The organism is Fervidibacillus halotolerans, assembly GCF_026547205.1.
Classification (GTDB): Bacteria; Bacillota; Bacilli; order Bacillales; family Caldibacillaceae; genus Fervidibacillus; species Fervidibacillus halotolerans.
In genome coordinates, this window is record NZ_CP106877.1 from 796,027 (window position 1) to 911,369 (window position 115,343).

General features: G+C 37.2%; 103 protein-coding genes, 1 other RNA gene, 2 pseudogenes and 1 riboswitch (2 of these 107 only partly in view). Of the genes and pseudogenes, 79 read left to right on the forward strand and 27 right to left on the reverse strand.

The features are described from left to right. The 3 genes from typA to OE105_RS03755 form a co-directional block, all read left to right on the forward strand. Window positions 1-826, forward strand: partial view of a translational GTPase TypA gene (gene typA, locus OE105_RS03745; RefSeq protein WP_275421398.1) — the 3' portion only. It extends 1,022 nt beyond the left edge of the window; only the last 826 of its 1,848 coding nucleotides appear in the window; its start codon lies off the left edge, out of view; the stop codon is at window positions 824-826. 182 nt (window positions 827-1,008) lie between these two features. Next, window positions 1,009-1,347, forward strand: coding sequence for a YlaH-like family protein (locus OE105_RS03750; RefSeq protein WP_275421399.1), 339 nt, complete (start codon window positions 1,009-1,011; stop codon window positions 1,345-1,347). 48 nt (window positions 1,348-1,395) lie between these two features. Beyond that, window positions 1,396-1,596: a YlaI family protein gene (locus tag OE105_RS03755; protein WP_275421401.1), complete on the forward strand. Its 201-nt coding sequence runs from the start codon at window positions 1,396-1,398 to the stop codon at window positions 1,594-1,596. Window positions 1,597-1,652: 56 nt separating this feature from the next. Here the strand turns inward: OE105_RS03755 and OE105_RS03760 are convergent, their stop codons facing one another. Beyond that, window positions 1,653-2,255 (reverse strand): YhcN/YlaJ family sporulation lipoprotein, encoded by a 603-nt coding sequence (locus tag OE105_RS03760; protein ID WP_275421402.1) that lies wholly within the window; start codon window positions 2,253-2,255, stop codon window positions 1,653-1,655. Between the two features lie 115 nt (window positions 2,256-2,370). Next, window positions 2,371-2,868 carry a peptidyl-prolyl cis-trans isomerase gene (locus OE105_RS03765; protein WP_275421403.1) on the reverse strand — a complete coding sequence of 166 codons (498 nt, stop codon included), beginning with the start codon at window positions 2,866-2,868 and terminating at the stop codon, window positions 2,371-2,373. Window positions 2,869-3,001: 133 nt separating this feature from the next. Here OE105_RS03765 and glsA point away from each other — a divergent pair, with 133 nt between their 5' ends. From glsA to OE105_RS03815, 10 genes are all read left to right on the forward strand, one after another. Beyond that, window positions 3,002-3,898: a glutaminase A gene (gene glsA, locus OE105_RS03770; RefSeq protein ID WP_275422086.1), complete on the forward strand. Its 897-nt coding sequence runs from the start codon at window positions 3,002-3,004 to the stop codon at window positions 3,896-3,898. Between the two features lie 173 nt (window positions 3,899-4,071). Then, complete coding sequence (locus tag OE105_RS03775; RefSeq protein WP_420842584.1) at window positions 4,072-4,359, forward strand: Fpa/YlaN family protein; 288 nt, start codon at window positions 4,072-4,074, stop codon at window positions 4,357-4,359. Window positions 4,360-4,564: 205 nt separating this feature from the next. Continuing rightward, on the forward strand, window positions 4,565-5,779 hold the full coding sequence (locus tag OE105_RS03780; protein ID WP_275421406.1) for an FtsW/RodA/SpoVE family cell cycle protein: 1,215 nt from the start codon (window positions 4,565-4,567) through the stop codon (window positions 5,777-5,779). Between the two features lie 170 nt (window positions 5,780-5,949). Then, complete coding sequence (pyc, locus tag OE105_RS03785; protein WP_275421407.1) at window positions 5,950-9,384, forward strand: pyruvate carboxylase; 3,435 nt, start codon at window positions 5,950-5,952, stop codon at window positions 9,382-9,384. 159 nt (window positions 9,385-9,543) lie between these two features. Further along, window positions 9,544-9,840, forward strand: coding sequence for a cell division regulator GpsB (gpsB, locus tag OE105_RS03790; RefSeq protein WP_275421408.1), 297 nt, complete (start codon window positions 9,544-9,546; stop codon window positions 9,838-9,840). A gap of 77 nt (window positions 9,841-9,917) precedes the next feature. Next, window positions 9,918-10,318, forward strand: an RNA gene (gene rnpB, locus OE105_RS03795) — RNase P RNA component class B. A 105-nt stretch (window positions 10,319-10,423) separates the two neighbouring features. Continuing rightward, window positions 10,424-11,581, forward strand: coding sequence for a THUMP domain-containing class I SAM-dependent RNA methyltransferase (locus OE105_RS03800; protein WP_275421409.1), 1,158 nt, complete (start codon window positions 10,424-10,426; stop codon window positions 11,579-11,581). Window positions 11,582-11,866: 285 nt separating this feature from the next. After that, the gene (locus tag OE105_RS03805; protein WP_275421410.1) at window positions 11,867-12,136 is read left to right on the forward strand and encodes a hypothetical protein; all 270 of its coding nucleotides are present in this window, start codon (window positions 11,867-11,869) and stop codon (window positions 12,134-12,136) included. 212 nt (window positions 12,137-12,348) lie between these two features. Further along, the gene (locus tag OE105_RS03810) at window positions 12,349-13,869 is read left to right on the forward strand and encodes a carboxypeptidase M32 (RefSeq protein ID WP_275421411.1); all 1,521 of its coding nucleotides are present in this window, start codon (window positions 12,349-12,351) and stop codon (window positions 13,867-13,869) included. Window positions 13,870-13,916: 47 nt separating this feature from the next. Then, on the forward strand, window positions 13,917-14,846 hold the full coding sequence (locus OE105_RS03815; protein ID WP_275421412.1) for a DMT family transporter: 930 nt from the start codon (window positions 13,917-13,919) through the stop codon (window positions 14,844-14,846). 444 nt (window positions 14,847-15,290) lie between these two features. Here OE105_RS03815 and OE105_RS03820 read toward each other — a convergent pair whose 3' ends face one another. Further along, complete coding sequence (locus OE105_RS03820) at window positions 15,291-16,541, reverse strand: EAL and HDOD domain-containing protein (protein WP_275421413.1); 1,251 nt, start codon at window positions 16,539-16,541, stop codon at window positions 15,291-15,293. Between the two features lie 188 nt (window positions 16,542-16,729). On the opposite strand from OE105_RS03820, the gene OE105_RS03825 reads away from it, so the two are divergent. The 3 genes from OE105_RS03825 (at window position 16,730) to OE105_RS03835 (ending at window position 19,092) form a co-directional block, all read left to right on the forward strand. Further along, a complete protein-coding gene (locus tag OE105_RS03825; protein ID WP_275421414.1) occupies window positions 16,730-16,861 on the forward strand; it encodes a hypothetical protein in 132 nt (43 codons plus the stop codon). 61 nt (window positions 16,862-16,922) lie between these two features. Continuing rightward, a riboswitch (purine riboswitch) is annotated at window positions 16,923-17,024 on the forward strand. Between the two features lie 164 nt (window positions 17,025-17,188). Beyond that, entirely contained in the window at window positions 17,189-17,782 is a 594-nt protein-coding gene (locus tag OE105_RS03830) for a xanthine phosphoribosyltransferase (RefSeq protein WP_275421415.1), read from the forward strand. Next, window positions 17,779-19,092, forward strand: a complete 1,314-nt coding sequence (locus OE105_RS03835) for a nucleobase:cation symporter-2 family protein (RefSeq protein WP_275421416.1) — start codon at window positions 17,779-17,781, stop codon at window positions 19,090-19,092. The genes OE105_RS03830 and OE105_RS03835 overlap by 4 nt, the downstream gene beginning before the upstream one ends. 269 nt (window positions 19,093-19,361) lie before the next feature. Here OE105_RS03835 and OE105_RS03840 read toward each other — a convergent pair whose 3' ends face one another. After that, window positions 19,362-19,823 carry a chemotaxis protein CheX gene (locus OE105_RS03840; protein WP_275421417.1) on the reverse strand — a complete coding sequence of 154 codons (462 nt, stop codon included), beginning with the start codon at window positions 19,821-19,823 and terminating at the stop codon, window positions 19,362-19,364. Between the two features lie 283 nt (window positions 19,824-20,106). Here OE105_RS03840 and OE105_RS03845 point away from each other — a divergent pair, with 283 nt between their 5' ends. From OE105_RS03845 to OE105_RS03855, 3 genes are all read left to right on the forward strand, one after another. After that, on the forward strand, window positions 20,107-20,988 hold the full coding sequence (locus OE105_RS03845) for a 5'-3' exonuclease (RefSeq protein ID WP_275421418.1): 882 nt from the start codon (window positions 20,107-20,109) through the stop codon (window positions 20,986-20,988). A 120-nt stretch (window positions 20,989-21,108) separates the two neighbouring features. Beyond that, window positions 21,109-21,378: a DUF6123 family protein gene (locus OE105_RS03850; protein WP_275421419.1), complete on the forward strand. Its 270-nt coding sequence runs from the start codon at window positions 21,109-21,111 to the stop codon at window positions 21,376-21,378. A gap of 288 nt (window positions 21,379-21,666) precedes the next feature. Continuing rightward, window positions 21,667-21,885: a zinc-finger domain-containing protein gene (locus OE105_RS03855; protein ID WP_275421420.1), complete on the forward strand. Its 219-nt coding sequence runs from the start codon at window positions 21,667-21,669 to the stop codon at window positions 21,883-21,885. Between the two features lie 106 nt (window positions 21,886-21,991). Here the strand turns inward: OE105_RS03855 and cspD are convergent, their stop codons facing one another. Continuing rightward, window positions 21,992-22,192 carry a cold-shock protein CspD gene (gene cspD, locus OE105_RS03860; protein ID WP_275421421.1) on the reverse strand — a complete coding sequence of 67 codons (201 nt, stop codon included), beginning with the start codon at window positions 22,190-22,192 and terminating at the stop codon, window positions 21,992-21,994. A 270-nt stretch (window positions 22,193-22,462) separates the two neighbouring features. Between cspD and mntR the strand changes: the two genes are divergently transcribed. Beyond that, window positions 22,463-22,891, forward strand: coding sequence for a transcriptional regulator MntR (mntR, locus tag OE105_RS03865; protein WP_275421422.1), 429 nt, complete (start codon window positions 22,463-22,465; stop codon window positions 22,889-22,891). A gap of 442 nt (window positions 22,892-23,333) precedes the next feature. On the opposite strand, the gene OE105_RS03870 is transcribed toward mntR, so the two are convergent. Next, window positions 23,334-23,807, reverse strand: a complete 474-nt coding sequence (locus tag OE105_RS03870; RefSeq protein WP_275421423.1) for a hypothetical protein — start codon at window positions 23,805-23,807, stop codon at window positions 23,334-23,336. A 952-nt stretch (window positions 23,808-24,759) separates the two neighbouring features. Here OE105_RS03870 and OE105_RS03875 point away from each other — a divergent pair. The 14 genes from OE105_RS03875 to OE105_RS03940 all read left to right on the forward strand — a co-directional run bounded on the left by OE105_RS03875 (window position 24,760) and on the right by OE105_RS03940 (window position 38,119). After that, on the forward strand, window positions 24,760-26,463 hold the full coding sequence (locus OE105_RS03875) for a formate--tetrahydrofolate ligase (RefSeq protein WP_275421424.1): 1,704 nt from the start codon (window positions 24,760-24,762) through the stop codon (window positions 26,461-26,463). 261 nt (window positions 26,464-26,724) lie between these two features. Continuing rightward, on the forward strand, window positions 26,725-27,246 hold the full coding sequence (locus OE105_RS03880) for a hypothetical protein (protein WP_275421425.1): 522 nt from the start codon (window positions 26,725-26,727) through the stop codon (window positions 27,244-27,246). 291 nt (window positions 27,247-27,537) lie between these two features. Continuing rightward, a complete protein-coding gene (locus OE105_RS03885; protein WP_275421427.1) occupies window positions 27,538-29,421 on the forward strand; it encodes an ABC-F family ATP-binding cassette domain-containing protein in 1,884 nt (627 codons plus the stop codon). Window positions 29,422-29,482: 61 nt separating this feature from the next. Next, window positions 29,483-30,610 (forward strand): conserved virulence factor C family protein, encoded by a 1,128-nt coding sequence (locus tag OE105_RS03890; RefSeq protein WP_275421428.1) that lies wholly within the window; start codon window positions 29,483-29,485, stop codon window positions 30,608-30,610. Window positions 30,611-30,661: 51 nt separating this feature from the next. Further along, a complete protein-coding gene (locus OE105_RS03895) occupies window positions 30,662-31,096 on the forward strand; it encodes a BrxA/BrxB family bacilliredoxin (protein WP_275421429.1) in 435 nt (144 codons plus the stop codon). A 247-nt stretch (window positions 31,097-31,343) separates the two neighbouring features. Continuing rightward, window positions 31,344-31,958: a YpjP family protein gene (locus tag OE105_RS03900; protein ID WP_275421430.1), complete on the forward strand. Its 615-nt coding sequence runs from the start codon at window positions 31,344-31,346 to the stop codon at window positions 31,956-31,958. A 176-nt stretch (window positions 31,959-32,134) separates the two neighbouring features. Beyond that, window positions 32,135-32,830 (forward strand): anthrax toxin lethal factor-related metalloendopeptidase, encoded by a 696-nt coding sequence (locus OE105_RS03905; protein WP_275421432.1) that lies wholly within the window; start codon window positions 32,135-32,137, stop codon window positions 32,828-32,830. Window positions 32,831-32,848: 18 nt separating this feature from the next. Further along, on the forward strand, window positions 32,849-33,643 hold the full coding sequence (locus OE105_RS03910; protein ID WP_275421433.1) for a thymidylate synthase: 795 nt from the start codon (window positions 32,849-32,851) through the stop codon (window positions 33,641-33,643). Next, window positions 33,640-34,134, forward strand: coding sequence for a dihydrofolate reductase (locus OE105_RS03915; protein WP_275421434.1), 495 nt, complete (start codon window positions 33,640-33,642; stop codon window positions 34,132-34,134). Before OE105_RS03910 ends, OE105_RS03915 begins: the two co-directional genes overlap by 4 nt. Window positions 34,135-34,154: 20 nt before the next feature. Further along, window positions 34,155-34,820, forward strand: a complete 666-nt coding sequence (locus OE105_RS03920) for an SOS response-associated peptidase (RefSeq protein ID WP_275421435.1) — start codon at window positions 34,155-34,157, stop codon at window positions 34,818-34,820. Between the two features lie 23 nt (window positions 34,821-34,843). Further along, the gene (locus tag OE105_RS03925) at window positions 34,844-35,683 is read left to right on the forward strand and encodes a DegV family protein (RefSeq protein WP_275421436.1); all 840 of its coding nucleotides are present in this window, start codon (window positions 34,844-34,846) and stop codon (window positions 35,681-35,683) included. A 345-nt stretch (window positions 35,684-36,028) separates the two neighbouring features. Beyond that, window positions 36,029-36,592 carry an SCO family protein gene (locus tag OE105_RS03930; protein WP_275422087.1) on the forward strand — a complete coding sequence of 188 codons (564 nt, stop codon included), beginning with the start codon at window positions 36,029-36,031 and terminating at the stop codon, window positions 36,590-36,592. Between the two features lie 125 nt (window positions 36,593-36,717). Continuing rightward, complete coding sequence (locus OE105_RS03935; protein WP_275421437.1) at window positions 36,718-37,536, forward strand: SGNH/GDSL hydrolase family protein; 819 nt, start codon at window positions 36,718-36,720, stop codon at window positions 37,534-37,536. A gap of 1 nt (window position 37,537) precedes the next feature. Then, on the forward strand, window positions 37,538-38,119 hold the full coding sequence (locus tag OE105_RS03940; RefSeq protein WP_275421438.1) for a YpmS family protein: 582 nt from the start codon (window positions 37,538-37,540) through the stop codon (window positions 38,117-38,119). Window positions 38,120-38,315: 196 nt separating this feature from the next. Here OE105_RS03940 and OE105_RS03945 read toward each other — a convergent pair whose 3' ends face one another. Beyond that, window positions 38,316-39,716: an RsmF rRNA methyltransferase first C-terminal domain-containing protein gene (locus OE105_RS03945; protein WP_275421439.1), complete on the reverse strand. Its 1,401-nt coding sequence runs from the start codon at window positions 39,714-39,716 to the stop codon at window positions 38,316-38,318. Window positions 39,717-39,844: 128 nt separating this feature from the next. Here OE105_RS03945 and msrA (OE105_RS03950) point away from each other — a divergent pair, with 128 nt between their 5' ends. The 7 genes from msrA (OE105_RS03950) to OE105_RS03980 all read left to right on the forward strand — a co-directional run bounded on the left by msrA (OE105_RS03950) (window position 39,845) and on the right by OE105_RS03980 (window position 45,346). Continuing rightward, window positions 39,845-40,381 (forward strand): peptide-methionine (S)-S-oxide reductase MsrA, encoded by a 537-nt coding sequence (gene msrA, locus OE105_RS03950; protein ID WP_275421440.1) that lies wholly within the window; start codon window positions 39,845-39,847, stop codon window positions 40,379-40,381. Further along, on the forward strand, window positions 40,378-40,821 hold the full coding sequence (msrB, locus tag OE105_RS03955; protein WP_275421441.1) for a peptide-methionine (R)-S-oxide reductase MsrB: 444 nt from the start codon (window positions 40,378-40,380) through the stop codon (window positions 40,819-40,821). The genes msrA (OE105_RS03950) and msrB overlap by 4 nt, the downstream gene beginning before the upstream one ends. 25 nt (window positions 40,822-40,846) lie before the next feature. Further along, window positions 40,847-41,077: a YozE family protein gene (locus tag OE105_RS03960; protein ID WP_275421442.1), complete on the forward strand. Its 231-nt coding sequence runs from the start codon at window positions 40,847-40,849 to the stop codon at window positions 41,075-41,077. A gap of 92 nt (window positions 41,078-41,169) precedes the next feature. Next, on the forward strand, window positions 41,170-41,817 hold the full coding sequence (locus tag OE105_RS03965) for a hypothetical protein (protein WP_275421443.1): 648 nt from the start codon (window positions 41,170-41,172) through the stop codon (window positions 41,815-41,817). Window positions 41,818-42,073: 256 nt separating this feature from the next. Continuing rightward, on the forward strand, window positions 42,074-42,781 hold the full coding sequence (deoD, locus tag OE105_RS03970; RefSeq protein ID WP_275421444.1) for a purine-nucleoside phosphorylase: 708 nt from the start codon (window positions 42,074-42,076) through the stop codon (window positions 42,779-42,781). Between the two features lie 171 nt (window positions 42,782-42,952). Next, on the forward strand, window positions 42,953-43,768 hold the full coding sequence (locus OE105_RS03975; protein WP_275421445.1) for a M15 family metallopeptidase: 816 nt from the start codon (window positions 42,953-42,955) through the stop codon (window positions 43,766-43,768). A 93-nt stretch (window positions 43,769-43,861) separates the two neighbouring features. After that, window positions 43,862-45,346, forward strand: a complete 1,485-nt coding sequence (locus tag OE105_RS03980) for a lmo1851 family serine protease (RefSeq protein ID WP_275421446.1) — start codon at window positions 43,862-43,864, stop codon at window positions 45,344-45,346. 409 nt (window positions 45,347-45,755) lie between these two features. Here OE105_RS03980 and OE105_RS03985 read toward each other — a convergent pair whose 3' ends face one another. After that, the gene (locus OE105_RS03985; RefSeq protein WP_275421447.1) at window positions 45,756-46,196 is read right to left on the reverse strand and encodes an Hsp20/alpha crystallin family protein; all 441 of its coding nucleotides are present in this window, start codon (window positions 46,194-46,196) and stop codon (window positions 45,756-45,758) included. Window positions 46,197-46,358: 162 nt separating this feature from the next. Here OE105_RS03985 and OE105_RS03990 point away from each other — a divergent pair, with 162 nt between their 5' ends. Then, window positions 46,359-47,138, forward strand: coding sequence for an SDR family oxidoreductase (locus OE105_RS03990; protein ID WP_275421448.1), 780 nt, complete (start codon window positions 46,359-46,361; stop codon window positions 47,136-47,138). Window positions 47,139-47,182: 44 nt separating this feature from the next. Here the strand turns inward: OE105_RS03990 and OE105_RS03995 are convergent, their stop codons facing one another. Next, a complete protein-coding gene (locus OE105_RS03995; RefSeq protein WP_275421449.1) occupies window positions 47,183-48,544 on the reverse strand; it encodes an MATE family efflux transporter in 1,362 nt (453 codons plus the stop codon). Between the two features lie 370 nt (window positions 48,545-48,914). On the opposite strand from OE105_RS03995, the gene OE105_RS13930 reads away from it, so the two are divergent. The 4 genes from OE105_RS13930 to dapF all read left to right on the forward strand — a co-directional run bounded on the left by OE105_RS13930 (window position 48,915) and on the right by dapF (window position 51,596). Continuing rightward, complete coding sequence (locus OE105_RS13930) at window positions 48,915-49,049, forward strand: magnetosome magnetite crystal formation protein family (protein ID WP_420842568.1); 135 nt, start codon at window positions 48,915-48,917, stop codon at window positions 49,047-49,049. Window positions 49,050-49,192: 143 nt separating this feature from the next. Continuing rightward, complete coding sequence (locus tag OE105_RS04000; RefSeq protein WP_275421450.1) at window positions 49,193-49,894, forward strand: hypothetical protein; 702 nt, start codon at window positions 49,193-49,195, stop codon at window positions 49,892-49,894. Between the two features lie 79 nt (window positions 49,895-49,973). Beyond that, complete coding sequence (locus OE105_RS04005) at window positions 49,974-50,549, forward strand: redoxin domain-containing protein (protein ID WP_275421451.1); 576 nt, start codon at window positions 49,974-49,976, stop codon at window positions 50,547-50,549. Window positions 50,550-50,621: 72 nt separating this feature from the next. Further along, a complete protein-coding gene (gene dapF / locus OE105_RS04010) occupies window positions 50,622-51,596 on the forward strand; it encodes a diaminopimelate epimerase (protein WP_275421452.1) in 975 nt (324 codons plus the stop codon). 44 nt (window positions 51,597-51,640) lie between these two features. On the opposite strand, the gene ligD is transcribed toward dapF, so the two are convergent. Next, window positions 51,641-53,476 carry a DNA ligase D gene (gene ligD, locus OE105_RS04015; protein WP_275422088.1) on the reverse strand — a complete coding sequence of 612 codons (1,836 nt, stop codon included), beginning with the start codon at window positions 53,474-53,476 and terminating at the stop codon, window positions 51,641-51,643. Window positions 53,477-53,612: 136 nt separating this feature from the next. Between ligD and ku the strand changes: the two genes are divergently transcribed. From ku to OE105_RS04070, 11 genes are all read left to right on the forward strand, one after another. After that, the gene (gene ku / locus OE105_RS04020) at window positions 53,613-54,455 is read left to right on the forward strand and encodes a non-homologous end joining protein Ku (RefSeq protein ID WP_275421453.1); all 843 of its coding nucleotides are present in this window, start codon (window positions 53,613-53,615) and stop codon (window positions 54,453-54,455) included. A gap of 587 nt (window positions 54,456-55,042) precedes the next feature. Next, a complete protein-coding gene (locus tag OE105_RS04025; protein ID WP_275421454.1) occupies window positions 55,043-59,440 on the forward strand; it encodes a S8 family peptidase in 4,398 nt (1,465 codons plus the stop codon). 380 nt (window positions 59,441-59,820) lie between these two features. Beyond that, window positions 59,821-60,021, forward strand: a complete 201-nt coding sequence (locus OE105_RS04030; RefSeq protein WP_275421455.1) for a cold-shock protein — start codon at window positions 59,821-59,823, stop codon at window positions 60,019-60,021. Between the two features lie 153 nt (window positions 60,022-60,174). After that, window positions 60,175-60,375 carry a cold-shock protein gene (locus OE105_RS04035; protein ID WP_275421456.1) on the forward strand — a complete coding sequence of 67 codons (201 nt, stop codon included), beginning with the start codon at window positions 60,175-60,177 and terminating at the stop codon, window positions 60,373-60,375. 501 nt (window positions 60,376-60,876) lie between these two features. Next, window positions 60,877-63,720: a 2-oxoglutarate dehydrogenase E1 component gene (locus tag OE105_RS04040; RefSeq protein ID WP_275421457.1), complete on the forward strand. Its 2,844-nt coding sequence runs from the start codon at window positions 60,877-60,879 to the stop codon at window positions 63,718-63,720. A gap of 80 nt (window positions 63,721-63,800) precedes the next feature. Then, the gene (gene odhB, locus OE105_RS04045) at window positions 63,801-65,060 is read left to right on the forward strand and encodes a 2-oxoglutarate dehydrogenase complex dihydrolipoyllysine-residue succinyltransferase (RefSeq protein WP_275421458.1); all 1,260 of its coding nucleotides are present in this window, start codon (window positions 63,801-63,803) and stop codon (window positions 65,058-65,060) included. 495 nt (window positions 65,061-65,555) lie between these two features. Next, complete coding sequence (locus tag OE105_RS04050) at window positions 65,556-65,858, forward strand: metal-sulfur cluster assembly factor (protein WP_275421459.1); 303 nt, start codon at window positions 65,556-65,558, stop codon at window positions 65,856-65,858. 117 nt (window positions 65,859-65,975) lie between these two features. Further along, a complete protein-coding gene (locus tag OE105_RS04055) occupies window positions 65,976-66,179 on the forward strand; it encodes a DUF6501 family protein (RefSeq protein ID WP_275421460.1) in 204 nt (67 codons plus the stop codon). Window positions 66,180-66,301: 122 nt separating this feature from the next. Then, a complete protein-coding gene (locus OE105_RS04060; protein WP_275421461.1) occupies window positions 66,302-67,756 on the forward strand; it encodes an NAD(P)H-hydrate dehydratase in 1,455 nt (484 codons plus the stop codon). A gap of 24 nt (window positions 67,757-67,780) precedes the next feature. Beyond that, window positions 67,781-68,167 carry a fluoride efflux transporter CrcB gene (crcB, locus tag OE105_RS04065; protein ID WP_275421462.1) on the forward strand — a complete coding sequence of 129 codons (387 nt, stop codon included), beginning with the start codon at window positions 67,781-67,783 and terminating at the stop codon, window positions 68,165-68,167. A gap of 2 nt (window positions 68,168-68,169) precedes the next feature. Then, entirely contained in the window at window positions 68,170-68,535 is a 366-nt protein-coding gene (locus tag OE105_RS04070; RefSeq protein WP_275421463.1) for a fluoride efflux transporter FluC, read from the forward strand. 108 nt (window positions 68,536-68,643) lie between these two features. Here OE105_RS04070 and OE105_RS04075 read toward each other — a convergent pair whose 3' ends face one another. After that, window positions 68,644-69,189, reverse strand: coding sequence for a biotin transporter BioY (locus tag OE105_RS04075; protein ID WP_275421464.1), 546 nt, complete (start codon window positions 69,187-69,189; stop codon window positions 68,644-68,646). A 166-nt stretch (window positions 69,190-69,355) separates the two neighbouring features. Here OE105_RS04075 and OE105_RS04080 point away from each other — a divergent pair, with 166 nt between their 5' ends. After that, on the forward strand, window positions 69,356-69,526 hold the full coding sequence (locus OE105_RS04080; RefSeq protein ID WP_275421465.1) for a YozQ family protein: 171 nt from the start codon (window positions 69,356-69,358) through the stop codon (window positions 69,524-69,526). 33 nt (window positions 69,527-69,559) lie between these two features. Here the strand turns inward: OE105_RS04080 and OE105_RS04085 are convergent, their stop codons facing one another. The 4 genes from OE105_RS04085 to OE105_RS04100 form a co-directional block, all read right to left on the reverse strand. Next, a complete protein-coding gene (locus tag OE105_RS04085; protein WP_275421467.1) occupies window positions 69,560-70,864 on the reverse strand; it encodes a DUF4085 family protein in 1,305 nt (434 codons plus the stop codon). A 131-nt stretch (window positions 70,865-70,995) separates the two neighbouring features. Then, window positions 70,996-71,448, reverse strand: coding sequence for a cupredoxin domain-containing protein (locus OE105_RS04090; protein WP_275421468.1), 453 nt, complete (start codon window positions 71,446-71,448; stop codon window positions 70,996-70,998). 61 nt (window positions 71,449-71,509) lie between these two features. Next, window positions 71,510-72,637, reverse strand: coding sequence for an MGDG synthase family glycosyltransferase (locus OE105_RS04095; protein ID WP_275421469.1), 1,128 nt, complete (start codon window positions 72,635-72,637; stop codon window positions 71,510-71,512). A 40-nt stretch (window positions 72,638-72,677) separates the two neighbouring features. Beyond that, window positions 72,678-73,289 carry a YkoP family protein gene (locus tag OE105_RS04100; RefSeq protein WP_275421470.1) on the reverse strand — a complete coding sequence of 204 codons (612 nt, stop codon included), beginning with the start codon at window positions 73,287-73,289 and terminating at the stop codon, window positions 72,678-72,680. A 459-nt stretch (window positions 73,290-73,748) separates the two neighbouring features. On the opposite strand from OE105_RS04100, the gene OE105_RS04105 reads away from it, so the two are divergent. Beyond that, window positions 73,749-74,453 carry a response regulator transcription factor gene (locus OE105_RS04105; protein WP_275421471.1) on the forward strand — a complete coding sequence of 235 codons (705 nt, stop codon included), beginning with the start codon at window positions 73,749-73,751 and terminating at the stop codon, window positions 74,451-74,453. Here OE105_RS04105 and OE105_RS04110 read toward each other — a convergent pair. Beyond that, complete coding sequence (locus OE105_RS04110; RefSeq protein WP_275421472.1) at window positions 74,443-74,610, reverse strand: anti-repressor SinI family protein; 168 nt, start codon at window positions 74,608-74,610, stop codon at window positions 74,443-74,445. The genes OE105_RS04105 and OE105_RS04110 overlap by 11 nt on opposite strands. 98 nt (window positions 74,611-74,708) lie before the next feature. Between OE105_RS04110 and OE105_RS04115 the strand changes: the two genes are divergently transcribed. After that, entirely contained in the window at window positions 74,709-79,895 is a 5,187-nt protein-coding gene (locus tag OE105_RS04115) for a sensor histidine kinase (RefSeq protein ID WP_275421473.1), read from the forward strand. 128 nt (window positions 79,896-80,023) lie between these two features. Further along, window positions 80,024-80,929, forward strand: coding sequence for a cysteine hydrolase family protein (locus tag OE105_RS04120; protein WP_275421474.1), 906 nt, complete (start codon window positions 80,024-80,026; stop codon window positions 80,927-80,929). Window positions 80,930-82,021: 1,092 nt separating this feature from the next. On the opposite strand, the gene OE105_RS04125 is transcribed toward OE105_RS04120, so the two are convergent. Further along, window positions 82,022-83,620 carry a M48 family metallopeptidase gene (locus OE105_RS04125; protein ID WP_275421475.1) on the reverse strand — a complete coding sequence of 533 codons (1,599 nt, stop codon included), beginning with the start codon at window positions 83,618-83,620 and terminating at the stop codon, window positions 82,022-82,024. Window positions 83,621-84,725: 1,105 nt separating this feature from the next. Between OE105_RS04125 and OE105_RS04130 the strand changes: the two are divergent. Further along, a pseudogene (locus OE105_RS04130) lies at window positions 84,726-85,037 on the forward strand (transposase); the annotation flags it as partial. A 1,134-nt stretch (window positions 85,038-86,171) separates the two neighbouring features. Here OE105_RS04130 and OE105_RS04135 read toward each other — a convergent pair. Then, window positions 86,172-87,524: an MATE family efflux transporter gene (locus OE105_RS04135; RefSeq protein WP_275421476.1), complete on the reverse strand. Its 1,353-nt coding sequence runs from the start codon at window positions 87,522-87,524 to the stop codon at window positions 86,172-86,174. A gap of 57 nt (window positions 87,525-87,581) precedes the next feature. Next, window positions 87,582-88,424 carry a MerR family transcriptional regulator gene (locus OE105_RS04140; protein ID WP_275421477.1) on the reverse strand — a complete coding sequence of 281 codons (843 nt, stop codon included), beginning with the start codon at window positions 88,422-88,424 and terminating at the stop codon, window positions 87,582-87,584. A 555-nt stretch (window positions 88,425-88,979) separates the two neighbouring features. Here OE105_RS04140 and OE105_RS04145 point away from each other — a divergent pair. Together OE105_RS04145 and OE105_RS04150 are read left to right on the forward strand one after the other, a co-directional pair. Continuing rightward, entirely contained in the window at window positions 88,980-89,444 is a 465-nt protein-coding gene (locus OE105_RS04145) for an S-ribosylhomocysteine lyase (protein WP_275421479.1), read from the forward strand. A 91-nt stretch (window positions 89,445-89,535) separates the two neighbouring features. Then, a pseudogene (locus OE105_RS04150) lies at window positions 89,536-89,812 on the forward strand (hypothetical protein); the annotation flags it as partial. Window positions 89,813-89,853: 41 nt separating this feature from the next. On the opposite strand, the gene OE105_RS04155 reads toward OE105_RS04150, so the two are convergent. The 3 genes from OE105_RS04155 to OE105_RS04165 all read right to left on the reverse strand — a co-directional run bounded on the left by OE105_RS04155 (window position 89,854) and on the right by OE105_RS04165 (window position 92,007). Continuing rightward, window positions 89,854-91,011 (reverse strand): MFS transporter, encoded by a 1,158-nt coding sequence (locus tag OE105_RS04155; RefSeq protein WP_338030924.1) that lies wholly within the window; start codon window positions 91,009-91,011, stop codon window positions 89,854-89,856. Between the two features lie 122 nt (window positions 91,012-91,133). Then, window positions 91,134-91,616 carry a peptide-methionine (S)-S-oxide reductase MsrA gene (gene msrA, locus OE105_RS04160; protein WP_420842585.1) on the reverse strand — a complete coding sequence of 161 codons (483 nt, stop codon included), beginning with the start codon at window positions 91,614-91,616 and terminating at the stop codon, window positions 91,134-91,136. Window positions 91,617-91,785: 169 nt separating this feature from the next. Continuing rightward, window positions 91,786-92,007, reverse strand: a complete 222-nt coding sequence (locus tag OE105_RS04165) for a hypothetical protein (RefSeq protein WP_275421481.1) — start codon at window positions 92,005-92,007, stop codon at window positions 91,786-91,788. 209 nt (window positions 92,008-92,216) lie between these two features. On the opposite strand from OE105_RS04165, the gene OE105_RS04170 reads away from it, so the two are divergent. The 7 genes from OE105_RS04170 (at window position 92,217) to OE105_RS04200 (ending at window position 103,447) form a co-directional block, all read left to right on the forward strand. Next, window positions 92,217-93,026: a metallophosphoesterase gene (locus OE105_RS04170; RefSeq protein WP_275421482.1), complete on the forward strand. Its 810-nt coding sequence runs from the start codon at window positions 92,217-92,219 to the stop codon at window positions 93,024-93,026. A gap of 192 nt (window positions 93,027-93,218) precedes the next feature. Continuing rightward, complete coding sequence (locus tag OE105_RS04175) at window positions 93,219-93,860, forward strand: TraR/DksA C4-type zinc finger protein (protein ID WP_275421483.1); 642 nt, start codon at window positions 93,219-93,221, stop codon at window positions 93,858-93,860. A 529-nt stretch (window positions 93,861-94,389) separates the two neighbouring features. Beyond that, a complete protein-coding gene (locus tag OE105_RS04180) occupies window positions 94,390-96,126 on the forward strand; it encodes an ABC transporter ATP-binding protein (RefSeq protein WP_420842569.1) in 1,737 nt (578 codons plus the stop codon). Further along, on the forward strand, window positions 96,107-97,894 hold the full coding sequence (locus tag OE105_RS04185; protein WP_275421484.1) for an ABC transporter ATP-binding protein: 1,788 nt from the start codon (window positions 96,107-96,109) through the stop codon (window positions 97,892-97,894). Before OE105_RS04180 ends, OE105_RS04185 begins: the two co-directional genes overlap by 20 nt. A gap of 338 nt (window positions 97,895-98,232) precedes the next feature. Further along, window positions 98,233-99,225, forward strand: a complete 993-nt coding sequence (locus OE105_RS04190; RefSeq protein WP_275421485.1) for an acrylyl-CoA reductase family protein — start codon at window positions 98,233-98,235, stop codon at window positions 99,223-99,225. A 467-nt stretch (window positions 99,226-99,692) separates the two neighbouring features. After that, complete coding sequence (locus OE105_RS04195; protein WP_275421486.1) at window positions 99,693-101,456, forward strand: ABC transporter ATP-binding protein; 1,764 nt, start codon at window positions 99,693-99,695, stop codon at window positions 101,454-101,456. Beyond that, window positions 101,450-103,447 (forward strand): ABC transporter ATP-binding protein, encoded by a 1,998-nt coding sequence (locus OE105_RS04200; RefSeq protein WP_275421487.1) that lies wholly within the window; start codon window positions 101,450-101,452, stop codon window positions 103,445-103,447. The genes OE105_RS04195 and OE105_RS04200 overlap by 7 nt, the downstream gene beginning before the upstream one ends. Before the next feature lie 229 nt (window positions 103,448-103,676). On the opposite strand, the gene OE105_RS04205 is transcribed toward OE105_RS04200, so the two are convergent. Together OE105_RS04205 and OE105_RS04210 are read right to left on the reverse strand one after the other, a co-directional pair. Then, window positions 103,677-103,877 (reverse strand): YgaP family membrane protein, encoded by a 201-nt coding sequence (locus tag OE105_RS04205; RefSeq protein ID WP_275421488.1) that lies wholly within the window; start codon window positions 103,875-103,877, stop codon window positions 103,677-103,679. Window positions 103,878-104,458: 581 nt separating this feature from the next. Beyond that, window positions 104,459-105,718, reverse strand: coding sequence for a glycosyltransferase family 2 protein (locus OE105_RS04210; protein ID WP_275421490.1), 1,260 nt, complete (start codon window positions 105,716-105,718; stop codon window positions 104,459-104,461). A gap of 269 nt (window positions 105,719-105,987) precedes the next feature. On the opposite strand from OE105_RS04210, the gene OE105_RS04215 reads away from it, so the two are divergent. The 7 genes from OE105_RS04215 (at window position 105,988) to OE105_RS04245 (ending at window position 112,393) form a co-directional block, all read left to right on the forward strand. Further along, entirely contained in the window at window positions 105,988-106,614 is a 627-nt protein-coding gene (locus OE105_RS04215) for an NUDIX hydrolase (protein WP_275421491.1), read from the forward strand. 87 nt (window positions 106,615-106,701) lie between these two features. Then, complete coding sequence (locus tag OE105_RS04220; protein WP_275421492.1) at window positions 106,702-107,070, forward strand: rhodanese-like domain-containing protein; 369 nt, start codon at window positions 106,702-106,704, stop codon at window positions 107,068-107,070. Window positions 107,071-107,589: 519 nt separating this feature from the next. Then, entirely contained in the window at window positions 107,590-110,061 is a 2,472-nt protein-coding gene (locus OE105_RS04225) for a Lon protease family protein (protein ID WP_275421493.1), read from the forward strand. 90 nt (window positions 110,062-110,151) lie between these two features. Continuing rightward, entirely contained in the window at window positions 110,152-110,907 is a 756-nt protein-coding gene (locus OE105_RS04230) for an exodeoxyribonuclease III (protein ID WP_275421494.1), read from the forward strand. 27 nt (window positions 110,908-110,934) lie between these two features. Next, the gene (locus OE105_RS04235; RefSeq protein ID WP_275421495.1) at window positions 110,935-111,138 is read left to right on the forward strand and encodes a hypothetical protein; all 204 of its coding nucleotides are present in this window, start codon (window positions 110,935-110,937) and stop codon (window positions 111,136-111,138) included. A gap of 101 nt (window positions 111,139-111,239) precedes the next feature. Further along, on the forward strand, window positions 111,240-111,479 hold the full coding sequence (locus tag OE105_RS04240) for a ferredoxin family protein (protein WP_275421496.1): 240 nt from the start codon (window positions 111,240-111,242) through the stop codon (window positions 111,477-111,479). 182 nt (window positions 111,480-111,661) lie between these two features. Then, complete coding sequence (locus tag OE105_RS04245; protein ID WP_275421497.1) at window positions 111,662-112,393, forward strand: DegV family protein; 732 nt, start codon at window positions 111,662-111,664, stop codon at window positions 112,391-112,393. A gap of 191 nt (window positions 112,394-112,584) precedes the next feature. On the opposite strand, the gene OE105_RS04250 is transcribed toward OE105_RS04245, so the two are convergent. The 3 genes from OE105_RS04250 to OE105_RS04260 form a co-directional block, all read right to left on the reverse strand. After that, window positions 112,585-113,676 carry a CAP domain-containing protein gene (locus OE105_RS04250; RefSeq protein WP_275421498.1) on the reverse strand — a complete coding sequence of 364 codons (1,092 nt, stop codon included), beginning with the start codon at window positions 113,674-113,676 and terminating at the stop codon, window positions 112,585-112,587. Between the two features lie 211 nt (window positions 113,677-113,887). Further along, window positions 113,888-113,983 carry a YjcZ family sporulation protein gene (locus OE105_RS04255; protein WP_275419094.1) on the reverse strand — a complete coding sequence of 32 codons (96 nt, stop codon included), beginning with the start codon at window positions 113,981-113,983 and terminating at the stop codon, window positions 113,888-113,890. 84 nt (window positions 113,984-114,067) lie between these two features. Further along, entirely contained in the window at window positions 114,068-114,181 is a 114-nt protein-coding gene (locus tag OE105_RS04260) for a YjcZ family sporulation protein (protein ID WP_275421499.1), read from the reverse strand. Between the two features lie 310 nt (window positions 114,182-114,491). Here OE105_RS04260 and OE105_RS04265 point away from each other — a divergent pair, with 310 nt between their 5' ends. Continuing rightward, window positions 114,492-115,343, forward strand: the 5' portion of a protein-coding gene (locus OE105_RS04265) for a TraB/GumN family protein (RefSeq protein ID WP_275421500.1). Its footprint extends 315 nt past the window's final position; only the first 852 of its 1,167 coding nucleotides appear in the window; the start codon lies at window positions 114,492-114,494; the stop codon falls past the right edge of the window.

Below are 115,343 nucleotides of genomic sequence, written 5' to 3' on the forward strand. Positions count from 1 at the left end.
GCATACCGATGTAAGTTTACGTGTTGAATCGACGGAATCACCGGATGCATGGATCGTTTCAGGACGAGGAGAACTTCATCTATCCATTTTAATCGAAAACATGCGTAGAGAAGGTTATGAATTTCAAGTTTCCAAACCGGAAGTGATTTTGAAAGAAATTGACGGCGTAATTTGTGAGCCCTTTGAACGGGTGGTCATCGATACACCGGAGGAATATACAGGGCAAGTGATCGAATCCCTTGGAAAAAGGAAAGGGGAAATGATCGATTTGGTCCATAATGGAAAGGGACAAGTTCGCCTCGTCTTCCTCGTACCTTCCCGAGGATTAATTGGATATCAAACGGAATTTATGACATTGACTAGAGGATACGGAATCTATAATCATTCCTTTGACTGTTACCAACCGAAATTACTTGGAGACGTTGGCGGTAGGAGACAAGGTGTTCTCGTTGCTTTAGAAGCAGGGACGGCCACTTCCTATGGAATTATGCAAGTAGAGGATCGGGGAACCATCTTTGTCGAACCTGGTACGGAAGTTTATGCTGGAATGATCGTCGGCGAACATAACCGGGAAAATGACTTGACCGTTAATATTTGTAAAACAAAACATGCGACAAATGTGCGCTCAGCGACGAAGGATCAAACGACGGTCATTAAAAAGCCACGAATTTTTTCCCTCGAGGAAGCATTGCAATATTTAAATGAGGATGAATATTGTGAAGTAACCCCTTCATCCATTCGTATGCGTAAAAAAATATTAGACAAGGCGACTCGGGAGCGGATGGCCCGAAAGAAAAAGATGGCGAATATGGACGCTGCGAATTAAAGGAGTTAGAGCCTGAGTTGACAAAATAACTCGGGCTTTTTCCATTCGTTCAACATTACTAGTTACACACTTTCCGCAATGGTCACCATCTGAAATAAAAAGAAATACATTTTTACAAAAAACTGAGATTCATGTATGATTAAAATAGTATCGTTTCATCGGGGAAAGGGGGATATGGGAATTTGATTGAAAATCGATTGTCCTTTTTTGCATCTTTGTTCCAGGTGGATCAAAATCCCCAGTTGGGAATGTGGTTGTTATATGGCACGATTGTGATCCTTTCCATCATTGCCTACCATTTAGGATTTTCCCATAAGATATCAATTTTAAAAAGGGCGGTTGTTTATATCTTTTTATTGATCGGTTCATCGATACTATCCTTTTTGGGTACGGTTTTACCGGTCGCGGAAGGCTTATTGGTAATCGTGCTCGTGTTAATGATTTATCGAATCCGTCGGAAATTTGAACAAAGGGAACAACAACGAGATGAGCAATTAGGAATTCAAAAAACCGAATCATAACTAGACGTGATTTTGTATGAAAAATGAGAAATTACGTGGAGGACATCGATGAGAGTTCAATGTGTCATTTGCGACCGAATTGAAAAAATCGAGGATTATTCACCTTTAGCAAAAAAATTACGGAACCGTCCGATTCATACATATATGTGTGATGACTGTAATAACCGTATCCGAAAACGGACGGAAGAAAGGCTTGCTACTGGAAAATTTCGATTTTTTCGATCGAATGATTTAGAGGATGATTGGTAAAACGAAAGGAAAAAACATGAAGGCGGGGAATTAAAATTTGTCATCCCCGCCTGATTTTATTGGTTTTTTTCAAAATTTGATTGATCATCTTGCTGTTTGTCCAACATGTTTTTATCCTTTTGATTTAGGTCATTTTTTTGATTTTCCGGTAAGTTTTCCGGATTCGTATCTTGGATATCTCCAGGGATTTCAGGCATTAATCTTCCCGTAATATCAGCCAATTCATTTAAAATGCCTTGAAGTGGTCTTCCGTTTTTAATATCTTCACCAATTTCCATCAGTCTCGCATTGAGATCCGCATCCGCCACGACCACCGCCCGTGCCCCATACGGATCATCCTTCAATGCTTCAGCGACAGAATACTTAATCGTCCCTACCTTTGATCGATCCAAATCTTTATCCACATCAATGCCGACGATTGCGTATTTCCCGATTACGACAGCGGTTGCATTTCGAACGTTTGGGACTTTTGCTGCAAGGTTGGCAATATGTTTTGAAATCTCTTCGCTTTCCTTTCGATCGTTTACTTCCTTTATCGTAGTATTTTCGACGTTCATATAACGATTCTTTTCTTGATTTTCATCCAATGATCCTTGATTTGCTCCACAACCGACTAACAAGAAAAACAAAAATGGAAAAAGGGCGAGTCCCCTTATCATTGAAATCACTCCATTACAGGTTATTTATCAATAAGTTTTGTAAATGGGTGAGTTTTATTCATCGAAGGAATAAAAAAACAGGCGCCTTTTTGAACATTCGGCTACCTGTCAATCTTTATATAATCGTAAATCCTGTAACGTTTGTGATTGGATTTTCTTTATTCGATCCATCACCGTAATATACGTGGACGGGACCGTCTTCCTTTAACGGTTTTCCATTTTTAGAAAAACCTAATATTATTTTCTTCCCTTGATCAAGCGGGATCGAAGTATTTCCTTGTTTCGTCTCGATCACGAGGGTTTTTGCATCTTCACCGGGTTCAGCGTTATTGATAAACGGTTCGATGGGCATTCCGAAAGACCCGGTCAATACCTTTTCCTTCTCATATTTTTTTTCAGTGTTAAGGGTCGGTGGAGAAACGGCTCCTTCGCTTATTTCTCTGCTCCAATATTTCGATATTTTTTCTTCATACAATTCCTCTTTCGAAGTATGATCTGTATTTGTTTGGAAATATGTATCCAAATCGATTCGGCGGTCATCGAAAATCCAAACCCCCGGATCCAGAGTAATCTTAAATGAAACATTCCCTTTAATCTCTAATATATTTTCCATGATTCATCTCATCTCCCTTTACAATGAGTATACATATTCTTTTTCCTCTTGTCACATAGTATGATTGACTGTCTTTGGAGGGGGAGAGAACGAATTGAATAGGAAATCATTAAGTAATGAACAACTGGAAAACATGATCGATGAAGTGAGGTCTATTACTGCTTTAGGAAAGGTCGCAAATTATATTCCGGCCCTTGCCGATGGAAGAAAAACGGACCTAGCTGTTTCCGTCTGTACGATCGATGGCCAATATTTCCAAGCGGGTACAGTTGAAAAGTCCTTTACTTTGCAAAGTATTTCGAAGGTGTTAGCGTTAGCGTTCGTTTTAGATATAAAAGGGGAGGAGGAAGTATTTTCTAAAGTAGGCATGGAGCCATCAGGAGATCCGTACTATTCCATATCGAAATTGGAATTTACAAATCCGACAAAACCGTTTAACCCAATGATCAATGCGGGTGCTCTAGCAATTACCAGTCTATTACCTGGTCATTCTATGAAAAAGAAGTTGGAGAATTTTATCGACTACGTCAGCTGTTTAACTGGAAATAGGAAGATCGAATACAACGAAAAAGTCGCAAAGTCTGAATTTACCACATCCTTTTTAAATCGGTCTTTGCTGTATTACATGAAGCAGTTCGGAGTCATTGAAGGAAATGTGGAAGATATTATCGATTTATACACAAAACAATGTGCAGTTGAAATCGATTGTCTTCAGTTGGCAAGAATTGGCGCGATTTTTTCCCTTAATGGGCAGGATCCGGAAAAAAGGAATCAACTGATTACAAAACGGACGGCAAAAATTTGCAAAGCATTTATGGTGACCTGTGGAATGTACAATGCTTCAGGAGAATTTGCGATCAAAGTGGGAGTTCCAGCAAAAAGTGGGGTTTCTGGTGGAATTCTGGCAGTCGTGCCGAACCGATTCGGTATCGGTATTTTTGGTCCTGCCCTCGATCAACGGGGAAATAGTATCGGTGGTTGGAAATTATTAGAAAAAATGGCTGACCAATTCGATATCAATATTTTTTAAATGGATTCCCTTTTTAAACATCTATATAAAAGGTTGCTTCTCTGATGGGAAAAGAGGTGTCAATATGGACACTTATAAGTGCCCACCTATTCATTTCCGTTTAATTCCTTGCATTTTTCACATTTAAAAGGTAGAATTTTAACAAGAATGGTCTTTTTTCTTACGGAGGGATGATGGTGGCCTCAGATGTTAAAATCGATCATCGGGAAAAAGCCTATACATTATTGTACGAGTATGCAGATAAAATTATCAAACTCATTCAAGTGCAAATGGATCATTTGACGATGCCAAAATGTCCGCTTTATGAAGAAGTGCTCGATACGCAAATGTTTGGCTTATCCCGTCAAATAGATTTTGCTGTAAAACTTGGTCTCGTTGATGAAGAGGATGGAAAAGAACTTTTGAGTTCTGTTGAAAAAAAGTTATCTGCCTTGCATGAAGCATCGTTGAAAAAACAATAGTTGAATAAAGCTCAAACAGTTGATCGACAATTGTTTGAGTTTTTTATTCCTTTTTTGTATACAGAGAGGAATCTTTTTTTTACAATAGAAATACCCAAAAGATGGGTAGCGAATTTGATATTTATTTTTTTAAGAAATAGTATAACATATATATTTATTTTTGTTGAAAAAGTATAACATATTTTTTAAGATAGGAAGAGAAGCGATGATAAAAAAAGTGGTAAAATCTTACGACTACCCTTTGGCCGTCGTGTACATACTTTTAACGATTTTCGGAGTCATCATGGTTTATAGTGCGAGCATGGTTACATCCATTCAAGTTTACGGATATGATGACCCTAGCTTTTTTTTCAATAAGCAGATAGTGAACTTGGTTATTTCTTACATTGCTTTTCTTTTTGCGGCCATTTTTCCTTACAAAATATTAAAAAGCAACAAAATTTTAGTAACAATTGTGGCCATTAGTCTAGTTACATTGATTGGTTTGCAATTTATAGGAAGTAATATTAATAACGCGACAAGTTGGATTCAAATGGGCACCCGATCATTTCAACCATCCGAATTCGTTAAGCTAGGCATCATCATCTATTTAGCAGCCGTCTATGCAAAAAAACAGACCTATCTTGATAACTTTAATAAAGGTGTTGCGCCCCCGATTTTATTTTTAGTTTTAGCTTCTTTTTTAACTGCCATTCAACCGGATTTTGGGACCGCATTTATTATTTTTGCAACAGGTGCAATTATAATATTTTGTACCGGCATGAATTGGAAAAATATTTTTCGATTAATCATTACAGGTGTGATTATGGTCGTCATTTTTTCCCCGATTATTCTGTGGAAAAAAGATGTGATTTTTACAGAAAACCGACTCAATCGGATTTACAGTTATTTGGATCCGTTTAAATACGAACTCGGTGATGGCCTACAACTTGTCAATTCCTATGTTGCCATCGGATCAGGCGGATGGAAAGGGTTAGGATTAGGAAAAAGTATTCAGAAACTCGGATATTTACCAGAAGCCCATACGGATTTTATCATGGCTATTATTGCAGAGGAACTTGGAGTTTTCGGGGTTAGCTTTGTTCTTTTTTCCTTATGTTTCATCGTTTTGAAAGGGATACATATCGGATTGAAAACGAAGGATCCATTCGGTAGCTTGCTAGCTTTCGGGATTTCGGGAATGATCGGTATTCAAACTTTTATTAATTTAGGTGGGGTTTCAGGACTGATTCCCATCACCGGTGTTCCTCTTCCCTTCGTTAGTTACGGAGGTTCATCATTACTATTCCTTTCCGTATCCCTCGGTATTTTAATGAATGTTGGGATGTTTGCCAATTACGAAAGGATGTTTTTACATTCGGAACGAAAAATAGAAGAAATACCGAATCATATACGATCAATTCCCTCCGTCGATAGGTAGTTTACTATTGGGGGGATGGATCATTTCCTTTGCGGATAGAAAGTATTTCTTTTAGTTTAACGTTTGGATAATCTGTCATTTTTAAGAAAAATTTTATTTGTAAATGTCGGAAAGTTTCATATACGTAGATTGTTAATATGATTTGGGCAAATTTTGAAAGGGGCGATCCTATGAAAGAGATTAAAAAAGTTTTAGTAGCCAATCGCGGTGAAATTGCAATTCGTATTTTTCGCGCTTGTACGGAGCTGGATATTCGTACCGTCGCAATTTACTCAAAAGAAGATACCGGTTCTTATCACCGTTATAAAGCTGATGAAGCCTATTTAGTCGGCGAAGATAAAAAACCGATCGATGCTTATTTGGATATTGAAGGCATCATAAAAATTGCGAAAAAAAATAACGTGGACGCAATTCACCCGGGTTATGGATTTTTATCGGAAAATATCGAGTTTGCTAAGCGTTGTGAAGAGGAAGGAATTATTTTCATCGGACCGAAATCAGAACATTTGGAAATATTCGGGGATAAGGTGAAAGCTCGGGAAGCGGCGGAAAAGGCCGGTTTACCCGTTATTCCAGGAAAGCGGATTAAATCGATCGATGACGTATATAACTTTGTTTCCGAAAATGGATACCCGATTATAATTAAAGCCGCCCTCGGTGGTGGGGGAAGGGGTATGCGTATCGTCAAGGAGGAATCGGAACTGGAAGAAAGCTTCCAACGAGCAAAATCGGAAGCTAAATCCGCCTTTGGGAGCGATGAAGTGTATGTGGAAAAATTTTTAGCAAATCCGAAACATATTGAAGTCCAAATTTTAGCAGATCAACAGGGCAATACGATTCATTTATATGAAAGAGACTGCTCTGTTCAACGACGTCATCAAAAATTAGTCGAAGTCGCACCGAGTGTTTCCTTACCGAACGATTTGCGAGCTGATCTTTGTAATGCTGCCGTTCGATTAATGAAAAGTACGAATTATATCAATGCGGGTACCGTTGAGTTTTTAGTCGCAAACGGCTCTTACTATTTCATTGAAGTGAACCCACGCATCCAAGTCGAACATACGATTACAGAATTAATTACTGGTATCGATATCGTTCAATCGCAAATCTTAATTGCCGAAGGATATTCTTTATTCAGTAAAAAAATTGGAATCCCACCTGAATCGGAAATAAGAACACATGGTTTTGGAATTCAATGTCGGATCACGACGGAAGATCCATTGAACCATTTTTTACCTGACACTGGAAAAATTAACGTGTATCGGAGTAGCGGTGGTTTCGGAGTAAGGCTCGATGCAGGCAACGGATTTCAAGGTGCGGTTATTTCACCCCATTATGATTCCTTACTTGTGAAAGTGTCGACTTGGGGGATGACCTTCGAACAAGCGGCCGCCAAAATGATCCGCAACTTAAAGGAATTTCGTATCCGTGGAATTAAAACGAATATTGCCTTTTTAGAAAATGTCATCGCCCACCCGAAATTTCAAACAGGAGATTATGATACATCCTTTGTCGATACGACACCGGAGTTGTTCCAATTCCCTGTTCGAAAGGACCGGGCTACGAAACTTTTGACCTATATTGGGGACGTGGTAGTGAATGGATTCCCGGGAATTGGCAAAGTAGAGAAGCCGCACTTTCAAAAACCGAGGTTGCCAAAATATGATGAAACGAAACCGATTGTACCTGGAACGAAACAAATTCTCGATCAACACGGTCCTGATGGATTAGTGAACTGGATTCGTAAGCAGGAAAAAGTGCTGTTAACCGATACTACCTTTCGAGATGCACATCAATCATTACTTGCAACGAGAATTCGTACGTACGATTTGTTAAAAATTGCTGAACCGACTGCGCATCTTTTCCCTGAAGCCTTTTCTCTAGAAATGTGGGGAGGAGCTACCTTTGATGTTAGCTACCGCTTTTTGAAAGAGGACCCTTGGCAAAGGTTGATTCAATTAAGAGAGCGAATTCCAAATATTTTATTTCAAATGTTATTGCGGGGTTCTAATGCAGTCGGATATAAAAACTATCCGGATAATGTAATTCGCGAATTTGTAAAACAGGCTGCAGAAACAGGAATTGATGTATTTCGAATATTTGATAGCCTAAACTGGATTAAGGGAATGGAAGTGGCGATTGAAGCCGTCCGGGATACAGGGAAAATCGTTGAAGCAGCAATTTGTTATACGGGAGATATTTTAGATCGAACTCGAACGAAATACTCGCGGAAATATTATGTGGAATTAGCGAAGGAATTAGAAAAGCAAGGAGCACATATTTTAGCCATCAAAGATATGGCCGGATTGCTAAAACCGAAAGCTGCTTACGAATTAGTTTCTGCTTTAAAAGACGAAATTTCTATTCCGATTCATTTGCATACCCATGATACGAGCGGTAATGGTATTTTTACGTATGCAAAGGCGATTGAAGCAGGCGTTGATATCGTTGATACAGCACTTAGTTCCATGGCCGGGTTCACATCCCAACCGAGCGTCAATTCCCTATACTATGCACTACAAGGAATGGAGGAACAGCCGGATATATCTATTTCTTCCCTTAATCAACTTGCCAATTATTGGGAAGATGTTCGCCAATATTATAGTCATTTTGAAAGTGGCATGAAGGCACCCCATGCGGAAGTGTACGAACATGAAATGCCAGGAGGACAATATAGTAACTTGCAACAGCAGGCAAAAGCCGTTGGATTGATCGATCGATGGGATGAAGTAAAAGATATGTATAGACGGGTCAATTACTTGTTCGGCGATATTGTAAAAGTGACACCTTCTTCAAAAGTGGTTGGCGATATGGCTTTGTTTATGGTGCAAAACGACCTGACTGAACAGGACGTATTGGAAAAAGGGATGACGATCGACTTCCCTGAATCGGTAATCGAGTTTTTCCAAGGGTATATTGGCATCCCTCCAGGTGGGTTTCCAAAGAATTTACAAAAAATTATTTTAAAGAACCGGCAACCTTTGACAAAAAGGGCAGGGGATATTTTAGAACCGGTCAATTTCGATCAGCTGAAGGAACAGTTATTCGTTCATTTGAAAAGGCGACCGACATCGTATGACGTACTAGGGTATGCCCTTTATCCGAAAGTTTTTGAAGATTATGCGAAAAGCACCCATCTTTACGGTGATCTTTCAAGATTGGATACACCTACGTTCCTATTTGGGTTAAGACTTGGAGAAGAAGTACAAGTGGAAATTGAACAAGGGAAAACATTAATTATTCGTTTAGTTTCAGTCGGTCAAGTGCAAAAGGACGGAACGAGAATCGTCTATTTTGAATTAAATGGACAACCTCGTGAGATCGTTATAAAAGATGCCAGCGCCCAATCGGAAATCGTCGAAAGGAAAAAAGCTGATCCTACTAATGAGGGACATATCGCTGCAACTATGCCTGGTGCGGTTGTAAAAGTCTTAGTGAAAAAGGGAGAAAAGGTTAAAAAAGGTGATCACCTCATTATCACAGAAGCGATGAAAATGGAAACGACCGTGCAAGCTCCTTTTTCAGGTACGGTAGAAGAAGTTTATGTGGATGGGGGCGATTCGATCAAACAGGGGGACTTATTAATCGAGTTAAGTAAGGAATAATAGAAGATTTGTCTGAAAGGACCAGCTACACACTTTCAAATACGGTGTTTCTATTACGTATATTTTCGTGTGAAAAACGTGCAATAATTTAAATTGACAAACGAACTGTTTTTTGAAAAAATATGAATAATGAAGTGAAGTCGATCGAGGTGAGGAAGATTGGAGTCGAACAAAGTGCAGTTGACCCCCAAAGATATTTTGGAAAAAGAATTTAAAACGAGCATGAGAGGTTATAATCAAGAAGAAGTCGATGAATTTTTGGATATTGTAATTAAAGACTATGAAATTTTTGCAAGGGAACTGGAAGCGTTGAAAAACGAGAATCAACGGTTGAAAAAACAAGTGGAAGAGGCACGGAAACAGCCTTCACAGATGGCCGGTGCGACGAACTTTGATATATTAAAACGGTTGAGCAATCTTGAAAAGCATGTTTTCGGAAATAAATTATACGATTGATGACTTCCAGTTTTGCCAAGATTTGAAGTTGATTATTCCGAGTATCTTTTATATAATAGAACTTGCACTCATTAATAACGTTCGGGTAATCGCTGTTATTCGATTCGTCGAATAGCAGAGGAAAGTCCATGCTCGCACGGTGCTGAGATGCCCGTAGTGTTCGTGCCTAGCGAAACAATAAGCTAGGGCAGCCTGGTTGATACTGGGCTGACGGCTGGGAACAGGTCTACGTCCTTTTGTGGATATGACCTAAGTACCTATAAAAGTGCCACAGAGACGCAGCCTTATAAGAAATTATAAGGGTGGAACGAGGTAAACCCCGCGAGCGAGCAACCCAAATGATGGTAGGGGCACTTTCCCTGGGGAAATGAACCTAAGGGAAAGGCGGAAAATTTGTTTTCCGCAGATAGATGATTACCACCAATGTACGAGGCATTTGTCTACTTGAGTACATTGGTACAGAACATGGCTTACAGAACGTTATTAATGAAGAGACTCGGAATGCCCCCTCTTTTGGAAGGGGGCGTTTTTATATGTTTTTTCAAAAGACAAAATAATCAATGTAGAAAGTAAAGGTGAAAGGATGACAACGTACAATATAATAGCCACGTCCGCAATGGGTTTGGAATCGGTTGTAGCAAAGGAAGTACGTAAACTAGGATATACATGTCAAGTGGAGAATGGAAAAATCACATATGTCGGTGATGAACTGGCGATTGCAAGAAGCAACTTATGGTTACGGGCAGCGGATCGGGTGAAGATTGTTATTGGAAGTTTCTTTGCGACAACTTTTGATCAGTTATTCGAAGGTACGAAGGCATTACCTTGGGAACAATTTTTGACGAAAGATGCCCAATTCCCCGTTACAGGAAAGTCGGTAAAGTCTACGTTATATAGTGTCCCCGATTGCCAAGCTATCGTAAAAAAAGCTATAGTTGAAAGGTTGAAGGAAAAATATAAAATAAATGGTTGGTTGGTTGAAAAGGATCCAAAAGTTCCCATTGAGGTATCGATATTAAAAGATCAAGTTACTTTAACCATCGATACGAGTGGAAGTGGATTACATAAAAGGGGTTATCGGGTAGATCAAGGGGATGCTCCGTTAAAGGAAACCTTGGCTGCAGCAGTCGTTTTATTGACGAATTGGACGCCAGACAGACCTTTTATCGACCCCTTTAGTGGTTCCGGTACGATTCCCATTGAAGCGGCTTTAATCGGACAAAATATCGCCCCGGGATTTAATCGGGATTTTCTTAGCGAGACTTGGCTTTGGATGCCGAAAAACGTTTGGGTTGAGGCGAGAACTGAAGCGGAAGATTTAGCCGAATATGATCGGAAATTGGATATCGTCGGTTCAGATATCGATCATCGAATGGTCAAAATAGCAAAGGAAAACGCTCTGGAAGCAGGGCTTTCCCATATCGTTCATTTCAAGCAAATGCAAGCGACGGATTTTTCTACAAAAAGGGAGTATGGAGTAATCGTGACAAATCCCCCTTATGGTGAGCGGATTGGAGAGAAAAAGAGCGTTCAAAAGATGTATCAACAATTAGGGGTTACGTTATCAAAATTTCCCACATGGTCTTTTTATATTCTAACAGCGGAAGAACAGTTTGAGAAGTTTTTCGGTAAAAAGGCGACGAAAAAACGAAAACTGTATAACGGACCAATGAAAACCGATTATTATCAATTTTGGGGACCTAGAAAAAACGGTCGAAAGGATCAAAACGTTCCTGATTAAATAATGTAATCTTTTTCCAAAAATTCATTTCCTACTAGCCATCATCAATGTGGATCGTAGGGTGAGACTTTTTTGTTCTATCTTCCACCTTCGAAAATATTGGATCAATTATGATTTTCCAAAACAATGATATGAATATATTTCATTGATTCGATTATAATATAAATATATTGTAATATTTTAAAATTTTTGTTATTTCACCTATCTGTTTCTAAAAGATTTTCATTGTCGGATTTATTGTTTCGGACTGAGAAAAGGGGAAAATATCAAAAAAGGGGATGGAAGATGTATAAGGAAGGGGATTTTATCCATTTTTCAAAAATATCGAAAGCGATTGAAGCTGCTTATGAACAATTACTTCAAAGCGAAAATAAAAATGAAGTCGCATTACAATATTTGAAGGAAGCGGAAAAGGATGTACAAAAGGCTCTCGGTTTTTCATTATCTTCCAGATTTCAAAGGGATTCGATCAATATGTATGTCCCTTTACCAATATGGAATAAAGGTAATAGAGATATCCAAATGAATTCAATCGATCATAAAAATTCATTGTAAAAAATCAACCGGTAGGAACGATGTCAACCGGTTTTTTTACTTTATATTAATGGATTGTTGATATTTTAAAAATGATTTTGATTGTTAAAATTTATCTTTTTTCATATGAAAAGTATGATAAAATATAATGGAATTTTTAAATGATTCTTCCTTTCAAAATTGTTTAATAAAATGTGAAGAAGGGAAGGAAAAGAAACGGGGGATATGCGTCAATGAAAAAGACCATTGAGGAAATCGAAAAGGATTTTTTACGTTATGTGAATAAAATCAGCCATTATGAAGAGGCAATAAACCTCATGTATTGGGATTTGCGTACAAAGGCGCCGGCAAAAAGTGTAGAACAACGAGCGAATTCGATCGCGACCCTTTCGACAGAACTACATAAAATGTGCACATCTGAAGTGTTCGAGGAGATGTTTACTACTTTACTTAGTGAGGAAGCTTCCGGTCAAATATCAGAGATTACGAAAAAAGCTGCCCTAGAATGTAGAAAAGATTACGATCATTTTAAAAAGATTCCCCTTGATGAATATGAGGAATTTGTCAAATTACAATCAAAGGCGGAATCTGTTTGGGAAGAAGCGAAGGAAAAGGGAGATTTTTCACTTTTTCAACCGTATTTGGAACAATTAGTGGAAAAAACGAAGATATTTATCGGTTATTGGGGTTATGAAGGGAATCCGTACAACACTTTGCTCGATTTATATGAACCTGGAGTAACCGTGGACATACTCGATCAAGTATTTGCTGAACTTCGGGATGGAATCATCGACTTATTAAAAGATATACAACATTCTTCCAAAAAACCGGATACGTCCTTTTTATATCATCCCTTTCCGAAAGAAAAGCAAGAGGCGTTTAGTTTGGATATTTTAAAACAATTCGGTTACGATTTTCGTTCGGGTAGATTGGATGAAACGGTTCATCCATTTGAAATAACGATTAACCCATACGATGTTCGAATTACAACGAAGTACGATGAAAAGGATTTTCGTGTAGCTGTGTTCGGAACGATTCATGAAGGTGGACACGCTTTATATGAACAGCATATATCGAAAGATCTCATGGGGACACCGCTCGCAACTGGAACATCGATGGGAATCCATGAATCCCAATCGTTATTCCATGAAATATTTATCGGAAGAAATCGTTCGTTCTGGGAATATCATTATGATCGGTTTAAAAAATATTCAGAAGGACAGTTCGATCACGTTTCCCTCGATGATTTTTACCGAGCTATAAATGAAGTAAAGCCGACACTCATACGAATTGAAGCAGATGAAGTTACCTATCCTCTCCATATCATCATCCGTTATGAAATTGAAAAGGGATTGTTCAACGATGAGATTGAGGTAAAGGATCTTCCAAAGATTTGGAATGAAAAATATAAACATTATTTAGGAATTGAACCAGATAACGATGGGGTAGGGGTTTTACAAGATGTTCATTGGGCTGGTGCCGACTTTGGTTATTTTCCTAGTTATGCCCTTGGATATATGTATGCAGCCCAATTGAAACACGCAATGTTGAAAGAAATACCGGATTTTGATAAGCGTTTGGCAAAAGGGGATTTGAAACCGATTGAAGACTGGCTTTCAGAAAACGTTCATCGATTTGGAAAAATGAAAAAACCGTTGGAAATTTTACAAGAAGCAACGGGTGAGCCGCTAAAAGCGAAATATTTAATAAATTACTTAAGGGATAAATATAAAGAGATTTACGACCTTTCTTAAACTTAAAGATTCACCTTTTATCATTCATACGTAGGGGATGGGATCAGGTGCATATCCGTAGTTATCGGTCATACGTATTCATTCTATTGGGTGCAGGACTTTGGGGAACTATCGGAATATATGTAAAATATTTACAAAATGTCGGGTTTACATCGATGGAAATTACAACCATTAGAGTTGTAATTGCATTTCTCTTTCTTCTTTTTATTGGACTTGTCAAGTATCGTCAGGAATTAAACATAAATATAAAACATATTCCTTTATTTATCGGATCAGGGATTTTTAGCATCGTCTTTTTCAATTGGAGTTATTTTACAGCAATTGAAGAAATGTCTATTTCTGTTAGCGTCGTTCTCCTGTACACCGCCCCTGCCTTCGTAGCCTTGCTTTCTTGGATCTTTCTCGGTGAGGAGATGAACGGGAGAAAAATAGTAAGCGTTGTTGCAACGATCATTGGATGTGTCTTTATAACGGGTTTAACGGATTTTAAAACGGAGTCCATCACAACATTCGGCCTACTGATGGGGATAAGTTCTGGTTTTGGCTATGCCTTATATACGATATTTGGAAGAATTTCTGTGCGATTTTATTCATCTTTTACGATTACGTTTTACACATTTCTTGCGGCCAGCCTTTTTTTGCTTCCAGTATCGAAGGTATGGCAAAAGGGGGATCTTCTTTTTTACGATGGCGTTTTCCTTTACAGTATTGGCCTTGGATTTATTCCGACGGTTCTCGCCTATATTTTGTACACGGAAGGATTGAAAAAAGTGGAAGGAAGTGTAGCTTCCATTTTTGCAACGGTGGAACCGGTTGTGGCATTATTGATTGGGTTGCTTTTATTCGATGAATCTTTTCAATTCATTCAATGGATTGGAACCTTGTTTATTCTTTTTGCTGTTGTAAATATCAACCGTTCTAAAAAAGCTCGTCCAATGGATTTGAGTAAAAGTCAAATCTCTAAAAAGGAGTTATAAATCGTTTTATTTCCTTTTTCAATGGGCAATAGATTTCTTAAATTAATCGTTAGTATATGGGATGAAAGGTTCCTCAGATTAGCAAATGTACGGGAAAAGAGGCTCTATAATTTTTGGTGTTGGTGACTAAACCTAGCACCTTTTTTTGATCAAAAAAATAGAGACAATTGACGAGGAGGTCGGGCCGTGCCACTGGATGCGCGTCCGCCAATGGAACGAATAACTTCAAACCGATTTTGGATGAATGGACAACCTGATCCGATTTCATTTTAATGAAAAAGTCACGAAATTATTCACCAACACGATTTGACAAAGAACCGGAAAAGAAATTACATGGTATGTCTTACCCATGTTTTCATAAGAAAGGGGCGTCTATCAGTCGGTTGGTTGACTTATTAGACACTCCTTTTTTGTTTTGAACATTCTTTTATCTTCCCGCTTCTTTTAATCACTATGATGGAATATGATATCGTCTTCAATCAATGTGTGTGCCCATCTCATCGCATTCCAATAGATGGAAAAAATCATCTCTTCATTTGCACCAAATTTTTCCGCTTGTTCAGTTACCTTTTTCCATTCCGCCCGTTCAATCATCCTAATTATGTTCAAAATTTGACGGTGTTCATTCATTTCACCAAGTAAGGCAGCGGTAATGGAATCTTGTAAAGGAAGTTCAGTAACAACTTTTTCCATCGGCATTTGTAAAATCGTATCAATCATGGAAAACATCCCCGTTAGAAAAAATTCCCCTGCATCCTTTACTTGTAAAATTTCAAGAGCAAAAAGTTCACAAAATTTAGCCCTCAAAAGACTTGTATGTAATAATTCCTTCGCAACTTCATCTTGTTCTTCAATCGATTCACGTAAAGAAATTATAAAAATCCAACGTTGAATTTCCTTTAATCCTAAAAGGACGATTGCTTGATTGATCGATTTAATTTTATTTGTTCGAGTAAAATGTTTATTAATCATTTTTAAAATATTGTATGAAAGGGAAATGTCGGTTTCAATAATATTCGTAATTCGTCGAATATCCGGCTCCGGTTTTTTTATTTCGTTCATTAGTTTCATACGTGAATAAAAAGTAGGTGGGATTTCCCGTTTTGAAAAAATCATCGGTTTATGGAAGAAAAACCCTTGAAACAAATCAAACCCTTCGTTGTACGCTTCTTCATAATCCTCCTTTGTTTCAATTTTTTCTGCGACTAATTGGATTGGATATTTCTGTTTAATGTTTATTAATTTTTTCCTCATCGGCTTTGGGGTCGAGGGGAAATCGATTTTAATTAGATCGATAAATGGAAGTAATTGTAATAAATGAATATGTTCCTTGTCTAAAATAAAGTCATCAAGGGCAATTTGATACCCTTTTTCCTTATAAGTTTTACACATTTTCAATATTTCATTTGTGAGCGGAATATTTTCTAAAATTTCAATGACGAGTCGGTGTGGAGGGAAATGTAACGGTACGTTTTCAAGCAACAATGTTTTTGTAAAATTAATAAACACAAATTTATTATTTGTCAGTTCTTCAATATCAAAATGATAAAAACTATTAATCAACACTTCGACCGTTTCTTTATCACCGTTACCTTTCGCTTCGTTTTTAACTTTTCCGCTCCGATATAGAAGTTCATATCCGTACACTGATCGATTGCGATCATAAATCGGTTGTCGAGCGATATAAATTTCCATAAAAAAACACCTGCCACACTTTTTTAATTCTATCATAATATAAAAAATATTTATAATCTACAATAATTGACAATGTATAACAAAAAAATTGAAGACTTTTGTCGAAAAATAGGACATTGGTTGGATATGTTTGGCTGCTTTTATTTAGTATGATAAAAATATTGAGGAAATGAATAGGGTGAAGAAATATGTCGAAATGGTTAACACCTGAAGAAATGGAAAGAAAAAGGGAAAGGAAACGAAAACTTTCATATATTTTGTACACGGTTTTTGCTGCAATCATTGGTGGGTTAGTAACCATTGTTCTCCAATCGTTATAGTTGTTCATCAAACCAAAAAGTAATTTTTTGTTGCTTTTTAGAAATCCCGTGTTTATAATAAAAAGTAATTTAAGCATTCACTCATATAATCGCAGGAATATGGCCTGCAAGTCTCTACCAGGTTACCGTAAATAACCTGACTATGAGTGAGCAATGTCTTGAAGTTCCGTATTTTTATACGGGCTTTTCGTGCTTGTCATTTTACCCAAAGGTCATTGCTCATCTCATATGGTGAGTGCAATGGTCTTTGGGTTTTTATTTTGCATGGCATTCCTCCATGTACGCCGGTAAAAACCCAAAGGCCGAAAAAAAATAAGGGGTGTGAGAATGAAAGTACTGGAGGAAAAAATTTTATCGAAAGGCACGGTTTTGCCTAACAATGTATTAAAAGTGGATGGTTTTCTCAATCACCAAATTGATCCTGAATTAATGTTGGAGATTGGGAAGGAGTTTGCTCGACGGTTTAAAGGAAAAGGAATAACTAAAATTTTGACGATCGAATCTTCTGGAATTGCTCCAAGTGTAATGACGGGGCTTGTGATGCATGTTCCTGTTATTTTTGCTCGAAAAAAGAAGTCGCAAACGATGGTAGATGACCTCTTTACCACTGCTGTATTTTCTTATACGAAGGGTGAGAGGCAGGAAATTTCCGTCTCGAAAAAATTCCTGTCCAATCAGGATCGGGTCTTAATTATCGACGACTTTTTAGCAAATGGGGAAGCTGCATATGGCTTAGCTAAGATCGTTGAGGAATCCGGAGCCCAATTAGTAGGAGTTGGAATCGTTATTGAAAAGGCCTTCCAAAAAGGTGGCGACCGACTCCGATCGAAAAAAATCCATGTGGAATCTTTAGTCGCAATCGATTCATTGGCCAATCGGGAAATTTCGTTTAAAAAACATAAGGAGGTCCAATTCCAATGAAATTGACGGTAGGAAAAATCACATCTTTAGGTATTCAACACGTTCTCGCCATGTATGCCGGTGCAGTCATCGTACCTTTGATTGTTGGGGCAAGTATCGGTCTAACCCCCCAACAGCTAACCTATTTAGTGTCCATCGATATTTTGATGAGTGGAATTGCCACATTATTACAAGTTTGGAAAAACAAATATTTCGGAATTGGACTTCCAGTAGTCCTAGGATGTACGTTTACAGCCGTTGCTCCAATGGTTGCGATCGGAAATGGCTTTGGGATCGGATCAATATACGGTTCAATTATTATATCAGGTTTATTTGTGATTCTTATTGCAAAATACTTCAGTAAAATTGTCAAGTTTTTCCCACCGGTTGTTACTGGCTCGGTCGTGACGATCATCGGAATAACATTGATTCCTGTCGCGATGAATAATTTGGCTGGGGGACAAGGAAGTGAGGAGTTTGGCTCTTTGGAAAATGTTGCATTAGGTTTCGGTACTTTGATGATTATTCTCCTTATCTTCCGCTTTGCTAAAGGATTTTTACGATCGATTGCGATTTTAATCGGCATTTTAACAGGCACCTTGATTGCATTTTTTATGGGCATGGTTGATTTTTCCCCAGTCGTTGAAAGTTCTTGGCTTCACATGCCGAAATTGTTTTATCTTGCTGTTCCTGAATTCCATATCGTACCGATTATCACGATGATTTTAGTTGCTATCGTTAGTTTAGTTGAGTCGACTGGTGTATATTTTGCTTTAAGCGACATTGTCGAAAAGAAACTTACGGAAGATGATTTAGCTAAAGGATATCGTGCAGAAGGATTGGCAATCTTTCTCGGTGGATTTTTTAACGCCTTTCCGTATACGACTTTTTCACAAAATGTCGGTTTAGTCCAATTATCGGGCGTGAAATCAAGAAATGTGATTTTTGCGGCAGGAACTATTCTAATCTTTCTTGGGATCGTTCCAAAAATCGGTGCATTTACAACGATTATTCCTTCATCCGTCCTCGGTGGAGCGATGATTGCGATGTTTGGAATGGTTATTGCTTCTGGGGTAAAAATGTTAAGCAAAGTTGATTTTACATCCCAAGGAAATTTGCTTATTGTCGCCCTTTCCATTGGTATGGGACTCGGGGTTACAGTCGTGCCAGAATTATTCGTCAACCTTCCCCAAGGTATTCGTATTTTAATGGAAAGTGGAATCGTCGTTGGAAGTATAACGGCTGTCATGTTAAATATTGTATTCAATATGATGAGGAAAAAGGGCAGCCAGATGATGGTAACCTTAACCGAGCAAAAGGCGACTTCATAATTGTACGATGAAGATGGAATATTTTCACCATCGTTATACTAACTTCATAGGATGTGGATAAAAACGGTGGTGGTTTGGTTGTTAAGATATTATTGCAATCATTGTATGACCCTTTATCATCATGTCATAGATTGTTCCTGTTGTCGAAAAGGGGAAATGAAACCGATTTTTATTTTCTTACATTATTAACAAAGGGAAAGATGATTTTGTAAAAATAGAAATCCAGGCGTTTTGTGCCTGGATTTTTCATCTTCATCGTTGGGGAAAATTTAAGAGTTTTCAAGAATGAGAATAATATCCATACCGCCAACATGATCGATCGAAAGGGGCAGTTTTAATGCTTTATCAAAACCGGAAATTTTCGTTTCCCCTACGAGGACAGTCGGTGGGGTAATGTCGATGTTTAAACCGTTTTTTGACATATTCGTGATTAAATTTCCGACGATGATATTTCCAAGTTCTCCAGAAAAGGATTCCAACATATCACCGGCTAGTTTCATACCGTACATTTTTTCGCTCATATCCATAAACAATTCTTCATCCCCTACAATAATGACTCTTCCTAATACATCACCTGTCAGTCCAATTAAAACACCCATTGATTTTTGAATGATAGGTTCAGAAAACAATGTCGGACGGGTAACATTGATCGGAAAGGGGAGTATCGTTTTTACAGAAGCAATCGTACCATTTAGTAAATGGGTAATCGTATTGCTTAATTCTTTCGTCATCCATTTTCCTCCTTAAGTTTCCGCATTCGACAAAATTCGATAATTTTCATCGTACCCTTATTTTACCAGAGATTTTTTAAAAATAAATAGGAAAACAAATCTACGCATTATTCAGGAATGGTAAAACAAGGAATTTGTTTCACTCACTAATTCTAGTCATCTCGAGTGAAAATCGTGTACAATGATCATAACGGAAAAAAGGACGATGGATGTTGACCTTTGAAAATAAGATTCGAAACATTAATTTCGTCCATTATGAATTACATATGAGGAGATATACTAAATGACAGAGAAAACATTGTTGTTAATCGATGGGTTTAACTTATTAAGTAGGGGATATTTTGCTACCGCTTATGGAAAATCGGAAGAACAATTGTCGCGTAATATGGATGGTGAGTATATTAATGGATTAAGGGTGTTTTTTCAAAAAATGGTCAATTTAATTTCCGAACATCACGTGACCCATTTAGCGGTTGCTTGGGATGTAAAAAGGAACGAATCGATTCGGAGTCAAACATATGATTTTTATAAAGCTTCCCGTGTAGATTTACCCAAACCGTTAATTCGACAATATGAAATGGGTAAAGTGATATTGGATCAAATCGGAATCAATCAAATTACGGTTTTTCCATATGAAGCAGACGATATTATCGGAACGATGAGTAAGAAATGGAGTGACGAAAAACAAGGGACCTGTTTCATCTATAGTAATGATCGGGATCTTTTTCAATTACTCTCGGAAAAAACGGCACAAATTATCTCCAAAAGGGAAGGGGATGTTATTTATACGATTGATACGTTTATGAAAGACCATTCTATTCATCCGAGTCAATGGGTAGATGTTAAAGCTTTGTTGGGGGATAAAAGTGATAATATTCCCGGATGTCCAGGTGTAGGGGAAAAATCTGCTCTGCCACTTATTCAACAATACGGTTCATTGGAAAAGCTTTATGAGCAAATCGATCAATTGGATTCGAAATTTAATCGTTATAAGAAAAAATTAATGGCGGGAAAAGAATCGGTTTTCATCAGCAAGGAATTATCGAAAATCATTTGCAATATACCTGAACTGAATGATTTTTCCTTTCATGAAACGGAGTTGAACTTTTCGAAGGAAAAAATTCGGAACATATTTAATGATTTTGGTTTAAAAATAAAAGTATAATAGACGATAACAAATTAGGGGAAATCGATTTATTTGGTATTTTTTTAAAAGAAGGAATGGTCAAAGGATGAAAAACAATGGTATGATAAAATGGAAACCGCTTAAAGGATGGTTATAAGGATGTCGATGTCTGTCGGTGAGTATATTCAATATTTACAAGGGAAAGGTTTTCCTTTTGAAGAAGATGCCATCGGATTTATCTATTTTGGAATGAGACTTACCGAATCCTCCGAGCCGGTCGTCAAAGCGGCTATTGAGATAACTTTAAAGGCACAAAAACGTTTTGACGGTAGTTTTTATATTTCTTTATTGGAGTCGATGAAAGAGGCTAAGGTTTCAAATCGAGCGGAGGCCATTCGCTTTGCTAAAAGAAAACGATTATTACCATGAACATCGACTCTTTTGGATGATTTTCAAAACATTGATCCTTTTGATTTCCCCAAACGTTGTAAGTAAAAATGTGACAATTTGTTATTTCCCTTTCATTTCCTTTCTCGATTTTCCCACCCCTGTTATTTTTTCAATCATCGGGTAAAATACGTAAGGATATATAAAGGATTTGAATGATCACCATTAAAGGCTTCATGCATCTTTTTTCATCGGTTTATAGAACTGCCCAATGTTTGAATGCCAATCCTGTTTTTTTATATGAATGGAAAAGAAAGAAAGGTGTCCACTATGAAAGAACATGTGATCAACTCCATACAAAAACAGAAAAAACGACAGGAACTTTTGGATGAAATCGATCGAATATTGCAAACGTATTGTCATGGATGTCTTTTATATCGTCATTTTAAAAAGGAAAAAGGAAGGCAATATGCTTATCGATTTTGTATTCATTCATGCACTGTCGGTGAAAAGTTGAAAGAATGTGGCAAAAAGTTAACGGAGTTGTGAATGGTAAAGGTAGAAAACAGAGGTGAGTATGGGGAAAAAGTCCATTATTAAAAGGCTGGTAAATACCAGCCTGAGTACGCCCATTGTATATGTCGAATCATTAATTTTAAAGTTTTACTACATTTGCTGCTTGAGGTCCACGATTTCCTTCAACGATTTCAAAGGAAACGGCTTGACCTTCTTCCAATGTTTTGTACCCATCTCCTTGAATGGCGGTGTAATGAACAAATACATCGTCTCCGCCTTCTACTTCGATAAATCCATAACCCTTTTCATTGTTAAACCATTTTACTTTACCGTTTTGCATCTTTTTTCCTCCTAAATTTCAAACGGGCACGTATTTGTGCCTTTAAATTTCATCAAAAAACTAAATAAAAACACCTATTTAGTTTCATGATTATTATTACTATACAATATGAAAACGCTTGAGTCAAGAAATCGAAGCATTTTTTCTAAAACTTTTAAAGTTTCATAATTAAGATCATGTTTGTTTAAAAAAACATTGTGCTAGCAAGCCTTGTTCGCGGTGGCGAACTAATGTAAAATATAAGAAAAGATGTATTTTGGAGGAAATACAATGCCTACACCGAGTATGGAAGATTATATTGAACAAATTTATTTATTGATTGAAAATAAGGGATATGCAAGGGTATCCGATATTGCCGAGGCGTTATCTGTCCACCCTTCATCCGTTACGAAAATGGTACAAAAGCTTGATAAAAACAATTTTTTAGTTTATGAAAAATATCGGGGGCTCGTTTTAACGAATGAAGGAAAAAAAATGGGGAAACGACTCGTCATGCGCCATCTGTTACTGGAACAATTTCTAGAAATGATTGGCGTAGATGATGAAAATGTTTATAAAGATGTAGAAGGAATCGAACATCATTTAAGTTGGGATGCCATCGATCGGATTGGCGATTTAGTTACGTATTTTGAAGAAAATCCAGAAGTTCTGTCTGATTTTAAACGATTTTCAACGAATCATAAATATAGTCGGGGATAATTCACGTTACCCAATGGTAGCGCTTACGAAAGGATTTCCCGGTTCCTTTAATTTTTAGGAAATGGGGTATTATGATCAAAATAATCAACTACAGCTTAAACGATGGTATAAAAATACACACAATGGTATGGAAAACCTAAGTCGGTTCACAGTCTGCGACATTCATTCATAACTGTGCATTGGAGGATGAATAAAGATGTATTTGTTTTGCAATATAAGCTTTTTCACACGGATCCAAAAACAGTGCGAATTTACTCACTTAATATTTGATAATACACTTCGTGAAGGAATTGATCGAATGGAAGAAATTGATTGGGATGAATACAATGTCATAACTAAAAGCATGTAGGTTTTCCTGCTTGCTTTTTTATTCGCTCTATAATAAATGTTGGAGTTTTCATACCATTTTGGTCAAATTTATTTTGAACTTAATGAATTAAATTTAATTTCCAGAATTTGATTCCTTCAATTCTTCTACTTTTACTTCAAATTGTTTAGCGAACTCTTCTTGTGTATATTCCCCTTCGATACCTTTGATATGTGTCTTGAATTCCCCGCCATTTAGTTTAATTTTTCCTTCAGCTCCGATTTCATAAAAATATTCTCCTTTTTTGGTTAAGAACATTAGATATTTTTCTCCAGGTTGAACAAACTCCGTAGCCTGATCTAACAAGACATTTTTAATGGATGTATTCGGTAGTTTGTTGAACAAGATTTCATCTAATTGAAGGGTTGATAATTTAGCATCTAAATCGTCTTTATTAATTTTTGGTTTATCTTCAACCTTTTGAACAGTTACAAAAGCAACTAAATCTGCTTCTTCATTTATATACTGCTCGAAAGTATACGTATCCCAATCAGCTTGAGGTTGAGGATTGTATTTTGGTTGTTTTGAGTTCATATTACCGATTACCAAAATCGATACTATACTCCCGATTAAAAAAAGCAAATTAAAGAAATTTTAATTACGTTTATTCTCATTTTCGTCCCCTCCTATTACCTATTCATATAAGAATGAACTTCATTTATGTCATGTGTTTGAGGAGTGTATATTTTAGTTCGATCTCTTTCATGACTCATAATGGATCTATTTCCCCAACCTTCACCAAGTTCATAGTCACCTAAAAATAGAGCATGATCGAACTCGTGAGTAATCACACTCAATATTCCTTTCCAACCGTAACCACTATTTACTAAACTTTGACAATTTTCGAACAAATCCTTCTATGACGTAAAAAATGGTTAATTAGTCTTAGTTTATATCTGTTTAATGGGGAAAGAAAAAAGAAACTTGTTAAGATCGTACCAAATATTCTATATACTTTGCTCTATACGAATTAAAAAGTAGGAATACAATATTCTTGTTATTAATAATGAATAAGCTTAAATTTTCAAACGGAGGAAGATTGTAGTTCTCTCCTATTTCCCTAAGAATATGTAGAGGATACAGATGTGGTGTTGTTGGGTATCGAAAACATCATGAATCTGTTCCGCCAGTCTTATTGTTTTTCCGATTGCTCGTATTTGGCTGAGAAAAAACCATTTCCGTTTTCCTATTTTGGTGAAGGAAACCACGGGATTGCATTTTATTGCATCTTTCTTTTCCTATGATTTTAATCCACTTAAATTTGCGAAATAACATAATCAAAGTTGGAATACCTTCGAACGTATTCCTTTTTTCTTATGGAAGGATTTCCTATTTTTTACCTTTTATTTGTTGAACGTTTTTTTGTAACGGATTCTTTCAAAATGATCACAGTCCCATTGTTGGAGAAGAAAAGCAATCCATGTAATCCTCCCTTTGTTTTCCCTTTTTAAAAAAAGTGGTAAGATAAACATGTCAATATAAATAGAAGTGAGGGGTTATTTTGCAAAGGGAAAACAGCAAGATACGTTCCGATTTAGAAATTGCTCAAAGTGCAACTCTTTTGCCGATTACTCAAGTCGCGGACAAAATTGGACTCACTGAAAACGATATGGAATTATATGGAAAGTATAAAGGAAAAATTCGTTTTGAAGCATTACATGCATTAGAAAATCGAAGGGATGGAAGATTAATCCTTGTCACATCGATGAATCCGACCCCATTAGGTGAAGGAAAATCGACGGTAACAATCGGTTTAGGAGATGCGTTGAACCGGTTAGGTCATCGTTCGATTTTAGCTTTACGGGAACCCTCCCTCGGACCTGTTATGGGAATTAAAGGGGGTGCTGCAGGAGGGGGATATGCTCAAGTAGTGCCAATGGAAGATATTAATTTACATTTTACGGGAGACTTACATGCGATCACCGTTGCCAATAATGTTCTCGCTTCAATCATCGATAACCATATTTTTCAAGGAAATAAATTAGGGATCGATCCTGGACGAATTACGTGGAAGCGGGCGTTGGATGCCAATGACAGGGCCCTTCGAAATATCGTTGTTGGCTTAGGTGGTAAAGGAAATGGTGTACCCCGGGAAGATCATTTTGAAATCACTGCTGCATCGGAAATGATGGCTATTTTTACTTTAGCTGAAGATTTGGTCGATTTAAAGGAAAAAATAGCCCGTACAGTCGTTGCTTATACATATGAAAAGAAACCTGTGACGGTGGGGGATTTAGGTGCAGAGGGAGCGCTCACTGTACTTTTAAAAGATGCATTTCAACCGAACCTCGTTCAAACCCTTGAAAACACACCTGCCCTTGTACATGGTGGACCATTTGCTAATATCGCCCACGGATGTAATAGTTTAATCGCAACAAAAACGGCATTGAAGCTGGCCGATTACGTGATTACAGAGGCAGGGTTCGGTGCGGATCTTGGAGCGGAAAAATTTTTCAATATTAAAAGTAGAATTGGTAAATTAACACCTACTGCAACGGTAATTGTGGCAACAATCCGGGCTTTGAAATTTCACGGGGGAGTAAATAGGGAAGAACTTTATGATGAAAATGTTGATGCTCTAAGGGAAGGATTTCACAATCTGTTGAAACATATTGAAACGATTAAAGAATTTCAAGTTCCATTCGTCGTTGCGTTAAATCGTTTTATTACGGATAAGGAAAGGGAAATATTGGAATTTGAAAAACTTTGTAACGAATACGACATTCCTTTTGCTGTTACGGAAGTTTGGGAAAAGGGAGGAGCAGGGGGAATACAATTGGCCGAACGGTTACTTGCGGTGATCGATCAGGCTGAAAAGGATCATTCCCCAACCTTTTACCCATTATATCCTTTAGATATTTCATTAGAAGAAAAAATGAACGTGATTGCAAAAAAGGTATACGGTGCAAAGGGAATTGAATTATCACCAAAGGCGGAAAGACAATTGCGGGAATTAGAACAAAACGGCTGGTCGAAATTACCGATTTGTATGGCGAAAACCCAATATTCCTTATCGGATGATCCAAACAAATTGGGACGCCCGAAGGATTTTACGATTCATATTCGCCAGTTGAAACCTTCTATAGGTGCAGGGTTTATCGTCGCTTATACAGGGGACATTTTAACGATGCCGGGCCTTCCGAAACATCCCGCTGCATTAAAAATAAACATAGATGATAGTGGAAAAGTTACCGGATTGTTTTAACCTTTGCCACAGAAGGTTTCATGGATTAATGAAGGAAGTGGAGGGGGAAGTGTAGAACAGATTGGACGATATGAAGACGTTTCATTTTCTCAAAAAAGAAAGAAAAACGTTCGGCATTCCCTTCCATTCGAGTAGATGGAATATTCCGGTCCACATCCGTTAGACGGCCAGTTCTATCTGAACAAACTATACATTTTTGCGTTAGCGTAAGTAATGGAAGCTTGTTCCGCTACTTTAAGTTAAGTACGAAGGGATGATCGAATGTTTGATCCGACGGCCTACGAAAATCTGAAAGTTGTAATCGAAGGGCTTATGTATGAATATGATTTAAATGGTGAAATCACGATATTAGAAAGAAATGATCTTGTCAACTTGGCGGATATGTCTCGCTCATTTGAAATTCAATTTATTCATCATAAAGATTTAAGGCGACTTTTATATGGAAAGGTGGAATTAGTTGCTTCATTCAAACAATTAGCTGCAGAATGGATATTGACGAATGAACAACCAGGGGCACGACTCCTTTTCCGTTTCTGCGTTCATGAGGAACGAAATGAAATTCTTAAAAAACGAATGTTAAAGTATATAAAAGAAACGTATATGCCCCAATTCCACTATCACTGGAAGGAAGTGAAAGATTCGGAAGGGAATTCACAATTTGAAATTATCGTGGAAAAATTCAATCCGGTTACAGAAGATTCGATTGATGATTTACCATCGATCATAGACATGTCGATTGAATCGTTACAAGTGATTTTTGAAATGTTAAATTCATCTTCATGAACGGATGATTCATTTCCATTTATTTTTTATCAGTTAGCAATGGCTAACTGTTTTTTTAAATATGTTAACTAGGAAAGTATGTTTTTTTGGAATTGCTAGGATAAGTTAATTCCCTTTTTCCTTCATTTCCATTCATGTTTTAACGGTATGTCTATTAAAAAAGGTTTACGGTTTTTGACTGTAGTCGACCAAATTTTTCTGTGGATCACTTTGCTCGTTAAGGAATGATCAAAAAAAATATGATAAACTATGTATTACAAAAAAATGAGAAATCACGAATTGGAATGATGTTTGATGCAGTTAATGGTAGAAAATATTTTTAAAACGATTGGTGATAAACAATTATTCAATAATATTTCCTTTACAATCGGAGAAAAGGAACGAGTTGGATTAATTGGTATTAACGGAACAGGGAAATCCACTTTATTAAAAATATTAGCTAATGCAGAAGATGTGGATCGAGGAAAAATTACGATGCCGAAAGATTATCGAATTGGACTATTGTCGCAGGTACCGATATTAGATGGTGAACGAACGATTTTGGAACAAGTACTGAGTAGTGATTTGCCTGTCAATCGAATCGTTTTTGAATACGAAGAGGCTTTAAAAGAGCTCAATAAACAACCGGATGATCCGAAACGGCAAAACGTATTTTTTGAAAAACAAAAAAGGATGGATGATTTCGGAGGATGGGAAATTATTACGAAGGCGAAAACAATATTGACGAAACTCGGTCTTCATCAAATCCATGAAAAAATTAAACATTTATCAGGGGGACAAAAAAAGCGGGTAGCTTTGGCAGAAGTGTTAGTAGATGCACCGAATTTACTCCTTTTAGATGAACCGACGAACCATTTGGACGCGGAAATGATCGAATGGCTCGAGGAAATATTAAACAACTATGAACATTCCGTTATATTTGTAACCCATGATCGATATTTTCTCGATTCCGTTGCAACGAAAATTTTCGAATTAAATGATGGAAAATTGTACAGCTATAAAGGAAATTATGCCGACTATTTGGAAGCGAAGGCAAAAAGGGAAGAAGAGGAAAGCAGACAAAGGGAGAAGCTTCAAAATTTGTATCGAAGGGAACTGGCTTGGATTAAAAGGGGGGCTAAGGCGAGATCGACGAAACAAAAGGCAAGAATTCAACGCTTTGAAAAAATAAATGAGGCCCTTGAAGATCAGAAAGCTCGCGAACTCGATATTTTTTATAAAGGAACAAGATTAGGAAAATCGGTTATTGAAATGAAGGGATGCTTTAAATCCTTTGGTGAAAAAACGATTTTAAACGATTTTCATCTACTCGTCAAATCGAATGAACGAATTGGGATTGTAGGGAATAATGGAAGCGGGAAGACGACTTTATTAAATATTCTTTCAGGAAAAGAACCGTTAGATGCAGGTACATTAACGATCGGTCAAACGGTTAAATTCGCCTATTATACACAACATGCTTCCGACATGGACGGGGATAAACGGATCATCGATTACATTCAGGAGACGAAATCGTTCATCAATGCCGGTAATGAAAAAATGAGTGCTTCTCGAATGTTGGAACGATTTTTATTCCCTCCAAAAACCCACGGAACCTTCATTCGAAAATTATCAGGGGGTGAACGGAAGCGATTATATTTATTAAAACTTTTAATGGATGAGCCGAATGTTCTCCTTTTAGATGAACCGACGAATGATTTGGATACGGAAACGTTAACCGTCTTGGAACAATTTCTCGAGGAATTTCCTGGCGTTGTCATTACCGTTTCCCACGATCGGTATTTTCTTGACAAAGTTTGCGATCGGATTCTATTTTTCCACGGGGATGGACAAATCGAATCATTTTATGGGTGCTATACCGACTTTTTAACGGAAAGAAAAACGAGAAATGAAGAAAAGGTTGAGGAGGAAAAACCGAAAAAGAAAAATGTATTTAAAGAGGATAAGCCGAAGGGACGGAAATTATCGTATAAGGAAAAAATGGAGTGGGAAACGATCGATGAGAAAATAAAAGAGGCTGAGCAGGAATTAGAGAGGATCCAACGAGCGATGGATGAGGCTGGAAGCGACTTTGAAAAAATCCACCAATTATACGAAGAAGAGGAAAAATGGAATAATGAATTGGAACGACTAATTGAACGATGGGCGTATTTATCGGATTTGATCGGTGAATAAATAAAAGGATTTTGCCATCGGTCATCCGTTCAGGTTAATATAAGGATGAGGAGGGAGAATTGTGAAAATTAAGTCGATTGAACCGACACCTAGTCCACATACGATGAAAGTAATTTTAGACGAGGAATTACCAAAGGGAGCGAGAAATAATTATAAAAAAGGGGATGAAAAGGAAGCACCGGAACAAATCCGTCGAATTCTTCAAATTGAAGGGGTAAAAGGGGTATATCATGTCGCTGATTTTCTAGCGGTAGAACGGCACCCAAAAGCGGATTGGAAACAAATTTTACCAGAAGTTCGCTCCATTTTAGGAGATGAAGACGTGACGAAAGAGGGAAAGGAAAGCATCTCTACCGACGGATATGGCGAGGTTGAAGTATATGTCCAATATTTCAAAGGAATTCCGATGCAAGTAAAATTAGTAGACGGGGAAGAAGAACGAAGATACGGATTACCGGAAATGTTTTTAGATGCCGCCAGACAAGCCCAATTGGAAGGTGACAACATCGTTTTACAAAGAAAATGGGTCGATTATGGCGTTCGTTACGGTGAATTGGATGATATCGGTCAAGAAATAGTAGAAGAAATCGGGGCACTTTTTCCGGAAAGTCGGTTGAAGCAACTGGTTCAATATGCAAAAGAAGGAAAGCCGGTTGAGGGAATGAAACGATATCGAAAAATAACGATTCAAGATTTGGAACATTCCGATTGGAGGAAAAGGTACGAGGCGTTGGAACGAATGGCCGAACCCACCCTTTCCGATCTACCCCTTTTAGAAAAGGCATTAATGGATGAAAAACCGTCCATTCGTCGTTTGGCCGTTGTTTATCTCGGAATGATTGAGGACCGAAAAGTTTTGCCATACCTTTATAAAGCATTGAAAGATCCAACGGTTACGGTGCGAAGAACGGCAGGAGATTGCCTAAGTGACCTCGGTTTTCCGGAAGCTCAAGGGGCGATGGCTGAAGCGTTGAAAGATAAAAGTAAAATCGTTCGGTGGCGGGCGGCGATGTTTTTATATGAAAGCGGTGATAAAAAAAGTCTCCCAGCTTTAAAGGAGGCGGAAAATGACCCCGAATTCGAAGTAGCCTTGCAAGTGAAAATGGCCATCGAACGAATTGAAGGGGGAAAAGAAGCAAAGGGTTCTGTTTGGAAACAAATGACAGAGGAAAGACAATCAACATCATAAAACCAATTTACACTATAATAAATATGTAATGGATAAAAAGGAGGAATAGAGATGTCTATGGCATATGAAGAGTATATGAAACAATTTGTCATTCCGATGAGAGAAGAGATGAAGGAGATTGGTTTTACCGAATTCACAACCCCCGAGGAAGTTACTGAATTTATGGAGGGAGCGAAAGGAACAGTTTTCGTCGTCGTTAATTCCGTCTGCGGTTGTGCAGGAGGGTTGGCACGTCCAGCGGTAAAATATGCGTTGAGCAAAACCGAAAAACATCCCGATCATCTCGTCACCGTCTTTGCTGGACAAGATCGGGAAGCGACGGCAAAAATGCGAGAATACTTTACCGGTTATGAACCTTCCTCTCCATCGATTGCACTTTTAAAGGATGAACAGGTCGTCCATTTTATCCCTCGGGATCATATTGAGGGACATACGGTGGAGGACGTGGCACAAAATATTTTAGCTGCCTTACAACAACATTGTTAAAAAACGGTTCGCTCATTTTTTCGGTAATAAGAATGAAAAGTGAAGGGCTTTTCGCCTAAACTTTACAATTCGAAATGGCAAATAAAGGGTGACTTATCCGATTGGGTCTCCATAGAAAAATGAAATTTTAGGAATAGATGAATATGACTAAAAAGAATGAATAACGGTGGGAAAAGGTTTAATATAACCGATAAGTTTTGTATAATAGAATCATAGTCGATCGTTTATGAAAAAAGGAGCCTTTTCTATGAAAAGTTGGTTATATAAATTTTTTGTAGCAATCATTACTTTTCTCACTTTCGGTCTCGTATCTCCCTATCAAGTCATCCACGCCATCAATCCGCCGTTAGGACAAGATACGAAGGAAGATTTAATTGATGATCGGACCGATCCTGATGAAGAACTGTCGCAAGTTTTAGACGAGAAGGTGGAATCATCCGTTCCATTAAGGGATCAATTTTTATCCGAAACGATTGAATTAGGTGAAAAACAAGCGATGCAAAAATTCGGTCCAAAAATCGCTCCTGTCATTGAAGAAGAATTCCAAACGATGATTTTACCGAAAATAGAAGAATCCATTCGGGAAATATCGGAACAATTTTCCGAAGATCAGTTGGAAGATTTAACGGTTTCAGAGATTCCAGGAGGTGGCGTTAGTGAAAAAATTTTCCATATTTATTCCGAAAAAACAGGTCAGGATATTATTCGTTTTCACGTGCGTAGGGAATTGAAACCCTTAGAAGGATATTGGTTTGATTTCCATTATCATACGTATCACGATCATTTCCAGACCCATTATGAACTTGGACGTATTTTCTGGGATAAAAATACGCCGCCGAACTGGAATCGGTACTATAACTAAAAAATGAAGGCAAAAAGGTCTGTTACCTTTCACGGTGCAGTCCTTTTTTTTGCAAATTACCAGTGGAATACAGGTTCAAAGGAAGGAGGAGCATGTTATAATATACGTATCGTTTTAACGTTAAAGAATACGAGTTTTTTAACTTGATAGAAAAAGGGAAAGGATGACAAATCAATTTGAAAAAATCCCTTTTCACCTTCCTAATCTTCGTTGTCGTTGTTTTGTTCAGTCGTACGGAAGCGACCTTCGATTTTCTTTTTTTAAAGGATTTACCTCCATCTTCCCCCCTTATCGATATACCCGTAACTACGAGCGAACGTGTAAATTCAATCATTCTTCTTCCAACCGGGGAATTTGATCATATGGAGGCGAAAACAATCATTCAAAGAATTGCCTCCTTACCCGATCCACTTCTCCAAAAAATAGAAAATAATGGAATTAAAATTCAATTATTTATCGGATCGTTAACTGATTTTCCATCTACGAAACATTTACGTGGGAAAACACCACGAGGATATACGAATTCGATCACTTGGGATGATGTTCCAGGTATAGGAGGTGGAACGATTATCTTGGTGAAAATAGGAGCAAGCAATCGGGGGAATGGACACGGGTCAATCAATCTCGAACTCCATGAATTAGGGCATTCGGTTGATCAAATTGTGTTTCATGGAATTCGAATGGATCCGAACTTTTTGGAAATTTGGCAAGAAGAAGTGGCAAATTTGTTTCAAGGTGAGGGATATTTTTTAAATTATCCAGAGGAATACTTTGCAGAGACATTCGCAATGTTTTATACTGATAGAAATACGAAAAAAATACTAAAAGAAAAAGCACCGAAAACGTATTCTATTCTATCAAAATTATATTAAGTAAGGGTGGAAAAACGAATGGAACAATACTTGAACCTTTGTCGCCATGTGTTGGAAAACGGCGTAAAGAAAGAAGACAGAACGGGGACAGGGACGATCAGTACATTCGGTTACCAAATGCGATTCGACCTTCAAAAGGGTTTTCCACTTTTAACAACGAAAAAAGTGCATTTGAAATCGATTATTTATGAATTATTATGGTTTTTAAAAGGAGATACGAATGTAAAATATTTACAGGAAAACGGTGTTCGAATTTGGAATGAATGGGCAGATGAAAACGGTGAACTAGGACCGATTTATGGTGCTCAGTGGCGTTCGTGGCAAGGAAGAGATGGAAAGACAGTCGATCAAATTTCCAATGTTATCGAGCAAATAAAAACGAATCCAGACTCAAGACGTTTAATCGTAAGTGCGTGGAATGTGACGGAAATTGAAAACATGGCTTTGCCTCCGTGTCACACTCTGTTTCAATTTTACGTCGCTCATGGAAAATTGTCGTGTCAATTATATCAGCGTTCAGCGGATGTTTTCTTAGGCGTTCCGTTTAACATCGCTTCCTATGCGTTACTGATGATGATGATCGCACAAGTTACCGACTTGGAACCTGGGGAGTTTGTTCATACGTTTGGTGATGTGCATATTTATTCAAATCATCTTGAACAAATCGAAACCCAACTATCAAGAGAACCTAGGATGTTGCCGACGATGAAAATTAATCCGCACGTGAAAAATATTTTCGATTTTTCATACGAAGACTTCCAATTGGAAAATTACAATCCCCATCCGCCAATTAAAGGTAAGGTGAGCGTGTGATTTCGTTTATTGTTGCAATGGATGAAAGAGGAGTCATTGGGAAAAATAACAATATTCCGTGGCATTTACCGGACGATTTAAAGCGATTTAAAAGGATTACGATGGGGCATAAAATCGTCATGGGAAGGAAAACGTTCGAATCGATTGGTAAGCCGTTACCTGGGCGTGAAAATATTGTTCTTTCAACAAATCCAACGTTTCATTGTCCTTCGTGTAAAGTGTTCCGTGATTCAAAAAAGTTACTGGATTATTGTTTACATCAAGAGGAAGAAATTTTTGTGATTGGTGGTTCGAAAATTTTCCAATTGTTCCTTCCCTTTGTGGAAAAATTATATATTACTCGAATTTACCATACCTTTGATGGAGATGTATTTTTTCCAGATTGCAATTGGTCAAAATTTACGATTCTTTCTCGAGAAAAGGGAATGAAAGACGAAAAAAATCCGTATGATTATGAATATATTGTTTATCAAAAAAACAATTCGGACTGATTGACAAGGAGGGGGGTGTCATGTGCGGTAGATTTACACTGACGGCGGATCGGAACGAATTAATTGAAGCTTTTCAATTGGATTTTTTCCCTGATGAATACGAAGTCAGCTACAACATCGCACCGACTCAACCGATATTGGCAGCCGTTCAAGGAAAAAAAGGCAGAAAAGCAGGGTTTTTAACGTGGGGACTTGTTCCTTACTGGGTGAAAGTTCCGAAAAAGTGGAAACCGTTGATTAACGCCCGTTCTGAATCACTAGCTGAAAAATCGAGCTTTCGCCATCTATTAGCACGACGAAGGTGCGTCATTTTTGCAGATAGCTTTTACGAATGGAAGGCTGAAGAGGGAAAGAAGATTCCGTATCGCATTATGTTGGAAAACGGTCGTCCCTTCGCGTTTGCAGGTTTATGGGATCGAAATGAACATGGAGAAGAAAAATTGACAACTTGTACGATTTTAACAACGAAGGCGAATGAGAGGATGCATTTTATACACGAACGGATGCCTGTTATTTTATATGAACAGACACAAATCGAGAAATGGTTAAATGTGGAACAATTTTCTTTTGAAAAAGCAAAAATGGTCCTCACTTCAATGCCAGACGACACGATAAAATTGTATCGGGTGTCGTCCATCGTGAATTCGCCAAAAAACAATCGGAAAGAATGTATTTTACCTGTGTGAAAAATATTTAAGGATGTGTTTAAATGACGATAAAAATTGTAACGGATTCAAGCGCAGACTTGGATCAAGAGACGATTGCCAAATGGGATATCCATGTGATCTCCCATATGATTGAGATGGACGGCAAACAATACTTGGATCGGGTGAATATTACCCCAACGGATTGTCTGGAATATATGAAACATTCACCGAATGTACCCAAAACATCCCAACCGTCAATCGGTACCTTTTTACAATTGTATGAAAGTTTAACGGCAGATGGAAGTGAAGTGCTGTCGATTCATATTTCTGGTCAATTAAGTGGAACTGTAAGTACTGCCCATATGGCAGCCAATCAAGTAGATGGTCAAGTAACGGTTTACGATTCCCACTTTTTATCAAAAACCCTATCTTTTCAAGTCATCGAAGCGGCAAAAATGGCAAAGGAAGGGAAAACCGTCCGAGAAATTATCGAACGTTTAGAAAAAATCCGAGAAAATTCGAGATTGTATGTTGTTTTAGATACGTTGGAATATTTGAATAAAGGGGGACGAATCGGGAAGGGAAAAGCATTGCTCGGTTCCCTTTTAAAAATTAAACCGATCGCTGCCATTCATGAAGGGATTTACACACCAATTGCAACGGTGAGAAATTACAATCAAGCGATGAAACATATGTTGCAATTGATGCGGGAAGATACGCAAGGGAAAGTTATTAAAGCGATCTCTGTCGGCCATGCGGGAGGTCTGAAACGGGCGACCCAATTGAAAAATAAAATCCTGGAACTTTATGAAAATGTAACGATTCAAATTCATGAAACAACACCGATTATTAGTACCCATACCGGTCCGGAAACGGTTGGACTTATGTACTTTTTTGAATAAAGGACTTATTACTATCGGATGTTAAAGGGGAGAAAGAGAATTCTTTACTCCTCTTTTTTTGTTCACTCTGAAGGATTTTCCCCATTCTAACCATTGGTTTAGGTAAAAAAACATATCAAGCTACGTGGATATTTGCCATTTCCGTCTTCTTTTGAAAACGTTTGACTGAAAACGGTAGCGCCCGGAATCAATCTCAGAAAAAAATAAGGATGTAATGGAGAGGATAAAAACATAATCGTCAAAAACTTGACACATATGTTTAAGTTTAATATTTTTTCTTTCCTTTTATATTTGTTACAATAATTTTGAAAAAAGGGAGTGGGGGAATGGACATTGAAAACAAGGATGTTATTCGTTTTTCTCTCCGTAGTTTTACTACTTTCTGCTTGTGGGGGGAAAATCGAGAATAGGAAAAATTGGCCATTAGAATCCTTTGAACATACGGATCATAATGGTATGCCTTTTAAAAAGGAGGATTTATCGGGGAAAGTTTGGGTTGCTAGTTTTATTTTTACGAATTGTGAAACGGTATGTCCACCAATTACGGCTAATATGGCTAGAATTCAACGGATGTTTGCAGAAGAAAAATTAGAAGATGCCCATCTCGTATCCTTTAGCGTTGACCCGGAAGTGGACAAGCCGGAAGATTTAAAGGTCTTTGCCCAAAAATTCACCGATAATTTGGAAAACTGGCATTTTTTAACAGGCTATACCCAAACGTATATTGAACAATTTGCTAAAGAAAATTTTAAATTATACGTATATAAGCCGAAAAATGACGATCAAGTGATGCATGGAACGGATATTTTTCTCATCGATCAGGAGGGAACGATCGTTAAGTATTACGATGGATTAGACGTTCCATATGAAGAAATTTTGCACGATGTGAAAATTTTATTAGGAAAATAGAACCGATGATTAAAAGCAGATTCCTATTTAGGGCTGCTTTTTTTCGTTTTTTCCCCGGTTTATTTGTTATAATAATGAAAATGACTTTTGTTAACGGTCGAAATCAGTGAAGTTGGTGAAACAAAATGAAGCGCATCCTTGTTTTTATTTTTCTTTTATTGTTAGTGGGTTGTACAGATCGAGCGAACGCATTCGACTTTCATGCAGAAAAACAATGGATGGAAGAGATGAAACAACCTTTGCCCGCATATTTTTTACCAAAGACATTGAATATCGTCGCTTTGGGTGATTCGTTAACGCAAGGAGTTGGGGATGAAAGCGCCAGAGGAGGCTACGTATTTTATTTGGAACAATATTTAACCGAATTAAAAGGGGTTAAGGACGTTCAAATTGATAACTTTGGTGTGAAAGGTCATCGTAGTGATCAACTTCTTTCACGATTGAATAAGGAAGAGATAAAGACGAAGATTGAACAGGCTGACCTCGTGTTAATGACGATCGGTGGAAACGATATTATGAAAGTTGTAAAGGAAAATATTTTTCATTTGAAAATGGAAGATTTTCAAGCGAGACAGGAGATTTTTGAAACGAATTTGAAGAATATTTTTGACTTAATCAAAGAATATAATTCGGAAAGTACGATTTTTTTAATCGGTTTATATAATCCTTTTTCCTATTGGTTCTCCGATATTCCCCAATTACAGGAAATCGTACAAAATTGGAACGAAACTGGTAAACAGGTCACCTCCCTTTACGAACAAAGTTACTTCGTCCCGATTGATGAGATTTTTTCCACCGATCGGTTGGATCTTTTATATGAAGATCAATTTCATCCGAATGGACGCGGGTATGAACTCATTGCCCAAACGGTATTTTCTTTCCTTCAAAATGAAGTGGTGACCGATGAGAATAACGAATGGTTTTTAGAGAGGGAAGATGAATAACATGAGCAAATGGAATTGGAAAAAGGCTTTTTTTCTTCTTTTATTTATAAATATTCTCATACTTATAACGTTTTCTGTAATTATCTTTATTTCGCCCGATAATCGGTCTTTTACTATCCAAAAACAGGAGCAGATTGGTGAGCCCGTGTTTCACTTGCAAACGACAAAGGAAGAATTGAACGGATTTATAAATCACTATTTGGAAAAGGAATTAGGTGATAGTCCGATCGATTATACAGTCCTTTTAACCGAACAAGTGGAATTAATTGGTCAATTGCCCGTTTTTGATCGAAAAGTACAGATGACATTAACATTTGTCCCTGAAGCGCTGGAAAATGGCGATATTTTGTTAACACAAAAGTCGATTCGCATCGGACAATTAAATTTACCTGTTACGTATGTGATGAATGTGGTGAATAAGTCTTACAAATTTCCTGAATGGGTAGAACTGTATCCGAATGAACGGGTAATCTATATCCATTTAACAAAAATGAAATTAAAAAATGATTTACGCATTATGGCAAAAACCATTGATTTAGAAAATGATCTTTTAGAGTTTTCCGTCCGTTTAGACGATCAATAGGAGGGGCAGTTCAAAAAAGCACAGCCCCTCTCTTCCTAAATGAAAGTCGATTCATGTCATTTCGGTAGTGACACTTTCCGCGTACACGGCCGAGCCCTATAGAATCGGAAGCTCGACTGTGGGGTCTTCGAATCGGATAGCCTTCACTTTTCCTTTCATTAACTTTGGGACTGAACGGACAGTCCCTTTATTTCATCTATTTTTCTACCACTGGAATATTTTCCTTCATCCATCGTAAGCCTTTCGGATAGTAATTTTTTATGATAGATTGTACAACCTTACCCCAGCCTAAGGGGAAGCCGTCTACAGTAATCAAAGTCCATCCGTTTTTTAAATCCTTTGCAGGTAATGTTTCTCCTTTGATATAACGAATCCAATTGGTTTCGTCGCTCGCCAATTCCAATACATGATTTACCTGTTCTTTTTTCAGCGTTAATCCGAGGGCGTGATTCGGTTCAAATCGATTTTTTTTCAATTCGCCAAGATGTACACCTGCTCGAAGTACTTTTAAACCGGTTAAATCGGGGCAATAATCTGGGAGATGATGGAGGACGTTTCCAAAGTTCACGATGTTTGAAAACATTCGATCTCCGAACATTTCCCGTTCAAACTCGAAATATAAATGAAATGGTTTCTTGTTTTTCGGGATTTTAAACGTTTTTACATCCGATGAAGGGGCAGGAGCGCTTTTTTTCATTTTAGCAACAAAATGGCCCTCCCCATCTAATTTATGTGGCCATAGTCTAGCCGTTTTTTTCAATTCCTCCCTTTTCGTTCGACTCCATTCCGGTCGTCCGTTTTCGATTCCCTTTCCTTTTTCAATATCGATTAACTCCATATTTGGATATTGATCCAAAAATCGTTCGATCACTTGTTCGTTTTCTTCGGGTGAAAAGGTACATGTGGAGTAAACGAGAATACCGTCTTCCCTTAACATTTGAACAGCAGCATCTAAAATGTTCATTTGATTCTTTTGACAGGCCAATACATGTTGTTCACTCCAGTACTCGATGGCTTCCGGATCTTTACGAAACATTCCCTCTCCAGAACAAGGGGCATCGACTATGATTTTATCAAAATAAGAAGGAAAGTGCTGGGCAAGTCTTTCTGGCGTTTCATTCGTTACGATTGCATTTTGGAGCCCAAACCTTTCCACATTTTCCGATAATACTTTCGCCCGTTTCGGATGAATTTCATTAGCGACTAAAATCCCCTGTTGTTTTAAACTTGCTCCGATTTGGGTCGTTTTTCCTCCAGGAGCCGCACATAAGTCGAGCACCTTTTCACCTGGTTTGACATCGAGTAATGGGGCGACGAACATGGCACTCGGTTCTTGTATATAATAAACCCCAGCGAAATGATATGGATGTTTACCTGGTTCGTATTTTTCCAATGAATAATAGTAGCCATTTTCGACAAAGGGAATGTTTTTTAAAGGAAATGGACTTTGTTTTTCCCATTGTTCTGATTGAATTTTTAACGGGTTTATTCGAAGTCCACCGAGACGTGTTTCTTTATATGTAGCAAAAAAATCCTCCGCTTCATCCTTTAGTAAGTCGTTCATTTTTTTTACAAAACCATCAGGTAACTTCTTCATATTTTACTCCTTTCGCATATTTATCTTTATTCTAACAGAAATTTCATTTAAAGGATTTTTTCATAAATGATTTTACTAACGCCTTAATTTTTATTACAATCATAAAAAAGAGAAAAGGAGGGTGACTTGTGCAAAGGAAGTTGGAAAAGGCGACCTTTGCTGGAGGTTGTTTTTGGTGTATGGTCAAGCCCTTTGATGAAATGGATGGAATACATGAAGTGATTTCAGGATATACGGGAGGACATACCGAACACCCTTCTTATGAAGAGGTTTGTTCAGGTACGACCGGTCATTATGAAGCTGTTCAAATTACTTATAATCCTGATTGGATTAGTTACAGACGTTTGTTAGATATTTATTGGAAACAAATTGATCCGACCGATGCAGGCGGTCAGTTTTATGATCGGGGCAGTTCCTATCGTACCGCCATTTTCTATCATAATGAACAACAAAAAAAAGAAGCGGAACAATCAAAACGGGAATTGGAATTAAGTGGTCGATTCAAAGGGGAAATCGTAACCCCGATTCTTCCTGCCAAACCCTTTTATCCTGCAGAAGAAGAACATCAATTTTATTATAAAAAACACCCCACTCATTACGAGCGGTATTTTATCGGGTCCGGAAGAAAATCCTTTATTGAAAAACATTGGGGGAGAATCGAATGAAAGAAAAGGAAGAACGATTGAAACAACTGACTCCAATCCAATATGAAGTTACACAAAAAAATGGGACCGAACCTCCATTTCAAAATGAATATTGGGATTGTTTTGAAGAGGGAATTTATGTCGATGTGATTTCCGGAAAACCATTATTTAGTTCGAAAGATAAATTCGATGCCGGATGTGGATGGCCAAGTTTTACGAAACCGATTGTTCATGAAGAAATTGTAGAAAAAATCGATCGCAGCTACAACATGATTCGTACAGAGGTTCGAAGTAAAACGGCTGATTCCCATCTCGGTCATGTGTTTACCGATGGTCCTTTACCAACAGGACTTCGATATTGTATCAATTCTGCTGCTTTACGGTTTATTCCGAAAAAGGATTTGGAAAAAGAAGGGTATGGGGAGTATTTAAAACTTTTTGAAGACAGGAAAGAAAAATAAATATATTTTGATAAGGTTGGTAGCCATGGCAAAATCATTTTATCATTTTATATTACGTTATCGAGGTACGGATGAAAAGGACGAAATGACGAAGTTTGCAAATCATGCGTATCATGACCATAGTTTTCCAAAAATGTCCGACTCCTATGACGAGTTGAGTCGGTATTTAGAAATGAATGGAGATTATCTCCCTTCCATGACCGTTTTTGATCGAGCTTGGGAATTGTATATCCAACTGGAAAAGGAAAGGGGATAATCTATTCCGATCTTCTTTCGCGCTGGCCTTTTCTCATTTTTTGTCCCTTATGCATATAATAGAAAAACCGTGAAAAGAAGGGGATGGGAGACATGACTGAAAATGGACAGCCAAAATTTTGTATCGGTGATCTGGTGCTAATTGTTCATGAATCAACCGTAGGGAAAATCGTAAAATATTACTTCATCAATCAAAAATGGTATTATTCCTTAGAAGGTCGGACCGAACTCTTTTTAGAAGACAGTCTTTCCCCCATCCGAGACAATCAGATGCAACATGAAAATCGAGAAAATATCCTGATTTCATATAAATTTCAGCTTGGCGACATCGTACAAGTAAAGGGATACGGGGAGGACCTATTTTTCATCATTGGTTTTCGTGTAGAGATATGGCGATATAAAGATTCTGCTTGGGAAGACATTATTTACGAACTTTCTCGAATTAAAGACGGTCAATGGTTAGAAGCGTCAGAAGAAGAGTTGACATATATCACAAATGAACAAAATGGAAAAAAATTATTGATGCAAAGATATCCAAGTGAAAAAAGGCAGCTACTTCAGCCTTCTAAACTAACAAATCAAGAAAAAAGAAAAACGACCGATATCGATGAACTGTTAGACATGTACAATGATTACCAATATTTGTTTCTAAACTTTGGAGAAGCTAAATATAAAAAGAAAATGAAAGAAATTTTAAAAAAATTGGAGGCGTTGGCAAAAAGTCCTTTTCAGAAGGATTGATATTCAAATCCTTGTATTGTTCGATTACAGTCTTGGCGTGTAAACAAAACTTTTTTTAAAAGGTTCATTTATAAAGAAACGGGTTTGAAAGTAGCAATTGAAATGAGATGACTACTTTTTTTGCCAACGCGGTTTTTATTCCTTTGTAAAAATCATTTAAAAAAATGAACAGGACGATTACGGTTTTATTTTCTCATGAACATATGTTATAGTGAATGTGTAAAAATGAATGAAAAAGTTAGCAGGAGGATTAGCCATGAGTGTACATATCGGAGCAAAAGAAAATGAAATTGCGGAAACGGTCCTATTACCAGGAGATCCACTACGGGCAAAGTATATCGCTGAAAACTTTTTAGAAAATGCGGTCCGTTATAACGAAGTAAGAAATATGTTCGGTTATACGGGTACATACAAAGGAAAAAGAATCTCTGTACAAGGGACAGGTATGGGTGTTCCTTCCATCTCCATTTACATTACCGAATTAATGCAAAGCTACAATGTTCAACAATTAATTCGGGTTGGTACGTGTGGAGCTATTCAAAAAGATGTAAAGGTTCGGGATGTGATTTTGGCGATGAGTGCATCCACCGACTCCCAAATCAATCGGAAAATTTTCGGTGGAGCGGTTGATTTCGCACCGACGGCCAACTTCGACTTGCTGAAAAAAGCGTATGATGCCGGGGCGGAAAGGAATTTAAATTTAAAAGTTGGAAACGTGTTCACCGCTGATCTCTTTTATGATGATCACGCAGAACATGAAAAATGGGCAAAATACGGAATTTTAGCCCTTGAAATGGAATCTGCTGCGCTTTATACACTAGCTGCCAAATTCGGTCGAAAGGCATTATCTATTTTAACCGTAAGCGACCATATCCTCACTGGAGAGGAAACGACCGCTGAAGAAAGACAAACATCCTTTAACGATATGATCGAAGTGGCCCTTGAAGCAGCAATTAAAGAATAAATAAAAATAACAAATGACCGACTCCTTTTGGGGTCGGTTATTTTTATGAAACGATCCATCCACCTTATTTTTTCGAGGAAAAGTGAAGGGAATGGAAAAATTTCTGTTTTTGTTTTAAAAATAGTGGTAAAATGATAAATGTTCATCGATTGAAACGGACAGGTGACTTTTATGAAAAAAATTGTATTACTTTTAAGTGTTATCTTTTTTGTTTCCGGTTGTTCATCAAATCATGCGGTTGAAAAAAATCGTAACATCGTAGAAGAAGGGAAAAACAAACAGGAAACGACCATAACAGAAACTGACCAATCGAATAGTGAAAGTAATGTGGCTCAAGAAATGGAAGAGGAAAATTCAGTTCCAGTCGTTTTTAATGAAACGGAAGTAATCGGAGATCAGATGGTTATTACAAATACCGATAATGTGATGATTTTAGTCAACAAAAAATTTGCCCTACCATCTGACTACACGCCAAAAGATTTAGTTCGTCCGAATGTTGATTTTTCCTTCGGCGACCAAGATATTGAAAAAAGTTATATGCGAAAAGAAGCCGCCCGTGCCCTTGAAGCTCTTTTTCAAGAGGCAAAACAAGAAGGTTTAAGCCTGTTTGCCGTCTCCGGTTATCGTTCATATATTCGACAAGAACAAATTTTCCAATATGAGGTGGACGAAAAGGGAGAGGAAAGGGCGATTGAAGCTGTCGCTTATCCTGGTCATAGCGAACATCAAACGGGACTTGCTATGGATCTTACTTCTCCTGCTGTCGATTATTTACTGACTGAACAATTTGAACAGACAAATGAAGGAAAATGGTTAAAAGAAAATGCCTACCGATTTGGTTTTATCCTTCGGTATCCAAAGGGAAAGGAAGATATTACCGGATACGAATATGAACCGTGGCATTTTCGGTATGTTGGAGAACAAGTGGCAGAAGTCATTTATCAAAAGGGATGGACATTGGAAGAATTTTTTTTAAATGCCAAATAAAACAAGATTGATACTACTCAAATAATAAAAAAAATGATATCTTTATAAATAAATACGAAATGACTGTAAGTAAAGTCTGAAAGTGGTGAAAAAATGAGTCAAGAAGAACACCAAGAAGTGGAAAAGGAATTGGATTCTCAACCAAATAAATATATGCAGATTAAAAAATTCCATTTCGTTATGATTATGTTTCTTCTCGTATTTTTGACTGCAGGTATTACGACATTTGCCTTATCTTTCGGTGATGAAAAGGTTGTAGAAAAAATCCAAGTACGCGATCGGGTCGAGTTTGCAAAACTATATGAAACCTTCGAACGAATCAAGTCCAACTATATTGATCAAATCGATGAGGAAACATTGATTGAAGGTGCAGTAAACGGGATGGTGGAAGCGATTGAGGATCCGTATTCAGACTATATGACTGTAGAGGAATCGAAGTTATTTCAGGAAAATATAACTTCCTCCTTTGAAGGAATTGGTGCACATATAGAAGAGAAGGATGGATATATTGTCATCGTTGCGCCGATTAAAGGTTCTCCTGCGGAAAAAGCGGGATTGAAGGCAAATGATATGATTATCGAAGTGGACGGAAAAAGCATTCAAGGAATGAGCGCCCAGGAAGCTGTTACATTAATCCGAGGTGAAAAAGGTACGGTAGTGGAGTTAACGATTATGCGTCCTGGAATCGACGATCCGATTAAAGTGAAAATTACACGAGATGTCATTCCGATTGAAACGGTATATAGTGAGATGTTGGACGACCATATTGGAAAAATTCAAATCACTTCTTTTTCCGAACATACCTTTGATGAATTAGAGGAACATCTAACTCATTTAGAAAAACATGGAATGAAAGGCCTGATCTTAGATTTAAGGCAAAATCCAGGAGGGCTTCTCGATCAAGCGATTAAAATTGCTAGCGAATTTGTTCCGAAGGGTGAAGTCCTTTACCAAATGGAATATAAAGACGGAAGTAGAGATAAGCAATTATCGAATAAGGAGAACCCCTTTGAGTACCCCCTTGCAGTCGTTGTTGACGGTGGAAGTGCAAGCGCATCAGAAATTGTTGCAGCTGCTTTAAAGGAATCGGCAGGGGTACCGGTCGTCGGTGAAAAAACGTACGGAAAGGGTACAGCTCAAACGAATGTTCCCTTTACAGACGGTTCCAGTTTGAAATTGACGACGGCAAAATGGTTGACTCCGAAGGGCAATTGGATTCATGAAAAAGGTTTGGAACCAAATTACCTTGTTCCGATGCCCGATTACGCGAACCTGCCCTATATAGATCCGGAACTCCAATTAAAGGAAAATACGGTAAGTGAACACGTAACGACCATTGAAACAATGTTGGATGTACTCGGTTATGACCCGGGAACGATTGATGGATTATACGATAAAGATACAAAACAGGCGGTTATCGAATTTCAGAAGGCATTTGATTTAGATGAAACGGGAGTTGTAACGGGAGAGACGACCGTAAAAATTATGGAACAATTAAGAAACAAACTTATCGAGGAAGACCCACAAATTCAAAAAGCTATGGAATTAGTAAACGAACAAATTGAAAAGACGAAGTGAGAAGTGGAAATATCATCTCAATTGTTTTTCCCACCATTCGGACCAAAACAAATTTAACACCGGGGAGGTTTATTTTCCTTCCTCGGTGTTTTTCAAATGATTATATGTTTTTTGCATGCTTAACCACTTTTTCATAACAGATGGAAACTATATGTTTTCGATTCCCACCTTTGCTACTGTAAAAATATTTATTCTATCGTAATCAAAAGGACAAAGGGAAGGCCTGATTAATCTTTTTGAAAAAAGGTAGGGACCTTTCTGCCATTGGAACTAAGCGTCGACGGAAGGATCTTTTGTCCATAAATCATCGGACATATGCGAACCGTACCACTTTTCGTTGAAAAGCGAACAGATGTAATCGCCCCTTTTTATAGGAATGTCGAATGTAGGGGGATTGAAATGAATCACCTCATATATACGTGTCAATATCAATTTCACTATACTGCCAATCGATATTTTTCGGTATACGAATTTCTAAAATGCCATCTTTAAAAACTGCTCTAGCTCCTTTTTTTTTCACCGTCACTGGTAAAATGATGATATAAGGATGTTCCTCTGAAAAAACTCCATTAATAAAACATTTATTGATACTGTAATAGATTTTCAAATCTTTCAATACGTTCGCATCATCGATTGGAATTCGAATATAGACAAATTCATGGGTTTCAAAAACTTGCTCATTCAATGATTTTTTTTCGGCTGAAACATCCTTATTCGGAGCAATTTGGAACATCGAAGGAAGATCGGAGACCATATTTTTCATCCATTTTTCTAAGGAAGATTGGAACTCTTTTTCATTAAATGGTTTCAATGGATCCATACTTTCTTTAAATAAATTCCAGGGAAACATGTTTAAGCACCTACTTCCCATGTATATAGTTACAATATGTAAAAAAAGGATTTTCGTGAAAAATCCTTTTCTCTATAATCTCTAAAAGTTTATGTTTGTTGTTTGAAATTCCATTCTAGCAATTTTACGATTATAGTAATAGTTGATAAAGGGGGAATCCGTTTGTTACAAAAAACGGCTTTCATCACTGGTGGAGCAACTGGAATTGGTAAAATTACTGCGTACTATTTGGCGGAAAAAGGGTGTAACATTATTCTTAATTACCGAAAAAGTGAAAATGAGGCTAAAGATGTTGCTAACGAATTGAAGACGAAATTTTCTGTTGATGCGTATGTATTAGGAGGGGATGTGGCAAGTCCGTCCGATTGTAAACGGCTCTATGAACAGGTGACCGAACGTTCTGGGGGAGTTGATATTTTAATTCATAATGCGGGTCCTTACGTGCGGGAAAGAAAGAAAATGGTCGATTATCAGTTCGAAGAGTGGGAATATATTGTTAATGGAAATTTAAATAGTGTTTTTTATTTAAGTAAATTGTTTCTTCCCTATATGCAAAAGCAGAAATGGGGCCGGATTATCACATTAGGTTTTGACCGAGCAGAAAGCGCACCGGGTTGGGCTTTTCGATCTGCCTTTGCTTCAGCGAAGTCCGGATTAGTTTCTTTAACGAAAACCCTCAGTTTAGAAGAGGCGGAAAATGGGATTACTGTAAATATGGTTTGTCCTGGGGATATTACGGATGAATGGAAAGAAAGGACAATTGAAGAGGCGAGGGGAGAAGTTGATTCTTCTACACCGATTGGAAGGCCAGGAACCGGGGAAGATGTAGCCCGGGTAATCGCCTTCCTATGTGATCGTTCTTCCGATTTTTTAACTGGAAATGTCATCCATGTTTCAGGTGGAAAGGATGTAATCGGCAAATGGCGGTACTCAAATGGATGAAAAATCCGGGCAACCATTTACTTTATTCTGCAAATAAAAAAATTTTACTCCTTTTCCACCTTATAAAATAATTTTTTTTGAGTATAGACGAGTCGAGAAGCCAAACCGATCGCTCCTGCAGTTAAACCTGCGATTAATCCGATCCAGTAACCAAAGGGTCCGAGGGATGTACTATTTGCAAGCAGGGCACCTAAAGGTAATCCAATGACCCAATAGGCGACTAGGGTAGTGACAAAGGTAATATTTACATCCTTATATCCCCGAAGAGCACCTTGAACAGATGCTTGAATCCCATCGGAAAATTGGAAAGCGAGGGCAAACATTAAAAAGGTTGCTGTTAGTTGTAGAACCTCTTCCTCTTTCGTGTACAACCCTGCTATATCATATTTAAAGATATAAAGTAAAAAGGCATTAACAGCTGCCATACCGACGGCCAATCCTACCCCCAACCAACTGTATTGTTTTGCATCTTTGAAACGCCCGGATCCCGTTTCATAAGCGACTAAAATCGTCAACGCCATCGATACACTTAAAGGGAACATATACAAAATACTCGTAAAATTCACTGCTGCTTGATACGAAGCGATCGTGATTGTATCAAAATGGCTCATTAAAATGGTAATAACAGAGAAAATGCTGACTTCGAAAAAAATCGATAAACCGATAGGAATACCGATTTTAAATATCTCCTTCCATTTTTCCCACTGAATCGAATAAAATTGACTAAAAAGGTGATATTGGGAAAAGGGACGATGTTTGATGACAATCAGAATCGTGATCAACAGTACAATCCAGTACGTAATCGCAGAAGCAATACCAGCACCGATCCCACCGAGTTTCGGAAAGCCAAATTTTCCATATATAAATAAATAATTAAAAAAGACATTGATCGGAACAGACAATAAGGTAACGAACATTGTCGTTTTCGTTTGTCCTAATCCATCAATGAAACTCCTTAATACGTTATAAATAAACAAGGGAAAAATACCAAAACTTAAACAAATTAAATAATAGTACGCAATTCGTTGTACTTCTTGATCCAAGTTCATGACTTGAAGTAGCGGCTTTAACGAAAATACTCCGATCAATAAAATCCCCATTACAATAACAATGGCAACATAAATCGCTTGAATGACAGATATTCGAATTTCCTCCTTTTTATTTCCTCCTAAAAGGGAAGAGACGATGGGAGTTGTTGCAATTAAAATCCCATTTAAGCCTGTATAAATCGGAGACCATAAAGAACCGGCGATAGCAACACCTGCCAAATCCTTTGAGCTAACCTGCCCAGACATGGAGGTATCAAAAAATTGAACTAAGGATAACCCGATTTGAGTAATGAAAATCGGGATAAAAATGATGAAAAACATGCGAGTTTTCTCTTTTAATCGGTTTGTCTTATGCATAAGTTTTCCCCCATTCTTCGGACAGATGAAAAGCTCCTATTTACAGACAAAATGAATTATATCATAAAAGGATCAAAGAGGTAAGATGGTCTCTTGGAGCAGTTGTTTAGCAATTCATTTTTAATATTTCTAAAAAAATGTTCAAAGTTTGAAACAATATTATTCATCGATTCTTAAATAAATTAATAAGGGGGGATTCGATGCCGACAAAAAGTGAATGAACGATTGCTGCGCTGATTTTTGGGGTTAGTTATTTATCGGTCCCCATGTTATTTGGGTGTTGAAAAGAGATGAGTCCCTTTATGTAGATTAATATGGGAAAGAATTTTTTAATTACGTACAATCTTTTTTACGCCATAATGTAATATTGATGTTTGTGTCGGTCGGGTTTGCTTTATTTTTCATCGTATTGATTTTTCAACTGCTTTTTACTATTTACGCTGTAGTTCAAGCGTTAGATGGGAAATATGTAAAAATTCCTTTTATTATTCGTATTTTCCAATAATCATTTCTATTTGTAAAAAAATAGTCTCCAAACAATTAGGAGGCTGATTTATTTCCAAAATCGCATCCTTCGTCCCCTATGACTGGTATGAAATTTTTCCTTTAAGCATAGGATAAACTAGAATGAAAAAAGGGGACAAGCCTATGTTTCTACAAGACTATTATAAAAAAATAGGTGGACAAAGTTTGACGATTAGTTTCTATTTTACCTTCCAGGCCATCGCTATGACGATTCTTTTTATATATATAAAACAGGATATAGTTGTCGTTTCAATCTTCCTTTTTCTTAGTTTTCTCTATTATTTCGGATCGATTTATTATTTACGAAAATCAATCCGAGTCCCAATTCCAGTTGCACAAAGGAAAAGCGAACAAACAGTCGGTTCCTATTTCTTAAAACAAGACCGTCACTTTCATTTCTTTTTTTCGCCCAAAGGCATTGCACAATATTCTACGAACATGAAAAAAATAAAAAATGGTTGGGAATTACAATTATTTTTTGAGAACAATCCTAGGATGTTTACCACGATTAAACGAAAACAGAGATCATTTATCATTGAAAGCCTTGATTATTCAATTTTCGGAAGGATACAAATGGATGGGAAACTCGGTTATTTATATATCGGGGATACACCAATCCATTTAAGAAACGTTCATCCGTATGAATGGGAAGTGCGAATCGAAAATCGATTGTTCGCCCTGATGAAAATTGGTTGGTTACCGATTGCATATACGTCTACCTTTCCATTAAACACACCTTTTATTCGGTTTTATGAAAGTACAGAAACTGATATAGTGATGGAAGGATGCCTGATTCTCTTTTCCTTATTACATGAAATAAAATAATTCCCTTTGGATACCATTATAGGTATAATAAGGATAATAAAGGGGAAAGGAATGGAAGTAAAAGGGGTGGACGATATTTATGAAAAAAATTGTTATCGTGTTTGTTTTTCTTCTTCTTATCATGGCGGCTATTGATCGTTGGGTGATGAAAAATAAGGAACCGGAAAAGGTCACCAATATCGATCAACAGGTAGAATTGGTACAAACAATTACGGAACCGAATGTTGGACTAGCGATCGGTGAGCAGGCTCCGGAATTTTCATTGGAAACATTAGATGGAGGAAATCTCTCTTTACAGGATCTTAAGGGAAAAGTCGTTCTTCTCAATTTCTGGGCTAGTTGGTGCCCACCATGCCGTGAAGAAATGCCAGATATGCAAAAGGTTTATGAACAGTATAAAGACGAAAATATTGAAATTGTTGCTGTAAATATGACCTATGGCAGAGAAACCGTCGAACAGGCGAAAAATTTTCAAGAACAATTAAACTTAACTTTTCCAATTCCTTTAGATAAAAAGGCTGAAGTGACGAAACTGTATCAAATTATTCCAATTCCGACGAGTTATTTCATCGATCGAGACGGAATTATCCGAGATAAACAAATCGGTCTTATGACGGAAGAGATGATGATTGAAAAATTGGAGAAAATCAAATGACTGCATTGGTTCCGATGTTGATGGAACCAATGATTACATATAAAATAAAAGAAAAAAGAAAAGAGGAACGAGATGCAATCAATTCCATTTCGAAAAGTTCACGGTTCAAAAAATGATTTTCTCCTAATCGATGAAAACAATTTGTCCCAATCCCTTAACCCTTCGATGCGAAAAAAACTGGCCCAATCTTTATGTAATCGTACAAAGGGAATTGGAAGCGATGGAATTCTTTTCATTCAGAAGAGTAAACATTGTGATGGGAAAATGGAAATTTATAATGCGGACGGTACGGTAGCGGCCATGTGCGGGAATGGTTTACGTTGTGCTGGCAGGTATATTATGGAACAGGTCGGGAAAGAGAAAATTGTCGTTGAAACGATGAAAGCCGATCTGTCCGTCCAAAAATATGGTGATGAAGACTCCATTCCGTTTATCCAAGTGGAAATTTCACCGATTTCCTTCGATCCGGCTACTTTGCCATTTCATACCGATCAAAAACAGGTTATTAACGAAAAAATTCCAGGATTATCAGATACCTTGTTATTTACTGCCGTCAGTGTACCGAATCCCCATCTCCTTTCAATCGTATCGAAGAAAGTTTTGTTAAGCGATGAGCTGTTTCGAATCGCTTCTTATGTAAACGGAAAAAATCCGTACTTTCCAGATGGGGTGAATGTTAGTTTTATTTACCCGTTGAAAGAAGGGGAAATTTTCGTCCGTACTTACGAACGGGGGGTTGGATTTACGAACGCTTGTGGTACGGCCATGTCCGCTGCAAGTATCGTTACCATTTTAAACGGTCTTCATCAATATGAAAAACCCCTTACCGTATATAATCCGGGGGGATATGTGAAAACGATTGTACATAACGACAGTGGAACTTTATCGGTCGATTTGATTGGAAATGCCACCTATTGTTTTGATGGAAATGTGAATGTCAATTTCGAATCCGATTCCTTCGATTGGGTAAAAGAAAGAACGTATGAAGAAGAACGGGCGTATTCTTTATTGGAAAATAAAGCGAAGGAAGCGTTCAGTTCTTTGTAGCACGATAACGAATTGGCGGCGATTCTCTATGGGGATCGCCTTTTTTACTGAAATGATTTTGTATTTCTTTGTAAAAATGAAAGAATCTCCTTTATCGGTTGGTCATTATTTGTTTGGAAATAGCCCTTAAAGGGATTTCCGACAGTTGAAAGGCGATTCAGCACAGTTGGCATGGAAAATCCATCGGGAACCAAGGGTTTATGTAACTCTTCCCAAAAAATTGGTGCAGCGACACTCGCCTTTTCGTTTCCCCGTACCGAAAAGGGAGCGATTATCGTTTTTCCCTCTCCGTATTGCACATAATCGATATATAGCCGATTACGCCGTAGTTTCTTCAGACGTTCCGTTGTAAAATATGAATCCTTTTTTGTGGCTAAATAATTAGCTATAAAATGTGCAAACATACGGGTATCTTCCCAAGTAAATGGAGACGTACTAGAAAAAGGGATATACAAATGCAATCCCCTTTTTCCAGAAACTTTTAAAAACGCCGTTAATCCGAGTGGATCTATGATGTCCTCTTTTATTATAGAGGCGGCTTCGACTGCCAAGTGGAATTCGGCTTTTGATGGTGGATCGAGATCGATTACTAATTCGGAAGGATGTTTTCTTTCAATCGATCGAAAGGGAATATGAAATTCAATCGCCAACTGATTCCCGAGCCAAATTAATGTATGCACATTATTGCATAGAATATACCGAATGCCCTTTTCTTCGTAAGTTTCTACAAAGTTTGGAGCGTATGTTGGACAATTTTTTTGAAAAAAAGCTTCACCGAACATTCCGTGGGGATAGCGGATCACGGTTAACACTCGGTTTTTTAAAAAAGGGGACATGTACGGATATATTTTCCTTAAGTAGTCAATATAATCTTTTTTTCGTCCGGGTTCATTTTTCCATAATCGCTTATTTGGATGGGTAATTTCCACTTGTACGGGTTGGCTCTTTTCTAAAATTTGTTTAAAGGTACAGGATTTTGGCGAAGTATGAAACAAAAACTTGGAAAAATACGGTTCTCTTAATTTGTTTTCGTACCATTCTAAATAAAGTAACTCAACACATATGCTCGGGTTGATATAAAGAAGCCGATCCTTTTTTAATTGGGCATTGGCTTTCACCACTTTTTCCAATGATTCCTTCTCTTTCTTTGTTAATCCGTTTTTGAATAGTCCGACCGGTCGGATTGCACCTAGCTCATCGTAAACACCCACATGAAAATATCCATTGGTTTGATCATAAGCGGTAATAAAAACATTTATTTTCTGCCAATTTTTCAACTTTACCCATTCGTTTGATCTGATTCCTCGTCTCCAGCTACTATCTATCTGTTTGGCAACGATCCCCTCTCCACCATAGGCTAAAATTTTTTGCCACAAGATGTTAAAATCCTTTTCATATGGAATCATTTGAATAAAGGGATCCCTTCGGACGATCGGTTTTTCAAATTTGGAAAAGGTCCGAATAAAGGATTGAAGCAGCTTTTTTCGTTCCACATACGGTTTGTTCTGTATGTTTGTTCCTTTCCATTCAAGTAAATCAAAAGCAAGGTAAGTGGCGGGATCTTCCTTTATAGCGAATTGAATGTTTTCTTTTTTCTTCAATCGGCCGCGTCTTTGAACCTTTGAAAAATCACTTTTATATGGATTGACAAGAATCGTTAATTCACCATCTAGGATTACAGGTAAGAGGGAAGCGAATTTGTTTCGGTATTTTTTAAAAAAATCATTCACCTCTGGAAATGAGGGGAGGAGATCCTTTCCATTTCTGCTAATGAATTGTACGTTTTCATCCAAATATAACAGGGCACGAAACCCATCGTATTTCGTTTCATATACCCATTGGTTTCCAATTGGAGGATTGAAAGTTATAGTCGGTAACATCGGTTTCAATTTTCCTCACCTCTTAAATTAGTTTTCACAAATTCCGATCTTTTACTCGCCACCTTTTCAGCGACATCTTTTTTCAGCCGTTTAATTTAAAAAAAAGAGGAATACTAATGGAAAAAGGATGATTCATATGCACACCGTTTGGAAGGGAAGCATTCGTTTTGGTCTTGTCAATATCCCAGTAAAACTCCATACTGCGACAGAAGATAAGGACATATCCTTTCGAAATCTTCATGAGAAGTGTCATACGCCGATTAAATATGAAAAGATATGCCCGAATTGTGACGTGAAAGTTTCAAAAGAGGAAATCGTGAAAGGTTACGAATATGCGAAAGGGAAATTTATCGTGATTGAAGAGGATGAACTGAAAAATTTAGAAAAGGAAATGGAAGAGAAAGCAGTTGAAATTTTGGATTTTGTGAAAATAACGGACATTGATCCGATTTATTTCAAACGTAGTTATTTCCTTTCGCCAAATGAGGGAGGAGTAAAACCATATATTTTACTTAGAAAAGCGATGGAAGAATCGAAAAAAGTCGGGATTGCAAAAATAACGATTCGTGCAAAGGAACAATTGGCGATCCTTCGAGTTTATCAAAATACCCTCATAATGGAGACGATTTTTTATCCTGATGAAGTGAAAAAGGCAACGGATGTGCCAAATGTACCGACAACTGAACAAATTTCAAAAAAAGAGTTGGATACAGCCATTTTATTAATTGACCAATTGACGTCGAAATTTCAACCGGAAAAATATAAAGATGAATATCGGGAGGCTATTTTAAATTATATTGAAAGAAAAAGAATTGGAAAAGAAACAGTTACACCGACACCGAAAAGGGAAGCTATCCATTCCGATGTAACGGATTTAATGGCAGCGCTGCAAGCATCCATCGATCGGACGGGATCAAAAAAGGATCAAACGGTTTCGAAAAAAGGAAGGAAAACGACAAAGGAAAAAAGGAAGGCTTGATTTTAAGGGATCCGATTGATTCATATTTGTTTGAAAAAAGGGTGAAAAAATGAAAGGAAGCTGTCATTTACCGTCCCTTTAATGAACGATTCTTCCTTTGGACGGGGGAAGAATGTTTTCAAAAAGAAGGTAATCAAATAAGTTCCATCGATTGGGTGAACCAAGCTTTTGTTCAGATTGAAAGGAACGTAGAAAATCATCGTCCCTCAGTGCAGTCGGAGAGGGTGCGATGATTTTTAATTTTACATTTTTGTAACAGGATCCCCTTTGTATAGTCAAAATTTCTTATTTGATTAACCAAATATTCGAATCGATTTAAACATAACAAACATTTTTAGGAAATTAGTCTTAATAAAAATATGCATATTTTACTATTGATTTTTTATTTTATTAAAATAATAAGTACGAAAGAATTATTTTTTGTATTTTTTAAAAAATCCGACAAATTATAACACAAATTGAATTTCTAACCTTGTATCCTTTAGTTAACAACAAGTTTTACATAGTGAAATGAAAAAGATGAAAGGAGGACCGTATTGTTCATTCATTTTGATTATTAAAAATTAAAAAAAGAGGGAGGGAATCTTATGGGGAAGAAAATGAGACGTATCATTGCACCAATACTTAGCATGTTACTTATTTTTTCAATGTTTTTATCTCCGATCGGTTCTAGTTTTGCATTATCGAAAGGGGTAAACGTGTCTGCAAAGGATTCAGGGATCAATCATGTTAAGAATAAAATTGATGCCAAATTACTGAATGAATTTAGAAAACTAAATCAAGTAACCTTTTTAGTAAAGTTTAAACAACAGGCTGATACGACTAGTATTGCTCAAGAAGCGGAACAAAAGGCAAGGAGTCAAAATTTAACTCCCAGTCGTAAAAAATTATATATTCGGTCGAAAGTGATTACGGAATTAAAATCGACGGCTGTAACGAGTCAACAATCTGTCCTCGACTTCCTTGAAAAGGAAAAGAAGAATGGAACGGTGAAACAATTTGAATCCTTTTACATTGTAAATGGGATAGCCGTTACAGCTACGAAGGAAGTCATGGAAAAGATTGCAGCTTTCCCTGAAGTGGAAAAAATTTTACCGAATGAAAAAAGAACAATATATCCGGTTGAAGTTGTAAAAGATCAGAATAAAATTTCAAATATTGAATGGAATATTGAACGGATTGGAGCTCCCTCCGTTTGGCAAATGGGCATTGATGGGAGTGGAATTGTCGTTGCGACGATTGATACGGGTATCCAATGGGATCATCCGGCTTTAAAGGAAAAATATCTCGGCTATAATCCACAAACAGGTGAAGTCAATCATGAAGGTAGTTTTTTCGATGCGGTAAATGGAAGAACGGAAGCCTATGACGATGAGGGTCATGGAACCCACGTAGCAGGAACGATCGTTGGAAGTGAATCAGATAGTTCGAATCAAATCGGTGTGGCTCCTGGGGCTAAAATTATTGCTGCAAAAGCATTTTCCGCATCTGGAACCGGTTCTGACGCCGATATTTTAGCTGCTGGAGAATGGATTTTAGAACAAGCACCCGATGTTGTCAGCAACTCTTGGGGAGGAGGATCAGGCCTTGACGAATGGTATCGACCGATGGTAACGAACTGGCGAAATGCTGGCATCGTTCCCGTTTTTGCAGCGGGAAATGCAGATTTATTTAATCCCCAACTACCAGGATCGGTTTCTGCACCAGGAAATTATCCGGAATCCTTTGCGGTAGGTGCGACTGACAGTGCTGACAATTTGGCAAGTTTCTCATTATTAGGGCCATCACCGTATGGGGAAATTAAACCGGATGTATCAGCACCCGGTGTAGGGATTCGTTCATCTTATCCAGGAAGTAGTTATGCATCTGCCAGTGGAACATCGATGGCAACCCCCCATGTATCAGGAGCGGTAGCCTTATTATTACAGGCAAATAGTCAGCTATCTGTAGATGAAGTGGAACAAATATTAATGGAAACAGCAACGCCTAGGACGAATGAGGATTATCCGGATACGCCAAATAATGCCTTCGGATATGGGATTATTGATGTTTATTCTGCTGTATCTTCTGTTGCCTCCGGTATAGGAACGATCAAAGGTCATGTAACTTCAGGCGGAGAAGATACGGAAGCACCGATCATTGAACATGAAAACATCGATTCGGCTTATGCAGGAATACCTGTAACGGTACAAACGACCGTAACGGATGATGTCAGTGTTATTCAAGTTTCGCTGGAATATGAAAATGAGGTAGGGAAAAGGGAAACAGTAATCGCAAATCAATTAGATGGGGATTATAAATCGGGGATTTTCGAAGCAACCATTCCCGGTGAAGATGTTGTAGAAGGTGAACTGGTTTACCGATTGAAAGCCGTTGACTTTGGTGGAAATGAATCGGTAACAGAAGATTATACAATCACAATCCAACCGCTTCCAACCGTCGGATATTTCCAAGACTTTGAAACGGATATTAGCGGATGGAATATGTACGGCGAAAATAATACTTGGGAATGGGGAGTTCCTACCAGTGGCCCCGGAGAAGCCTTTAGCGGAGAAAAACTCGTTGGGACGAATTTGGATGGACAATATGAAAATAGCAGTTATTCATCGTTGGAAACCATTCCATTTGTTATTCCAGAAGAAGGCACAGCTTACTTGCAATTTACCCATTGGTATAACATCGAAACAAATTGGGATAACGGATATGTGTTTATATCTTCAGACGGTGGACAAACTTGGGATTACCAAATGACCGTAACCGGTACATCTGGTGGCTGGATGGAATCTCAAATTGATTTATCAGCCTATGCTGGAGAAACAATATTAGTTGCCTTTGATTTAGAAACGGATTCAAGTGTGACTCGAGACGGCTGGTACATTGATGATGTACGAATTTCCGACACTGCTTTGACAGAAGTTGGAAAATTACCGTTGGAGGAGACGATTACGAAAAAGGGAGTAGCAAAACCTGTAACTTACAAAGAACGACCAAAAATGCAAAAAACAAATGGTAACAATAACGGGTTGTTTAGTGATCAGAAGATCATGGATTTACCTTTAGCAGCAACGGTTACGGCTTTAGAATCTGGACGTTCTGTAAATACGAATCCTGCTGATGGAAGTTATTCCATGATGCATGGCGAAGGGGAAGTTACATTACTTGCAGAAAGTTATGGGTTTTATCCTGTGACACAGCAAGTAACGGTCATAGACGGAGAAGAAGTTACAGCCAATTTCCGATTGGAAGCTCTCCCTTCAGGAACGATATCGGGGACCATCACCAATTCACAAACAGGCGAACCCATTGAAGGAGCAACCGTATTCCTAGTTGAAGATGCGAATGTCAATCCGGTTGTTACCGGTGAAGACGGAACGTATCAGTTAACAGCATTGGAGGGAGAATATACGTTAAAAGTCGTTGCACCCCGTTATCATAACAAAGACGTGACGGTTAACGTCGTTGGGGATAGGAATGTAGAAATTCATGTCGCTTTAGATCCGTTCATTGGATATCCTGGAGAAATTGGATATGATGATGGAACTGCTGAAAATGCTCGAGCATTCTATGATGTTGGAAATGGTTGGGCTGTTAAGATGTCATTAGCTCAAGGGAACGATCGGGCATTAGTTACTGGAGGACTTTTCCGATTCTGGGATACGGAATGGCCAATCCCGGGAGGTACAGATTTCCAAGTGGCTGTATACGGCGTAAATGAAGCAGGAGAACCCGGTGAATTACTTGCCGGTCCGATTGATGCCACTGCGAAAAGAGACGGAAATTGGACATATGTCGATTTAAGCTCCTATGGAATTGTCGTTGAAGGTGATTTTTATCTGGCGTATATCCAATCTGTTCCGTATCCGAATTCACCTGGTCTTGCGACGGATGAAAGTAGTCCAAATTCTGAAAGAAACTGGCAATATGTCAGTGGATCTTGGTCGCCAACACCGGTTGAAGAAGGAAATTACATGATTCGAGCGATTGTTGAATACGAAGTAACAGCACCCGTAATTTCAACCGATTTGGAAAGTGAATATACGAATATTGATACAGTAACGATCACCGGTGTTACGGCTCCAAATATGAATGTTCACTTATTTAACAACGGAGAAGAAAAAACGATCGTTGAAGCAACAGAAGATGGTACTTTCTCAGCGGAAATTTCGTTGGATGAAGGGGAAAATACCATTTTCGCGAAAGTTTCTTCCGAACAGGGATATACCCCACCATCAAATGAATTATTCATTATTTATGATCCCGTAGCACCTGAACTAACGATCGAATCACCATCACGCGGTGAGAAGTTCAATAAAGAAGTAATTACGGTTTCGGGGACAGTCTCCGATGATTATTTATCTATCGTTTTGGTAAATGGAAGGGAAGCGAATATTGAAGACGGAACGTATTCAGCTCGCATTATCGTTGATGAAGGGGAAAATGTCATTACCGTTGTTGCCTCCGATATGGCAGGTAATGAAACGACAAAAACGGTAACCGTTGATGTGGATTACACACCACCAATTATTGAAAATATCCTTCCTACAGAAGATGTGGATCTATCGGCAGGTGAAACGGTTTTAATCCAATATACAAGTGAGCCTGGTTTAATTGCAACCTTTATGATAAAAATGCCATTGACAAATCTACCGGGCATTCAAAAGGAAACTTCTGAAGCTTATGAATTGCCTATGATGGAAATCAGCCCTGGAAAATATGTCGGATATTACACGGCCACATCCGATGTCGTTGTGGAAGGTGCAATGGTAGAGGTTATTGCTAAAGACCGATATGGAAATATTTCAACAGGGTTGGCTCAGGGAAAATTAAATATTAATGTTGATGACGAAGACGACGGAAAAGGAAAAGGGAAAGGGAAAGATAAAAGGAAGGGAAAAGATAAAGGAAAGGGGAAAGGTAAAGGTAAAGGGAAAGGCAAAGGGAAAGGCAAAGGCAAAGGCAAAGGGAAAGGGAAAGGTCGAGGATAAAGAAAAACACTTAGGTTTCCATTTCTTCCTCCTGAATGAAAGAATCGATTTATACAATTAAAAAATTTACAATGAAGGGGATGCGCAAGGATTTTCGCATCCCTTTTCACACTTTTGAACCATTCATTTACACAAATGTTGAAAAAAGTAATAAAAATTCGCACAATCCGTAGGAAATATCATTAATATTATTGACAGATGAAGAAAAATCAATTATTATAAATATGTTACATAAGTTCTATATTATATTTGAGATGATAGGTCACAACTGCAATTGGATATAGGCGGTTATCATGTCCTATATCGCTTACAGTCGCGACTTTTTTCATTATATAAAGAAATTATGTAATAAAATCAGCATTTTTTTTAGGAGGATTATGATGAATCAAGGTAAAGTAAAATGGTTTAACACGGAAAAAGGATTCGGATTCATTGAAATTGAAGAAGGAAACGATGTATTCGTTCATTATTCCGCTATTCAAGGTGAAGGATTTAAAACGTTGGAAGAAGGTCAAGCAGTTTCCTTTGATATCGTTGAAGGTGCACGTGGTCCTCAAGCAGCTAACGTTATTAAATTATAATAACTGAACCGTCGTCAAAGGCTCTCAATTTTGGGAGCTTTTTTTTATTTGCTTTTCATTAATGATGATTAGAATTTTAAATTTTAGTCATACTAATACCATACGAAATGGATGTCCATTTCAAATCACTGATTATTCTGTAGGAGGAATTTCATGGCAGTAGGAAAAGTAAAATGGTTTAATGCAGAAAAAGGTTTTGGTTTTATTGAGCAAGAGAATGGTGAAGATGTTTTTGTTCATTACTCTGCCATTCAAGGTGAAGGATTTAAAACATTAGAAGAAGGACAAAGTGTTAGTTTCGACATTGAGGAAGGACAAAGAGGTCCTCAAGCTGTCAATGTAAAACGAATCTAATGGTCTGTTCAAACAAGGATCCCTTTCCACTATTTTCTCATTGAAAGGGATCCATTTTAATATTCTAATGCCTACGAATAGGTCATTTTCACGTAAGACGTTATTGTAAAGGATAGAAATCAATCGTAATAAAATCAGATATCCAACTGAAAATGAAAAATTGGAAAAAAGAGTAAAAAGGAATCGTACGAAATTTTCTATTTTATGACGATTTTTGTCAAGTAAGGTAAAAAATTATTGATTTTTTTAACGAAGGGAGTATGATGGTAAAGAAATTTTACATCTAGGTAATTTTATATTTGTAAAATATTAAGATTGTAGTTTAATATTTACTATTTTCTATTTAATTATTATAATATTTAATCATTTTCTTTGACTTCTTACGGTTTGGTGGTAAAATGGTTATGGAAACGGTTAAACTTATTCTAAAATAGTTTTTTTCTTTTTTATGAATTAATCCAGGGGTATTACATTATTAGGAATGTTGGAGGGTTATCATAAATGAGTCGATTCAATGAACATTTAGAGGATCCGTGGGAGAGATTTTATGGTCCGAACCTCGGTTACATTGTAGAATTGTACGATTTGTATTTGAAGGAACCGGAGTCTGTAGATCCTGAATTAAAACTATTATTTGAAAAATGGGGTCCACCATCTACACCAAATGCTATACAAAGTGAAAAGGTTGGACAAACATCTGATATTTCTTTAGATATGGTGGACAAATATTTACGAGCCGTAAAATTAGCCGAAGAAATTCGGGCAAACGGTCATTTGTTCGCTGATTTAAATCCTTTAGAAAAAGGGGACGAAACGTTTAGCTTTTTGGAAAAATATCAATTAACCGTTAATGACTTACGACAATTGCCTGCATCTTTGATCAGTAAACATGTACCTCCTAAAATTACCAATGCTTTTGACGCAATACAATATTTACAAAATGTTTATACAAATAAAATCGCTTTCGAATTTGAACATTTGGAAGATGAAACTGAAAAAGAATGGCTTACACGAATCGTTGAAACTGGTGAATTTTTACCGGAATTGACCGATCAACAGAAAATTGATTTGTACAAACGTTTAGTAGAAGTTGAAGAGTTCGAACAATTTCTCCATAAAACATATGTCGGTCAAAAACGATTTTCCATTGAAGGGGTAGATACATTAGTACCCTTGATCGATGAAATCATTTCCGAATCCCTCCAAAAGGGAGTGGAATCCATCAATATTGGAATGGCCCATCGTGGACGTTTGAATGTACTCGCCCATATTTTAGGAAAACCGTATGAAATGATTTTTGCTGAATTCCAGCATGCCCCGAATAAAAACTTAATTCCATCCGAAGGTTCGATAGGAATTACTTTTGGATGGACGGGGGATGTTAAATATCATTTGGGCTTAGATCGGAAAATTGGAGGAGAAAAGACGTATCGTGCACGGGTAACATTGGCAAACAATCCAAGTCACTTAGAATTTGTAAATCCGGTTGTTGCCGGTTACACCCGCGCAGCCCAAGAAGATCGAACGAAGGTAGGGTTTCCTGATTATCACCACGATAAGGCGTTAGGGATTCTCGTGCATGGTGATGCCGCGTTCCCAGGACAAGGGGTTGTGGCAGAAACATTGAATTTAAGTGGTTTACGTGGGTATAAGACCGGTGGAACGATTCATATTATTGCAAATAACATGATAGGTTTTACAACGGAAAGTGAAGATTCCCGTTCAACCAAATATGCGAGTGATTTGGCGAAAGGATTTGAAATTCCAATCGTACATGTGAATGCGGATGATCCGGAAGCGGTTTTAGCTGCCGCCCGTCTTGCAGTATTATACAGACAAACGTTCCACAAAGACTTTTTGATTGACTTAATCGGATATCGTCGTTATGGACATAACGAAATGGATGAACCTTTGGCGACGAACCCGGTATTGTATCATAAAATCCATAACCATCCGACTGTAAAAGATCTTTACGGGGAAAAATTGAAAGATGAAAATTTAATATCTGCTGAATTTATGAAAAATGTGAAAGAAGAAGTAATAACGAAATTAAAGGATGCAAAAGAAAAGGTACCGAAGGAAAAGAATACAGAATTAGACTTGAATCCACCAAAATATGTTGAAAGCGAATTACCAAAAGTGGATACGACGGTTTCCTTTGAACGACTGGAAAAATTGAACAAAGAACTTTTAAAATGGCCGGAAGGATTTAAACCATTTAATAAGTTGGAAAAAATCTTACAGCGCCGTGAAAAAGCGTTTTATGATCAAAAAATTGATTGGGCTCATGCGGAAGCATTGGCATTTGGATCGATTATCGAAGATGGAATTCCCGTTCGTTTGTCTGGACAAGATTCAGAAAGAGGTACCTTTGCTCAACGACATATTATACTTCATGACTTTAATACAGGAAAAACTTATTCGCCTTTACATGGATTAACCGATGCGAAGGCATCTTTCGCCGTATATAATAGTCCATTGTCGGAAACGAGTGTTCTCGGATTTGAGTACGGTTATAATGTGTTTGCACCGGAAACACTTGTGATTTGGGAAGCCCAATTCGGTGATTTTTCAAACTCTGCCCAAGTCATAATAGATCAATTTATTTCTTCAGGCCGAGCAAAATGGGGTCAAAAATCTGGACTTGTAATGTTATTACCGCATGGGTATGAAGGACAAGGTCCTGAACATTCCAGCGCACGTTTAGAACGCTTTTTGTCCTTAGCTGCTGAAAATAACTGGATTGTTGCAAATATGACGAAATCATCCCAATATTTCCATATATTACGTAGGCAAGCCCTTCTTCTTCAAAAAGAGGAAGTTCGTCCGCTTGTTATAATGACACCAAAAAGTTTATTGAGACATCCACTTGTTGCTTCGAGCTTCGAGGATTTGCATGAAGGTAAATTCCAGCCGATTCTTGAGCAACCAACATTAGGTCAAAAATCGGAAAAAGTAGAAAGACTCATTCTATGCTCTGGAAAAATTGCAATTGATTTAGCTGAAAATCTGGAGAATTTGAATGACAAAGATTGGTTGCATATTATTAGAGTAGAAGAATTGTATCCGTTCCCGATGAAAGAGATTGGAGATCTTATAAATAGATACCCGAATTTGAAGGAAATCGCTTGGGTTCAAGAGGAACCGAAAAATATGGGGGCTTGGAATTATATTGAACCGAAACTTCATGCAATCGCACCGGCGGATGTTGATGTCTTCTATATCGGAAGAAAGATGCGTTCATCAACTGCAGAAGGGGATCCGCAAGCCCATAAAATGGAACAAACGCGAATTATTAAAGAAGCTTTTCAAAGGACAGATCAATCTACTGGGAAAAATGCATAATTAGGTAACGCGGTTATTCACATCCAAAGGATGTTTATACAATTATAATTAATTGGCAATATTGAAAGGGGTTAATACGAGTGGCAGAAGTAAAAGTACCTGAATTAGCAGAATCGATCACGGAAGGTACGATATCACAATGGCTGAAAAATGTCGGGGATTCTATAGACAAAGGGGAAGCGATTGCGGAACTAGAAACGGATAAAGTTAATGTAGACATTATTTCTGAAGAAGCCGGTGTTATTCAAGAATTGCTTTTCAATGAAGGAGATACCGTTAATGTCGGTGATGTCATTGCAATCGTCGGTGAAGGAGCTGTTGCACAAGCTCAACCGAAAGAAGTTGAAAAGACGGTACCTGTAAATGTCGATGAAGAAAAGCAAGAAAAGGAATCGAAACAAGAGGAAGAAAATGTTAAACAAGACAGTCATGCTACCCGACCAATTGCTTCTCCTGCAGCGAGAAAAATGGCGAGAGAAAAGGGTATCGATTTAACGACTGTTCCTACAGTCGATCCGTTAGGTAGAGTTCGAAAACAAGATGTTGAAGCATATTCACAAAGAAGTAAAGAAGTTGTTCAAACCGTAGGAAAATCTGAAACACTAAAGGGATCTCAACCATCAACTGAAGAACAAGGAAAGCCCGTTGAACGCATAAAAATGTCGAGAAGAAGACAGACGATTGCAAAACGTTTAGTAGAAGTTCAACATACGGCGGCAATGCTTACAACCTTTAATGAAATCGATTTGTCAAAAGTCATTGAGGTAAGACAGAGAAGAAAAAATGCCTTCTTTGAAGAAAATGATGTACGATTAGGTTTTATGTCCTTCTTCACCAAAGCGGTTGTAGCAGCATTGAAAAAATTCCCATATTTAAACGCAGAAATTAGTGGCAATGAAATATTGTTGAAGAAATATTACGATATCGGTGTGGCCGTTTCTACAGATGATGGTCTTGTTGTACCGGTTGTTCGTGACGCAGAAAGGAAAAATTTTGCCGAAATTGAACAGGATATTGCAGAGTTAGCGAAAAAAGCCCGGGAAAACAAATTGAGTTTACAAGACTTACAAGGTGGAACATTTACCATTACAAATGGTGGAGTATTTGGTTCCCTTTTGTCAACACCAATTTTGAACGGTCCGCAAGTGGGAATTTTAGGAATGCATAAAATTCAAAAACGTCCGGTTGCCGTCGATGATGAACGAGTGGAAATTCGTCCAATGATGTACGTTGCCCTATCCTATGACCATCGAATTATTGACGGAAAAGAAGCGGTTAGCTTTTTAGTAAAAGTCAAGGAACTTCTTGAAGATCCGGAACAATTAATGTTAGAAGGATAATAAATGATATTATAAAATTTGAGCTCTATAATTTTTGGTGTTGGTGACTAAAAACCAACACCTTTTTTGATCAAAAAAAGAGACAAGTGACGAGGAGGATTGAGCTGTGCCACTGGATAAACGTCCGTCAATGGAACGAATCACTTCAAATCGATTTTGGATCAATGGACAACCTGATCCGGTTACATTTTACTGAAAAAATTCACGAAACTATTTACCAACACGATTTGACAAAGAACCAAGATTTGAACGAATGATGCACCCTATTTCGGGGTGCTTTTTTTTATGGAATCGAAAACAATTATTACCTATTCACCATTGCTTTTACTAAAGGAAAAAGCATGAAAACTAGGCTTATTTCCTTTTATAATCTATTCGTGCTGAAATTAAACGGATTGACAATCGAAATTGCTACAAAATTGTAAAGAACAGACATTCGAAAGGTTAGCCATTTCATTATAATTAAGAATAGAAATCGAACGTGGAGGGTCAAAATTGAAAATCATTGAAAGATGTTATGAAGAATTAAAATATGTATTTGATCCTGAATTGGCAGTGAACATTGTCGACTTAGGATTGATTGATCATATTGATCTTACGGACGATCACTCCGTAACTGTGACGATGAATGTGTTAGAACATACAAAAAAGGATGATATTGCCTGTTTAGTAAAGGGAGTGAAATATGCCCTTCGTTTCGTAGACGGAATCGAGAAAGTGAAAGTTAATATTGTGTCGAATCCATCGTGGACTCCGGAAAGAATGAACGAACAGATGAAAAAGCAATTGATTGGATAATGGTACAAACAGACGACTTATTATGTATTTATGAAATTCGTATATCGAATACGCTATAACATATTGATTTTCATCTCCGCCATTTTTATAATGGTAGAGAAGGAGATGAGAAAGAGGATGATCGAAAAAACTTGGCGAAATGCGAAAACGATAAAAAAAATTCAATGCGTACATACGAATGCGAAAAAATACATGGTTGACAATGTGTTAACAAAAGGAAAAATATATGAAGTAAAAAATGAGACGGAAGAATTTTATTTCATCATCGATAATACCGGCCGAATCGGCGGTTATTATAAAGACTATTTTCAAGAGGTGTAAAGTTTCCGATGATTTCCGGAAATTTTACCCTTTTTCCATTTATTGACAATCATTTTTTAGATGAACGTTAGATTAATGTGGAATAGATACGTAAATATGAATTGAAAAAAGGGTGAATAAGATTGTATATTTACCGTGAGGGTGACATTCGTAAAATCGATACGGAAGCGATGGAACACGGGTTACAGGTCAATACGTTAATGGAAAATGCCGGGAGAGGGCTTTTTGAAAAAATAAAAAAACACGTTCATAAAAATATGTCCATTCTCATCTTGGCTGGTAAGGGGAATAATGGTGGTGACGGGATTGTTTTAGCTAGATATTTAAACTTAAATGGTTACAAAGTCGATCTCGTATTTCCGTTCGGCATGCCAGCATCTGTAACCGCTGCGGAACATTTTCGTTTTTATAAAAATTTAGGGTTTCCTTTTTCAACTTCCATTGATCTAGAAAAACACTACGATGTGATTATCGATAGTTTGTTAGGGATTGGAACGAGACTTCCCCTTAATGAATCGTATGTCCATTGCATCAATTGGTGTAATGAACAATCATCGCTTAGAATCGCCGTCGATTTACCAACGGGTGTATTGGCGGATCAGGGGAATACTGAAATCGCTTTTCAAGCAGACTATACTTATGCATTACACGGATTTAAACCTTCTGCATTTCTTTTGCCATCTGGAAATTATTATGGAAAAACGGAAGTCGTTGATATCGGTCTTCCCCATGCGTCAAAATGGAAATTATGGGATCGTACAGATGTTGCTACAACGTTATCTGATCGGTCTACTTTCTCCCATAAAGGTTCCTTTGGGACAGGCTTGTTGTTAGCTGGATCCGATGAGATGCCTGGCAGTGCCCTTTTAGCTGGACTAGGAGCAATGAGAACAGGAATCGGCAAGTTGGTGATTGGTACGAGTAATTTCGTTGCTTCGATCATCTCTACTCGTTTGCCGGAAGCCACCTATTGGTTTGACGGATTACAAAAATGTGCCAAGGGGCAATTGATTCAAGGCGTTCGAGCGGCTGCGATCGGTCCGGGCTTAAATGCTCCGTATTTAGTTGAAGAGGCGATAAATTGTCTTTGGGAACGAGATATCCCGCTTTTGTTGGATGCTGGTGCTCTAATGGAAAGAAACTATACGCCGAGGGAAAAGCCGGTCGTCATAACACCTCATCCAGGGGAATTTAGCCGAATGACGGGAAAATCGATTGAAGAAATCCAAAGCAATCGAATTCAACTCGCTTCCGAATATGCAATCAACAATCAAATGATTGTCGTTTTAAAGGGAACTTATACAGTTATTGCTTATCCTGATGGTACAGGGGTGATTAATACGACAGGAAATCACTGTTTAGCAAAAGGTGGTTCTGGTGACACTTTGACAGGAATGCTACTGGCACTTTTATGTACAGAAACGGATATAAAATCTGCCGTGGCCAATGGTGTTTATCTTCACGGGGCTTGCGCTGATGAAATCGTTAAAAGAAAAGACGCAAGGGCAGTATCGATTAGTGAATTAACGGATGTTTTAGGATCAGTTATCCAGAAATTAACAGTTTCCCATCAATAGGTCAGACTTTTTGGAGGGATTTATTTGTGGCTTTATGTTGGCTTCGGCGGTGCAATGGGTGCTTTAACAAGATATGGGGTTAGCCTATTGTTTTCATCCATTCAATTGTTTCATTTTCCTATTGCCACCTTTTTGGTCAATTTACTCGGTTCTTTTCTTTTAGGTTTTATGATTGGTTATGCGAAAAAAAATTCCTTAAAACATCGAAAAATGTACACGAGTTTGACCGTCGGTTTTCTCGGATCTTTTACGACGTTTTCCACCTTTAGTATTGAAACTGTACAATTATTGGAAGATGGGCTAATTTGGATATCTGTCATTTACGTCATCTCTTCCGTTCTCTTTGGGTGGATGTTGGCATCTTCTGGAACAAATTTTGGAAAACGAATCATTCTTAGCGGGAAGGGATAAAAATGACAGTCGTTTTTGTGATCATCGGCGGTTTTCTCGGAGCGATATTTCGATTTTCTATTAGTGGTTTTATGAATCAACGAACCGATTTATTTTTCCCAGTTGGAACGTTTTTTGTCAATATGATTGGTTCCTTTCTTTTAGGTTTATTGGTTGGATCCGATCAGTCGGGCAGTTACATTTTCGATTGGTTTGGAATTGGCTTTCTCGGCTCCTTCACGACCTATTCCACCTTTATGAACGAACTTGTACAATTCGATGAATGTGAAGAAAAAAGGGAAGCGAAACTTTATGTATTGATCAGTCTTTTCTTTGGATTCTTATTTGGATGGATCGGTATATTTGTTGGAAAAACATTCTTTTTCTAATAAAAAGGTTAGCGAACAGGTAAAAATGTTCACTAACCTTATTTGTTTTATTAAAAGGGAAAGGACCGTAAAAATTTATGGAGTATGTAATCTTTATTCTCCATGATTTCAAAGTAATTTTGCCCGAATCAGCTGTTTTCGAATGGTAATTCCAATCAATGATGCTAAATAGGCTTTAATGATTCCTACGATGATAAAGGGTACAAAACCGGTGAGGAAAGCGGTACCCCAAGTGATATCGCTTATCACTTTAAACCAAATCGTACCGAATAATAGAGTACAGACCATCCCGATCAAATTGGCGAAAAAAGCGTTGGAAAAGCGGAAAGAAGTTTTTTCCAATATAAAACCAATCAACCATGCGGAAGGAACAAAGCAGAGTATGTATCCGCCTGTAGGGCCGAAAATCGTCGCTAGTCCGGAAGAAAAATTGGAAAAAACCGGAACCCCTACTGCTCCCATAAAAACATATAAAAGAAGCGTATATGCCCCTTGTTTTGCCCCAAGAATCGTCGCTGCTAAACCGACCCCTAACGTTTGCCCGGTAATGGGAATATGGGGGATTGGAATGGCTAATTGGGCTAAAATTCCTATAATACTTGCAAAAAGGGCTGAAACAATCATTTTTCTCAACCGTTGTCCAGTATTTTTCATGTTTCTTTCACTCTTTCTTATTTATCGAATGATGATTGCATAATTATATAAAAATGTTTAAATATTTTCAATATCGGGTTCCTTCGTTTTATCCTCAAATCCCTTTCCTATATTTTACAATCATTTCCGACCACATTTAGGAAACACTATGTCTGAGGTGATACGTATGGGCAATTTTAAACAGTTGGAAATGAATCTCGAACATGAAGTAAAAGATAAACGGGATGAACGATTGATGGGCTTGGCCATCACTTACGAACAAGTGTTGGATCATTATCGAAAGGGAACGATCGATGAATGGATCCAATGGAATAAAAATGGTAAAAAGGTGGAGTGAGGATTCTGTTTCCGATTAAATATGCAAAAAATTTCATTCCACTTTCAACTGTTGAATAATTTCCTTTCGTAAAAGATGATTTTCTTCAATATGATTGAGATACACTTGGCCAATCATTTGCTTTTCCTCATCTTCGTGTTCGAGATAGAAAATGAGTGCCTTTTCCATTAATTTTTGATGGGATGCGGGATCTTGAATAATCGTATTCCAAGCTTGAACATTCCGTTCGATTTGATTACTGAACACGGCCTCTTCTAATTGTTCGGTCGGAACGGTTTGAATAGCCAACTCCATTTCATCCATCCATTCCTTTGTGTACATGTTTTGTAAAAAATTTTCAAAGTTTTGTGCGACTACCCGTTGTTCACAATTGTCCAAATAAACGATGTTTTTATTATTTATATGAAAGGCGATGACACCATTTTGACATTTGGCAAAGGGAACATAATCTCCCTTTCGCTCGTATTCATCGATGAAAAGGAAAGTTTCAATTTCTAACTCTACGTCATGTAGTAAAACGAATGGATGATTGTGCTTTCCGCTACGAAACGTTGAAAGGAAGGTTTGAAAGGCCTTCGGAAATTTCCATTTGAGTCTGTTTTCGACGGTTTTAAACGTATCTAATACGTTGATATCATGTTTATTTCCATGTTCATCTTCTTCAAAACCGAATTTCGCTTCATTTCGAAAATATTTTGTCATCTGAAATTTTTTCGCGACAATTTCCCATTCACACAACGAATCCAATAGTACGCCTAATTTAAAACCGTCCTTTGCCACATCCACCTCTTCATATAGCCAATACATGCCCTCTTTAAGGGGAAGGTCAAAGGTTTCCGTTTGAATTCCGAAAAATTGTAAGACGACGGCTGCACTGTTGGAAAAACTTCCTTCACTGTTTAATGTAAGTCGTAAATAATCGTCTTTACGGAAAATATGCGTAATTTGAGCGTCATGTAAACCTTCTTCCATCAATTGTACGAAGGAATGGGGGAGCTTATTTTTTATATGCTGGAAATGTCGATGGGCATCTTCCATTGTTTTCTCGACTTGTTCTTCCAACCCTTTTTGCCAAAGGATCAACTGTTTACGAATTTGTTTCGGCAATGTCGGTTGATTAATGCTCCCATTATGAACATATGGATGAAAGGTTTCGGGAAGTACTTTTAATAATCGATCCTTTTCATCTCTTAATTCACATCGTAAATATTCAAATGCATCTTTCTTGGCATCGAAACTTTGGATGAAGTCTTCCCATTCTTCATCGGTTTCAAAAGTTGTAATCATCCCAGTCAACTGCATTTGTTCATACCAATCTTTTGTAAAATAACGTAACATCGAATAATACCCCAATTCATCATTTTTTTAATTTTATGTTTTTACATCTTTTTTATCTTAACAAGGTCCAATAATTCGGTCAAGAATCGTTGTTTCTTTACTAAAAGAAAAAAGTGGATTAAGAAACGTCTCTAATCCACGACAATATAAGCAATCATCGGACCGTTCTGTTCGTATTCTTTATGGGTTAAACAAATTAATCGATATGTGCCTTCCTCTTCAAATTGGAGGGGAATGATCGTCTCTTCTCCCTTTTTTACAGTGGCCTTGATGTCAGTACCTTCAATTATCACCGGATGTTCGTCACCGTTTACACCATATATTTTTAAATGAACGGTTTCCCCCTTTTCTAAAAAAATTGTCCCGGGGCTAAAACGGTACGACTCAATTTCTTTTCCATCCGCTGTTACGGTTTTGAATTCACCGGTAACCATATGAATTTCGCGAATCGATTCCTTTTCAGCTGATAAAAATGTCGGTAAAGTTTTCCATTGAAAGGAATACCAAATGTAGATGGAAATGAAAAAAAGAAGTAGTAAGACGATCTTAATGATCCATCCTCCGCGAATGACGACAAAATTCAAATTCACACCCCCTCGTGCTTGTCTATTTTTACTATATGCAAGTCCACGTCTCTTTTTTCTTCTATTTGTAAAATGATGATTGAATAAGATGATGGGCGATCAGTTTCCCAGGGGAGAAGGGAAGTTTCTTTTTTTCATAGTGGGCCAGTTTGGAAAAATATTGGCTATATGTGGAAGGAGATTGGAGGAATTCAACGAGTTTTTCTTGCAAAACCTTTTGGTTCGCTGGGTGAGTAAAATCAAGGACGAGTTGCAAAGCCTTCAATTCCCTTAAATTAAATTCTTCTTGACCGGGTAAAGCGTAATAAATGAACGTGGGAATTTTTTTTATGAAGGCTTCCGTCACCGTTAATCCCCCCGGTTTGGTTAATAGTAGATCCATCTGGTTATAAATAAGGTCCATCATTTTTCGCGACGGAATATACCCGATCGGGGTAATATGTTTTTTATTCATTTGGAGTAATTTATGAAATAGTTTGGAATTTCGTCCACATAATATATAGTAATGTAGTCGATCATCTTTTTTAATCGTCTTCATGAAGTGGATAATTTTACCCGCCCCCATACTTCCTCCGGACAGTAAAATATTTCCTTTTCCCTTTGGATGTTCCGGTATAACCGGATTTTTTCGAATCTCCGGATGGATTGGAATACCTGTCAAAAAGATATTTTCTTCCTTCACTCCTTTTTTTATCAAGTATTTTTTCATATTTTCAGTGGAAACAAAATGTCCATCGATTCCTTTCACACCCCATCCTTTATGTATAAAAAAATCCGTGTACACGTTGAAAATGGGTATATCGATTTTTCCAGCAATTTTCAATTTACTTAATAAAAGGGAAGGAAGGGCATGGGTACAAACGATTCCATCGGGTTTTTTTAAATGAATTAATTTTTCCATTTGTTTTCGAAAAAACAACTCGTAAAAATAACTTTCTTCATTCTTTACTTGACGGGAAATGACCATATGGTTGTATATTTTACTATATGTGTTAGGAAACGTATGTATCCAGCGCAAATAAACCGTTGAACTCCAAGTTTCCAAATGTTTATAACTGAAGGAAAATATATCGATTTTTTCACATTGAAAAGTGGGATTATATCGTTGGATTTCTGCCATAATCGCTTCGGCAGCTTGATGATGACCGGTCGGAATTTGTAAAAAAGGGAGTAACAATATTTTTTTCATTCGCCCCTCTCCTTTTTAAGGAATAATATAAAATAACTGTTTATTGGACATCGTTTATCGAATAGATAAAAGGGTTATCCATATTGAGAGAAAGGATTTCCTTTTCAGATAAATGTTTTTCAAATAAGATGGATTTTGACATGATAAAATAAACCGGTTCTTCGAATCTTTTCTCGTTTTTTCGATACCGATTGGTTGAAAGGAAGTATATTGGGAAAAGGGTCAATTGTTTTAGTTTACGATACAATCCGTTTTTTATATTAATTCGATCAAAGCCCAAATTGTTTTTATGTAATTTTAAATGGGTGATGCCTATTAGTCCTTTAATTTTCTCTTGTTTAGGATGGTGGAATAAGTATAAGGCTAATTCGGGTAAGGAATTTTTGACGGAATGATAAAAATAATTACCCCTTTGGAAATCATTGTGAAAATGGTTCATTTCCGTTAATAATTTCACATTGTGTAGATGGATTTTTAATAAAATATCATTTTTTTCAATTTTCGTACCATCAGACAAAATGACCGTGTACCCTTTATATCGGGTTAGTCGGACGCGAAAGATATTTTCTCCCTTCCGTATGTACGTTAGTCTCGTAAAGAAGAAATAAATCGGATCGACCATTTTCCATATGAACAAAAGCAATTTACCCATAAAAATTCCCCCAAAGAACATAACGTTTTAAGGAGTGCCCATTCCTCCTTTTTTGTTAGTATGTTCAAAGGAATTTGAACTATGCGAAAGGGTCGATAGAAAAGTCCGATCATTGAAGGAAAGTGTCTTTTTATTTATATTAAAAGTGTCGCCTATTTTTCAATTTTTGAAATAATTCGATGGATTTTTCGATTTTATTTGGGATTGTGACAGTTTTTGACAAGTTGTTTCCATTTATAAAGAAGGAAAACCGCTCCCTTTTATTGAATTAATACTATATCAAATTTGAAAGCTTACGTGCACTCAAGGATTTTTGTGTAGGGAGAAGTTATGAAAAAATGCTTTTTCATTTCTCGGTATGAAGCAATATTCGACATTCAAACGCAAAGGAACGGTTTAGAATGGGGTATTTTTATTACTGATATTTTGGGTATATCAGAATTAATGAGGGTGTGAAAGATGGCAAATGAAAAAATTTTACTTGTCGAAGATGATCTGGACAATCGGGAAATTATCGAATTGTATGCGGAAAGGGAAGGTTACCAAGTTTCGACTGTTACAAGTGGGGAGGATGCATTAAACATTATTCGTGAATACAAACCGGATATCATTATTTTAGATGTGATGCTACCTGGGATCGATGGATATGAAGTTTGTTCAATGATCCGAAGAATTATGGATGTTCCTATATTATTTTTAAGTGCTCGAGGAGATGATTTGGATAAAATTCTAGCCCTTGGAATCGGTGGAGACGATTATATGACAAAGCCCTATAACCCGGCATTACTCATAGCGAAGGTGAAAGCCCATCTACGGAGAAGCCGCCTAAATGGAGAAAAATCCTTAGGGATAGCTGAGGAAAAACGAATGATTGAATTTCCGAACTTGATTATTAATGAGGAAAGTTGCACCGTCCAAACGGAACATGGCGAATTAAGTTTACCTGCAAAGGAATTCCAATTATTACTTTTTTTAGCGAAACATCCAAATCGGGTTTTTAGTACGGAACAATTATTTCACCAAATATGGGGGGAATTTGGAACGAGTGACTATCGAACAGTCATGGTGCATATTAGTAATATTCGGAAAAAAATCGAACCCGACCCAAATCACCCCCGATATATCAAAACCGTCCGTGGCATTGGCTACAAATTTACTCCTTAATAAGGGATTTCGATTCACTATGAAAAAATGTTTTTACGTCATCGATCGTTAGTCCTATTTCCTTTGCTTCTTTAATTAATCGAACCCATTCCATGTCTAATGATCCTAATTTTTCCAACGTTTTAACGTTCGTTTTCGTGTAAGTCCTTTTATTCATAAAATCCCTCCCTGCTCTTATGACTAAATATAGAACAATAAACTAAATTCCCTTTTAACTTAACTTAAAGTTTATTTAAACTTTTCAGAGGTGATACAGTGGCAAAAATACATCATTATCAAATTTTAGAAACCGTCGGAGAAAATCGATATGGAATTTTGTATCGGAGTATTCATCGAAAAGAGAAAAATTACGTTTTAATTAAAATGGCAAAACGGTATTCGAACCGGCGTCCCTTTTTACATGGATTTTATACGGAGCAAAAAATGAAGCACCAAGGGTTTTTGTCTTATAAAACTGCCGAACTTGAAGACTCGGTTCCTTTGGTCCTTTATGATGAACAACCGATCATGACATTAACGGATTATATAAAAAGGGAAACTATCGATCTATTAACTGCCCTTCAAATTTCGATTGAACTGGCTATATTATTATCCATCGTTCACGAACAACGGTTTATTCATAATTATCTTCAGCCTGATAACATTTTGATTAATAAAAAAAATAGGCAGGTATTATTAACTGGATTTGAACAGGCAACGAGATTGATTCGAGGTGGAACAGAGGCTGAAAGGGAAAAAATTGACGATCATTTTATCTCCTATCTTTCACCTGAGCAAACTGGAAAAATCAATCGACCGATCGATCACCGCTCAGATTTATATAGTTTAGGATGTATCATGTATGAGCTGTTCACCGGTCAAACTCCTTTTGGAGAAGGAGATACAAATGAAATCATCTATGCTCATTTAGCTAGACCTCTAAAACCTCCTAAGAACCTCAGACCAATGATTCCTTCAGTGATTTCAAATATCATCATGAAATGTTTAGAGAAAGAACCTGAAAATCGATATCAAAGTTCCCTCGGCTTAAAACATGATTTGGAACAATGCAAGCGACTTTTGTACGATGGACTGATGGATGAGACATTTCCCCTTGGAACGAATGATCATTCCCAGTTTTTTGAAATTCCCTATTCGTTATACGGTCGGTGTGAAGAAATAAATACGATTAAGGAAACCGTTCAACGGGTGAAACAAGGGCATTCGGAAATAATGTTCGTCAGTGGGGAACCTGGAATCGGTAAAACGGCGTTAATTCATGAGCTATATGGGGAGTTCGTTAAAGCAGGGGGTATATTCATTGAAGGAAAGTATGATTTACTCCAAAGGCAAGATCCGTACCGCCCAATCGTCCAAGCCTTTTCCCAATTAATTAAGCATTTGACGGCAGAGGGAGAAAAAAGTATTCAATTTTGGAGAAAGACGTTGACCGAATCCCTTGGAGAAAATCTTCCAATTTTAACGGGATTGATCCCTGAATTACAATGGTTAACGGGAAAAGTGAAAAAGGTTCGGGAATTTTCTTCAATTGAAGAACAACGACGTTTTCAAATTACTTTTTTAACATTTTTAAATGTGATTGCTGAAAACGTTCGTCCGATCGTTTTATTTCTCGATGATTTGCAATGGGCGGATCGGGCCTCTTTAGATTTGCTTGAATACGTATTTGCATCGGACAAATCTCCTTATGTATTTGTAATCGGTGCCTATCGTGATAAAGAAGTAAATACGGGTCATCCGTTACATTATTTCTTGAACCGCTTGACCAATCATCGACGGAGACTAGTCAATCTTATCCTTTCTCCCTTGTCTTTAAGCCATACAAAACAGTTAATCCAAAAAACCCTTCGATGTCGAGAGGAAGAAGGGGAAATTTTAGCGAATTTTATTTATCCTTTAACGGAAGGAAACCCTTTGTTTATTCGTCAAGTTCTATATTCATTATATGATGATGGCTTTATATCAACTGGTAAAAAAGGGAAAAGTTGGGAGATTCATTTTCATAAAGTAAACGAACTGACCATTGATGAACATATCGTTTCCTTTATATTAAAAAAGATTGATCAACTACCGAAAGAGACCATTGAATTGTTGGAACTGGCTTCCTGTTTCGGCAATCGATTTTCATTACAAGATCTCGTGAATATTACGGAAATCAATCCGATGGACATTTCTAAACAGCTTTGGAAAGCGTTGGAAAATGGATTTGTCATTCCGCTGGATACGGATTATACAAAAATTTATATACAAAAGGATGAGCCGTTACCGGTTATTCGATATCGTTTTTCCCACGACCGCATTCAACAAGCCGTGTATTCGAAAATGGAGAAACGAGAAAAGGAAGAGACCCATTTTCGAATTGGAAATTGGTTACGATCGATCGGTTCAATGGATATGGATAATGGATCCCGATTTTTGGAAATGGTCAATCATTTGAATTTTAGTCAAACATTATTATCAGAACAGGATAAATTTCACTTAAGTCTTTGGAATATGGCAGCCGGAAAAAGATTACAAAAAAGTGGTGCTTTTGAGCCAGCGTTAAAGTATTACAATGAAGCATTACGTCTTTTACCCGAAGAAAAGTGGGAAAAGCATCACCATATTGCTTACGAACTGACCATTTTAACCGGTGAAAGTGAATTTTTAAACGGAAATTACAAACGAGCCCAATCGTTATTTAGCGAAGGGATTGATCGTGCAAAAACACCACTGGAAAAATTGAAAATTTATATTATGCAAATGAATTTATTTAATTATATCAATCGTTTTGATGAGGCGTTGGAAAGGGGATTGAAAGGACTAAAACTTTATCGTCAACGAATACCAAGTCAAGTAAGCAAAGGGAAATTAGCTTTGGAATTTCTCATGATAAAAATTTTATTATGGAGGAAAAAGACAGGAAAACTGTTATCATTATCAGAAATGGATACGGAAGAAAAAACGTTTCTTCTTCAAACGTATATTTTATTAAACACACCGTCATTTTTTGTTAATCAACAATTGGCCACGTTTTTAATGTTACGGGCTGTTCGTTTAACATTAAAACATGGAAATACAGAGGCAACATCCCTCGTATATAACAACTATGCATTAATATTAAGTGCGGGATTTAAAGATTACAAGGGAAGTTATGAATTTGGAAAACTAGCCATTAAACATGCAGAAAAATACGGCAATCCGAATTACCTTGGGAGAGTTTATTTTGTATTCGGTTGTTTTGTTAATCATTGGCAAGGTTCGTTGGAGGAAAATATTCGCTATTTGGAACGAAGTCAATCCCTCTCCCTTGAGTCTGGGAATTTAACCGTTGCGGGATCATCCAGTTCATTTATCATCATAACGTATTTTTTAATCGGAACGAATTTATCCCAACTTAAAAAGAAAGTATTCCAACAATTAGATTTCACAAAAAAAATCGATTACTCCCTTGCCAATGAATTTTTTTCGGAAGTTTTACATTGGATTGAAGTTCTCTCCCATGAAGATCAAACGGTCCATTGGGACATGCCGCCGAAAGAAAAGAATGATAATGTGGTCATCATTATGTACTATACAATTCGTTTAAAAGCATTGTATTTGATGGGTGAGATGGCTCTCAGTTTGAAAATAATGAAAGAAATGGAGAAAATGGTGAACGATCAACTAACAGTCGTCGTAATTCCAGCCTATACATTTTATGCTTCCTTATTAAAATTAAAGTTATGGAGAAAGGGAGAAAAAGAAAATCATTGGCAAAGGGATGTTCAAAACCATTTAAAAAAATTAAAATTATGGGCAAGTCATTCTCCAAATAATTATGAACACCAATACTTATCGGTATTCGGTTGTTTACAACTACTTCAAGGAAAGGAAAAAGAAGGTGTTTATTATATTCAAAGAGCTATTCAATTTGCGGCTGAACGGGGATTTGTTCAAGATCAAGCAGCAATCAATGAATGGATTGGAGAATATTTTTATGAAAGGGGAATGGACAGTCTTGCTGAAATGTATTTAAGGGAGGCAGAAAAAAGTTTTCGAATGTGGGGAGCTCATGCGAAAGCTGATCAACTGGTCAAATTATATCCAAACTTTTCCTTTAAACCCTTTTCTACCTCTGAGATGAATGCATCTTTTGATTTGAAAACGATGATTCAAGCGACTGAAACTTTATCAAAGGAAAGAACGATTGATCAATTATTAAAAAAATATATGGAAATTATTTTAAAAATTGCTGGGGCAGATTTAGGCTATTTAATCATCTTCCATCGTGAAAAAGGATTCGTCAAAGTTTCTGGAAAAATCCACGAAGGAATTGATGTATTTAAAGAAGGACAACCGCTCCAATCGAATAGGTTACCGATGTCAGTAGTTCATTATGTATCAACTAGTCAATCGGAAGTATATTTGGATGATGCTGGAAAAAGTGACTTATTTTCAAAGGATCCGTACATTGTACAAAATGGAACGAAATCCCTCTTATGCCTACCGATTATTTTAAGTGGGAGTTTGTTTGGAATCTTGTATTTGGAAAATAACTTATCAGCAAATGTACAGTTTTTAAAGCATGTAACGTTGTTAAACACCCTTTCTTCTCAAGCGGCAATTTTTTACATCAATGTTCAATTATATGAAAATCTCGAGAAAACGGTAAAAGAACGGACGAAAGAACTGGCGGAAATGAATCGCCAATTGGAGCGGAAAAATAATGAATTAGCAAAAACCGAGCAGTTACAAAAGGAATTATTTTCAAATATTTCCCACGATTTAAAATCCCCCTTATCGGCTATTCAAGGATACATTTATGCCATTTTAGACGGCTATGTGGAGGATCGGGAAAAGGAAAAAATTTACTTACAAAAAAGTATCGACCGTCTGGAGGAGATGTACCGTTTAATTCAAGATTTGTTCGACCTGGCAAAATTACAAACAGGGAGAATTCCTTTTCATTATGAACCAATCGGCTCCCTTGAATGTTGTCAGCGAATATATGAAAAATTCCGAATAGACGTGACGAATCAAGGGTTAGGTTTTCGAAAAAAGGTTAATCCGCAAATATTGAAGGAAAATCCTACGATCTATATCGATGTGAAACGAATGGAACAAGTTTTTTCAAATTTAATTTCCAATGCGATTCAACATACAAAGGAAGGAGAGATTAGACTCAATGCCTTCATGAAAGATGAGGTTTTGATCATCTCCGTTCAAGACACAGGTCAGGGAATAAATCGTGAAGATTTGCCATATGTTTTTGACCGATTTTTTACCAATTCCAAAAAAGGACACGGAATCGGTCTTGCTGTAACGAAAGAAATTATTACGAACCATGGGGGAGAAGTGTGGGTGGAAAGTGAATTCGGAAAAGGTTCGACTTTTTATATATCTTTACCAATCAATTCGATTGAATCGGATGATGATCCGAAAATTGTGGAAGATCGGGTAAAAACACCGCCGATTTCGTAAAAGAAAGGGCGGTATCTTTTTATTTATCCGTTATACGTATAAATTGTGGAATGTTCCAAAAACACGTCGTAAATTTCTTGATTATGATAAAATTGGAAATAAAGAAAGGGAAAAAGGGAGTGGTTTCAATGTTGAAAACGAAATATGAAGAGATCGTACAGGTGGATGAAATCGGAAAAAAAAGTAGCCGGCATTTAAACGATATTTTGCCCCTGGCTAGTCAAGAACATATTCCTCCAGCGAAAGAAGATGAAAAAAAAGTTTTATTACTCGGCATCGATATTCAAAATGATTTTATAGAGGGTGGCTCTTTAGCAGTACCCGGGTCAAAGGAAGATGTGAAAAATTTAACAAAATTTATTTACCAAAACATCGATAAAATTACCAAAATTGCTGTGTCCCTCGACACCCATCAACCGATGCAAATTTTTCATGCGGATTGGTGGAGGGACGAAAAGGGAAATTTACCCGAACCATTTACGATCATAACTGCAGAGGATGTGAAAAATGGGAAATGGATCCCGCAGGCATTTCCCGATGAAAGTATTGATTATGTCATCCAATTGGAACGAATCGGGAAAAAACAGCTTTGTATTTGGCCTTATCATTGTATTGAAGGGACGTATGGGGTAGGCTTAGAAAGTCAGTTTGCTAACATCATTTATTTCCATTCGATCGTTCGGAAAACGGAAGTAAAACGGATTGTTAAAGGTACGCATCCAACGACAGAAATGTACGGAATTTTCCGCCCTGAATATAGTAAGGAGGAAGATACGAATACTGCCTTGTTAAACGAAATAGCTACCTTCGATCAAATTATTGTTGCAGGAGAGGCAAAGTCCCATTGCGTATTGGAATCACTCGCCCAATTGATCGAATTTTTTGAGCAAAATGAAATTCCCCGATTGAAAATTGTTGTCCTCGAAGATTGTATGAGTTCAATTCCAGGCTATGAACAATCGACGGAAAAGGCCTTTCAACAGTTCGAAAAATCAGGCGTTCAAATCGTTTCTTCGAAAGAATTCAAACTATAGATTGATCGATAAATAAAAGATTCCTTTGAAAAGGGAAATTTCTACTAGTCTTCGGTAAAATATTTTTACATGACCAATTTGAACAATCTTAATGATTCGTTTATAAAATCAGATAGTGCTAGATTTTTGAATCAAGGGGCTATACTTTTTGTATGCCCCTTTATCACCGATGAACTTTTTCAATTTGGATGATAGCTGCCGAAATAAGAGAACTCCCACTAAAAACGAAATGGGCAACGTTTTAGCAAGATGATAAGATCATATAGAAAACAAAAGGACTCATCGATTCGATTTAATGGAAATAATGTCAATATAACTAGTGTCACAAAGGGCAATGGAACAGATTGAATACTAGGGAGGAAAATTTTAGAAATTCCAAAAGTAAAGAAATGACATAAAATTGACACAAAGAAAGCGGTTACAACCCTTTTTTCATGGTAAAATAAAGATGAAAAGAAAAAATTAACATTTCCGGAGGCTCAACCAGCGTGTTCGTTCCGTATTCGGTAACGAAAAACATAAGCTTTTTTCTTCAAATCACGTAAATAACTTTTCATCCGGAATGTGGCAAAAGCCAAAGAAATAGTTTCGATTTACTTGTGAAGAAACCAACTCTTTACTTATTGGATAACCTTGACATTCAAATGGAAAAGGAGCGTTTCGGAAACAATAAATATTGAATCGGGACGATGATAAAGGGCCGGTAATGAAAAGGATCGGAAAAAGCGTAAAGATGAGTCGAAAACAAAGGGTGTAAATATTGCACAACCTAAATTGGCGGAACAAACACAAAGTCTGCCAGTTGGCAAAGTGAAATCCCCGAAAATTCGTGAAAAAATGGCAGATGATGGTTGAGTCTCCGGAGATGTTAAAAAAACCGAATTCATTCGGTTTTTTTTTATGCGATTTTGCATAGTTTCCCCAATTTTCTTCTATCAGTATATTATCTATATATTCCATCAGTTAACTGCAAATAAATCATTGGTCCAAAAAAACTTATTAAAACAATTAAAAGTGAAAGTAAAAAAACATCTCGATTTCTTTCTAAAAATGCCATACCAAACGTCTTAAGTCGAAATATATTTTTCACGTTCATACCAAGTCCTTGATAAAGTTAATTCTTTTTTTGAGGGATGGATGAGTTTCTTTCCACTCTTTCCTTTTGAAGTCAAACTCGTCATTCTCTTTTTCACTGATTCGCTCTAACTTCATTAATGTTTGAATATATAACTCCTTATTCCCCAATTGCCTTACAGCAAATTCATCTGCTTGGTGTTCAAACATTTTACTAATTTTATTCGGAAGCCATTCTGTGAGCCCTATTAAAGCGATTATACTAACTAGAAAAATAAGGATATACTGTCCCCATCCAAATCCTAGCATAATTTTTCTAGTAAAGAACATCAGCAAACTAATAAGCGTCGCTACTCCAAAAGTAATAAACAGTACCCAACGACCATGCTTTCGTTTGATATGTCCAATTTCGTGAAATAACACTGCCTTTACCTCATCTAAAGTAAATTTTTTTATCAAACCTTCTGTCATGTAAATGTTAATGCTTTTTTTAGATGCAAAAGGAGTACTATACACCCAAGCATTCGTCTCATTCTCGGACTCTTTCTTCGTAAATAGGTTAACGTTTATACTACATGCAGCTTCTATCGTTTTTTTCAAAGAGTAAAATTGCTCGGTGTATCCCACATTTTCATAGTTCCCCATGAAACGATGTATTACAGTATAAACTAGCATTATAATAAGGGTTAACGATAAATACCAAGCAGCAAATAAATACCATTTGTCCACAATTTTTACATATAGGGATAGTGGGAAAAGGAAAAATGAGAAAAAGTAAGCAAGACCTCCTATTGTGAGTACAAAAATTATGACTATTTCTCTTTTTGAAAATTCAAGGAAATCTGATTCCTCCATTTCAGACTCTCCTTCAATATCCTCATCACTTTTTATCGTCCATTGGTATATAGCAGTTGTCAATGAAACTGATAAAAACGTCGGGAGAAAGATACATAACAAAATGCTCCAAATGTATGATTTTGTTAAAAGTAGTGCGTAACCCATCGAAAAATGATAGTTTAATATCAATGGAAGGATTCCAGCTAAGATAAACGGAACAAACAATGTAAAAAGATTGCGCCATGGAAGAACCTTGTTAATAAACAATGCCAAAAGAAAAGGCAATAAAAATGAACAACCATATATCAAAAAAGTAAGAGTTTTACTAAACTCCGTCTTCAATTGGATGGAGAATGATCCATCATTTTTTGCAGCACGTATTGTATATTCATTAAAAAAAAATTTCCTTTTACTAGACTGAATCATCACTTCCTTACTAAAAGACGGTTCAACCCCTCTTCTCGTCATAACCGTCAACTCTTCTCCAGCAGGTAATATAATGTTTTCTGTATTGACTTTGGTAAATTGATAATCAATAGGTCCAATATGAAAAGCGAGCGGACGTTTGGTAGAGTCTTCTTCAGTATTTTCAATATCTAAAAGATAGTCCCCTTGGTATATGGAATAGCCAGTTAAAAGCTTCTGGACTCCTACATTTTTTTTTGAATCGAGAAGAATAAATGGCGATAAAACAGCTGAACGGATACTTAACTCAACCACAATAACCGAAACTGTAAAAAACGCCGTGACCAATAAAAATATGAGCATTCTTTTTTTCATAATAACTACTCTCCTTAATTTATAGGAAACTTGTCATAATCAATGGAATTGTTTTTAATGTCAAGTTTGCTACAAAGATAATACTTACAATAAGTAAAGGAGCAACCCGTCTTTTAGATTTCAATAATGCTTTAACACCAAAATATCCTTATTAGGGTCTTATTTTAAAACAATTGTCGAACCTTATAAAATGTTCAAAGAGCTACAAGAAAAACCAAATACATTAAGGACCCTTTTGATTATATTACTAAGTGGAATTATTCTGACAGTTGTTACTTTTCCTCATACGTTTAAAGTTACATACGTTTACATCTTGATTCATATAGATTATTGAAACGTTTCAAGTCCATTTATTACAATATCAAATGATTCCTTTATGCAATTCAAGGAAAGCATTGACCGCTCCTAGTCTACCAACCCAGTAGTCAGCAAGCTGAAAAAGGACATTACCTGCTCAGTGATACACTCTCGCTAACTTATTACTAGGATTATGTGTCAACCACAGAAAATGATGAAGAGACGGCAATTTTTTACATGCCCCTGTATTTATCGATTACCATATATAGGGTTAATTGTCAATATAATTACAGGAAATACATGTAAAACAGGAAATATTAACTATTGGAAAGAAAGATGAAATAGGTCGGAAGAATCGGAAAATCTGATATAAGAAGAATTAGACTATCTTGTAAATGAAGTTGATCATTACTAAAGAACAAGCTGAGAACTTATCTGTTTGAAGCTGCAAAACAATGAATGGAAGAAGGAGTTAAAGTTATAGATTCTGAATCGGAAATTACTACTATATTTGAACCGCTAACTGTAAAACTAAGAAAAATTAAGATAACAGGACGAGATCCGTTTCAACAAAATTGCAATAACTAGTATTGAACCTGTGAAAGCTTAACAGATCCAAAATCTTATAACTTATAGTATTTAGAATATTTCATATTTTGAAATAAAGCCCATATAATTGTGTAAAAAGAATAGGCCATCTGATCGCCTTCAAGGTACAATGTTTTTAACCACAAAAACCAATACCTGGAGGCAGATCAAGATGATCTACCTACATTTTACATTGAAAGCGTCTGAAATATAAAGACTAATTGAAAATTCTGTTAAATATGAAATCTCTAAACATATTTTAACTACTGTCTTCAATCTATTGATGGAAGAACAAAGAACACAATATATTCAAGCCAATGAGTATGAACGCACTGGTACTCGCATCAGTCAACGGAATGGTTATTATGAAAGAGGCTTTACGACACGTATCGGCACATTGGAACTTAAAGTTCCTAGAACCCGTGATGGCAAATTTTCGCCTACTCTTTTTGAACGCTATCAAAGAAACGAGCAGGCTCTGCTTGCTTCTATGGTAGAAATGTATATCTCAGGCGTTTCAACACGTAAAGTCCAATATCGTTGAACAGATCGGACAAATTCTATTAATATTAGCCGTTGCTTCTATTTTTAGCATCATTAATTTTGGTTCATATGCAAAAGGAGGTATTCCTAGCTTAAATCAAGCGATTGCATCCATCGTTTTTCTATTCTCATGGTTGATATACGGATTTTGGATGGGGAGAAAGAAAGATGTATTTTTCTTAAAGTTATCATCCATTTATTGGGGAATAGGACTTTTTTAATTATCCTTAGTTACTCCACAAGTGCTGAAACTATAGGGATCCCCGTTGCCATTCTATATGCTGGACCCGTTTATGGGATTAATTATTTCTTAACATTTCCATCAGATAGTGGTCTAGTTTTTTTATCGATTATTATTTCTTATGCGATTGGCTTGGCAGGATTTTTCATTGGTTGGCTATTGAAAAAATCTTAAAAGGGATGTGTTTAAGGAAGGTATGAGCTAACAATAAAAAATAGATAACTAGTAAACTCATCTACCAATTCCACATCCACTAGTGGCGTTGATTAAGGTAGTACTTCCTATTTAATCGAATAGGGAGCCCGCAACGGTAAACCAAGTTTCTATGTTGAAGAAATGCCTACGATACAAAAGTGGATGGAGAAATGAATTTACTGGAAATCGTACGAACCATTACTTTTTCACAAAAAATCTCCAAAATATATGAATATATATTTGGAGAAAAAAGCATTTCCCACTATTAGAAAGGTTTAAGCAATTCAAGTTTGCTTTTTTATTTTGAGAACAATTCCATTACCTGACGGGTCTTTTACTAGATATCCATTTTGGAAAGACTTAAATGTGATTTGTTCTTCCTCTAATGTTTGTAGTACTTGATCTAAAGATTGAGAATTGGGAAATTGAATCGTATAAAACTTCATACCCAAACTATTTTCTGTAGGTTATTTGGCACCTTCCCTAATCCAAATATTAAAGCCGATATGATGATGGTATCCTCCCGCAGAAACAAATCGCCCTTGAAACAATGATTTCATTAAGTGAAGCAAAAAAGTGGGAGCGACGTGTGGGTGAACACACAAAACAAAGAAGATTTAAACAAGATCTAAATACATATTTGAAAAAAATCGAAAGTAAATAGAATGGGCACAATTAGCCATTGTGTTAGTTGTGCCGCCTAAGTTTTTTTAAACCTTCGAATATTTTCCCCCTGAATGCCATTAAAAAAATTACTACGAGCATTTCTACAACAGGTACAGATAGCCATATTCCATGTACGCCAATCAATTGCGGTAAAATCCATAGAGCTACGATCAAAAGAATAAACTGACGCATAATAATAATTCCAACTGCAGGTTTAATTTGCCCAATCGATTGAAAGTACGTCGTGTAAGTAAAGTTAATTCCCATAAAAAGGTAACTGGTAAAAAACAACCTTAAACCTTCAGTTGCTAATGTTTTTATTTCAGTAGAAGAAATACCGAATAACGAAACGAGGACATTCGTTGCAACAAAGCCAAGTACGAAAACAAGTACCCCTAATAAAAAAGACATTTTTTCGGCAATTTTTATCGTTTCTTGAATTCGTTCGATTAGTTTTGCTCCGTAGTAGTAACTAATCATTGGTTGAATCGATGAACCAATGCCGATAAATGCAAGGAATATGAAAGAATGTAAATAATTGATCACTGAAAATGCAGCGACACCGTTTGTTCCGGCAAGCTTTACAGCCATTAGGTTATAGCCAATTACGAAAACTAACATTCCCGCTTCCGCTAAAAAACTTGGAAAACCGATTGAAATAATGCGATTAATCATATTTAATGACCATTGAAATGGAATAAATTTCAATGTACGATCTTTTTTGAAAAAATGAGTGAGGAGCACTACCATTCCAATTCCTCCAGATGAAACAGTAGCAATGGCTGCTCCTTTAACTTCTAATTGAAGGATATAGATCATCAAATAATTTAATAGGATATTAGCTAGTGCTGTTACGATCAAACTAACCATTGCTAACTGGGGATTTCCATCATTACGTACAAAAACGCTTAATGCATTTTCAATTGCCATAAACACACCGAACAACAGCAATACCGAAAGATAATCGATCACATATTTAATCGTATCTTCATTCGCTCCTAATGCATATGAAAGATTTTCAACATTGAAAAAACAAACGAATCCAATAATCAATGTGATAAGGATAATGATCACTATAGAGAATGAAAATATTTTTCTGGCGAATTGTTTGTTATTTTCTCCAAGTGCCATTGAATATAAAGCTCCACCGCCAGTTCCAATCCAAAGGGAAATAGCTAAAATAATTGAAAAGACTGGGACGGCTATATTTACACTTGCTAATGCAATTGAACCAATCCCATTTCCGACAAATATACCATCAATTACAATATTGATTGACATAAATATCATGCCAACAATGGTCGGAAATAAATATTGAAAAAACACTTTTTTTACCGATTGATTTGTAAGCCTATTTTGAATACTGTGTTCCATTTTTATTCCTCCCCATACCTTACAAGAGGGAGTATATACCTTCAAGTAACTTGAAAGTCAATAAGATATTTTCTTTATAGGTATTTCAATCACTGTTAAATATTGCTCGGGATTTTCCACTACTGATTCGTCGATTATTCCAATTTCAATCGGATCACCAATTTGTTTATAGCCTAAGTTCACTAATTCGTTTAAAAAATATTGATAACTATTCCGTATTTGTTCATAAGGACCTTGATGAGGATAACAAGCGTATAATCCTTCTGGTATATAGGCTATATTTCTTTCTGAATGTTGATCATATATTAATTTAAAAATTCCTTTATACAAAACTGGCCCGTCTTGATAAAGACTTTTGGAATCGACAATTAAACCGATGTCACCTGTAAATATTCCTTCATTTAAATGAGGAGAAGCTCCTTTATGTATTTCCTGCATAAACACATCTTCAAAATAAGTATTATTTAAGTCAAGCGGTTCATCTTTATATAAAAAAATAACTTGACGTTTCGGATATGTTTTAAATACGATGTTTTTCTCCTTTGTTAGTTTCATACCTTGTTCTAAAACCTTCAATTTATGTTCAATTTTTTTGGCAGCCATTTCTATTAACTGCATTTCTTTTCTTACATCATCAAGCTTTTCTTGAAATAATTGATATGTGTTTTCTACATTTCTCTCTTTCATATGGAATTGGATCTGTTGAATCGTAAAACCAATCTTTCTTAAAAAGATAATTGTATCGAGATGAACAAACTGATCGGTCGTGTAGAAACGGTAGTTATTTTCTGGATCAATATATTTCGGTTTAAATAACCCAATTTCATCATAATAACGCAATGTAGACTGTGGAATGGAAAACATTTTAGCTATTTCTCCAATTCGAAACTGTTTTTTCATTTCCGTTCTCCTCCTGAAAAAATTGGTGTATCCACTATCATGATTAAAAAACATTTTTACTCGCCATCGAATAGCCTTACAACAAGAATTTCATCCACTCCCCATATCATTCAGTTGCATAAATATGTATAGTATTTTGGGTTTCGCTCACAAATGAGCAACTGTGAAACATGTTGGGGTGGAAGATATCACTCTTTCAGTATAAAGATTTTATTTTTTACATTCATTGGATTTACTTAGTAATCTAAAGGAAAAAAGCATTGTTCTTTAGTCTCACTTGTATCTCTGTTTCTTTATACTTGGTTCGGATTTTTTCATCGAATTGTCGAAACCATATTTTTTAGTATAGAGATATTTATTATTTAAATGCTACTCCCAAGCCCAATTTAAAGATTATCTTGGGTAAACATAGTAAATATAAGTGGTTGTATTGAATTCTGTTTATAAAATATGATAAAGGAAGAAGAATGAGGAAACGAACGGGTTATTTCATTCAATCCCTTTACAAAAATAAGGAATCGTTTTATGATACGAAAAAAATGGAGGTTGGTTTCAATGAAAAAAATGAACGTAGAAAGTTTTAATCTCGATCATAGGAAAGTAAAGGCTCCATACGTCCGTCTTGTCACAGTAACAGAAGGGAAGAGGGGGGACAAAATATATAAATATGACGTTCGATTTTGTCAGCCGAACAAGGAGCATATGGAAATGCCAACCGTTCATTCCCTAGAACATTTAATGGCCGAATTGATCCGAAATCATCATGAATCCATTTTTGATGTAAGTCCAATGGGTTGTCAAACAGGTTTTTATATTTCTGTAATCAACGATGGAGATTACGACCGATTTTTACACGTTTTGGAAAAGACATTGGAAGATATTTTACAAGCAAAGGAAGTTCCGGCTGAAAACGAAATTCAATGTGGGTGGGCAGCAAGTCATGACTTAAATGGAGCAAAGGAAATGGCACGAAAAATGTTAGAAAAAAAATCGGAATGGTCGATCGTATTTTCAGAATAAATTGTAAAAAATTGGGACTGTCCGATCATCGAAGGTCTTGCAAAGAACTTCCACATTCCATGCGTCCAACTATTGACAACCCAATTTGATCATTCTGCGAAAACTTCGAATGTGTTTTTGGAAAAACTGGAAGGAGCCAAAGACCCAAGATTCGTAACCTCATAAAACTAGGTGCTCCTAAATGGAAAGTTTACGAATGGGGAAACAGTCGTTAAGGCTTTTGACGAATTACAAAAAGTCCCATAATACACAAAACCCTTGGAAACTCCTATTGGATTAACCAAGGGCTAAAAAGTCTACAGAGACGTTATTTGCTTAACCGCTGTATATTGCACGGTACGTACGGTGGTGTGAGCGGACGGGGGTAGTTGCCCCCCTACTCGATTTTTCATTCGATTTCTAATCCGATTCATATTTTTTCCTGACTTTTTCGCTTTAGAAAGAGGATGATGGAAATACTGACGACCAATAAAAGGAAGGCAGCCGTTCGAAACCCTTCAGCAGGGGTCATGGAAAAGGCTCCCGTTAATGATGAACCGGCAAAACTACCTAAAGAAAAGAATCCGTAAAATAATCCGTAAGCTTTTCCCCGTTCATCGGAAGCAGAGTGAAGGGAAATAAGAGCGCTGATCGATGGAAACAGCATCGCAAAACCTGCACCGTAACATCCCATGATGAAAAATAACAAATTTAGATTGGAAGCAAAACTTAAACTGATTTGTGCTAAGGCAATCAATGCCATGCCGAAAATCATTAAATATTCATTTTTATATCGATCAAATATTTTATTTGTCGGTAAAAGGAATAAAAGGATGGCTACGATTCCGAAAACACTCATCAACATTCCGCTAATATGACTGCCTAGATGGAGATTTTCCACTTTTATCGGCAACATATAAGCGAGAATCCCTTGAGAAAACATTAATGACAAAGCCCCTACATAAGCGAAAACTAATCCGCGCTTTTTAAACAAAATTATATAGTCCTGAAATACATTTGACCGGGCATTTGTAAGACGTTCTTTTTTACGATTCGGTAAAATAAAACTGCTGAACAGACTGGATACAATCATTCCAATACCGATGATTCGAAAAACCCACTCAGCACCGATCAGCTTTGTAACGGCACCTCCGAAAGCTGGCCCTACAATGGCTGCAATACCGACTGCAGCGCCAGATAAAGCCATCGCTTTCCCTTTTTTATTCCCCTGATTCATAATGGATATAAAAGTAAAAGCTGCAGGGACTAACAATCCAGCACTAATTCCATGGGCTAAACGCGTCCAAAGTAACATAGTCGGCGTATGAACAACAGAGTATAAAATCAATATCATTCCGTTTAACAAAAAACCAAATGTTAATACTTTTTTAGGACCAAGTCGGTCGACAAATTGACCGGAGACGATGTTACTGAACATGTTGGAAAAGGAATAGGCACCGACGATCAAACCGCTTAACATATAACTAGCCCCGAGATGTAATGCATAAGTACTCATAATGGGTAATTGTGCAAAAAAGTCCATAAAGGAAAGAAATATGAAAAAATACAGAAAAAATACCATGCCCATCACTCTTTTTTTGTTTTTTCCAAGTTTTGAAACGATTACAAAACAAATAAGTTACTCAATAAAATATAACATGGGATGGTTATTTCGTCACGGATTCAATACAATTTTTAAAAAAAAATTCGTTATTTCGACTTCCAATATTGTTGAATAAATTTATCCCGCCCTGATTTTGATCGATCTTCCATATACATTTTTGGATTTTTTTTATAAAAATGTTGATGTTCCTCTTCAGCAGGATAAAAGGGTTTTGCTGGCAAAATGCGCGTTACGATTGGCTTTGTGAACCGACCGTTTTTTTCGAGTTGCTTTTTCGATTCCTCGGCAAGTCGTTTTTGTTCTTCCGAATGATAAAAAATCGCTGTTCGATATTGACTTCCTCGATCGTGGAACTGCCCTCCGTCATCTGTCGGATCGATTTGTTGCCAATATATATTTAATATCTCCTTATAAGATAAAATTTCCGGATCAAAGGTAATTTGAACGGCTTCGTAATGACCTGTTGTGCCTGTTTTCACCTGTTCATAGCTTGGATTTTCCACATGTCCACCGCAATAACCGGAAACGACCTGTATTACACCGTCCCATTGATCAAAGGGTTTTACCATACACCAAAAACACCCCCCGGCAAAGGTGGCGATTTCATATCGTTTTTTCACACGAATCACTTCCTACTTGTTCTTTTTAAAAATTTTACCATAGGTTGATCAAAGACAACAAATAGAAAAAAGGCATCCAAATAAGGGAACAAATTTGGATGCCCATTTTACTATGGTGTTAATTGATTAAATCATTGAGACCTTGCATATTCATATTGAGCATTTGTTTCATCCGTTTCATTATTTTATTTTCATTGTTTCTCGACATTAACATGGTCGCGCTTCCGGCCAATCCAATTCCAAGAAGGGAAAGCCAAAATTTTTTTCGCTCGTTTCTTTTTCGTTTCATTAATGTCCTTTTCATTTTTTCCATATTGAATCGTTTCATCATCTTTTTCATTTCATCACCATCCGTAAATTAGTTTTGAAAGGATTTCCCTTCTTTTTTATTTTTTCAAATGACCTTCTATGAATGTAAGGGAGTTTTCGGGTAATTTGGGTTTCTTTTGTTGAAAAGGCGTGTAGGAGCCAAATTCATGTTTCGTTTCCACCAACTCCCTCTTTGGAATGAACAAAATATTTTTTATACTTTTTGTAGGAGTTGATCTTATGCATTTCGTTATTTTCGGTATTATAGCGATATTTACAATTAGGGGAGTTCGTATAGGATATTTAAAAAATACAAAACGATTATCCGTTCAAAAAGTAAAGGTCCCGATAAAATCTAATGATTTTAAACTTTCCGTGTTGCAATTGTCGGATCTCCATTTGGAGAAATGTTCCATTTCACCTGAGCAACTACATACAATGATCAACAACGAGTCTTTCGATCTCATCGCCCTTACCGGGGATTTTTTAGATAAAAAACGGACGATTCCGAAGTTAATTCCTTACTTAGAAGTGCTACAAGGAATCAACGCCCGTTACGGAATATACGTCGTCTTTGGAAATCACGATTATGTATTAAAACGGAATCACTTTCATGATATGAAAGATTTGTTTCATCAATACGGTTGTATCACATTGCAAAACGAATCTATATCCATTCGAAAGGGGAGCCAAACGTTCAATATTATTGGAATTGATGATTATAGCACGAGGCGGAGCAATTTAGAAAAGTCCTTTGAAAAGGTTTCTCCAGGTTATCGTTTAGTGTTAACCCACGATCCGAATATTATTTTGGATATGGATCCATACCCTTATGATTATTTGTTAAGCGGCCATTTCCACGGAGGACAAATTTATTGGCCAAAACCATATCATTTAAGGAAAATGGGAAAACTTCCTCGAAAAAACGTGATCAAAGGATTGCATTTTCAGGAAGGAAAACCCTTTTACATTAGCGAAGGGCTCGGCCAAACGGCTGTGAACATTCGCTTCGGTAGTTTTCCGGAAATCACCTTCCATGAGATCGGTTAATTGTAATAAATGATAGGAATCCAATACGAAGTTTGTTGAAAAAGTTGAGAATGTTGGCGAAAATCATCAATCCTTGCGCTTTCCCGGGAAAAAAAGGAAACTCAAAAATCGATCCCCCTCAAAATGCCAATTATGATTGAAAAAGCTCTGAACATACTACAACTATACGATGGGAAGGGGGAGTTTTGCTTTATGAGTCCGATATCAAGCAGTGAGAAAGAAATGTTTCGAGCCATTTTGCTTGAAGAAATGGCTTCTTTACTAAAGCGGATGGAACATAATGATTCCTTCGATTTTAAAAAAAGCCATCCCCATGAATCCGTCGGTGAATTATCCAGTTACGACAATCATCCTGCTGACGAAGGAACGGAACTGTTTGAAAGGGAAAAGAATTATGCCCTTTTCATACACGAACAAAAACATTTGCAAAACGTTCAACGGGCTTTAGCGGCCATCGATCATGGGAGTTATGGAACGTGTGAAGTATGTGGGAAATCCATTCCTATCGAGCGACTGATGGCTTTACCGACAGCAACCCGTTGTAAGGTGCATAGTTTGAACGAAACGGAATTTGAAGAAAAGGCAAATAATCAACAATTCCGTCCGTTCGGAGCCGATTTGAAAGACGTTTCCTTTGATGTCGATTATTCATGGCAAGAAGTTGCCCAATGGGGGACAAGTGAAACCCCAATCGTTTTTGGAGAATTCGACGAAGTTCACGACAGAATGGGTGAACCAAAGGAAAATTACGGCTATGTGGAAGATTACGAAAACATGATCGGTGTCGACTTATATGGGAACCAAAACATTTTTTATTCGAATCGATTGTCATGACGTTCGAAAGTGAATGTACACAAATAGGAGGAAACAAATCAAGGGTAATCTGCTTAGTTTAGGGGACTGTCCGATCTGTCTTTAAATTGATGAAAAGGAATGTGGCGGCGACTCCAGCGGGAACAGCACGATCCGAAGATCCTGTAGACGAGTCTGCGGGTCGGATACGGTTAGGGAGTGCCCGCGAAAAGCGCCGCCACCAAAATGGAATCAATGGACTATCATTTACGAACAAAGGGGCTGTTGAACAGCCTCATTTTTTATTTTAAATCCTACAGTTTTATAAACATTGGATAGGGGGTTTTCGTTTTAGTTTACACGAAAAAGGTCGATAAAAAGTGTATCTTACATTCAGTTCGTACATACATTTGAAAATAAATGGAATTTTTATCTTTTAACAATACAAGAAACGATCAAATTAAAACAATTATCAACATTCATATCTTTTGGTATGATATTGGTAAAAGGACCTTTGTTTTCGAAAAGTTATGAAAATAATTGTGACTGGGAAAATAACGGGGGAATTTCATTGAAAGCATTATTCAAATATGTAAAACCGTATAAAAGGGCTATGATTGTCGCTTGGCTCTTTATGTCAATCGAATTAGCTGTGGAATTAATATCCCCGCTGATGATGGCGAAAGTAATCGATGAAGGTGTTTTAAACCATAATATCGATCGCATCGTCTTTTGGGGTGGAATATTACTTGTTGCTAGTTTCCTATCCTTTGCATCTGGAATTGCAAATTCATTTTTTGCAGCATATGCAGCACAACATTTTGGATTTGATATCAGACAAGCAACTTATAGGAAAATACAACGACTACCTTTTCAGCAATTAAACGAATATCCGACTTCTTCTTTTATTACAAGATTGACGAATGATGTAACACAAGTTCAATCGATTTTATTTATTAGTTTACGGATCGCTTTCCGTGCCCCTCTCCTCATCATTTTTGGAACGTTGATGGCCCTTTTTATCCATTTGAAGTTGGGAATCATATTTAGTATTGCTATTCCAATCATCGTCCTTTTTTTATTTTGGGCGATGAAAAAGGCTGTGCGATTTTTCAAAGGAATGCAAAAAAGGCTCGATCATGTGAATAAGGTCATACGGGAAAATTTATCCGGTATTCGTTTAATAAAGGCGTTCCAACATCGAAGTTTTGAGAAAAAACGGTATGATCAAGTGAATATGAAATTAAAGGATTCAACGATTCAGGCACTCGCCTTCGTAGAAATGACGGGACCAATTTTATTGTTTTTTATGAATGTCGGTATCATGATCGTCCTTTGGATGGGAAAAGGTGAAATTACAATCGGTAATGCCCAGCCAGGAGATCTTGTTGCCATCGTGAATTACGGTACGCGAATTACCCATGCATTAGGGATGCTTTCTTGGATCATTATGGCTTTTTCCCGAGCGAAGGCTTCCAGCGAGCGTATTCAAGAGGTATTAATGATGGACGAAGAAATAGATGGTCATTTCCAAAATCCATTTTCAATAAAAAACGGATCGGTGCAATTCCGAAATGTCAGCTTTCGTTATCCGAACAATCAAGGCTATGCATTGTCAAATATATCCTTTACCGTGCTACCGGGACAACTGATCGCCATCTTTGGTGCAACTGGTTCGGGGAAAACGACCTTATTTCATTTAATTCCTAGATTGTACGAACCTGTTGAGGGAGACATTTATATTGATGGGGAAAATATCCGTCATATTCCAACAGCTTCCTTAAGGAAACAAATCGGTTATGTTCCACAAGAATCCCATTTATTTACCGGAACGGTGAAGGAAAATATTGCTTGGGGAAAAGAAGATGCGACGATGGAGGAAATCGTTCAGGCAGCGAAGGATGCACAGATCCATGAAACAATTATGCAATTTCCTCATCAATATGATACGGTCATCGGTCAAAAGGGTGTGAATTTATCAGGGGGTCAAAAACAAAGACTTGCTATTGCCAGGGCACTCATTCGAAAACCGAAAATCTTGTTATTAGACGATAGTACGAGTGCTCTTGATTTACAAACGGAAAACCGACTCCTCGAACGTATTAGTAAATTAAACTGTACTACTTTATTGATCACGAATAAGATTTCTAGAGCGAAAAATGCCGATTGTATTTTCCTTTTGGATGGAGGAAAATTGATAGCTAAAGGAATCCATGAACAATTGTTGAATTCGATACCGTTGTATCGTGAGATTGTCGATTCCCAAAAAGAAAGGGAGGTGATTTTAAATGAATATTCGACGCATTAGTCAACAGCGTTCCCCATTAGCACAAAATACCTCTAGTCAACGTTTCCAAACGATTCAACGGCTTTGGAAAGAATTATCGAAAAAAAGAGCACTTTTTCTTCTCGTTTTATTTTTTATTTTAATCAATGCTGTTTTAGGTGTGATGGGGCCGTTATTGATTGGAAAAACCGTCGACCATATCGTCTACGATGGAGGAGATAAAATAGGTTTATTTTTACTCGGATTAGTATTCGTATATCTTTTCTATTCAATCACCGCTTTTTTACAAAATTATTGGATGATTAACATTTCTCAAGATACAGTTTACCGTTTACGTAGGAGATTGTTCGAACATATCCAACTATTGCCGATTTCCTTTTTCGACCGAAGGCAGCACGGAGAGTTAATGAGCCGATTCACAAACGATATGGACAATGTCAGCTCCACGTTAAACAGCTCTGTGATTCATATATTTTCTAGTGTACTAACTTTAGGTGGCACCCTTGTCGTTATGGTACGTTTAAGTCCTTTGTTAACGGTAATCACCCTGTTAGTCGTACCAATTATGTTTTTCGGGATGCGTTGGATCACAAATCTAACGGGAAAACTATTTCGAGAACAACAAAAATATTTAGGTGAATTAAACGGATATATTGAGGAGTCGATCTCAGGTCAAAAAATCATTAAGGCCTACTCTCGCGAGGAAGAAATGATGGAACAATTTTTGGAGAAAAGCAAGCGGCTAAGGGAGGCGGGATATTGGGCCCAAACCTATTCAGGATTTATTCCTAAATTAATGAATTTGTTAAACAATTTTAGCTTTGCAATGATCGCACTGATCGGTGGAATTTTAGCGATGCACGGTTCTGTTTCCATCGGAGTAATGATAACTTTTACCGAATATGCCCGGCAATTTACGAGACCGTTAAATGAATTGGCGAATCAATTTAATACATTATTATCTGCAATAGCAGGTGCAGAACGGGTGTTTGATATATTGGATACGAAAACAGAAGATGAAAATGACTCAGGAGAAGATGTGGAACATATTCGGGGGGAAGTTACCTTTTCCCACGTTAGTTTCTCCTATGAAAAATCGGATTCAACCATTATGGATGTTCATTTCCATGTCAATCCCGGAGAAATGGTCGCACTGGTTGGTCCTACTGGTGCAGGAAAGACGACGATTATTAATTTATTGTCCCGATTTTATGATTGTGATTCAGGTGCGATTTTCATCGACGGAAAAAATATTCAACAAATTTCCCGAAGCAGTTTACGAAAAAGTATGGGGTTTGTTTTACAAGATGTATTTTTATTTGAAGGAACGATTCGAGAAAATATTCGCTACGGTCGCCTCGATGCAACGGACGAAGAGGTGGAAGAGGCGGCAAAACAGGCCAACGCCCATTCCTTTATTATGCGACTACCTCAAGGATATGATACGGTTTTATCTGGTGATGCTACTGGAATTAGTCAAGGGCAAAAACAACTTCTTTCCATAGCTAGGGCAATTTTACGAAATCCGTCGATTCTAATCCTTGACGAAGCGACAAGTAATATCGATACGGTAACGGAATTAAAAATACAGGAAGCGTTAAAACAATTGATGAAGGGGCGAACGACCTTTTGTATCGCCCATCGTTTAAATACCATTCGCCATGCAGACCAGATCTTAGTGATTAAAGATGGCAAACTAATTGAAAAAGGAACCCATGAATCGTTAATCCAAACTCGCGGGTTTTACTATGATTTATATACTCATTCTGATCAGAAAGACGTAGGATAAAGGGTGGGATATCCAAATCGGAAATTCAATCCGGCAAATTCCAATTCATGAAATTAGAGCCTAGTGGAACAATAAAAAAAGTAGTTTTCACGGAAGCATGGATATTTCAGGAAAATTCGTCCATGACCAATCGAATTCAATATTTCGTCACTTTCTCTCATATTCTCTTTTCTTTATCCCTTTGCTATAATAAAAACATTGTTTTCATGATTTACCAATTTCACTTGGTAAAGGATTGATCAGTTGACAAAAATGGAACGATACACCCTTAAGCTTTGTTTCGTATAAGTATGCCGAACAGTTTTAAAGGTGAATCTGACGAGAAAAGGAGTAGAAAGATGGAAAAGGTTCGAGTTTATATGGTTGATCAAACGGAAAACGGATTTCAATCAGAGATAAAAAGGATTCAATTAGATGAATTGCCGGATGAGGATGTCACTATTTCTGTCCATTACTCAAGTGTAAACTATAAAGACGGTTTAGCATCAATTCCAAATGGAGGGATCGTTCGGAACTATCCTTTCGTTCCAGGAATCGATTTGGCCGGAGTTGTCATTGAATCGAAGGATCCCCGTTATAAAGAAGGAGATGAGGTAATCGTCACCGGATATGAATTAGGTGTTAGCCATTTCGGTGGATATAGTGAAATTGCACGGGTGCCTGCAGACTGGATTGTCCCCCTTCCAGAAGGTCTGTCATTAAAAGAAGCGATGGGAATTGGAACCGCCGGATTTACCGCTGCCCTTTCCATTCAACGGCTAGAAGAAAACGATATGAGACCGGGAAAAGGACCGGTACTTGTGACAGGTGCAACCGGAGGAGTCGGAAGTATGGCCGTGGCAATGCTGAATCATTTGGGTTATGAGGTATATGCATCGACCCGTTCCGAATCGAAACGGGAGTACTTGATCAATTTAGGAGCGAAAGAAGTTCTCTCCACATCCGATTTGACAAATCCAAAACAAAAGGCGTTGTTAAAGCAAAGATGGCAAGCTGCCGTCGATCCAGTGGCCGGTGATTTCTTATCTACGATCCTCGCTTCGATACAATATGGCGGGTCGGTTGCTGTCAGTGGATTAACGGGAGGCAATCATTTTCAATCAACGGTATACCCGTTTATATTACGGGGGGTAAATTTGTTAGGCATTGATTCCGTTTACTGTCCAATGGACCAAAGATTAAAATTGTGGAATCGAATCGGGAATGAAATGAAGCCAAGAAGCCTCGATCAAATTATGAACGAAATTGCTTTTTCCGAATTACCGGAAGTACTTTCGAAAATACTAAAAGGGGAAACGGATGGGCGTAACGTCGTTTCCATAGGGAAATAAATCAAAAGGGCAGTAAAAAATTTCCAAAAAGAATTGACTTCGTTTTTCGAAAAATGGTATAATTCACATGTTCATATTCGAGTGTGAATTTGAAGGGAGGTTATGATTATGAAAAAATGCACTTTCTTACATTCATTTTTATTCATAAAAAATGATCATAACTTACCCACTTGTTTGGTTTCCTAGATATTTAAAGTGACGTTGATATGTAGTAATATCGATTAAAAGACGTGGGTAGTTATGAACTACTTACGTCTTTTTTCATAGGTAGCACTGTATGCACTTGAAAAAGGCGTACAGTGCTTTTTTGTATTTTTTTTGAAAATTTGTGGAATACAGCAATGCTGTTTTCTTATAAAAAAACATAATTTAGGAGGTATCGGAATGATTTTGAAAAAAGTGAAAATATTGAAAGTGTTAGATGCTGAAAGTGGATAGTTAACGAAAGAAAATGGGGTGTTGAAAAGATGTTTTCTGTTTTATTCAAGCTAAAATGGTTTTTTAAAAAACATTGGAAACGATATACAATTGCTGTTCTTTTATTGATCATTGCCAATGTGTTTGAAGTCGTACCCCCAATGGTGGTTGGTGCGGTCATTGATGCCATTTATTTAAATACATTGACAGGGAAAATGTTTCTATTTTATTTAACGGTTTTATTTGCAGTTGCCGTTTTGAATTATATCAACACATTTAAGTGGCAATATGAACTTTTTGGCGGTGCGTTTATCGTCGAGAAAACGTTTCGGTCGAAACTTATGGACCATTTTTTAAAGATGACACCGACCTTTTATGAAAAAAATCGGACCGGTGATTTGATGGCCAGGGCGACAAACGATTTAAAAGCAGTTTCTGAAACGGCCGGTTTCGGTATATTAACATTGATTGATTCCACCCTGTATATGGGAACTATTGTATTGACGATGGGCTTTCTCGTATCGTGGAAATTGACCCTTGCCTCCATTATTCCATTACCGATATTGGCCATTTTAACAAAAATTTTAGGTGATAAAATTCATCGCTATTATACGAAAGCTCAGGATGCCTTTGGTGAGATGAATGATCGGGTGCTGGAATCTATTTCAGGTATTCGAGTCGTGCGTGCGTTTAACCGGGAACGAGCTGAAGAAAAATTGTTTGAAAACATGACCGAAGATGTATTCCGGAAAAATATGATTGTAGAAAAAATTGATGCCTATTTTTATCCGTTGACAAAAATTTTAACCGGGATGAGTTATACGATTGGAATCACTTATGGAACGTATCTTGTAATCACACAACAAATCACATTAGGGCATCTAGTATCCTTTACCGTTTATATCGGTATGTTAACATGGCCGATGTATGCGATTGGTGAATTAATCAATGTGATGCAACGGGGAAATGCATCCCTTGATCGGGTCCAGGAAACATTGGATTATAAGGAAGATGTACCGGAGCCGGAGAAAAAAATAACAATCCATCGCTTGACGAACGTTCATTTCCAGAATTTATCTTTCCAATATCCAATGTCGAAAACGGTAAATATATCCAATGTTTCTTTGCGAATCAGTCGTGGAGAAACGATTGGTATCGTTGGAAAAACAGGAAGTGGAAAGACGACGTTCATTAAACAGTTGTTGAGAGAATATCCGCTTGGAGATGGGGATCTTTTATTTGGAAACGTCTCTATTCGTCATCAGTCGAAACAATCCGTAAGACAGTGGATTGGTTATGTTCCCCAAGAACCATTTCTCTTTTCTCGGACGATAAAGGAAAATATTTTATTTGGAAAGGAAAAAGCAAGTGAAGAGGAATTAAATAGGGCGATTCGATTGTCCGCCTTGGAGAAAGACTTGCATTTTCTTCCAAATGGACTAGATACGATTGTCGGTGAAAAGGGGGTTGCATTATCTGGAGGGCAAAAACAACGGATTTCCATCGCTCGAGCGTTAATTAAAGAACCAGAGTTGTTAATTTTAGATGATGCTCTATCTGCGGTCGATGCGAAAACAGAAGCAGCCATTATCGAAAACTTACGAAAAGAGCGAAAAGGAAAAACGACGATCATTAGTACCCATCGGTTGTCCGCTGTCGAACATGCCCATTGGATTCTCGTTTTCGATGAAGGAAAAGTAATCGAAGAAGGAACCCATACTGAATTAATCCAAAAAAACGGATGGTACAGACAACAATATGAACGTCAACAACTCTCAAAAAGAAAGAAACAGGAGGTGAGCATATCATGGTAGGCAAACGACTTTTCAAATATGCTCTCCAAGTTAAACGAATCATCATCGCAGCTCTCCTAATGCTTTCGGTCGCAGTGGCAGCAGATGTTATCGGACCGCTTGTTGCGAAACAACTCATCGATCACCATATCCTTGGAATTGAGGATTATTGGGTGGAGACGGATGATGAAAACGCCATAGAATATAATGGGGAAATGTACGTTCGCAGCAAACAAGTTGATGAACAAACGGTCGATGCAACAATTTTGCAAATTGGCAATGCCTTTTATTTTATAGAAGGAAAAGCTCCTTTGGACGGGGAAGCTTCCGCTGAAAAGGGAACGATCATCATTAATAAAAATGGTGAACAAACGACGTTTCGCGGACAAAAATTGACCGTTGGAGACACAATCGCCTTTTATCAACCGGAAATCCCGATAATTATTTGGCTAATCGCAATCTATTTTGGTCTGTTCGTTCTATCAGGGATTTTCAACTATGGACGGTATTACCTGCTCCAGCGGGCAGCAAATCGAATCATTCAAAAAATGCGTAACGATGCATTTAAAAAGGTGCAAACATTACCGATTTCCTATTTCGATCGTTTACCAGCTGGAAAAATCGTTTCCCGTATTACAAACGATACGGAAGTAATCCGCGACTTATATGTTGCCGTTTTATCAAACTTTTTTACGGGAATCATCTATTTAACAGGAATTTATACGGCGATGTTCTTTTTGGACGCAAAATTAGCATTGCTTTTCCTACTCATTTTACCCGTTCTTATACTCTGGATGTACGTTTATCGGAAATTCGCGTCGAAATATAACCATGTCATTCGTTCAAAAATTAGTGAAATCAACGGGATGATCAATGAATCGATTCAAGGGATGAACGTCATTCAGGCGTTTAATCGGGAAGAGGAGACGAAAAAGGAATTCGAGCAATTAAATCATACCCATTTCCAATATCAAAATAAATTACTAGCCCTAAATGCCTTTTCGTCCCATAATTTAGTCGGGTTATTAAAAAATATCGTTTTCGTCCTTTTCATTTGGTATTTTGGAAAGGATGCCCTTGATGTTCAAGCGACCATTACAATCGGTGTTTTATATGCGTACGTCGACTATATTAACCGCTTATTCAATCCGATCAGCAACATGATTAACCAATTGTCCAATTTGGAACGGGCGATGGTTGCAGGAGAGCGGGTATTCCAATTATTGGACGAAAAAGGGGTTAATGTAAGTGATGAGAAAATGCCTAGGTATAAAGGAAATGTGCATTTCGACCACGTTTATTTCGGGTACGAAGAGGGGCGGGATGTGTTAAAGGATATCCATTTTGAAGTAAAACAAGGCCAAACCGTCGCCCTCGTCGGTCATACCGGTTCAGGGAAAAGTTCGATTATGAATTTGTTGTTCCGATTTTACGATACCGAACGCGGGAATATTTATATCGATGGGAAAAATATTCGCGATATTCCACTACAAACCGTTCGGGAACATATGGCAATCGTCCTACAAGATCCCTTTTTGTTTACCGGAACGATTTATTCGAACATTAGCTTGAACGATCCGAAAATTACGAGAAAAAGGGCGGAATGGGCATTGAAAGCGGTCGGAGCAGGTGATTTTTTAAGAAGTTTAGAGAAGGGATTAGACCACCCGGTAACGGAAAAGGGAAGTACGTTTTCCTCTGGACAACGACAATTGATTTCCTTTGCACGAGCCCTTGCCTTTGATCCGGCCATCTTAATTTTAGATGAGGCGACATCCAATATTGATACAGAAACGGAAGCGGTCATTCAACGGGCGATGGAAGTTGTCAAAAATGGTCGGACGACATTTATTATCGCCCACCGCTTATCGACGATTAAAAATGCCGATTTAATTCTCGTATTGGATCAAGGAAAAATCGTAGAACGGGGAACTCACGATCAACTGATGGAAGAGCGGGGGAAATATTATCAAATGTATCAATTACAACAAGGTTTTCAACAAGTCGGATAATTGATTGACACATAAAAATACAAATAAACCCTAGTTGATGGATGAAATTATCCAAACTAGGGTTTTTCAAATGGATTCACAAACAATGAGTTCACGATATCTAATCGATTTTCCAACTACACCGTTGTAGTGAAATGGAAGAGTGATGACGGTATATCAATCCCTTGTAATTTTGATTTCTTCAAAACTCTTAAAATAACGGTGGTCATCTACAAATACCTCTACACGCTTATTTCTTTTTCACTTGACAAGTATTGATCCCAAATATCGAATATAAGGGGCAAAATTTTACAAAGGCGGTGAAAAGGGGAATAATTCCAATTAAGCCGATCCACTTCCAATTTCCTTCAATGAAAAATAGTAATGAGAGTAATACTAGGCCAATAATAATGCGAATCATCCGATCAACGTTCCCAACATTTGTTTTCAACTTCTTCACCTCCTTTGACCAATGAAATAGATTAGTTATGTAAACTTATTATAAATTTTCTCGTTTCATTTGTTCAAGTTTTAAGCAAATCGAACGGTGCCCATTGAAATCGATGTGTATATGTGGAACATGTATCCATCTATTACTAGGCACCTATGTATGTTGGTTATACAATTTTTGAGAAAAGGATTTTCAATGGACGTAGGCGAAAAATCCATCGTCTAATCTGTTGAAATTTTGTTGATAAAAAAATGGAGCTGTTAAAAAAGTTCAGCCCCTTTCATCAAATGCACCTAATTTATTTTGGTAACGTCCCTTTCTGCTGTCACCGCCAACCTCCTTCGACTCCCAAGGTCATCTAGCGGGGTCTTCGGTTCGTGCTGTTTCCCAAGGAAAAGTCCGTCTTTTCATCAATTTAAGGACTGTTCGGATAAGTCCCATAATTTTTTATCGATTAAAAGGTAATTACAGATTGCTTTTTCAAACGGATCCCTACTAAGAATAAATTTAGCAAATTAACAACGTCGTTCAATTTCGGCTTTTTAAAATGAAGGGTCCCGGGTCAATTCATCTTACGCAACTTATTCCTTTTCCGATTCTACACCAGCAACGGGAAGATCCTCAATGCTGATATTTTTTGAATGGTCCGTTCGCTTCCAATGTTTATTTCCCTTCGTAACTAATGCCCAAACAAACAAAGGGATGTAACTGAAATTAAAAATAGAAAGGGAAAGGAAGGCACGTACTTTACTAATTTTTTGTTTCGAATCAACAATAATCGAGTAGGCGATATATAAAAATTGGAACAATAACATAAATAACCATAATCCCCTTGGAAAAATGGGGGTAAACCAACGGAAATTGAAGAAGGTGATGAACAAAATAATCCCACCTGTTAAAGCGTTTAAAACAATTTTTCCAGGATTGATCAAATAAATGAATCCATCGAAAGCTAAAATATCTCGTTTTCGGATACTCCGCCATAAGAGCTTTGGTGCGTATTTAAAACAAACATCCCAATGCCCCCGGGCCCAACGAAGTCGTTGAATACAAGATGCCCAAAAGCTTTCTGGTTTTTCATCATAAACGACCGCATAATGGCTCCATTTCGCAGGTACCCCTCGTAATAAGCATTGCATCGTAAATTCCAAATCTTCCGTTAATGATCGAGCCGTCCAACCGATTTCCTTTAACAATTTGGAATCGACACAAAATCCGGTGCCACCGATCGCATTCCCTAACCCTAAACGGGATTTGGCCAATTGCCAAGAACGGTTCATGTAATAATATGTGGTCGCATAACTTAAAGTAACCCAATTGTCCTGAGGATTTTTCGTATCTAAATAACATTGGATTAATTGATCACCCTGGATTAAATGATTATTCATTTCCTTTAAATAATTGAGGGAAACGAGATTATCCGCATCAAAAATCGCGACAGCATCATATTTCTTTGTCAGATCATCGCCGATGATATCCAAAGCATACTTAATTCCGTACGGTTTTCCCCGTAATTCTCCAGGTAAACTTTCATGAACGATTACTTTTGCACCGAGAGATTGGCTAATTTCGGCTGTTTTGTCTGTACAATTATCTGCGATTACAACCACATCATATAAGTCTTTTGGATAGTCTAAATTCATTAAGTTTTCCACTAAGTTTCCAATCACTTTTTCTTCATTATGGGCGGGGACAAGGATTAAAAATCGTTTTTCAGCAGGATAGGACGGTAACCGTTTTGCCCTCCCAAATCCGAATAAACTTATAAAAAGCCAATAGAGCCAAAAAAATAATAATAAGAATTGTACACCAATCAAAAATAGACGTATTCCCTCTAACATATCCATCCCTCCAGTTGTTTTCTTTTAGTGTTCCATTGTTTTCACTGATTAAACGAACAAATTTAGAAAACAAAAAAGAAATGGGAGGAAATCCAACCGATTTTGTTTCACAATTTCACCGTTTGTCGAATAAAGTGTTTACGATTTCAATGGTTTGAAGAAGTGGAAAAATGTCATTGACGTGTGTCGTTCCTTTTTTCTTTCACCCATAGGATGGACATGGTAAGATAAACAATATGAAAGAAATGGGTGCGGTGGAGGGCGTTCGAATGAAAATGGATCAAATAATTGGGAAATTGGAAAATCGAAGGGCTTCCCTTTTACATCATGATACATTTCGACAATATGGCATACTCGTTCCAATTACGAAAAAAGATGAGGAATTGCACATCCTATTTGAAGTTCGTTCACATAAGCTCCGTCAACAACCTGGGGAAATCTGTTTTCCTGGTGGTAAAGTAGAAAAGGAAGATAAACATCCCGAGGAGGCGGCACGGAGGGAGACGACAGAAGAATTAGGTATCCCGTTCGATCGAATTGGTCGGGTTTTCCCCCTCGATTATATGATTCAACCGATCGAAGGGAGAATTATTTATCCATTCGTAGGTTTCATCTCCATTGATAAAGGAATCAAGCCAAACGAACAGGAAGTTGAAGAAATTTTTACTGTTCCGATTCGTCATTTGTTAGAGATGAACCCGGATACATTTACGGTCGATTTCAATCCGGTTCCAGAAGAGCGATTTCCATTCCATCTGATTCCTGGCGGTAAAAATTATCCTTGGCAAAAAAGAACGATTAAAGAGCATTTTTTTTATTATGAGGATTATGTGATCTGGGGGTTAACTGCTAACATTTTGCAAAACTTCCTTTCAATTATTCGAGAAGATGGATAAAAGATGAAGGAAAATGTGTTCATCCTATGGTATAATGGTCATTCGAAGTAGTTATGGAATTTATACGCAGCGAGGTGTAGGCAAGAAATGATTTATCTATTAATCATTTTAGGCATTCTTTTCATTGAACAGTTCTATAAACGATACGTTCCCATTCAAGGAATCGATTTTCGTGAGATTGATACAATTGATCGAAGGGAGGACATTGTACTCCTTGATATTCGAGATTATCAAGAGGCGGCAAAAGATGAAATTCCCGGCTCGATCAATATACCCTTTGCCTATTTAAAACGATTTTATCGGGAAATCCCAAACAAAAAGATTCATTTAATCGCTTCTAATTGTATGGAAAAAAATATTGGTGTTAGATACTTAAAAAAGTATGGTTTTTCCGTCCAATCGTATACAGTCAAGGAACAGAAATGTAAAAATTCCGTTGTATCTGTTTTTAACTGATTGATCTATTTCTGTTTCAAATCAATAATATTGGATAATTTTTTTAGTCGTTCAATCCTTCGATTATGTCAAACAATGAAGTTCCACGTTTCCGATCCATGGGTCAAGTAAAAAAGTAATTATCGAATTGGAGAAAACAAAGACGCACAATAAATGCCAAAAACAATAAACCATTTGAAATATCCTTTCTTAAACTGGAGACGGAGAAATGGAAGAAATCGAAGGGGAATTTCGGTTGGAAAAATAAAAGTGATAAAAATGGTTATACGTTAACATTCTCAATATTAATCGACATATAATGGTATTTTTTTACTCCAATTGGAAATCATCCTTTGGAGTTTTTGTTTTTGTTACAACAGAACCAATTGAAGAACATATTGGTTACGATTCCAAATCAATATCATTTAATTTTGATAATTTAAAAGGGTTTGAGACGGCTTTTGTCGAATGAATAGTAATGGGACTATCTTTCTCTCCGAAAGATCGATACATAAATTGCTTAACCAAGGGGTGGAAATTATGACTAAAAAAGTAAACAAAACCGATTTGGAAAAATATCGGGTTCCCTTTTCTTCCCTACGCTCGGAATGTGACGAACATATTTTCCCCTTCGAACGATCTTCGGAATTACCGAATTATACGGATGAAATGATTGGACAAAAACGCGCAGTTGATGCAATGGAATTCGGGCTGAATGTGGAACAGTCCGGCTATAACTTATTTGTTGCAGGTCCAATTGGGACGGGAAAATTGACCTTTACGAAAACAAGAGTATCCCAATTGGCAAAAAATCAACCGGTTCCAGAAGATTGGTGTTATGTATATAATTTTGAAAATCCTGATAGTCCATCAGCCATATCACTACCTGCTGGAATGGGCATCGATTTTCAACAACAAATCAACCGTTTATTAAAGAATATTGAACAGGAAATCATTCAAGTTTTCTCTAATGATGATTTTGAAAAACGAAAAAGAAAGATTATTGAAGAATATGAAAAGCAAGGGAAAGCATTCTGGAATGAATTGGAGAGGTTTGCTGCTGAACTTTCCTTTAAAGTAGAGCGGACTCAAACGGGCATTCAATCTTATCCCATTATAGATGGAAAACCCCTCGGAACAAATGAATTTAATCAATTGTCCGAAGAAGAAAAGAAAAAAATTACTGAAAAGGGAAAGCAAGTTCAAGAAAAAATTCGGGAAACGGTTTCTTATATTCATAAAATTGAGGATAAAGTTAGGAAAAGTATCGACTTGTTTGCGAAACAATCCGTATCCTATGCGATTGAAGGATATTTCCAACCACTTTATGAAAAATATGCAGAATTTCCGAAAGTGGTCGAGTACTTAAAACATTATTTTCAAGATGTGGTTGAACACTTCACTTTGTTTATTGATGATAATGATAGTATAGATCCGTCCTTTCCAATATTATTTCCAAAAAACAAAAAAGTAGAATTAACCCGCTACACCGTTAATCTATTTATCAATAATAAACAATTGAAGGGGGCACCGGTCGTATATGAAACGAATCCGACCTTTCAAAATTTATTCGGAAAGATCGAATATAAAGGTGCCTTCGGAAGTTACATTACCGATTTTACCCAAATTAAACCAGGAGCCCTCCAACGTGCTAACGGAGGATATTTGATTTTGCAAGCGACGGAATTATTGCAACAACCAAATTCATGGTCCCTATTGAAACGAATGTTACAAATGAAAAGAGTACAAATTGAAAATCCTTTCGAAGATCGGCTTGTTTTCCCAACAAGTAGTATGAAACCCGAACCAATCCCGCTCAATGTAAAAGTCATATTAATCGGATCTTATACGATTTACGAATTATTGGCGAGATACGATGAAGAATTTCATAAATTATTTAAAGTGAAAGTGGAATTCGATACTGAAATGGATAAATCGAAGGAAAATCAATTAAAAATGGCAAATTTCGTCAAAAAATTTGCCGAAAAGGAAGGTTTATTACCGTTTCATCGACGAGCGATTGCGAAAATTGTCGATTATAGCTCCCGTTTAGTTGATGATCAAGAAAAACTATCTACCCGATTCCAAGATATTACGAAAATTCTCGTCGAGTCCAATTACTGGGCGAAAAAACTCGGAGCGGATTGTGTAGAAGATACCCATGTGTATAAAGCGTTACAAGAGGAAAAATCAAGGAATAATCGGATAGCGGAGAAGTTTTTGGAAATGATCCGAAAGGGGACCATTATGGTTGAAGTAACCGGTGAGCGGGTTGGACAAATCAATGGTCTCGCCGTGATGGGAACAAGGGATTATTTATTTGGGATTCCTAGTAAAATTACTGCCCAAACATATGTCGGAAAAAGTGGAATCGTTAATATTGAAAGGGAAACATCTTTAAGTGGTCAAATCCACCATAAAGGATTGCTTATATTAATCGGTTATTTGTCAGGAACCTTTGCGAAAAATCGACCGTTACCACTTTCTGCGAGTATTACCTTTGAACAAACGTATAGTATCGTCGATGGCGATAGTGCCTCCAGTACAGAACTGTATGTCCTTCTTTCCTCGTTGGCAAATGTTCCGATCAAACAAGGGATTGCTGTAACCGGATCGGTAAACCAATGGGGAGAAGTTCAGCCAATTGGTGGAGTCAACGAGAAAATTGAAGGTTTTTATAACGTTTGTAAAGAAAAGGGATTAACCGGTGAACAGGGAGTGATTATTCCGAAGCAAAATATTAAAAACTTGATGCTTGATGAAGAAGTGGTAGAAGCGGTACAGGCAGGTAAATTTCATATTTGGGCTGTGGAAAATATCGCAGAAGGAATCGAAATTTTAACGGGTATGAAAGCTGGAAACATACCGAATGAAAAGGGTGAATTCCCAGAAGGTACGGTATTTCACTGGGTACAGAAACGAATTGATGAAATGTATACGTATTTTGAAAAAAATCAGCAAAGGAAGGTGGACCAGGAACAAAGGGATGCGGAGGAACGAATCAAAATGTAATTTGTTTTTCCTCCTTTCCAATGTGTCCATTGCTTTTTTAAGATAAAAAGATCAAATCTAGGATTATGACAACGAGATAGGGGTATTTAAATGAAACTAATTAGCTGGAACGTTAACGGATTGCGCGCGTGCATCAAAAAGGGATTTCTCGATTATTTTCATCAAATCAATGCGGATTTTTTCTGTATACAGGAGACGAAACTACAAGAAAATCAAATACAATTAGATCTTCCAGGTTATTGGCAATATTGGAATTATGCGGAAAGGAAGGGGTATTCAGGAACGGCGGTTTTCACCAAACGAAAACCACTGTCCGTATCCTACGGATTTTCCGAAGAGGAGTCAGAAGAGGAAGGTCGAATCATTACTTTGGAATACGACCATTTCTATTTAGTTAATGTGTATACACCGAATTCCAAAAGAGATTTGACAAGGCTTCCTTATCGATTGGAATGGGAAGAACGAATGCGCGATTATCTTACGACTTTGGATCAGCGGAAACCTGTCATCTATTGTGGAGATTTGAATGTCGCCCATAAGGAAATCGATTTGAAAAATGCAAAGACCAATGTCGGAAATTCCGGATTCACCGATGAAGAACGGGAAAAAATGACCCAGCTACTCGAAGCCGGTTTCATCGATACGTTCCGTTACTTTTATCCAAATGTAACGGATCGATATACGTGGTGGTCCTATATGCGAAACGTTCGGGAGAGGAATATCGGTTGGCGAATTGACTATTTTCTCGTGTCCGATCGATTGAAAGATGTGCTCGTCGATGCTGAAATTCATTCGGACGTTTACGGAAGCGATCATTGTCCAATCTTGTTACATATTAACCTTTAACGATGAACAAAAAGAAGGGGATTGTATATGAAATTTGGTGTGAGAAAACCTAGTCTCCGCAAACGGTTATCCGCCCGAACGAGCGTGAAGCGGCAACTTGTTCATCGAATGGGTATAAAAATGCCAAAGGGATATGGTTGGATAAGAAATCCGAAAAAATATGCCTACAATAAAGTATACCGGCGGACGACTTTCGATCTGTTTTCTTTGTTGAAAAAACTATTCAAATAATTGTAGCATCCGTATTGGAAAATGAACAGATCGATTTTAACATACTTATGGTATATGGGTAATATGATAAATTACAAATTATTATAAAAGGGGAGATGTCTATGGCTTATGTCATTACTTCCGCATGTCGTGACGAAAAAGCAGCTGAATGTGTAGAAGTTTGTCCTGTCGATTGTATCCATGAAGGGGAAGATATGTATTATATCGATCCCGATGTATGTATCGACTGTGGGGCTTGTGAAAGTGTCTGCCCTGTCCAAGCAATTTTTTACGAAGAAGAATTGCCTGAAGAAGAAAAAATATATTTGGAAAAGGCAAGGAAATTCTTTTCCGGGGATTAAATCTTTCCCCTTCTATTGCACCGTTATATACGGTGTTTTATTCTTGTAAACAAAAAGGTTTCACAAAATAAAGGATAAGGCAAGCTCAATTAAGAATCGCTCGAAAATCGTTGATATCGTTTTCGTACATAGGGATCAAACGAAATAGAAAGAAATTCAGCAATGAAGAGAGGAGAATCACGATGGGAAAGATCAAGATAACATGTGACATTACAGCAGATTTATCTAAAGAACAGATGCAAACATGTGATATTGATACGATGCCACTTTATATCCATTTGGATGATAAATCGTACAAAGATCGTATCGATATTCAACCGGAGGACATTTACGAATTTGCGAACAAAACGGGCCGGTTGCCAAAAACAGCAGCGGCTTCCATTCAAGAGTATACGGATTTTTTCGGGCGATTTGCGGAAAACTATGATGCTGTGATTCATATTAGTTTAGGGTCCGATTTCTCTAGTACCCACTTAAATGCGAAATTAGCGGCTGAGCAATTTTCAAATGTATACGTGATCGATTCAATGAATTTGTCAACTGGGACAGGTCACCTCGTTTTGGAAGCTTGTTCGCTACGGGAACAAGGACTAGAGGCGGAACAAATCGTTGAGAAAGTAAAGGAAATCGTTCCAAAAGTCGAAGCGAGTTTTGTCATCGACACGTTGGACTATTTAAAGATGGGTGGAAGATGTTCGGCAATGACCGCCTTCAGTGCGAATTTATTAAATATAAAACCAAATATTGAAGTGATTGACGGGAAAATGGAGGTTGGAAAAAAATATCGGGGAAAAATAGAAAAATCCCTCCATAAATATGTGACGGACCGTTTAAAGGGCCGGGATGATATACGGTTAGATCGAATTTTTATTACACATTCGGGAATCGCTCCTGAAATTGTTGAACATGTTTGAAAACGGATAAACGAATACCAAAATTTTTCAGAAATTATTGTGACCCGGGCATCTTGTACCATTTCCAGCCATTGTGGGCCGAATACCCTTGGAATATTATTTATCCGAAAATAAACTGAAATGGATCCATCCTATAGGTAGTGCACCTTTTTCTTTAAGGTGCATTTTTTTTGAAATGAAACTAAAATCCATTATTTTGCATAAAATTTTTGAGTGAAGTAAGGGTGTTGTACTTCATTAAATGCAACACCTACACCGGTATATTCAAAGTTCTTTTGTAAAATATTTTCCCGATGTCCCTTGGAATTCATTAACCCTTCGTGGGCATATATACTACTAAATTGCCCGTAAGCTAAATTTTCCCCTGCGATGATATAAGAAATCGCATCCGCCTTTAATCGATCAAAGGGGGATTCTCCCTTTAAATTCACATGGCTAAAATAACCGTTTATTGCCATATCTTCACTATGTTTTCTTGCCACCTTTCGCACATCTTTATCCCAAATTAATGGATGCAAACCGTATTTTACCCGTTCTGCGTTCACCAAGTCGAATAGCTGATATTCAAATCCTTCAATTAACGTCTGATTTACTTCTGGATAAATATTGTTTTTTTTGTTTTCCAAATTTGCACTAATTATTTGAACGGCTCGGACGGTTTCTTTTTCAAATTTGTCGTAAAATATCGTGATAAAATTTCCGTCCATTTGAAACAGATCATAATGGCGATTTTCTGGTAATTTGTACAGAATTCGCCCTTTTCGAATTTCTTCCAACGGTGTACCCAATAGATTTCTCGTATCTTCCTTTGTCCAACCTGCTTTCACACCTACCGATGATGAAATTAAGGGTTGGTTTGTATAAATACCGGCCACTTTGCCACTTTGATCATAGGAAATCATAAGAAAATTTCGATAATTCTCATGATATGCATGCCAATTCACACCGTATTCATTTAATGAGATTCGCTCGGGTTTTCCGACCCGTTTTTCCACCTCATCCTTCAACTCACCGATTTCAATGTTGTAAACAGAAATTGGTTGGGATGAGGGTTGAATCGCCTGTTCCTTTTCTTCCACATCTTCATCCGAATGTATATTTATGCCCAATCGACTAAGAAAACGGTTGAAGGATGCTTTGGCCGACTCCAAATCTACCTTTTCCTTCAGTTGGGAGACTCCTTTTTGTACTTGGGAGACAAAGGTATTTAAGTCCTTTACTTCATTTGTATTTGCAACGAAGAATAAGATAAATAGGGCAAAAAGTAAAAGTACCTTTCTCATCCTCACATCCTCACTTCCGTTTTTTGTCGATTGTATTTCTATTATACTACAACGAACATACCTTCTAAACGTATATGTTTGCAAAAGGACTGCAGAAGGAAAGGAAAAGGCTAATAGTGAAATCATTTTTTAAATGTATAGGGATGTCTACAAACCGAATCAACGATTTATGAGACATCCCTGATATTAAAATATAGTTTCCTTTATGTTTTTAAAACCAAGCAGCCCCAACGATGATGAGCAAAATGAAGAGAACGACGATTAACGGAAACCATCTTCCTCCTCCGTATCCCCCACAATAAGGCATTCCATAACCATAGCAACAAGCGTTATTCGGTCCATAATAACCGTATCCCATATTCATTCCTCCTTAATCAAGTATATTCAGAAATTAATACCAACCGACAAAAGCCGCTCCCACAATAATTAACAAGATAAACAACACGACAATGAGAGCGAACCCTCCGCCGCAACCTACTCCTGCTCCAGAAACTGTGCCACTCACAGCTAACACCTCCTAGCCATTTGTTAATAATGTATGCATTAGGAAAAAAAAGGTTGGGGCCATTTGCCTAATTTTGTGACAATGGGCGTGGAATCCGCTGAGTAAGAAGATGGATCACCCAGTTTTTAATTTATTCGTTTTGACTAAAAGTGAATGGGCACAGGTACTATGGGAGGGGCAGGAAACATAGACCTTGCACTGATCTTTTTTGGGTGATTGAAAACTGATAAGGAATTTTTCTTTTCTTGTCTCTCTTTTTTTTGTATGATTAAAGAACGAAGACTTGAAATTCAGTAAGGGAAGGGAATTTATGAGTGAAGAACATGTGACAAGATTAGTTATAAATGATAAAGAATATATTTTTATCGGGACGGCCCATGTTTCGAAAACGAGTGCGGAACTGGTAAAAAAAACGATTGACGAAGAGCAACCGGATTCAGTTTGTGTTGAATTGGACAAACAAAGATATGATTCTATTCAGAACGGTGCAAAGTGGAAGGAAATGGATATTTTTACCGTCATTAAAGAAAAGAAAGCAACCCTTTTGTTTATTAATCTTGCCCTGTCCTCTTTTCAAAAACGGATGGCGAACCAGTTTGGCATTCAACCTGGTCAAGAAATGATTCAGGGGATTGAATCGGCTAAGGAAGTGGGGGCAAAACTCGTTTTAGCTGATCGAAATATACAGACGACCTTTTCTCGCATTTGGCACCAATTGGATTGGAAGGGGAAAATGCTTTTATTAATGGAAGTGGTCGGAGGTATATTTTCGAAGGAAACGATTACCGAGGAAGAGTTGGAAAAACTGAAATCTGAAGATATGATCCATTCGGTGTTACAAGAATTTACCGATCATTTTCCGAAGTTGAAAAAACCGTTAATTGATGAACGAGACCAATATTTAGCAGAAAAAATTAAACAGGCTCCAGGTAAGAAAGTGGTTGCCGTATTAGGTGCGGCCCATGTTCCGGGGGTGTTAAGGGAAATTGAAAAGGAACATGATTTACGTAAATTGACGGAAGTTCCACCGAAATCGAAGAAACCGAAAGTAATCGCTTGGGCCATCCCTCTCATTATTATCGGATTAATTGTTTATTCATTTTTAACGAATCCATCGACCGGGTTTCAACAAATGGTTAGTTGGCTTCTTTGGAACGGAAGT

Bases quoted from the DNA above. Each gene is read 5' to 3' on its own strand.
- OE105_RS04075 (WP_275421464.1), bottom strand. From the start codon at position 69,189: ATGAAAAATACTGGACAACGGTTGAGAAAAATGATTGTTTCAGCCCTT.
- pyc (WP_275421407.1), top strand. From the start codon at position 5,950: ATGAAAGAGATTAAAAAAGTTTTAGTAGCCAATCGCGGTGAAATTGCA.
- OE105_RS04215 (WP_275421491.1), top strand. From the start codon at position 105,988: ATGAAAATGGATCAAATAATTGGGAAATTGGAAAATCGAAGGGCTTCC.
- OE105_RS04250 (WP_275421498.1), bottom strand. From the start codon at position 113,676: ATGAGAAAGGTACTTTTACTTTTTGCCCTATTTATCTTATTCTTCGTT.
- OE105_RS04190 (WP_275421485.1), top strand. From the start codon at position 98,233: ATGGAAAAGGTTCGAGTTTATATGGTTGATCAAACGGAAAACGGATTT.
- ku (WP_275421453.1), top strand. From the start codon at position 53,613: ATGCACACCGTTTGGAAGGGAAGCATTCGTTTTGGTCTTGTCAATATC.
- msrB (WP_275421441.1), top strand. From the start codon at position 40,378: ATGAAAGAAAAGGAAGAACGATTGAAACAACTGACTCCAATCCAATAT.
- OE105_RS04005 (WP_275421451.1), top strand. From the start codon at position 49,974: ATGAAAAAAATTGTTATCGTGTTTGTTTTTCTTCTTCTTATCATGGCG.
- OE105_RS04035 (WP_275421456.1), top strand. From the start codon at position 60,175: ATGGCAGTAGGAAAAGTAAAATGGTTTAATGCAGAAAAAGGTTTTGGT.
- OE105_RS04000 (WP_275421450.1), top strand. From the start codon at position 49,193: ATGTTTCTACAAGACTATTATAAAAAAATAGGTGGACAAAGTTTGACG.
- OE105_RS04040 (WP_275421457.1), top strand. From the start codon at position 60,877: ATGAGTCGATTCAATGAACATTTAGAGGATCCGTGGGAGAGATTTTAT.
- OE105_RS03820 (WP_275421413.1), bottom strand. From the start codon at position 16,541: ATGGAAATTTATATCGCTCGACAACCGATTTATGATCGCAATCGATCA.
- OE105_RS03755 (WP_275421401.1), top strand. From the start codon at position 1,396: ATGAGAGTTCAATGTGTCATTTGCGACCGAATTGAAAAAATCGAGGAT.
- msrA (WP_420842585.1), bottom strand. From the start codon at position 91,616: ATGGTAAAACCCTTTGATCAATGGGACGGTGTAATACAGGTCGTTTCC.
- OE105_RS03900 (WP_275421430.1), top strand. From the start codon at position 31,344: ATGAAAAGTTGGTTATATAAATTTTTTGTAGCAATCATTACTTTTCTC.
- OE105_RS04140 (WP_275421477.1), bottom strand. From the start codon at position 88,424: ATGAAAAAACAGTTTCGAATTGGAGAAATAGCTAAAATGTTTTCCATT.
- OE105_RS04175 (WP_275421483.1), top strand. From the start codon at position 93,219: ATGAGTCCGATATCAAGCAGTGAGAAAGAAATGTTTCGAGCCATTTTG.
- OE105_RS04170 (WP_275421482.1), top strand. From the start codon at position 92,217: ATGCATTTCGTTATTTTCGGTATTATAGCGATATTTACAATTAGGGGA.
- OE105_RS04245 (WP_275421497.1), top strand. From the start codon at position 111,662: ATGGGAAAGATCAAGATAACATGTGACATTACAGCAGATTTATCTAAA.
- OE105_RS03760 (WP_275421402.1), bottom strand. From the start codon at position 2,255: ATGATAAGGGGACTCGCCCTTTTTCCATTTTTGTTTTTCTTGTTAGTC.
- OE105_RS04185 (WP_275421484.1), top strand. From the start codon at position 96,107: ATGAATATTCGACGCATTAGTCAACAGCGTTCCCCATTAGCACAAAAT.
- OE105_RS04080 (WP_275421465.1), top strand. From the start codon at position 69,356: ATGGGCAATTTTAAACAGTTGGAAATGAATCTCGAACATGAAGTAAAA.
- OE105_RS03765 (WP_275421403.1), bottom strand. From the start codon at position 2,868: ATGGAAAATATATTAGAGATTAAAGGGAATGTTTCATTTAAGATTACT.
- OE105_RS04195 (WP_275421486.1), top strand. From the start codon at position 99,693: ATGTTTTCTGTTTTATTCAAGCTAAAATGGTTTTTTAAAAAACATTGG.
- OE105_RS03935 (WP_275421437.1), top strand. From the start codon at position 36,718: ATGAAGCGCATCCTTGTTTTTATTTTTCTTTTATTGTTAGTGGGTTGT.
- OE105_RS03920 (WP_275421435.1), top strand. From the start codon at position 34,155: ATGTGCGGTAGATTTACACTGACGGCGGATCGGAACGAATTAATTGAA.
- OE105_RS04255 (WP_275419094.1), bottom strand. From the start codon at position 113,983: ATGCCTTATTGTGGGGGATACGGAGGAGGAAGATGGTTTCCGTTAATC.
- OE105_RS04240 (WP_275421496.1), top strand. From the start codon at position 111,240: ATGGCTTATGTCATTACTTCCGCATGTCGTGACGAAAAAGCAGCTGAA.
- OE105_RS03830 (WP_275421415.1), top strand. From the start codon at position 17,189: ATGAAAGTACTGGAGGAAAAAATTTTATCGAAAGGCACGGTTTTGCCT.
- OE105_RS03780 (WP_275421406.1), top strand. From the start codon at position 4,565: ATGATAAAAAAAGTGGTAAAATCTTACGACTACCCTTTGGCCGTCGTG.
- OE105_RS03825 (WP_275421414.1), top strand. From the start codon at position 16,730: ATGTCGAAATGGTTAACACCTGAAGAAATGGAAAGAAAAAGGGAAAGG.
- OE105_RS03910 (WP_275421433.1), top strand. From the start codon at position 32,849: ATGGAACAATACTTGAACCTTTGTCGCCATGTGTTGGAAAACGGCGTA.
- OE105_RS03895 (WP_275421429.1), top strand. From the start codon at position 30,662: ATGTCTATGGCATATGAAGAGTATATGAAACAATTTGTCATTCCGATG.
- OE105_RS04210 (WP_275421490.1), bottom strand. From the start codon at position 105,718: ATGTTAGAGGGAATACGTCTATTTTTGATTGGTGTACAATTCTTATTA.
- OE105_RS13930 (WP_420842568.1), top strand. From the start codon at position 48,915: ATGTTTGTGTCGGTCGGGTTTGCTTTATTTTTCATCGTATTGATTTTT.
- OE105_RS03965 (WP_275421443.1), top strand. From the start codon at position 41,170: ATGACTGAAAATGGACAGCCAAAATTTTGTATCGGTGATCTGGTGCTA.
- OE105_RS04225 (WP_275421493.1), top strand. From the start codon at position 107,590: ATGACTAAAAAAGTAAACAAAACCGATTTGGAAAAATATCGGGTTCCC.
- OE105_RS04125 (WP_275421475.1), bottom strand. From the start codon at position 83,620: ATGAAAAAAAGAATGCTCATATTTTTATTGGTCACGGCGTTTTTTACA.
- ligD (WP_275422088.1), bottom strand. From the start codon at position 53,476: ATGTTACCGACTATAACTTTCAATCCTCCAATTGGAAACCAATGGGTA.
- glsA (WP_275422086.1), top strand. From the start codon at position 3,002: ATGATCGATGAAGTGAGGTCTATTACTGCTTTAGGAAAGGTCGCAAAT.
- OE105_RS03845 (WP_275421418.1), top strand. From the start codon at position 20,107: ATGACAGAGAAAACATTGTTGTTAATCGATGGGTTTAACTTATTAAGT.
- OE105_RS03995 (WP_275421449.1), bottom strand. From the start codon at position 48,544: ATGCATAAGACAAACCGATTAAAAGAGAAAACTCGCATGTTTTTCATC.
- OE105_RS04085 (WP_275421467.1), bottom strand. From the start codon at position 70,864: ATGTTACGTTATTTTACAAAAGATTGGTATGAACAAATGCAGTTGACT.
- OE105_RS03945 (WP_275421439.1), bottom strand. From the start codon at position 39,716: ATGAAGAAGTTACCTGATGGTTTTGTAAAAAAAATGAACGACTTACTA.
- OE105_RS03850 (WP_275421419.1), top strand. From the start codon at position 21,109: ATGTCGATGTCTGTCGGTGAGTATATTCAATATTTACAAGGGAAAGGT.
- OE105_RS04220 (WP_275421492.1), top strand. From the start codon at position 106,702: ATGATTTATCTATTAATCATTTTAGGCATTCTTTTCATTGAACAGTTC.
- OE105_RS04100 (WP_275421470.1), bottom strand. From the start codon at position 73,289: ATGGGTAAATTGCTTTTGTTCATATGGAAAATGGTCGATCCGATTTAT.
- cspD (WP_275421421.1), bottom strand. From the start codon at position 22,192: ATGCAAAACGGTAAAGTAAAATGGTTTAACAATGAAAAGGGTTATGGA.
- OE105_RS03805 (WP_275421410.1), top strand. From the start codon at position 11,867: ATGTATAAGGAAGGGGATTTTATCCATTTTTCAAAAATATCGAAAGCG.
- OE105_RS04145 (WP_275421479.1), top strand. From the start codon at position 88,980: ATGAAAAAAATGAACGTAGAAAGTTTTAATCTCGATCATAGGAAAGTA.
- OE105_RS03800 (WP_275421409.1), top strand. From the start codon at position 10,424: ATGACAACGTACAATATAATAGCCACGTCCGCAATGGGTTTGGAATCG.
- OE105_RS03810 (WP_275421411.1), top strand. From the start codon at position 12,349: ATGAAAAAGACCATTGAGGAAATCGAAAAGGATTTTTTACGTTATGTG.
- OE105_RS04200 (WP_275421487.1), top strand. From the start codon at position 101,450: ATGGTAGGCAAACGACTTTTCAAATATGCTCTCCAAGTTAAACGAATC.
- OE105_RS04235 (WP_275421495.1), top strand. From the start codon at position 110,935: ATGAAATTTGGTGTGAGAAAACCTAGTCTCCGCAAACGGTTATCCGCC.
- deoD (WP_275421444.1), top strand. From the start codon at position 42,074: ATGAGTGTACATATCGGAGCAAAAGAAAATGAAATTGCGGAAACGGTC.
- mntR (WP_275421422.1), top strand. From the start codon at position 22,463: ATGCCTACACCGAGTATGGAAGATTATATTGAACAAATTTATTTATTG.
- OE105_RS03775 (WP_420842584.1), top strand. From the start codon at position 4,072: ATGGTGGCCTCAGATGTTAAAATCGATCATCGGGAAAAAGCCTATACA.
- OE105_RS03985 (WP_275421447.1), bottom strand. From the start codon at position 46,196: ATGTTTCCCTGGAATTTATTTAAAGAAAGTATGGATCCATTGAAACCA.
- OE105_RS04165 (WP_275421481.1), bottom strand. From the start codon at position 92,007: ATGAAAAAGATGATGAAACGATTCAATATGGAAAAAATGAAAAGGACA.
- OE105_RS03930 (WP_275422087.1), top strand. From the start codon at position 36,029: ATGTTATTCGTTTTTCTCTCCGTAGTTTTACTACTTTCTGCTTGTGGG.
- OE105_RS04230 (WP_275421494.1), top strand. From the start codon at position 110,152: ATGAAACTAATTAGCTGGAACGTTAACGGATTGCGCGCGTGCATCAAA.
- dapF (WP_275421452.1), top strand. From the start codon at position 50,622: ATGCAATCAATTCCATTTCGAAAAGTTCACGGTTCAAAAAATGATTTT.
- OE105_RS04025 (WP_275421454.1), top strand. From the start codon at position 55,043: ATGGGGAAGAAAATGAGACGTATCATTGCACCAATACTTAGCATGTTA.
- OE105_RS04070 (WP_275421463.1), top strand. From the start codon at position 68,170: ATGACAGTCGTTTTTGTGATCATCGGCGGTTTTCTCGGAGCGATATTT.
- OE105_RS04135 (WP_275421476.1), bottom strand. From the start codon at position 87,524: ATGGAACACAGTATTCAAAATAGGCTTACAAATCAATCGGTAAAAAAA.
- OE105_RS03840 (WP_275421417.1), bottom strand. From the start codon at position 19,823: ATGACGAAAGAATTAAGCAATACGATTACCCATTTACTAAATGGTACG.
- OE105_RS03960 (WP_275421442.1), top strand. From the start codon at position 40,847: ATGGCAAAATCATTTTATCATTTTATATTACGTTATCGAGGTACGGAT.
- OE105_RS03940 (WP_275421438.1), top strand. From the start codon at position 37,538: ATGAGCAAATGGAATTGGAAAAAGGCTTTTTTTCTTCTTTTATTTATA.
- OE105_RS04030 (WP_275421455.1), top strand. From the start codon at position 59,821: ATGAATCAAGGTAAAGTAAAATGGTTTAACACGGAAAAAGGATTCGGA.
- OE105_RS04110 (WP_275421472.1), bottom strand. From the start codon at position 74,610: ATGAATAAAAGGACTTACACGAAAACGAACGTTAAAACGTTGGAAAAA.
- OE105_RS04105 (WP_275421471.1), top strand. From the start codon at position 73,749: ATGGCAAATGAAAAAATTTTACTTGTCGAAGATGATCTGGACAATCGG.
- OE105_RS04155 (WP_338030924.1), bottom strand. From the start codon at position 91,011: ATGGGCATGGTATTTTTTCTGTATTTTTTCATATTTCTTTCCTTTATG.
- OE105_RS03855 (WP_275421420.1), top strand. From the start codon at position 21,667: ATGAAAGAACATGTGATCAACTCCATACAAAAACAGAAAAAACGACAG.
- OE105_RS03980 (WP_275421446.1), top strand. From the start codon at position 43,862: ATGAGTCAAGAAGAACACCAAGAAGTGGAAAAGGAATTGGATTCTCAA.
- OE105_RS03880 (WP_275421425.1), top strand. From the start codon at position 26,725: ATGTTTGATCCGACGGCCTACGAAAATCTGAAAGTTGTAATCGAAGGG.
- OE105_RS03925 (WP_275421436.1), top strand. From the start codon at position 34,844: ATGACGATAAAAATTGTAACGGATTCAAGCGCAGACTTGGATCAAGAG.
- OE105_RS04095 (WP_275421469.1), bottom strand. From the start codon at position 72,637: ATGAAAAAAATATTGTTACTCCCTTTTTTACAAATTCCGACCGGTCAT.
- OE105_RS03975 (WP_275421445.1), top strand. From the start codon at position 42,953: ATGAAAAAAATTGTATTACTTTTAAGTGTTATCTTTTTTGTTTCCGGT.
- OE105_RS03835 (WP_275421416.1), top strand. From the start codon at position 17,779: ATGAAATTGACGGTAGGAAAAATCACATCTTTAGGTATTCAACACGTT.
- OE105_RS04120 (WP_275421474.1), top strand. From the start codon at position 80,024: ATGTTGAAAACGAAATATGAAGAGATCGTACAGGTGGATGAAATCGGA.
- OE105_RS04055 (WP_275421460.1), top strand. From the start codon at position 65,976: ATGATCGAAAAAACTTGGCGAAATGCGAAAACGATAAAAAAAATTCAA.